Annotated in this window: 94 protein-coding genes and 1 pseudogene (2 of these 95 only partly in view); 27 read left to right on the top strand and 68 right to left on the bottom strand. The window is 62.7% G+C overall.

Annotated elements, in window-relative coordinates; translation table 11 throughout:
* From cheY to AB870_RS22630, 16 genes are all read right to left on the bottom strand, one after another.
* Positions 1-144 carry the start of a chemotaxis response regulator CheY gene (gene cheY / locus AB870_RS22555; protein ID WP_044457477.1) on the bottom strand. 255 nt of this gene lie to the left of the window's left edge, so only the first 144 of its 399 coding nucleotides appear in the window; the start codon lies at positions 142-144; its stop codon lies off the left edge, out of view.
* Between the two features lie 132 nt (positions 145-276).
* On the bottom strand, positions 277-1,299 hold the full coding sequence (locus tag AB870_RS22560; RefSeq protein ID WP_047908583.1) for a protein-glutamate methylesterase/protein-glutamine glutaminase: 1,023 nt from the start codon (positions 1,297-1,299) through the stop codon (positions 277-279).
* A 53-nt stretch (positions 1,300-1,352) separates the two neighbouring features.
* Entirely contained in the window at positions 1,353-2,027 is a 675-nt protein-coding gene (cheD, locus tag AB870_RS22565) for a chemoreceptor glutamine deamidase CheD (protein ID WP_047906360.1), read from the bottom strand.
* A gap of 1 nt (position 2,028) precedes the next feature.
* The gene (locus AB870_RS22570) at positions 2,029-2,970 is read right to left on the bottom strand and encodes a CheR family methyltransferase (protein WP_157112407.1); all 942 of its coding nucleotides are present in this window, start codon (positions 2,968-2,970) and stop codon (positions 2,029-2,031) included.
* A gap of 140 nt (positions 2,971-3,110) precedes the next feature.
* On the bottom strand, positions 3,111-4,769 hold the full coding sequence (locus AB870_RS22575; RefSeq protein ID WP_047906361.1) for a methyl-accepting chemotaxis protein: 1,659 nt from the start codon (positions 4,767-4,769) through the stop codon (positions 3,111-3,113).
* A gap of 234 nt (positions 4,770-5,003) precedes the next feature.
* Positions 5,004-6,782 (bottom strand): methyl-accepting chemotaxis protein, encoded by a 1,779-nt coding sequence (locus AB870_RS27430; RefSeq protein ID WP_047906362.1) that lies wholly within the window; start codon positions 6,780-6,782, stop codon positions 5,004-5,006.
* Between the two features lie 127 nt (positions 6,783-6,909).
* Positions 6,910-9,246, bottom strand: a complete 2,337-nt coding sequence (locus AB870_RS27435; RefSeq protein ID WP_053059497.1) for a methyl-accepting chemotaxis protein — start codon at positions 9,244-9,246, stop codon at positions 6,910-6,912.
* 76 nt (positions 9,247-9,322) lie between these two features.
* Positions 9,323-9,838, bottom strand: coding sequence for a chemotaxis protein CheW (locus AB870_RS22590; protein WP_047906364.1), 516 nt, complete (start codon positions 9,836-9,838; stop codon positions 9,323-9,325).
* 17 nt (positions 9,839-9,855) lie between these two features.
* The gene (gene cheA, locus AB870_RS22595; RefSeq protein ID WP_237170158.1) at positions 9,856-11,994 is read right to left on the bottom strand and encodes a chemotaxis protein CheA; all 2,139 of its coding nucleotides are present in this window, start codon (positions 11,992-11,994) and stop codon (positions 9,856-9,858) included.
* A 111-nt stretch (positions 11,995-12,105) separates the two neighbouring features.
* Positions 12,106-12,489, bottom strand: a complete 384-nt coding sequence (locus AB870_RS22600) for a response regulator (protein WP_047906366.1) — start codon at positions 12,487-12,489, stop codon at positions 12,106-12,108.
* 17 nt (positions 12,490-12,506) lie between these two features.
* Positions 12,507-13,511: a flagellar motor protein MotB gene (gene motB, locus AB870_RS22605; protein ID WP_047906367.1), complete on the bottom strand. Its 1,005-nt coding sequence runs from the start codon at positions 13,509-13,511 to the stop codon at positions 12,507-12,509.
* Between the two features lie 12 nt (positions 13,512-13,523).
* Positions 13,524-14,384 carry a flagellar motor stator protein MotA gene (motA, locus tag AB870_RS22610; RefSeq protein WP_023598342.1) on the bottom strand — a complete coding sequence of 287 codons (861 nt, stop codon included), beginning with the start codon at positions 14,382-14,384 and terminating at the stop codon, positions 13,524-13,526.
* Between the two features lie 152 nt (positions 14,385-14,536).
* Complete coding sequence (flhC, locus tag AB870_RS22615; protein ID WP_047906368.1) at positions 14,537-15,133, bottom strand: flagellar transcriptional regulator FlhC; 597 nt, start codon at positions 15,131-15,133, stop codon at positions 14,537-14,539.
* 85 nt (positions 15,134-15,218) lie between these two features.
* Positions 15,219-15,536 carry a flagellar transcriptional regulator FlhD gene (gene flhD, locus AB870_RS22620; RefSeq protein WP_023598340.1) on the bottom strand — a complete coding sequence of 106 codons (318 nt, stop codon included), beginning with the start codon at positions 15,534-15,536 and terminating at the stop codon, positions 15,219-15,221.
* Between the two features lie 549 nt (positions 15,537-16,085).
* Positions 16,086-17,297, bottom strand: coding sequence for a Bcr/CflA family multidrug efflux MFS transporter (locus tag AB870_RS22625; RefSeq protein WP_047906369.1), 1,212 nt, complete (start codon positions 17,295-17,297; stop codon positions 16,086-16,088).
* Between the two features lie 175 nt (positions 17,298-17,472).
* Entirely contained in the window at positions 17,473-19,191 is a 1,719-nt protein-coding gene (locus AB870_RS22630; protein WP_047906370.1) for an AMP-binding protein, read from the bottom strand.
* 34 nt (positions 19,192-19,225) lie between these two features.
* On the opposite strand from AB870_RS22630, the gene AB870_RS22635 reads away from it, so the two are divergent.
* Positions 19,226-19,471 (top strand): hypothetical protein, encoded by a 246-nt coding sequence (locus tag AB870_RS22635; protein ID WP_047906371.1) that lies wholly within the window; start codon positions 19,226-19,228, stop codon positions 19,469-19,471.
* 250 nt (positions 19,472-19,721) lie between these two features.
* On the opposite strand, the gene AB870_RS22640 is transcribed toward AB870_RS22635, so the two are convergent.
* From AB870_RS22640 to AB870_RS22780, 27 genes are all read right to left on the bottom strand, one after another.
* Complete coding sequence (locus AB870_RS22640) at positions 19,722-20,138, bottom strand: F0F1 ATP synthase subunit epsilon (protein ID WP_047906372.1); 417 nt, start codon at positions 20,136-20,138, stop codon at positions 19,722-19,724.
* Positions 20,139-20,285: 147 nt separating this feature from the next.
* The gene (atpD, locus tag AB870_RS22645) at positions 20,286-21,677 is read right to left on the bottom strand and encodes a F0F1 ATP synthase subunit beta (protein WP_047906373.1); all 1,392 of its coding nucleotides are present in this window, start codon (positions 21,675-21,677) and stop codon (positions 20,286-20,288) included.
* 61 nt (positions 21,678-21,738) lie between these two features.
* On the bottom strand, positions 21,739-22,626 hold the full coding sequence (gene atpG, locus AB870_RS22650) for a F0F1 ATP synthase subunit gamma (RefSeq protein ID WP_047906374.1): 888 nt from the start codon (positions 22,624-22,626) through the stop codon (positions 21,739-21,741).
* Positions 22,627-22,714: 88 nt separating this feature from the next.
* Positions 22,715-24,256: a F0F1 ATP synthase subunit alpha gene (gene atpA / locus AB870_RS22655; RefSeq protein ID WP_044457490.1), complete on the bottom strand. Its 1,542-nt coding sequence runs from the start codon at positions 24,254-24,256 to the stop codon at positions 22,715-22,717.
* Positions 24,257-24,306: 50 nt separating this feature from the next.
* Positions 24,307-24,837: a F0F1 ATP synthase subunit delta gene (locus tag AB870_RS22660; RefSeq protein ID WP_047906375.1), complete on the bottom strand. Its 531-nt coding sequence runs from the start codon at positions 24,835-24,837 to the stop codon at positions 24,307-24,309.
* Between the two features lie 2 nt (positions 24,838-24,839).
* Positions 24,840-25,310: a F0F1 ATP synthase subunit B gene (locus AB870_RS22665; protein WP_047906376.1), complete on the bottom strand. Its 471-nt coding sequence runs from the start codon at positions 25,308-25,310 to the stop codon at positions 24,840-24,842.
* 125 nt (positions 25,311-25,435) lie between these two features.
* Positions 25,436-25,702: a F0F1 ATP synthase subunit C gene (gene atpE, locus AB870_RS22670; protein ID WP_044457493.1), complete on the bottom strand. Its 267-nt coding sequence runs from the start codon at positions 25,700-25,702 to the stop codon at positions 25,436-25,438.
* Between the two features lie 82 nt (positions 25,703-25,784).
* Entirely contained in the window at positions 25,785-26,633 is an 849-nt protein-coding gene (atpB, locus tag AB870_RS22675) for a F0F1 ATP synthase subunit A (protein WP_047906377.1), read from the bottom strand.
* Positions 26,634-26,702: 69 nt separating this feature from the next.
* Complete coding sequence (locus tag AB870_RS22680) at positions 26,703-27,209, bottom strand: ATP synthase subunit I (RefSeq protein ID WP_047906378.1); 507 nt, start codon at positions 27,207-27,209, stop codon at positions 26,703-26,705.
* A 243-nt stretch (positions 27,210-27,452) separates the two neighbouring features.
* Positions 27,453-28,559, bottom strand: a complete 1,107-nt coding sequence (locus AB870_RS22685) for an SLC13 family permease (protein ID WP_418303977.1) — start codon at positions 28,557-28,559, stop codon at positions 27,453-27,455.
* A 114-nt stretch (positions 28,560-28,673) separates the two neighbouring features.
* Positions 28,674-29,573 (bottom strand): ParB/RepB/Spo0J family partition protein, encoded by a 900-nt coding sequence (locus tag AB870_RS22690; RefSeq protein WP_047906379.1) that lies wholly within the window; start codon positions 29,571-29,573, stop codon positions 28,674-28,676.
* 27 nt (positions 29,574-29,600) lie between these two features.
* Positions 29,601-30,371: a ParA family protein gene (locus tag AB870_RS22695; RefSeq protein ID WP_047906380.1), complete on the bottom strand. Its 771-nt coding sequence runs from the start codon at positions 30,369-30,371 to the stop codon at positions 29,601-29,603.
* 213 nt (positions 30,372-30,584) lie between these two features.
* On the bottom strand, positions 30,585-31,169 hold the full coding sequence (locus tag AB870_RS22700; RefSeq protein ID WP_047906381.1) for a lipocalin family protein: 585 nt from the start codon (positions 31,167-31,169) through the stop codon (positions 30,585-30,587).
* Positions 31,166-31,843: a 16S rRNA (guanine(527)-N(7))-methyltransferase RsmG gene (rsmG, locus tag AB870_RS22705; RefSeq protein WP_047906382.1), complete on the bottom strand. Its 678-nt coding sequence runs from the start codon at positions 31,841-31,843 to the stop codon at positions 31,166-31,168. Before rsmG ends, AB870_RS22700 begins: the two co-directional genes overlap by 4 nt.
* 12 nt (positions 31,844-31,855) lie before the next feature.
* The gene (gene mnmG, locus AB870_RS22710) at positions 31,856-33,838 is read right to left on the bottom strand and encodes a tRNA uridine-5-carboxymethylaminomethyl(34) synthesis enzyme MnmG (protein ID WP_047906383.1); all 1,983 of its coding nucleotides are present in this window, start codon (positions 33,836-33,838) and stop codon (positions 31,856-31,858) included.
* Positions 33,839-34,638: 800 nt separating this feature from the next.
* Positions 34,639-35,437, bottom strand: a protein-coding gene (locus tag AB870_RS25800; protein ID WP_418303967.1) for an IS5 family transposase whose coding sequence is annotated in 2 segments (ribosomal slippage) — positions 34,639-35,167 and positions 35,166-35,437 — 801 coding nt in all. Because the reading frame shifts where the segments join, the coding sequence is not laid out codon by codon here.
* Positions 35,438-37,491: 2,054 nt separating this feature from the next.
* On the bottom strand, positions 37,492-38,238 hold the full coding sequence (locus AB870_RS22725) for an ABC transporter ATP-binding protein (protein WP_047906384.1): 747 nt from the start codon (positions 38,236-38,238) through the stop codon (positions 37,492-37,494).
* On the bottom strand, positions 38,238-40,034 hold the full coding sequence (locus AB870_RS22730; RefSeq protein ID WP_047906385.1) for a branched-chain amino acid ABC transporter ATP-binding protein/permease: 1,797 nt from the start codon (positions 40,032-40,034) through the stop codon (positions 38,238-38,240). The genes AB870_RS22725 and AB870_RS22730 overlap by 1 nt, the downstream gene beginning before the upstream one ends.
* Positions 40,035-40,052: 18 nt before the next feature.
* Positions 40,053-41,108, bottom strand: a complete 1,056-nt coding sequence (locus tag AB870_RS22735; RefSeq protein ID WP_047906386.1) for a branched-chain amino acid ABC transporter permease — start codon at positions 41,106-41,108, stop codon at positions 40,053-40,055.
* Between the two features lie 335 nt (positions 41,109-41,443).
* Positions 41,444-41,941 (bottom strand): homoprotocatechuate degradation operon regulator HpaR, encoded by a 498-nt coding sequence (gene hpaR, locus AB870_RS22740; RefSeq protein ID WP_047906387.1) that lies wholly within the window; start codon positions 41,939-41,941, stop codon positions 41,444-41,446.
* A 257-nt stretch (positions 41,942-42,198) separates the two neighbouring features.
* Positions 42,199-43,344, bottom strand: a complete 1,146-nt coding sequence (locus AB870_RS22745) for an ABC transporter substrate-binding protein (RefSeq protein ID WP_047906388.1) — start codon at positions 43,342-43,344, stop codon at positions 42,199-42,201.
* A 159-nt stretch (positions 43,345-43,503) separates the two neighbouring features.
* Positions 43,504-44,286: a sulfite exporter TauE/SafE family protein gene (locus AB870_RS22750; RefSeq protein ID WP_047906389.1), complete on the bottom strand. Its 783-nt coding sequence runs from the start codon at positions 44,284-44,286 to the stop codon at positions 43,504-43,506.
* Between the two features lie 639 nt (positions 44,287-44,925).
* On the bottom strand, positions 44,926-45,924 hold the full coding sequence (locus tag AB870_RS22760) for a branched-chain amino acid ABC transporter permease (RefSeq protein ID WP_047906391.1): 999 nt from the start codon (positions 45,922-45,924) through the stop codon (positions 44,926-44,928).
* Positions 45,925-45,934: 10 nt separating this feature from the next.
* A complete protein-coding gene (locus AB870_RS22765) occupies positions 45,935-46,819 on the bottom strand; it encodes a branched-chain amino acid ABC transporter permease (RefSeq protein WP_047906392.1) in 885 nt (294 codons plus the stop codon).
* A 98-nt stretch (positions 46,820-46,917) separates the two neighbouring features.
* Positions 46,918-48,111, bottom strand: a complete 1,194-nt coding sequence (locus AB870_RS22770) for an ABC transporter substrate-binding protein (RefSeq protein WP_047908587.1) — start codon at positions 48,109-48,111, stop codon at positions 46,918-46,920.
* Between the two features lie 76 nt (positions 48,112-48,187).
* Positions 48,188-48,967, bottom strand: coding sequence for an ABC transporter ATP-binding protein (locus AB870_RS22775; RefSeq protein ID WP_047906393.1), 780 nt, complete (start codon positions 48,965-48,967; stop codon positions 48,188-48,190).
* 8 nt (positions 48,968-48,975) lie between these two features.
* A complete protein-coding gene (locus tag AB870_RS22780; RefSeq protein WP_047906394.1) occupies positions 48,976-49,755 on the bottom strand; it encodes an ABC transporter ATP-binding protein in 780 nt (259 codons plus the stop codon).
* Between the two features lie 801 nt (positions 49,756-50,556).
* Here AB870_RS22780 and AB870_RS22785 point away from each other — a divergent pair.
* A complete protein-coding gene (locus tag AB870_RS22785) occupies positions 50,557-51,720 on the top strand; it encodes an MFS transporter (protein ID WP_167362725.1) in 1,164 nt (387 codons plus the stop codon).
* A gap of 21 nt (positions 51,721-51,741) precedes the next feature.
* Here AB870_RS22785 and AB870_RS22790 read toward each other — a convergent pair whose 3' ends face one another.
* On the bottom strand, positions 51,742-52,824 hold the full coding sequence (locus AB870_RS22790; protein ID WP_047906396.1) for an IS630 family transposase: 1,083 nt from the start codon (positions 52,822-52,824) through the stop codon (positions 51,742-51,744).
* Positions 52,825-53,310: 486 nt separating this feature from the next.
* Here AB870_RS22790 and AB870_RS22795 point away from each other — a divergent pair, with 486 nt between their 5' ends.
* The 5 genes from AB870_RS22795 to AB870_RS26530 all read left to right on the top strand — a co-directional run bounded on the left by AB870_RS22795 (position 53,311) and on the right by AB870_RS26530 (position 57,253).
* Positions 53,311-53,637 carry a phytanoyl-CoA dioxygenase family protein gene (locus AB870_RS22795; RefSeq protein ID WP_157112408.1) on the top strand — a complete coding sequence of 109 codons (327 nt, stop codon included), beginning with the start codon at positions 53,311-53,313 and terminating at the stop codon, positions 53,635-53,637.
* A 41-nt stretch (positions 53,638-53,678) separates the two neighbouring features.
* A complete protein-coding gene (locus AB870_RS22800; RefSeq protein ID WP_047906187.1) occupies positions 53,679-54,713 on the top strand; it encodes an IS630 family transposase in 1,035 nt (344 codons plus the stop codon).
* Between the two features lie 87 nt (positions 54,714-54,800).
* On the top strand, positions 54,801-55,199 hold the full coding sequence (locus tag AB870_RS25805) for a phytanoyl-CoA dioxygenase family protein (RefSeq protein WP_237170159.1): 399 nt from the start codon (positions 54,801-54,803) through the stop codon (positions 55,197-55,199).
* 6 nt (positions 55,200-55,205) lie between these two features.
* The gene (locus tag AB870_RS22805; protein ID WP_071386909.1) at positions 55,206-56,420 is read left to right on the top strand and encodes a methyltransferase domain-containing protein; all 1,215 of its coding nucleotides are present in this window, start codon (positions 55,206-55,208) and stop codon (positions 56,418-56,420) included.
* Complete coding sequence (locus AB870_RS26530; protein ID WP_047906398.1) at positions 56,417-57,253, top strand: hypothetical protein; 837 nt, start codon at positions 56,417-56,419, stop codon at positions 57,251-57,253. Before AB870_RS22805 ends, AB870_RS26530 begins: the two co-directional genes overlap by 4 nt.
* A gap of 47 nt (positions 57,254-57,300) precedes the next feature.
* Here the strand turns inward: AB870_RS26530 and AB870_RS22810 are convergent, their stop codons facing one another.
* Positions 57,301-58,950, bottom strand: coding sequence for a GMC family oxidoreductase (locus tag AB870_RS22810; protein WP_047906399.1), 1,650 nt, complete (start codon positions 58,948-58,950; stop codon positions 57,301-57,303).
* A gap of 433 nt (positions 58,951-59,383) precedes the next feature.
* On the opposite strand from AB870_RS22810, the gene AB870_RS22815 reads away from it, so the two are divergent.
* The 7 genes from AB870_RS22815 (at position 59,384) to AB870_RS22845 (ending at position 67,579) form a co-directional block, all read left to right on the top strand.
* Entirely contained in the window at positions 59,384-60,259 is an 876-nt protein-coding gene (locus tag AB870_RS22815) for a LysR family transcriptional regulator (protein ID WP_047906400.1), read from the top strand.
* Positions 60,260-60,554: 295 nt separating this feature from the next.
* Entirely contained in the window at positions 60,555-61,946 is a 1,392-nt protein-coding gene (fumC, locus tag AB870_RS22820) for a class II fumarate hydratase (RefSeq protein ID WP_047906401.1), read from the top strand.
* 39 nt (positions 61,947-61,985) lie between these two features.
* Positions 61,986-62,888 carry a LysR substrate-binding domain-containing protein gene (locus tag AB870_RS22825; RefSeq protein WP_047906402.1) on the top strand — a complete coding sequence of 301 codons (903 nt, stop codon included), beginning with the start codon at positions 61,986-61,988 and terminating at the stop codon, positions 62,886-62,888.
* A gap of 247 nt (positions 62,889-63,135) precedes the next feature.
* Entirely contained in the window at positions 63,136-64,416 is a 1,281-nt protein-coding gene (locus AB870_RS22830; RefSeq protein ID WP_047906403.1) for an MFS transporter, read from the top strand.
* Between the two features lie 68 nt (positions 64,417-64,484).
* Positions 64,485-65,732, top strand: a complete 1,248-nt coding sequence (locus AB870_RS22835) for a metal-dependent hydrolase family protein (protein WP_047906404.1) — start codon at positions 64,485-64,487, stop codon at positions 65,730-65,732.
* Between the two features lie 379 nt (positions 65,733-66,111).
* Positions 66,112-67,041, top strand: a complete 930-nt coding sequence (locus AB870_RS22840; RefSeq protein WP_047906406.1) for a hypothetical protein — start codon at positions 66,112-66,114, stop codon at positions 67,039-67,041.
* 70 nt (positions 67,042-67,111) lie between these two features.
* Entirely contained in the window at positions 67,112-67,579 is a 468-nt protein-coding gene (locus AB870_RS22845; protein WP_157112409.1) for a hypothetical protein, read from the top strand.
* Between the two features lie 105 nt (positions 67,580-67,684).
* Here the strand turns inward: AB870_RS22845 and trpS are convergent, their stop codons facing one another.
* From trpS to AB870_RS22860, 3 genes and pseudogenes are all read right to left on the bottom strand, one after another.
* Complete coding sequence (gene trpS, locus AB870_RS22850; protein WP_047906408.1) at positions 67,685-68,725, bottom strand: tryptophan--tRNA ligase; 1,041 nt, start codon at positions 68,723-68,725, stop codon at positions 67,685-67,687.
* Positions 68,726-68,904: 179 nt separating this feature from the next.
* A pseudogene (locus tag AB870_RS22855) lies at positions 68,905-69,171 on the bottom strand (IS5-like element ISCARN85 family transposase); the annotation flags it as partial.
* 123 nt (positions 69,172-69,294) lie between these two features.
* Positions 69,295-72,900 (bottom strand): indolepyruvate ferredoxin oxidoreductase family protein, encoded by a 3,606-nt coding sequence (locus AB870_RS22860; RefSeq protein ID WP_047906410.1) that lies wholly within the window; start codon positions 72,898-72,900, stop codon positions 69,295-69,297.
* A gap of 239 nt (positions 72,901-73,139) precedes the next feature.
* Between AB870_RS22860 and AB870_RS22865 the strand changes: the two genes are divergently transcribed.
* The 7 genes from AB870_RS22865 to AB870_RS22895 all read left to right on the top strand — a co-directional run bounded on the left by AB870_RS22865 (position 73,140) and on the right by AB870_RS22895 (position 82,270).
* A complete protein-coding gene (locus AB870_RS22865) occupies positions 73,140-73,601 on the top strand; it encodes an Lrp/AsnC family transcriptional regulator (protein ID WP_044457521.1) in 462 nt (153 codons plus the stop codon).
* Between the two features lie 287 nt (positions 73,602-73,888).
* Positions 73,889-75,136 carry an MFS transporter gene (locus AB870_RS22870; protein WP_047906411.1) on the top strand — a complete coding sequence of 416 codons (1,248 nt, stop codon included), beginning with the start codon at positions 73,889-73,891 and terminating at the stop codon, positions 75,134-75,136.
* A gap of 543 nt (positions 75,137-75,679) precedes the next feature.
* Positions 75,680-77,923 (top strand): TonB-dependent hemoglobin/transferrin/lactoferrin family receptor, encoded by a 2,244-nt coding sequence (locus AB870_RS22875; RefSeq protein WP_047908589.1) that lies wholly within the window; start codon positions 75,680-75,682, stop codon positions 77,921-77,923.
* 120 nt (positions 77,924-78,043) lie between these two features.
* A complete protein-coding gene (locus tag AB870_RS22880) occupies positions 78,044-79,153 on the top strand; it encodes a hemin-degrading factor (RefSeq protein ID WP_064674895.1) in 1,110 nt (369 codons plus the stop codon).
* A gap of 50 nt (positions 79,154-79,203) precedes the next feature.
* On the top strand, positions 79,204-80,097 hold the full coding sequence (locus AB870_RS22885; RefSeq protein ID WP_053059728.1) for a heme/hemin ABC transporter substrate-binding protein: 894 nt from the start codon (positions 79,204-79,206) through the stop codon (positions 80,095-80,097).
* A gap of 243 nt (positions 80,098-80,340) precedes the next feature.
* Complete coding sequence (locus AB870_RS22890) at positions 80,341-81,408, top strand: FecCD family ABC transporter permease (protein ID WP_418304015.1); 1,068 nt, start codon at positions 80,341-80,343, stop codon at positions 81,406-81,408.
* Positions 81,409-81,436: 28 nt separating this feature from the next.
* Positions 81,437-82,270, top strand: a complete 834-nt coding sequence (locus AB870_RS22895; protein WP_047906413.1) for a heme ABC transporter ATP-binding protein — start codon at positions 81,437-81,439, stop codon at positions 82,268-82,270.
* Positions 82,271-82,285: 15 nt separating this feature from the next.
* Here the strand turns inward: AB870_RS22895 and AB870_RS22900 are convergent, their stop codons facing one another.
* The 4 genes from AB870_RS22900 to AB870_RS22915 form a co-directional block, all read right to left on the bottom strand.
* On the bottom strand, positions 82,286-83,257 hold the full coding sequence (locus tag AB870_RS22900; protein ID WP_047908592.1) for a delta(1)-pyrroline-2-carboxylate reductase family protein: 972 nt from the start codon (positions 83,255-83,257) through the stop codon (positions 82,286-82,288).
* 208 nt (positions 83,258-83,465) lie between these two features.
* On the bottom strand, positions 83,466-85,766 hold the full coding sequence (gene pbpC / locus AB870_RS22905; RefSeq protein ID WP_047906414.1) for a penicillin-binding protein 1C: 2,301 nt from the start codon (positions 85,764-85,766) through the stop codon (positions 83,466-83,468).
* Between the two features lie 70 nt (positions 85,767-85,836).
* The gene (locus tag AB870_RS22910; RefSeq protein WP_047906415.1) at positions 85,837-86,547 is read right to left on the bottom strand and encodes a lysoplasmalogenase; all 711 of its coding nucleotides are present in this window, start codon (positions 86,545-86,547) and stop codon (positions 85,837-85,839) included.
* Between the two features lie 41 nt (positions 86,548-86,588).
* Positions 86,589-92,624, bottom strand: coding sequence for an Ig-like domain-containing alpha-2-macroglobulin family protein (locus tag AB870_RS22915; RefSeq protein WP_053059499.1), 6,036 nt, complete (start codon positions 92,622-92,624; stop codon positions 86,589-86,591).
* 232 nt (positions 92,625-92,856) lie between these two features.
* Between AB870_RS22915 and AB870_RS22920 the strand changes: the two genes are divergently transcribed.
* Positions 92,857-93,372: an FUSC family protein gene (locus tag AB870_RS22920; RefSeq protein ID WP_047906416.1), complete on the top strand. Its 516-nt coding sequence runs from the start codon at positions 92,857-92,859 to the stop codon at positions 93,370-93,372.
* A 190-nt stretch (positions 93,373-93,562) separates the two neighbouring features.
* Here AB870_RS22920 and AB870_RS22925 read toward each other — a convergent pair whose 3' ends face one another.
* Positions 93,563-94,057 (bottom strand): Lrp/AsnC family transcriptional regulator, encoded by a 495-nt coding sequence (locus AB870_RS22925; protein ID WP_047906417.1) that lies wholly within the window; start codon positions 94,055-94,057, stop codon positions 93,563-93,565.
* A gap of 141 nt (positions 94,058-94,198) precedes the next feature.
* Between AB870_RS22925 and phhA the strand changes: the two genes are divergently transcribed.
* The gene (gene phhA, locus AB870_RS22930) at positions 94,199-95,044 is read left to right on the top strand and encodes a phenylalanine 4-monooxygenase (protein ID WP_047906418.1); all 846 of its coding nucleotides are present in this window, start codon (positions 94,199-94,201) and stop codon (positions 95,042-95,044) included.
* A 433-nt stretch (positions 95,045-95,477) separates the two neighbouring features.
* On the top strand, positions 95,478-95,783 hold the full coding sequence (locus AB870_RS22935; RefSeq protein WP_047906419.1) for a 4a-hydroxytetrahydrobiopterin dehydratase: 306 nt from the start codon (positions 95,478-95,480) through the stop codon (positions 95,781-95,783).
* Positions 95,784-95,795: 12 nt separating this feature from the next.
* Here the strand turns inward: AB870_RS22935 and AB870_RS22940 are convergent, their stop codons facing one another.
* The 7 genes from AB870_RS22940 to AB870_RS26535 all read right to left on the bottom strand — a co-directional run bounded on the left by AB870_RS22940 (position 95,796) and on the right by AB870_RS26535 (position 105,383).
* On the bottom strand, positions 95,796-96,248 hold the full coding sequence (locus AB870_RS22940) for an SET domain-containing protein (protein WP_047906420.1): 453 nt from the start codon (positions 96,246-96,248) through the stop codon (positions 95,796-95,798).
* Between the two features lie 175 nt (positions 96,249-96,423).
* Complete coding sequence (locus AB870_RS22945; RefSeq protein ID WP_047906421.1) at positions 96,424-97,065, bottom strand: MarR family winged helix-turn-helix transcriptional regulator; 642 nt, start codon at positions 97,063-97,065, stop codon at positions 96,424-96,426.
* A gap of 1,425 nt (positions 97,066-98,490) precedes the next feature.
* Entirely contained in the window at positions 98,491-99,606 is a 1,116-nt protein-coding gene (locus AB870_RS22950) for a YbdK family carboxylate-amine ligase (protein WP_047906422.1), read from the bottom strand.
* Between the two features lie 15 nt (positions 99,607-99,621).
* A complete protein-coding gene (locus AB870_RS22955; RefSeq protein WP_047906423.1) occupies positions 99,622-100,827 on the bottom strand; it encodes a cation:proton antiporter in 1,206 nt (401 codons plus the stop codon).
* 478 nt (positions 100,828-101,305) lie between these two features.
* The gene (gene mnmC / locus AB870_RS22960) at positions 101,306-103,315 is read right to left on the bottom strand and encodes a bifunctional tRNA (5-methylaminomethyl-2-thiouridine)(34)-methyltransferase MnmC2/FAD-dependent 5-carboxymethylaminomethyl-2-thiouridine(34) oxidoreductase MnmC1 (RefSeq protein WP_047906424.1); all 2,010 of its coding nucleotides are present in this window, start codon (positions 103,313-103,315) and stop codon (positions 101,306-101,308) included.
* Positions 103,312-105,024 (bottom strand): ClcB-like voltage-gated chloride channel protein, encoded by a 1,713-nt coding sequence (locus AB870_RS22965; RefSeq protein ID WP_047908593.1) that lies wholly within the window; start codon positions 105,022-105,024, stop codon positions 103,312-103,314. The genes mnmC and AB870_RS22965 overlap by 4 nt, the downstream gene beginning before the upstream one ends.
* A gap of 137 nt (positions 105,025-105,161) precedes the next feature.
* Positions 105,162-105,383 carry a hypothetical protein gene (locus AB870_RS26535; protein ID WP_157112412.1) on the bottom strand — a complete coding sequence of 74 codons (222 nt, stop codon included), beginning with the start codon at positions 105,381-105,383 and terminating at the stop codon, positions 105,162-105,164.
* A gap of 213 nt (positions 105,384-105,596) precedes the next feature.
* On the opposite strand from AB870_RS26535, the gene AB870_RS22970 reads away from it, so the two are divergent.
* The gene (locus tag AB870_RS22970) at positions 105,597-106,052 is read left to right on the top strand and encodes a MarR family winged helix-turn-helix transcriptional regulator (RefSeq protein ID WP_047906425.1); all 456 of its coding nucleotides are present in this window, start codon (positions 105,597-105,599) and stop codon (positions 106,050-106,052) included.
* A gap of 92 nt (positions 106,053-106,144) precedes the next feature.
* Here AB870_RS22970 and AB870_RS22975 read toward each other — a convergent pair whose 3' ends face one another.
* Together AB870_RS22975 and AB870_RS22980 are read right to left on the bottom strand one after the other, a co-directional pair.
* The gene (locus tag AB870_RS22975) at positions 106,145-107,092 is read right to left on the bottom strand and encodes a DedA family protein/thiosulfate sulfurtransferase GlpE (protein WP_047906426.1); all 948 of its coding nucleotides are present in this window, start codon (positions 107,090-107,092) and stop codon (positions 106,145-106,147) included.
* Between the two features lie 219 nt (positions 107,093-107,311).
* Positions 107,312-108,892, bottom strand: a complete 1,581-nt coding sequence (locus AB870_RS22980) for a DHA2 family efflux MFS transporter permease subunit (RefSeq protein WP_047906427.1) — start codon at positions 108,890-108,892, stop codon at positions 107,312-107,314.
* A 472-nt stretch (positions 108,893-109,364) separates the two neighbouring features.
* Between AB870_RS22980 and AB870_RS22985 the strand changes: the two genes are divergently transcribed.
* Positions 109,365-110,159 (top strand): MHYT domain-containing protein, encoded by a 795-nt coding sequence (locus tag AB870_RS22985; RefSeq protein WP_047906428.1) that lies wholly within the window; start codon positions 109,365-109,367, stop codon positions 110,157-110,159.
* A gap of 115 nt (positions 110,160-110,274) precedes the next feature.
* Here AB870_RS22985 and AB870_RS22990 read toward each other — a convergent pair whose 3' ends face one another.
* The 5 genes from AB870_RS22990 to AB870_RS23010 all read right to left on the bottom strand — a co-directional run bounded on the left by AB870_RS22990 (position 110,275) and on the right by AB870_RS23010 (position 112,741).
* Positions 110,275-110,490, bottom strand: coding sequence for a hypothetical protein (locus tag AB870_RS22990; RefSeq protein ID WP_047906429.1), 216 nt, complete (start codon positions 110,488-110,490; stop codon positions 110,275-110,277).
* 65 nt (positions 110,491-110,555) lie between these two features.
* On the bottom strand, positions 110,556-111,053 hold the full coding sequence (locus AB870_RS22995; protein WP_053059501.1) for a 2'-5' RNA ligase family protein: 498 nt from the start codon (positions 111,051-111,053) through the stop codon (positions 110,556-110,558).
* Between the two features lie 242 nt (positions 111,054-111,295).
* A complete protein-coding gene (locus tag AB870_RS23000; RefSeq protein ID WP_047906430.1) occupies positions 111,296-111,673 on the bottom strand; it encodes a hypothetical protein in 378 nt (125 codons plus the stop codon).
* Positions 111,674-111,776: 103 nt separating this feature from the next.
* Positions 111,777-112,226 (bottom strand): hypothetical protein, encoded by a 450-nt coding sequence (locus AB870_RS23005; RefSeq protein ID WP_237170161.1) that lies wholly within the window; start codon positions 112,224-112,226, stop codon positions 111,777-111,779.
* A 161-nt stretch (positions 112,227-112,387) separates the two neighbouring features.
* A complete protein-coding gene (locus AB870_RS23010) occupies positions 112,388-112,741 on the bottom strand; it encodes a hypothetical protein (protein ID WP_047906431.1) in 354 nt (117 codons plus the stop codon).
* Positions 112,742-113,129: 388 nt separating this feature from the next.
* Here AB870_RS23010 and AB870_RS23015 point away from each other — a divergent pair, with 388 nt between their 5' ends.
* Positions 113,130-113,957 (top strand): DUF2076 domain-containing protein, encoded by an 828-nt coding sequence (locus AB870_RS23015; RefSeq protein ID WP_064674896.1) that lies wholly within the window; start codon positions 113,130-113,132, stop codon positions 113,955-113,957.
* 71 nt (positions 113,958-114,028) lie between these two features.
* Here AB870_RS23015 and mnmE read toward each other — a convergent pair whose 3' ends face one another.
* A protein-coding gene (gene mnmE, locus AB870_RS23020) for a tRNA uridine-5-carboxymethylaminomethyl(34) synthesis GTPase MnmE (RefSeq protein WP_047906432.1) crosses the window boundary here: on the bottom strand, positions 114,029-115,343 show its 3' portion. Its footprint extends 92 nt past the window's final position; only the last 1,315 of its 1,407 coding nucleotides appear in the window; its start codon lies off the right edge, out of view; its stop codon occupies positions 114,029-114,031.

The following is a 115,343-nucleotide window of genomic DNA, read 5'->3' on the forward strand; positions in this document are numbered from 1 at the left end:
GCCACGCAGCTTGGCGAGCGCCGCCGCTCCGTCTTCCGCTTCGTCGACATTCGAGAAACCTAGCTCCTTGAGCAGGTTTCGCACAATGCGTCGCATCGTCGGAAAGTCGTCGACGACGAGGAATTTCATGTTCTTGTCAACCATCATCACTCCAATTCTGCCGGTCCCCCGCAGGGGGCCGGCGCTATTCAGGGGCAACTTCCGCCGTCACTCAGTGCCCTGAGTGTGGACGCAAATCGTTGCGGACCATACGGCGAAAAAACGCCAAAAACCGAACTATACCCGTTGCGTGCGTTCGCCGAATTTCGCGACCTGATGAAGCACTTTTCGGGCCATCTCATGCAACGGCACCACTTCTTCCGCGCCGCCCATCGCTATGGCCTCGCGCGGCATGCCGAACACGATGCAGCTCGCCTCGTCCTGGGCAAACGTGTGGGCTCCGGCACGGCGCATCTCCACGAGACCCGCCGCGCCGTCGCGCCCCATGCCCGTCAGGATCACACCGATGGCGTTACGCCCGGCATGGACGGCAGCGGAGCGAAACAATACATCGACAGACGGCCGATGTCGATTCACCGGCGGCGCTGGATCGAGCACCGCCACGTAGTTCGCGCCGCTGCGCGAGAGTTGCAGGTGAGTGTCACCCCCCGGCGCGATGTACGCGTGGCCCGGCAATACCCGTTCGCCGTGCTCGGCTTCCTTGACCGTAATGCGGCAAAGCCCGTTCAGGCGTTGCGCGAACGACTTCGTGAAGCCCGCCGGCATATGCTGCGTGATGAGGATCGCCGGGGCGTCCGGGGGCATCGGCACAAGCACTTCGCGAATCGCTTCCGTCCCCCCCGTGGACGCGCCGATGATAATCAGCTTTTCCGTCGAGACGAGCGGATTGCGCAACATCGGCGCCGCTTCCACCGGCGCCGGTACGGCGCTCTTCGGCGGGGCGCTGCGCACCCGCGCACGCGCGGCCGCACGAATCTTGTCGGCGATCATCTCGCCGTATTCGAGCATGCCGTCCCGAATGCCCAGGCGCGGCTTCGTCACGAAGTCGACGGCGCCGAGCTCCAGTGCGCGCATCGTCACTTCCGAGCCGCGTTCGGTCAGCGAGGACACCATGAGCACCGGCATCGGACGCAGGCGCATGAGCTTCTCGAGAAAGTCCAGCCCGTCCATGCGCGGCATTTCGACGTCCAGAGTGAGCACGTCGGGGTTATGTTGCTTGATCAGGTCGCGCGCCACGAGCGGGTCGGGTGCGGTCGCCACTACGGTCATGTCCGGATGTGCATTGATGATCTCGGTCATCAGGCTGCGCACGAGTGCGGAATCGTCCACGCACAGGACTTTGATTGGTTCGCTCAAGCCTCCTCCATTTTTCGGTTGTCAGGCCCCGGCCGAGGCTTGGCATTTCTGGCCGATGGCGCAAAGAGTTCTACGGAGCCCCGTACTTCGCGTGCACGCAAACGCTGCGCGTACGCCTGTTCGCGCTGGACAATGGCCGGATCGCCCCGGTCGCCCAGCTTCTTGACCATCACCCGTCCGGTGCGCGGCAAAAAGCACACCTTGCGCGGATGCGGTCCGAGCAGATCCTGCGCGGTCACGCGAATCTGCTCCATCTCGAGATAACGCAACACGAAGTTCGCATTGCGATCGCCGATATTCAATGTCGTCATGCCCGCGAGCACCGCGCCGCCGCCGAAGACCTTCGCCTCCAGACGCTCACGCCGCGCACCGAGCTTGATGAGCTCGTTGATGAGCATTTCCATCGCATACGCGCCATAGCGCATGGACGCGGAGAGTATACGGTCTCGCTCGCTCTCGCCATCGTCGGGCAGCATGAAATGATTCATGCCGCCGATGCCCGTCACGGTGTCGCGCACACACGCGGCGACGCACGAGCCGAGCACCGTCACGAGCATGATGTCTTCGGTCGTGACGAAATACTCCGACGGCAGCAGCTTCACCGCCTGGGTATTGAACGCGTTGTCGAAGTAGTGGTTGGTCGCCAGCGCTTCGGCCAGTGGCTGTGCCATGTCAGGCTCCCCGTGCACCGGCACCGGCCAGTTCGTATACCGTCTGTCCACGCAGACGGAACGCCCGGCTCACGTAAGTGAAATTCTCCGAATGTCCCGCGAAGAGCAGTCCGTCCGGCTTGAGCAACGGAACGAAGCGCTCCAGAATGCGCGCCTGCGTCGCCTTGTCGAAGTAGATCATCACGTTGCGGCAGAAAATGACGTCGAACGGCCCCCCGATCTGCCACGACGGCGCGAGCAGGTTCAGCGGCTCGAACGTCACCAGTTGCTGCAACTCGGGACGCACCTTGATCTTCCCGGCATTCGCGCCCGTGCCGCGCAGAAAGTGCTTGCGAAGTTGTTCCTGCGTGAGCTTGCCGGTCTGCTCGCCGTTGTAGACGGCGGCCGAGGCGCGCGCGAGCACCTGCGTGTCGACGTCGGTCGCCAGCACGCTCGCATTGGGGCGTGAGCCGAGCGTGTCGACCAGCGTCATCGCAATCGAATAGGGTTCCTCGCCGGTCGATGCCGCGCAGCACCACACCGAAATCGGCCTGGCGCGATTACGCACGAAATCGGCGAGCAGGGGGAAATGGTGCGACTCGCGAAAGAACGACGTGAGGTTCGTCGTCAGTGCGTTGGTGAACGACTCCCACTCGCTGTCACCGGTATCGGCTTCGAGCATGTCGAGGTATTCGGTGAAACTCGTCATGCCCAGCGCACGAAGACGTCGCGCAATGCGGCTGTACACCATCTCGCGCTTGTGTTCGGCCAGCGCGATCCCGGCGCGTTGATAGATCAGGTTGCGAATACGGCCGAAGTCGGCCAGCGAGAAGGCAAAGTCGCGCTCGCCCGACAGGGCGGCTCCGCTTGCGCGCGCGAAATCCGCGCTGCGCGAGCCAGCGTCGCCGTCGGAGCCGGCGGCTCCGCGACGCGTCAGATGCGAGGTGTTGCGCGAATCATTCATGGTGTCTCACTTTGTCACGGCGCGGATTGCCCGCCGATCCCCATTTCCACGACTAAACTGCCCACGTCTTAACTGCCAGACCTGCTTTCCGCCCGCGATCCACCCGTTCGAATTCGCCTTGCGCGTGTGTGCCGCACCCGTCATGCAGCACGAGCCAGCGGCGGCGTGCGCTCGCGGCCCATCGCCCCTGGCGCACCGGGCGCCCCCGCTGCGCCGAGCGCGTGCGAGCCACCCGCGGCGCCTGCGCCGCCCGTCTGGAACACCGCCACCGCTGCACGCAATTCGTGCGCCTGCGATTCCAGTGCCCCGGCCGCCGCCGCGGCTTGTTCCACCAGCGCGGCGTTCTGCTGCGTGACTTCGTCCATTTGCGTGACGGCGCGATTGACCTGTTCGATGCCGCTCGACTGCTCGGCAGACGCCGCCGAGATCTCGCCCATGATGTCCGTCACCCGCTTTACCGCCTGCACGATCTCGCCCATCGTCTGACGCTGACGTGCCACGAGCGCCGTGCCGTCCTGCACGCGCCGCGACGAGTCTTCGATCAGCGCCTTGATTTCCTTCGCGGCCGCCGCACTGCGCTGCGCCAGTGTACGCACTTCACCGGCAACAACAGCGAAACCACGGCCCTGTTCGCCGGCGCGTGCCGCTTCCACCGCGGCATTGAGCGCGAGAATGTTGGTCTGGAATGCGATACCGTCGATGACGCCGATGATGTCGACGATCTTGTTCGAACTGGCCGAAATGCCGTCCATCGTCGCGCCCACCTGCCCCGAGACTTCACCGCCACGCGAGGCGATCTCGGAGGCGTTCACGGCCAGTTGGCTGGCCTGGCGGGCGTTGTCGGCGTTCTGACGAACGGTGGCGGTCAGTTGCTCCATCGACGACGCGGTTTCTTCGAGAGACGCGGCCTGTTGTTCGGTGCGCGCCGACAGGTCGGTATTGCCGGCCGCAATTTCGTGCGCGGCTGTCGTGATCGACTCGGTGCCCTGACGAATCTGGGAGATGGTTCCGGCGAGCGTGTGCTGCATGCGCTGCATGGCGTAGAGCAGGCTATGAGTGTCGCCCTGCGCCACGTTCACGTGGCTGTGCAGATCGCCGCCGGCGATACGATGCGCAATCTCCGAGGCGTACTCGGGCTCGCCGCCCAGGCTGCGATGCACGGCGCGGATGATGACGAGCATCGCCGCAGTCACGATGCCGCCGATGAGCAGCAGGGCAATGCCGAAGCGCACGAGCGTGGCGTAGAAGGCGTCGTCGACGTCCTGCACATAGACGCCGCTCATCATGCCCCAGTCCCACGGGGCGAAGTACTTCACGTATGAGACCTTGGCCAGACGCTTGTCGCTGCCCGCGACGCGGCCGAAGTAATCGACGAAGCCCGCGCCCTTGTCCCTGGCGACGCGCGCCATCTCGACGAAGAGCAGCTTGCCGTTCGTGTCCTTGTAGGTGGAAACATCCTTGTTCACGAGATCGGCGAGCGTCGGATGCATGAGCACGGTCGGCTTCGTGTCGAAAATCACCACGTAGCCGTTGCCGCCCTCGCCATAGCGCATCGTTTTGAGCCGGGCCATGGCCTGCTGCCTGGCTTCCTCCACCGGGATCTTGCCGGCAGCCGCCTGCGCGGCGTAATCGCGCACGATGCCATCGGCGCTCGTAACGACGTTCTCCACTGCCGCACGCCGCTCCGACATCATCGTGCCGCGCTCATGCCAGGCAGCCCAGCCGCCGAGAATCAAAAGCCCCAGCCACATCAGCGCGAGCGCCGACCAGAGTTTTGCCTTGAGACTCAACTGCATCATGACGTGGGCCCTCCACCACCTGCCGCGCGCGGCGCTGCCCCGGGAGGCGGCGGGCGCGACGGCTTTTGTCTTGCCGATTGTTGCGACTTGCCGACACGCGCCCCTGAACTCCCGACGACCCTGCTTTCGTGGGGAAAGGCGCGTGCACCGTTCCTATAAGTTGATGCCGTGCTGCCATTGCGGTTGCGGCGGTCGTGCCGACGTCGCAACCTACGTGTCATGCCTCATGCGCGATCAAAACGTTTCCCAATCGCCGTTGGCGTCGTCGGTGCCGGTACGCGAAGCGGCCGGTGCCGCGGCTGCCGGTGCGGGTCGACGCGGCTGGGCCGACGGCGCCGGTGCCGGGGTCGCCTTCGGAGCGGCGGCGGGTGCCGGCGCGGCCGGCGCAACGGCCTTCTTCGCCGCAGCCGGACGGGCCGCGGGCAGCGCCGCCAGCGCGGGGGCCGCATGGCCCGCTGCGACCTGGCTGGCGTCCACGCGGAACACGGAAACGGTCGATTTCAGACGGTTGGCCTGCTCTTCGAGCGAGCCGGCCGCAGCCGCCGCTTCTTCCACGAGCGCCGCGTTCTGCTGCGTGACTTCGTCCATCTGCGTGATGGCGCGGTTGACCTGCTCGATGCCGCTCGACTGCTCGGCGGACGCCGCCGAGATCTCGCCCATGATGTCCGTCACCCGCTTCACCGCCTGCACGATCTCGTTCATCGTGTGGCCCTGCTGGGCGACCAGCGCCGTGCCGTCCTGCACCCGCCGCGAGGAGTCTTCGATCAGCGCCTTGATTTCCTTCGCGGCGGCCGCACTGCGCTGCGCCAGCGTACGCACTTCACCGGCAACCACGGCGAAGCCGCGGCCCTGCTCACCCGCGCGGGCGGCTTCCACCGCGGCGTTCAGGGCGAGAATGTTGGTCTGGAAGGCAATCCCGTCGATCACGCTGATGATGTCGACGATCTTGTTCGAACTGGCCGAAATGCCGTCCATCGTTTCGCCGACCTGACCGGACACCTGACCGCCACGCGTTGCGATTTCCGAGGCGTTCACGGCGAGCTGGCTCGCCTGACGGGCGTTGTCGGCGTTCTGACGAACGGTGGCCGTCAGTTGCTCCATCGACGATGCGGTTTCTTCCAGCGAAGCGGCTTGCTGTTCCGTTCGTGCCGACAGATCGGTATTGCCCGCGGCAATCTGCTGCGCGGCCGACGTGATCGACTCGGTGCCCGAGCGCACTTCGGCGACGGTGCGCACCAGGCTGTCCTGCATGTGCTTCACGCCCTTGAACAGACGCCCGGTCTCAGTGTCGTTCCACACCTCGATGCGTGCCGTGAGGTCGCCGCCGGCGATCTTCTCGAAGTGCTTGATGGCGTCGTCGATGGGGCCGACGATGGCACGCGTGAGCGTGATCTGCGTGACGATGCCCACGAGCAGGCCGACCGCCAGACCGATGCCGACCATCCACATCACCATCGTGTAGCGCGCCTGGGCTGCTGCGTAGCGCTCTTCGGCGTTCTTCACCTGCAAGTCGGCCAGCGCCGTCATCGCCTTCGTGTAGTCGCCGAACAGTCGCGGCACGTCCATCACGGTCTTGGCATGGAAGTCGGGAATGTCGCCCGATTCGATGGCTTTGAGCGCTGGCAGGATGCCGTCGTTCGAGACTTTGGCGCGTGCGGCGATCACCGCATCGGCCAGCACCTTCTCGCTGTCGTTCATCGGCAGCGCGGCGTAGGCGGCCCACGAGTCGTCAGCCTTCTTCAGGTTGTTGCGAACGCTTTCGATGGCCGATTTGATTTCGGTCGGGTCGGCGATGAACTCGATACGCGACAGGGTCACGCGCGCGCCCTGCGTCGAAATCGTGGTCTGGGCGAGCGCTCGCGCCGACGCCATGTCGTTGCTGTAAATTTCCTGCAACGACGCATTGCTCTGGCGCAACGAGATGAGACCCACCGCAGCGCCGACAACCAGCAGCACCATGAAGAGTCCAAGCGCCAGCGTGAGCCGTGCCCGGATGGTGACATTCTTGAACATAACGACCTCTACCCCGTGAAGACCGGCCCGTGGCCGGTATATCCATCACAACAATCTCGACGTTGATTTGACGCGAACCAGACGCTTGCCATCGGCGAACCGTTAAAACTCTTCCCAGTCACCCGGGTCACTGGCCTTGGCGTTCGACGTTGGGCCCGTCGATTCGCCGGCCGGTGCTTTGCCACGACGTGCTGCGAGTTGCAGCACCTGAGCATCTTCCTGTGCGCTGGCGGTGGCCGGCGCACTGGTCTGCGCACGACGCGTCGCCGTGCGTGTGGCACCGCCCGCGGCAGCGCGTGCCGGTGCGGCGCTCGCCGCCGAGCCGTGCGTGGCAACCGGCGCGGCCTGCATCGCTGCTGGCCGGCTTCGGCGCGACCTGACGCGCCGCCGTGGCGTGCTGCTGCGCGATGGCGTGGCGCACGCCCGGTGACGATGCCGCCTGGAACGCATCGCCGACCCGGAAGACGGAGACCGCATCGCGCAAACGATGCGCCTGATCCTCAAGCGATCCGGCCGCGGCCGCCGCTTCTTCCACCAGCGCGGCGTTCTGCTGCGTGACTTCGTCCATCTGCGTGACGGCGCGATTGACCTGTTCGATGCCGCTCGACTGCTCGGCCGACGCTGCCGAGATCTCGCCCATGATGTCCGTTACGCGCTGCACGGCCTGCACGATTTCGTCCATCGTCTGACCGGCCTGCGCGACGAGAGCCGAACCGTTTTCCACGCGTCCGACGGAGTCTTCGATAAGCACCTTGATTTCCTTGGCAGCCGCCGCGCTGCGCTGCGCCAGCGTGCGCACTTCGCCCGCAACCACGGCGAAGCCACGGCCCTGCTCGCCCGCGCGCGCCGCTTCCACGGCGGCATTGAGCGCGAGTATGTTGGTCTGGAAGGCAATGCCCTCGATCACACCGATGATGTCGACGATCTTGTGCGAACTCGTCGAGATGCCCTGCATCGTATCCACGACGTTGCCGACCACCTGACCGCCGCGCGCCGCGATCTCCGAGGCATTCACGGCCAGCACGCTCGCCTGCTTCGCGTTGTCGGCGTTCTGCTTGACGGTGGCCGTGAGCTGTTCCATCGACGATGCCGTCTGCTCCAGCGAAGCGGCCTGTTGTTCGGTGCGCGCCGACAGATCGGTGTTGCCCGCGGCGATTTCGCGCGAGGCAATGTTGATCGATTCGATGCCTTCACGCACGTCCGAGACAATGGACAGCAGACTGTTCTTCATTACCGTGAGACCGAACAGCAACTGGCCGATCTCGTCGCGACCGGTGCCTTCGGCCTTACCCGTGAGATCGCCCGCGGCAATCTGCTTCGACATCGCAAGCGCCACGCGCAGCGGATGATTGATGGCGCGGCGCAGAATGCTGCCGAGCACGAACAGCACGACAATGCCGCCGAGCACGGCAACCGCGGTGGCCGCGCGCACGAGCGTGTGCTCCTTCTGCGATTGCTGATACAGATCGGTCGCCTGTGTGAGTTCGAGGCGCGTGAGTGCGTTGAGCTCGTCGCGCATCGGGCCGTAGGCCGGCTTCACTTTTTCGAGGTACGTCTGCTGCGCGCCTTCGGCGGACCCCACGCGCAGCATCTCGACCGTCTTTTGCAGACCGTCGGACGTGAAGCGCTGGCGAATCACGTCGAAGCGCTCGGCTTGCGAGCGCGTGCTCGCGTCGACCGTCTTCATGTACTCCGCCCATTGGCGGTTGATGTCGTCGAGGCTGCCCGCAATTTCGTCGCCGGCGCGCTTCATCGCATCGAGGTTCGGGCTGCCCACGGCCTCGGCAACCAGCAGCACGTCGCGGTCGAGCTTCTGTCCGATGACGCCGAGCGTGCTCACCGGCACCATGCCGTTCTGATACACCTGCAAGAGCTTGGTGTTGCTGCTCGACACGCCCCAAAGCCCCAGCCCGCCGACAATCGCCAGCAGAATCGCCCCCAACACGATGATGCCGGTCAGCCGTGCGCGCAGCGTATCCAGACGCACGCGACGCGCAAGCGCCGCAATGCCGCCGCGCTCGACCTGTCCGCCGCGAATGCGCAGATTGCCCGCTTGCCCGTTACGGAATCGTGCGTAGATGGTTTCGGCTTGCGCCACCGCGCCGGCCGCCGGGCGCACGCGCACCGACGTGTAACCGACCACGGCGTTGTTTTCGAGCGTCGGCGTGACGGTCGCGAGCACCCAGTAGAAGTCGCCGTTCTTGCGACGGTTCTTGACGAGCCCCGTCCACGTGTCGCCGCGTTTGATCGTCTCCCACAGGTCGCCGAAGGCTTCGGGCGGCATGTCGGGATGGCGCACGATGTTGTGCGGCGCGCCCAGCAGTTCGTCACGCGAATAGCCGCTCACCTCCACGAAGGCGGGATTGGCATACGTGATCCGCCCCTTCAGATCCGTCCGAGAGATCAGATACTGATGCTCGCCGATGACGAATTCGTTCTGGGTGACGGGCTGGTTATCGCGCACGTGCTCGGTCTCCGTGGACTGGGGTGAATGGGTTATGGTCTGTAATGGTGTCGCCTCGCGATGGCGTCGGCCTGAGTTAGCTCGCCAGACGCTCGATGAGCGCCATGTCGTCGCTGGTCATCAGCTTCTCGATGTCCATCAGGATCAGCATGCGGCCTTCGACCGTGCCAAGCCCCGTGATGTACTCGGTGGCCAGCTGCGCGCCGAACTCGGGCGCCGGCTTGATTTCGCCGCGCGCGAGCGTGAGCACGTCGGACACGCCGTCGACGACCATGCCGACCACGCGACCCGCCACGTTCAGAATGATCACGACCGTCTGCGTGTCGTACTCCACGCGGCCCAGCCGGAACTTGATGCGCATGTCCACGATCGGCACGATGATGCCGCGCAGATTGATCACGCCCTTGATGAAGTCGGGCGCGTTGGCGATGCGCGTCACGGCGTCGTAGCCGCGGATTTCCTGCACCTTCAGGATGTCGATGCCGTACTCCTCTTCACCCAGCGTGAAGACGAGAAATTCCTGACCGTCGCCATCGGTCTGCATGGCGCCTGCGTGGCGCGACACGGCCTGCTCTTGCGAAAGGTTGTCCATCTAACGCGTCTCCGACTTCAGTTGAAGATGGTGGCAGCGGCCGAGCGCTGGCCGCGCTGGAGCGCCGCCACATCGACGATCAATGCCACACTGCCGTCACCCATGATGGTGGCGGCGGAAATACCGTGAATACGGCGGTAATTGGTTTCGAGGTTCTTCACCACGACCTGCTGCTGACCGACCAGTTCGTCGACGAGCAGCGCGAAGCGGCGCCCTTCGGCCTGAAGGATCACGATGATGCCCTGCGTCGGATCGAGGCGGGCGCCGGGCACGTCGAAGGCACGGTACAACTCGACGAGCGGCAGGTATTCACCGCGCACCAGCACGACCTGCCCCTCGCCGGTCACCGCGCGAATGTCGTCGCGACGCGGTTGCAGCGACTCCATCACGAAGTTCAGCGGCAGAATGAAGATCTCCGGGCCGACCTTGACGGACATGCCGTCGAGAATCGCGAGCGTGAGCGGCAGCACGATGCGGATCGTGGTGCCCTTGCCGCGCGTGGACAGAATCTCCACGTGGCCGCCCATCTGCTGAATGTTTCGCTTGACGACGTCCATGCCCACGCCGCGGCCCGACACGTCCGTCACCGCTTCGGCAGTCGAGAAGCCCGGCGCGAAGATCAGTTGCCAGACTTCTTCGTCCGGCATCGAATCGGACACGTTCATGCCCTGTTGCTGCGCCTTGGCGAGAATCTTCTCGCGACGCAGACCGCCGCCGTCGTCGCTCACTTCGATGACGATGTTGCCGCCCTGATGCGCGGCGGACAGCACCAGCTGGCCCACCGGATCCTTGCCCGAGGCCAGGCGCTGTTCGGTCGTCTCGATACCGTGATCGAGGCTGTTGCGCACCAGGTGCGTGAGCGGATCGATGATGCGCTCGATCAGACTCTTGTCGAGTTCGGTCGCCTGACCGAACGTCACGAGCTCGATCTGCTTGCCCAGCTTCGTCGCGAGATCGCGCACCAGGCGCGGGAAGCGCGAGAACACATAATCCATCGGCATCATGCGGATGGACATCACGGCTTCTTGCAGATCGCGTGCGTTGCGCTCCAACTGGCCCATGCCGTTGAACAGACGGTCGTGCAGCATCGGATCGAGGCTGCTGGCCGTCTGTGCCAGCATCGCCTGCGTGATCACCAGTTCGCCCACAAGATTGATGAGCTGGTCGACTTTCTCCACGCCTACGCGAATCGAGGTGTTCTCGTGTCCGGCAGCGCCGCCGGCCGCCGGGGCGGCCGCGCGCTTCTCGGGCGGATGATGCGCCCCATTGCCACCATTGCCACCATTACCGGCAGCCGCCTGCGGCGCGGGCGGCACGACGATCGGCTCGGCAGCGGGCGGCGGCACGACGGCCCCGGGCGCTGCCGCCACCGGGACTTCGATCGGTGCCGGGACGAAGATTTCCGATGTCTGGACCGGTGCGGCAGCGGGCGCCGGCTCGAGTGCCGCGGGTGCCGTGGCCGAAGCGGCGGCCGCCGCGCTGGCGTCCTGCACGTCGATCTGCGACGGTTCGATCACGAAGCAGCACACGGCGAGAATGTCGTCCGCGCCGCACGTCGTGTCGAGCCACAGGTGCAGGGCGTCGGCCGCCGAGTGACGACCGGCGACGGTGCCCAGGTTGCCCAATTCTTCCGCGAGCAGCGCCTGATCCTTTTCGCCAACGCCGGTGAGGGTGACCTTCAGACGGGTCTGACCCGGCGGCACGGGGCTGGTCGGCGCACCGCCGGCGTCGGCCGCCGCTTCTGGGGGTGCTGCCTGTGCTGCGGGCGCGGCGGCGGGAGCAGCGGCAGGAGCCGTAGGGGTAGCCGGGGCGGCGGAAACCGGTGCGCCGTCGCCTTCGGCGGCAAGTTGCTGGAGCACGGCGCAGATGCGCTTCATCGCCTCGGCGTCGGGTTCACTGGAGGCGCGGTAGGCATTCAACTGTTGATGCAACACGTCTTTGGTTTCCAGGAAGGTGTCGACCATCTCGGTGCGCAACTGCAATTCGCCGCGACGTGCGCGGTCGAGCAGGTTTTCCAGCAGGTGCGTGGTCTCGGTGAGCGCGGTAAAGCCGAACGTTGCGGCGCCGCCCTTGATCGAATGAGCGGCCCGGAAGATCGCGTTCAGTTGCTCGTTATCGGGCGCGCTGACGTCGAGCGCCAACAGGAGGTGCTCCATCTCTGCGAGCAACTCTTCCGCTTCATCGAAAAAGGTCTGGTAGAACTGGGTGATATCCACCGGTTTCCTCGTCCTAACTTGGTTGTGCCATCGACGCGTTCGACGTCATCGTCATGCGCCTTCGCCGACGAGCGAACCGACCACGTCGACCAGTGCTTCGGGGTCGACCGGCTTGATCAGCCAGCCGCTGGCGCCCGCTTCGCGGGCTGCCGTCTTGTAGGCGCCGTCGACTTCGGTCGTCAGCACCAGAATGGGCGTCTCGGCAAATGCGTCGAGTTCGCGCAGCGCGCGAATGAGCGACAGGCCGTCCATGCCGGGCATGTGCTGATCGGTCAGAACCAGATCGAACGCCGCGTTCGACGCCAGCGCCAGTGCTTCCTGCCCGTCGCGGGCGGTCGTCACGGCGTAGCCGGCTTCGTCGAGCGTAGCCGCCAGAATCTGACGCATCGACGCGGAATCGTCGACGGCGAGAATCGTGTTGCGTAAGGCCTGCATGCGTCTCCTCTTGTCGGTTATCGCGCTGACGCGCCCGGCATCGTGGGGGCTGACGGCGGTGCGGGCGGTGTGGGCACGCCCGGCACGGCCGGAAGCTCGCCGCTGATCGCGGCGCTCACCGCGTTGCTGCCCGCACCGCGGGCATTCGCGGCGTCGATTGTCGGTTGATCCGCTTCATGCTTGACCGACTGCTCGGCGCGGCGGTTGAGCACGATGATGCTGATGCGGCGGTTGATCGGGTTGAATGCATCGTCGCGGTCGAGCGGCACCGTCGACGCCAGCCCCACTACGCGCAGCACCTTCTCGCCATCCAGACCCCCGGCGATCAGTTCGCGACGCGACGCGTTCGCGCGGTCCGCCGACAGTTCCCAGTTGCTGTAGCTCTTGTCGCCCTGCGCGTACGCCGTGGCATCGGTGTGGCCCGACAGGCTGATGCTGTTCGGCACGCCGTTGAGCGACTTGCCGATCTCGCGCAGGATGTCGCGCATGTAGGGCTGCACCTGAGCGCTCGCGTTCGCGAACATCGGCCGGTTCTGATCGTCCACGATCTGGATGCGCAGGCCTTCGGTCGTCACGTCGATGAGCAGTTGCTTGCGGAACTGTTTGAGCGTGGGGTTACTTTCGATCGCTTTTTCGATGCGCGCTTTGAGTTCGCGCAAACGTTGTGCATCGGCGCGCTCGGCCATCTCGGCCGTGGTCGCCTGCCGCGCGCGTGTCTGATCGCCGCGCGACTTCTGTCCATCGGTACGCGTGGTGTCGGCGCCGCCGCCCGGAATCACGCCACTGTTATCGGCGGCGTTGCGTCCGCCCGTAAGCGCGACCTTGAGGGGCGTGCGGAAATACTCCGCGATACCCGTCAGTTCCTTGCTGCTCACGGAACTGAGCAACCACATCAGCAGGAAGAACGCCATCATGGCCGTCATGAAGTCGGCATAGGCGATCTTCCACGCACCGCCATGGTGGCCGTGCCCGCCGGCTTTGCGGCGCTTGACGATAATGGGCCGCTCTTCTTTCTCGCTCATTGCGCTTGCCCGTCAGCGTGCCTTGACCTGTCGCACATGCTCTTCGAGCTCGGCGAACGACGGACGTACGGTGGAGTAAAGCACCTTGCGGCCGAACTCGACCGAGAGGGCCGGCGCGTAACCGTTCAGGCTGGCGAGCAGCGTGACCTTGATGCACTCGTAGAGCTTGACCGACTCGTTGATGCGGTGCTCGATGAGTTGCGCCAGCGGCGAGATGAAACCGTAGGCGAGCAGAATGCCGAGGAAGGTGCCCACGAGCGCCTGCGCAATGAGCGCACCGAGCACGGCTGGCGGCTGGTCGGCGGACGCCATCGTGTGCACCACGCCCATCACGGCCGCCACGATACCGAATGCCGGCATGGCGTCGCCCGTCTTTTGCAGACAGTGCGCGGGGACCTCGCCCTCGTGACGGTACGTTTCGATTTCGTGATCCATCAGGTTCTCGATCTCGAACGCGTTCATGTTGCCGCTGACCATCAGTCGCAGATAGTCGGTGAGGAATTCCATGATGCGCGGCTCGCCGAGAATGCGCGGGTATTGCGAGAATACCGGGCTGGACGCCGGATCTTCGACGTCCCCTTCGATGGCAAGCATGCCGTCCTTACGCGCTTTCGCGAGCAGCACGTAGAGCAGCGCCATCAGCTCCATGTACAGCTCTTTGGTGTATTTCGAGCCCTTGAACAGCATCGGCAGCGCTTTCATCGTCGCCTTGATCGCCTTGCTGTTGTTGCCCACCACGAACGAGCCGACGCCCGCGCCACCGATGATCAGCAGCTCGGTCGGCTGAAACAGCGCGCCCAAGTGGCCCCCGCCAATGACGAAGCCGCCAAAGACCGAGGCCAGAACGATGATGTAACCAATGACGACAAGCACTGCCGGATACCTCTCGCAAAAATACGTCTACGGAAAAATGTCCTTCCTGTTCAGAGGGCTTAACGGCAGACACGCAGGGAAACTGTAGGGGCGGGAAAACCTCGATTCGCTTCGATTCGCCTCGATGCTTCTCGATAGGAAAGCCGGCGCGCTCAGGCGGCCAGCGGAGAAATGTCGGCGTCCGGCGCGACGGGCGCCACCGCCGGCGCCAGATCGGCGGCGTGCGCGTGCTTCGCCTTGCGGGTCTTTCCCGCGCGCGACGGCGGCTGACACAGACCGCAAACGTACTGGCCATGCGGCTCGTGCGCGTGCGTGACGAAATGCCCGCCGCAGCGCGTGCACGGCGTCATCTGCAACATCTTGCTGTCGAAAAAGCGAACGAGCGTCCACGCCCGCGTAAACCCGAGCACTGCCTCCCAACCGTGCAACTCCACATGCTCCAGATAGAGGCGATACGCCTTCACGATGGCTTCGATGCCCTGGCAGCCACCGTACTGAACGAGGTGACGATAGATGTTGTGGAAAAGCGACGAGTGAATGTTGGGCAACCACGTCACGAACCAGTCGGTCGAGAACGGCAGCATGCCCTTGGGCGGCGAGGCGCCCTTGAGTTCTTTGTAGAGTTTGATGAGCCGGTCACGGCTCAGACTCGTTTCCGCTTCCAGCAACTGAAGGCGGGCGCCGAGTTCGATCAGCTCGATGGCCAACTGAATCTCACGGGCCTCGAGAACGACGCTTTTGGTACGCATATACAGGCTTCCTGGCAAGTCACGCCCGGCGCCGTCCTGCAAAACGACAGGACCGCGCGCGGCGTGCGGCGCGTATGTCGTACGCTCAGCCGATCTGCTCGACGGGCTGACCCGCGAGCAGAATCGAAGCATGCGACTGCTGCATACCCACGTCTTTCGCACCATGCGTGAGGCTCGAGAGAATCACGTGGTCGTCGAATCGAAATCGGCACAGAAGCTGGTTCGACCCCGCGAATTTGACGAGTTGAGCCAGTGTGAGGCTGCCGAGCACATCGGCAAGCTGGTCGCTGATACCCAGGCGGAACATTGCCGCCGCGCGATCCTCCCGGATCAGGCGCTGAGCCAGGACAAGGTAGGAGAGATTCAACTCACGAATCTCGTTCAGTGTTTCGCTGTTTCGCATGCGGCCCCCCGGCGCAATGGATGAATCTGGCGGTACTACTGTCTATTCCCTCGCATTGTGGACAAGGGCAAAAGATAAAGAAATCGGAGAAAAACTACAGAAGGGAGCGAGAAAAGTGGAAGTTTTTTGTAGGACTTTTTCCTACAAGAGCGGCGCGCAGGGTCTCTACGACGCGCTCGGTGGGAGCGTTCGGTGACAAGGCGCAACCCGTTCATGAAAACGTCACGAAGCTACGCTTTACTACTTGACTGTATTTCGGCGGGCGTTTGCCGAACTTTAGCCATCCTTGCAAAAATTTTCGGGGGGCTTCTGCAATGGATCGCTGGATCGTACTTTGCCTATGACGCGGGCACTGGAACAGCGCAATTACAAAGTGTTACAGATGTAGTGCAGCGTGCCGAAGTTCAGGTTTGGAAGGTTCGTTCCGTTAGCGGTTCCCGCTGTCTGGCCTTGACGCGGCGTTGAAGAAAACTGCGAGGAAGGCAGCTCGCGCCGGCACATGGGCCGTGGCCGCCTTCCTTGCCGGGACCGGGTGATCGCCGACGTCTGTCAGACGGGATCCGCACTCGGGGGCAATGCCGGCCCCGCCCGGCGAATGAGGGCCGTGTGGAAACACCACGACAGTACCCCGCATGCGGCCATGACGGCCGCCATCGGCACGGCCGAGCGCGCATGCAGCAGGCCCACCGCGGCCCCGGCACTTGCTGCCGCGAGGAATTGAAGCGCTCCGAGCAGGGCCGACGCCGCACCCGCGCGCTGATGCTGCCGATTGAGCGCTTGCGCGATGGCGTTCGGCTGGGAAAAGCCGAGGCTTGTCACGTAGGCGAACAGGGGCACCATCAACCCGATGAGTCCGCCGAGCCTGAGCGCCGCCACTGCGAGCATCAGCAAACCCAGCATGGCGACGAGATTGTTGGTACGGCGCAACACGTCGGCGGGACGGCGCTTACGCAGCAGATAGGCGTTGATCTGCGAACCGCCGATGATGCCGCACGCGTTCAGTCCGAAGAGCCAGCCGTAGTTGGCCGGGTCGATGCCGTACAGATTGATGAACACGAAAGGCGAGCCGGTGATGTACGCGAACATCCCGGCCTGGGATACGCCGCCCGCCAATGCGTTGCCCATGAATTCCCGATCGCGCAGCAGCGCGCCATAGTTGTGCCACGCCGTCGCAAGCCAGTTGCGCGCCTGCTTCGCTGCCTGACGCGTTTCCGGCAGCCAATAAACGGACATCGCGAAGCACGCCGCCCCAAAGACGGTGAGGCCCCAGAAGATCGCGCGCCAGCCGACGAAGTTCAACACTTGCCCGCCGATGAGCGGCGCGAGAATGGGGGCGGCGCCCATGATGAGCGTCATGCGCGAGAGGACTCGCGCCACCGTGGCCGTATCGAACAGGTCGCGCGCCATCGCACGGGCGATCACGAAACACGCGCAGCCGCCAACGGCCTGAATGAAGCGGCTCACGATGAGAGTCTCGATATTGGGTGCGAGCGCGCAGCCCGCGGAAGCGAGCGTGTAGAGCGCGAGTCCGGCATACAGCGGACGCTTGCGGCCGTAACGATCGGCCAGTGGACCGTGGAGCAACTGACCCAGGCCCAGCCCGATGAAGAACGACGCGAGGGAGAATTGCACCGCGGCGTCCGTCGTGCTCAATTCGCGTGCGATGCTCGGCAGCGCAGGCAGATACATGTCGATCGAGAGCGAACCGATGGCCGACAGAATGCCGAGGACGAAAACGGTGCGAAAAGTTTGAGCGGGCATTGAGCGACACCTAGGGTAATCCCGAATCATACGGCATTCGCCCCGGTTTTGCTTAAATTGTGGGCAGAGGGGTGCTCGACTTATCGTTGAACGGCCCCTCCGCGCCCGGACCCCGCCGGTTGCGCGCCATTGTCACGCCCGAATCGCTAGTGGCAACGACGTAGGTGCCGTGCCCTCACGCCGTCTTTTCCTCGTGCAGCCCCAGCGATTCCACCATCTGTTCGCGCATGATGAATTTCTGCACCTTGCCCGTGACGGTCATTGGCATCTCGTCCACGAAACGGATATAGCGCGGGATTTTGTAGTGCGCGATCTGATCCTTGCAGAACGCCCGGATTTCATCTTCCGTGGCACGCTGACCGGGCTTGAGAATGATCCACGCGCAGACTTCCTCGCCGTACTTCGCATCCGGCACGCCAAAGACCTGCACCGCCTGGACTTTCGGATGGCGGAACAGGAACTCCTCGATTTCGCGCGGGTAGATGTTCTCGCCGCCGCGAATGAGCATGTCCTTCACGCGACCGACGATGTTGCAGTATCCCTCTTCGTCGAGCGTGGCGAGATCGCCCGTGTGCATCCATCCGTCGCGGATCGCCTCGCGCGTGCGCGGCTCGTCGTCCCAATAGCCCTGCATTACGGAGTAGCCCTTTGTGCACAGTTCGCCCTTCTCGCCCACAGGCACGATGTCGCCGGCCGCGTCGACGAGCTTGACCTCAAGGTGGGGCTGCACGCGCCCGACCGTGGTCACGCGCTTTTCCAGCGGATCGGTCGTCGTGGTCTGGAACGACACCGGGCTCGTCTCCGTCATGCCGTAGGCAATCGTCACTTCGCTCATGTGCATCTGGTCGATCACCCGCTTCATCGTCTCGATGGGGCATGGCGAACCGGCCATGATGCCCGTGCGCAACGTATCGAAGTGGTAATTGCCGAACTCCGGATGGTCGAGTTGCGCGATGAACATCGTGGGCACGCCGTGCAGCGCGGTGCAACTCTCTTCGGAGACGGCGGCCATGGTGGCCTTCGGGTCGAACGCCTCTCCGGGAAACACCATCGTCGCGCCCGTCGATACGCAGGCGAGCACGGCCAGCACCATGCCGAAGCAGTGGTAGAACGGCACGGGAATGCAGAGGCTGTCGCGCTCGGAGAAGCGCATGGCCATCGCGATGAACCGGCCATTGTTGACGATGTTGTGGTGCGTGAGCGTCGCCCCCTTGGGGTTACCGGTCGTGCCGCTCGTGAACTGGATGTTGATGGGATCGAAGCAATCGAGGGCGTCGGAAACGCGTCGCAGTTCGTCGAGATTGGCGTCGGCGCCCAGCGTGACCACGTCGCTGAAATTCATCATGCCGGGCGTGGTCTCCAGCCCCATGCGGATAATGGTACGCAGCGTCGGGAATTTTGCCGATTGAAGTTGTCCTGGCGCACACGTCGCCAATTCGGGGGCCAGCGCGTTGAGCATCTCCAGATAACGCGACGACTTGAACGACTCCGCCGCGACCAGAGCCTTGCAGCCGACCTTGTTCAGTGCGTACTCCAGCTCGGCCATCCGGTAGGCGGGGTTGATGTTCACCAGAATCAACCCGGCACGCGCCGTGGCAAATTGCGTGACCAGCCACTCGACGCGATTCGGCGACCAGATCCCCACGCGGTCGCCCTTCTTCAGTCCGAGCGAAATCAGCCCGGCGGCAAATGTGTCGACGTGAGCGATGAACTCACGCCATGTCCAGTCCACGCCCTGCTCGCGAAACACCACGGCCTGCCGCTCCGGAAACTTCGCCGCCGTCTCGGCGAGCAGTCCGAATACCGTCAACGTCGAAAGCGGTACGGTGGTATCACCCTTCACATACGACAGCCCATTACGAGGTACAACGCCCGCACCTTCCCGGCTTTCCATGCTTTTGTCTCCTGAAGCACTACTGAAGTGGTCAATGCTGTCGCGTGACGGCGATGTCGTCGTTGTTGCGGTTGCCGTGCAGCCGCCTGGCCGCCTGGCCTATGCTGCCGATGTCGCCTGCAAGGCTTGTGACTTCCGCGGCGATCCCGGCCGGGCCACACCCGCCGATGCAGAGGGCCGTCCGCCGACGACGAACCCGCCTGTCGTCGCATCGAACGACGGCGAGCGTCTCTTCATAACAATAGCGCGTCACGCTGGCTTGACGTTTACGTTAACGTAATTTGAGTGACGTATCGAGTGGGGATGGCCCTGAGTGTAGGGTGTCGGCGACCACGGTCCGAAGGCCCCACGGCAATGGCCGTGTATCCGAACGGACCGGAACGGATCGGAACGGGCCAGACAAAACAAAAGCCCCACGCACGTTAATGCATGGGGCTTCCGCTGCCTTTACGCGACGACGAGCGTCCTGAAATGCTCGTCTCGGCAATCGACCGGCATTGTGCGGCACGAGGCCGTCACAACGTCGAGGTTTACTTCCTCGAACGCAGTTTCTGAATCGCTGCGAGTTGCGCAACCGCTTGGGCCAGTTCGGCCTGGGCGGTAGCGTACTCGATGTTCGAATCCTTGTTCGACATTGCTTCTTCTGCACGACGCTTGGCATCGTTAGCCTTGGCTTCGTCCAGATCCTTGCCGCGGATGGCGGTGTCGGCGAGCACGGTCACCGTGCCCGGTTGCACTTCGAGAATGCCGCCTGCCACGAAGACGAAGTCCTCGTTACCTGCTTCGTCCTCGATGCGCACGGCACCCGGCTTGATACGCGTGATCAGCGGCGTGTGGCCGGGCAGGATACCCAGCTCGCCGGCTTCGCCGGGCAGCGCCACAAAGCGCGCCTTACCCGAGAAGATTTCCTCTTCCGCGCTGACGACGTCTACGTGAATGGTTGCCATAATCGCTCCCGTTGAGTGTGATGAAGCGGCAGGCGCGCCGGTCCGGACGTTACCGTCCTCGCCTCGCTACCCCGCCCCGCAACAGTCACCTGCCGGGTTGCGGTGGCGTCTCTTGCGAGACCCCGCCGTCGCCCGGCACTCAACCGTTTACTGCATCTTCTTGGCTTTTTCGAACGCTTCGTCGATCGTGCCAACCATGTAGAACGCCTGCTCGGGCAGGTGGTCGCACTCACCGTCGACGATCATCTTGAAGCCGCGGATCGTTTCCTTGAGCGGAACATACTTGCCCGGCGAGCCCGTGAACACTTCTGCCACGTGGAACGGCTGCGACAGGAAACGCTGAATCTTACGTGCGCGGGCCACGGCCAGCTTGTCGTCCGGCGACAGTTCGTCCATCCCCAGAATCGCGATGATGTCGCGCAGTTCCTTGTAACGCTGAAGCGTCGATTGCACGCGACGGGTAACCGTGTAGTGCTCTTCGCCAATCACGTTCGGGTCGATCTGGCGCGAGGTCGAATCGAGCGGGTCGACTGCCGGGTAGATACCCAGCGAGGCGATGTCACGCGACAGAACGACGGTGGCGTCCAAGTGACCGAAGGTGGTGGCCGGCGACGGGTCGGTCAAGTCATCGGCAGGCACGTACACGGCTTGCACCGACGTGATCGAGCCGGTCTTGGTCGACGTAATACGCTCTTGCAGCTTACCCATTTCCTCGGCCAGCGTCGGCTGATAGCCCACGGCCGACGGCATACGGCCGAGCAGTGCCGACACTTCGGTACCGGCCAGCGTGAAACGGTAGATGTTGTCCACGAAGAACAGCACGTCGCGACCTTCGTCACGGAAGTGCTCGGCCATCGTCAGACCGGTCAGCGCGACGCGCAGACGGTTGCCCGGCGGCTCGTTCATCTGGCCATACACCAGTGCAACCTTGTCCAGAACGTTCGAGTCCTTCATTTCGTGGTAGAAGTCGTTCCCTTCACGGGTACGCTCGCCCACGCCGGCAAACACCGAATAACCGCCGTGTTCCTTGGCGATGTTATTGATGAGTTCCATCATGTTCACGGTCTTGCCCACACCGGCACCACCGAACAGACCCACCTTGCCGCCCTTGGCGAACGGGCAGATCAGGTCGATCACCTTGATACCGGTTTCGAGCAGTTCCGTCGACGGCGACAGCTCGTCGAATGCCGGAGCCTTCTGGTGAATCGAACGGGTGTGGTCCTTGGCGATCGGACCGGCTTCGTCGATCGGACGGCCCAGCACGTCCATGATGCGGCCCAGCGTCGGCTTACCGACCGGCACCGTGATCGGCAGACCCGAGTTTTGCACCGTCATACCGCGGCGCAGGCCTTCGGAAGACCCCAGACAGATGGTACGGACCACGCCGTCGCCCAGCTGCTGCTGGACTTCGAGGGTCAGTTCCGAACCTTCCATGGTGAGCGCGTCGTAGATCTTCGGCATGCTTTCGCGCGGGAATTCCACGTCGATAACGGCGCCGATGCACTGTACGATTTTGCCTTCAATCAAAGCAGTACTCATCGCTTTTCCTTTAGATACTCAAATTCATTTCGCCTTACGGCGCATCGGCCCGTGCCACCGCTTACACTGCGGCGGCGCCACCCACGATTTCGGACAGTTCCTTCGTAATCGCTGCTTGACGGCCCTTGTTGTAGACCATCTGCAATTCACCGATCACGGTCTTTGCGTTGTCCGACGCGGCCTTCATGGCCACCATGCGGGCGGACTGTTCCGACGCCATGTTCTCTGCGACTGCCTGATACACGACAGCTTCGACATATCGCACCAGCAGGGCATCGACGACCGTCTTCGCATCCGGTTCGTAGATGTAGTCCCACGAATGCTGTGCCGGGACCGCGCTCGCGTCTTCCGATTCGCCTTCCAGCTTTTCGGGCAGCGGCAGCAGTTGCTCGACCACGGCTTCCTGCTTCATCGTGTTCACGAAGCGGTTGTAAGCCAGGTACACGGCGTCCAGCTTGCCTTCGGCGTACGCGTCGAGCTGCAACTTCACAGCGCCGATCAGCTTGTCGAGGTGCGGGGTGTCGCCCAGTTGCACAACGTGCGAAACCACCTTCGCGCCGATACGGTTCAGGAAGCCGAAGCCCTTGCCGCCGATAGCGGTGGCCTCGACCTTCAGGCCCTGTGCTTCGATGTCCTTCAGCTTGCTCACCACGGCACGCAGCACGTTGGTGTTCAAGCCGCCGCACAGGCCCTTGTCCGTCGTCACCACGATGATGCCGGCCGCTTTCGCGTCGGCATGCTTCACCATGAACGGGTGGTGGTATTCCGGATTCGCCTGGCCCATATGCGCGGCGATCTGGCGCACCTTGTCAGCGTACGGCCGGGCATGACGCATGCGTTCCTGCGCCTTGCGCATCTTCGACGCGGCCACCATTTCCATGGCCTTGGTGATCTTGCGCGTGTTTTGCACGCTCTTGATCTTGCCGCGAATTTCCTTCATTCCAGCCATTGCTTACTCCTTGTCTCGGCGCGACGTTCGGTATTGCCTGAACATCGCGCCTTCCCGGGTCCGTTGAATAGTTACCGATTCAACCGGATTAGTAAGCGCCGGTCTTCTTGAAGTCCTTGACCGCAGCGTGCAGGGCAGCTTCGTCGTCCTTCGAGAGATCTTTGGTCTCTTCGATACGGCCGATGAGTGCGCCGTGGCTGGTCTTCAGAACTTCACGCAGACCCTTTTCGAACGGCAGGACCTGAGCGATTTCGAGATCGTCCAGATAGCCGTTGTTGGCGGCGAACAGCGAAACGGCCAGTTCCCACACTTGCAGCGGCGCGAATTGCGGCTGCTTGAGCAGTTCCGTCACGCGGCGGCCGCGCTCGAGTTGCTTACGGGTCGCTTCGTCCAGATCCGAGGCGAACTGCGCGAACGCAGCCAGCTCACGGTACTGTGCGAGGTCGGTACGGATACCGCCCGACAGCTTCTTGATGACCTTCGTCTGAGCGGCACCACCCACACGCGACACCGAGATACCGGCGTTGATTGCCGGACGGATGCCTGCGTTGAACAGGTCGGTTTCCAGGAAGATCTGGCCGTCGGTAATCGAGATCACGTTCGTCGGAACGAATGCGGTCACGTCGCCGGCTTGCGTTTCAATGATCGGCAGTGCCGTCAGCGAGCCGCTCTGGCCCTTGACTGCGCCGTTGGTGAACTTCTCGACGTACTCTTCCGAGACACGGGCAGCACGCTCGAGCAGACGCGAGTGCAGATAGAACACGTCACCCGGGTAAGCTTCACGGCCCGGCGGGCGGCGCAGCAGCAGCGAGATCTGACGATAGGCCCAGGCTTGCTTGGTCAAGTCGTCATAAATGATCAGCGCGTCTTCGCCGCGGTCGCGGAAGTATTCGCCCATCGTGCAACCGGAGTACGGTGCGATGAACTGCATGGCGGCCGAGTCCGAAGCGGTGGCGGTCACGATGATCGTGTATTCCATCGCGCCGTGCTCTTCGAGCTTGCGCACCACGTTCATGATCGACGAAGCCTTCTGGCCGATCGCGACGTAGACGCAGGTCACGCCCTTGCCCTTCTGCGAAATGATCGTGTCGATGGCCACAGCGGTCTTACCCGTCTGGCGGTCACCGATGATCAGCTCACGCTGGCCGCGGCCGATCGGCACCATGGCGTCGATAGCCTTCGTACCGGTTTGCAGCGGCTGCGACACCGACTTACGCCAAATCACGCCCGGGGCAATCTTTTCGATCGCGTCGGTTTCCTTCGCGTTGATCGGACCCTTGCCGTCGATCGGCTGGCCCAGTGCGTCAACGACGCGGCCCTTCAGTTCCGGGCCGACCGGCACTTCAAGAATGCGGCCCGTGCACTTGACGGTGTCGCCTTCCGAGATGTGCTCGTACTCGCCCAGAATCACGGCGCCGACGGAGTCGCGTTCGAGGTTCAGTGCCAGACCAAACGTGTTGCCCGGGAATTCGAGCATTTCGCCCTGCATCACGTCCGACAGACCGTGAATGCGGCAGATGCCGTCCGTCACCGAGATCACGGTGCCTTCGTTACGGACTTCGGCGCCGCTATCGAGACCTTGAATCCGGCTCTTGATCAGTTCGCTGATTTCAGAGGGATTGAGTTGCATATGTGCTCCTGATATTCAATTCTTGCCGTCGCAGGCGTATCGCGCCGGCCTCAGGCCGTCAGCGACGTCCGCATAGCCGCCAGGCGGGCGCGCACCGAAGTGTCCAGCACCTCGTCGCCAACCACCACACGCACGCCGCCGATGAGCGACGGATCAACCGTCACGCTCGGGTTGAGCTTGCAGCCGAACTTGTGCTCGAGGCCCTTGACCAGCGAGGTCAATTGCTCGCCTTCGAGCGGGAAGGCGCTTTCGATCGTGGCGTCTGCCGAACCGGCAGCAGCGTTCTTCAACGCTTCGAACTGTCCGGCGATTTCCGGCATGGCAGCCAGACGGCCGTTCTCGACCACGGCGGCGGCGAAGTTGCGCACTTCGGCGTCGGTCGATTTCACGGCAGCGGTCAGCACGTCGACGACTTGCGACGGGGAGACCTTCGGATCGTCGGCCAGGTTGGCCACTTCGGGCAGCGCTGCCACTTGCGCCAGTTCGCGCACGAGCTGCGACCAGCGATTCAGATCGCCGGACTTGGCCACGCGGAACAACGCTTCGGCATACGGACGAGCGATGGTAGCGAGTTCGGCCATGATCAGAGCTCTGCCTTGAGTTGGTTCAGCAGGTCGGCGTGGGCCTTGGCGTCGATTTCACGCTTCAGGATCTGCTCGGCGCCCTTCACTGCCAGACCAGCCACGTCTTCGCGCAGCGATTCACGGACCTTGACGGCCTGATTCTCGGCTTCCGCCTTGGCATTGGCGATGATACGAGCCGCTTCGGCTTGCGCCTGCGCCTTGATCTCTTCGGCCACGGCCAGTGCACGCTTCTCGGCGTCGGCGATACGCTTCGCGCCTTCGTCGCGGGCGTCCGCGAGGGCTTGCGTGGAGCGCTTGTTGGCGGCTTCGAGTTCAGCCTTGCCCTTGTCGGCGGCGGCCAGACCGTCTGCGATTTTCTTCGCGCGTTCGTCGATAGCCTTGATCAGCGGCGGCCACACGAATTTCATCGTGAACCATGCCAGGATCAGAAACACGACGGTTTGCGCGAACAGAGTTGCGTTTATGTTCACGGTGTTTCCTTTCGGTGATGCGAGTCGATTGGCAAAACAGCGCGCCCCATTGTGCCTGCTGGCTTGGGCGCGCCGTTCATGTCCAGTGGGCCGCGCAGGTTAGCGCGCGACCGGCCGAAAGAAACTTAGGCGAGGCGCGACAGCAGCGGGTTCGCGAAAGCGAACAGCATGGCAACGCCCACACCGATCAGGAATGCAGCGTCGATCAGGCCGGCCAGCAGGAACATCTTCGTTTGCAGCGGGTTCATCAGCTCGGGCTGACGGGCGCACGCTTCGATGTACTTACCGCCCATCAGCGCGATACCCAGACAGGCGCCGATAGCACCCAGACCGATGATGATGCCGATAGCAATGGCGGTCAGACCCTGGATGTTGGCGATGAAAGCTTGCATGATTACTCCTTTTGGTTAGAGACTTAAAACTTTAAATTTGAAAAACTGAAAAACCGAAAAACGTCACTTCCGCAACGACCGATCAGTGATGGTCGTGTGCCTGGCCGATATACACCAGCGTCAGCATCATCATGATGAACGCCTGGAGCAGCACGATCAGGATGTGGAAAATCGCCCATGCGGTGCCGGCAATGACGTGACCGACAAAACCCAGCACCGACGCATCTGCGCCAAAGCTCCAGATACCGCCCAACAGAGCGATCAGCAGGAACACCAGTTCGCCGGCGTACATATTGCCGAACAGTCGCATACCGAGCGACACGGTCTTGGCACAGAATTCGATGATGTTGAGCAGCAGGTTCGGGATCCACAGGAGGAAGTGGTTACCGAACGGTGCGGTGAACAGCTCATGCATGAAGCCACCGGCGCCCTTGATCTTGAAGCTGTAGAACAGCATGAGGATGAGCACGCCGACGGAGATGCCGAGCGTGCCGTTGAGGTCGGCCGTCGGCACGATGCGGTGATGCGTGATGATGGACCCCAGACCGACCCAACCGATCACCTTCGACGGCAGATCGACGGGCAGCAAATCCAGCGAGTTCATGAGCGTGACCCAGACGAACACGGTCAGCGCGAGCGGAGCGATGAAGGCACGATTGCCGTGCACGATGCTCTTCGACTGGTCTTCGACCATTTCCACGAGCATTTCGACCGCCGCCTGGAAACGGCCCGGTACGCCAGAGGTGGCCTTGCGCGCTGCCATCCACAACACGAAGCAGCCCAGAACGCCCATCGTGACCGACCAGAACATCGTGTCCCAGTTGATGATCGAGAAATCGACGATGCTGGTCTGCGTCGAGCTCGCGAGGTTTTGCAGGTGGTGCGAAATGTACTCCGACGGGTTCGGAGCGTGGCCGGCTTCTACTGACATAGCGATCAAACACCCAATTATGAAAATCCGCACACGGTAGCGTGTCGACGCGTGAGCGGATTTGCACCGCTACTTCAGTGCCATCGCAAGCCAATAGACTTTGAGCGTGAGCACGAAAGTGACCAGAAGCGCGACCCAGTGAACCCCGGGAAATCCGAACGCTACCGCCACCAATAACGCAATCGTCGTTGCCACCTTGATCGCCTCTCCCGTCACCAACGAACCGACGGAGACACGATCACCTGAAATTCTTAGCCGGAGCGCAAACAGCGCGCCCGGAATCCAACCCACCATCCCACCCAGCCATGCGGACAGCGCCGCGTCTCGCGGCGATGCCGACAGTAGCCACCAGGCCAGTGTCGCAACCAGCGACAACAGCACCTGGGCCCCCACCACCCGGAATGGAGTCACACTTGACGCGCGCCCCACATCGGGACCGAACAGGCGCTCAGCCTGCGCACGCGTGAGCGGAACGATAGGTTTTTCCTGCTCCTGCTCGTCGTCCCAAGCTTCTGATGCTGCACGTGCCGGCGCTTGCGGTTCGGGTTCCAAGTTCGACCGTGATGTCTCGGTCATCTCGCAGCCTCCCCGCCCGACTCGTGCTAACGAATGGGCTCTTCAAGCAGTTAAACCCGCGAGATTTTACGGGAAATTACGAAGCCCAGTCAATCTAAACGCGCAACAAATTCGCCGAAACTGCACAGTGCATGCTTCGATTTGGCGCCAACTCTCACGGAGTGCAACTTTGCTCATGGTGCAGCGCGGCATTACGCGCAAACGCCGCACGTTCCCCGCAACTGGCCTGCGTTCCGTGCGCGTTCAGACCCATTTCAGTGCAACGTACCCGACTAGCAATGCCACCAGATAAAACGGAACGGAAAGGTAGTGAAAGTGCCACCAGATCCTGTCCGATTTCGCCATGCGCAATGCAATCAGATTCGCCAGCGATCCCACTGCGAGTCCGAACCCGCCCACCGCCACCCCAAGGGCGAGCGCCGGCCAGTTCTGCGAATACTCGGCGAGCAGAATCGCTGCCGGCACGTTACTGATGAATTGTGACAACACCGCCGCCCCGCCGTAGGCCATTGGCCCGTTCGAGAAATCGAAGTGCCCGAGCACCGCCCGAACTTCCGTCAGACCGGCCACGCCGCGCAACACCACGAACATCAGCACGAAAATCGCCAGCAGCAGCCAGTCGATGCCGAGTACCGCATTGCGCCGAACGGCGAGCAATACGACGGCGACGCCCGCAAACGCCCATGCGGCAAAACCGTGATCCGCGAGCGTCACGAAAACGGCGAACAGCGCCAGCGCGATCCACAGCAGCGGCCAGCGCACGTCATGCCTGGGGCCCTGCCGCTGAAAATGCAGCGCCCGCGAATCGAACGCGAACGCACACACCACGAGCAGCATCGCCATGAGTGCGAGCGTGACCGGTGTCATCATGACGACGTACGCGCCGAAACCCATGCCGCTGTGTTGCCAGAGAAAAAGGTTCTGCGGATTGCCGAGCGGAGTGAGGCTCGAACCGGCATTGACGGCCAGCGCGAGGAAAATGATGAGGCGTTCGATGCGTACCGGCGCGATACGCGCAAGCGACTGCGCAAGCGGCACGACGGCAAAGAGCGCAACGTCGTTGGTCAGCAGCGTGGAGAGCGCCGCGGCAAACGTCACCATCAGCAAGGCGAGGCGACGTTCGGTGCGAAATGCGCGCAGCAATCGTTGCGCGAGCCAGTCGAGAAACCCGCTCTGATCGATGGCGCGTGTGAGCATCAGCAATCCGGCAAGCGTCAGTATCGTGTGACGATCGATACGCGCGAACAGTTCGCCCACGCTTGCGGGTTTCGCGATTTGCAGAATGACGAATGCCGCGAGCAGGATGAGCAACACGCGATCGTCGCGCACCCGCTCCCAAATCGCGCGCAAGGCACACACGATGCGCGACGCGACGCTCCCGCGGGACGTCGTTCCTATGGTGCTTGTCGCCCCTACCGGCTCCCCGGCCCGATCGTCCACGGCAATATCGTCAGGACACCGAAATCACTCGGCGCGAATGCGCGCGAGAATACCGTCGAGTGCGTCGAGACTGCCGAATTCGATCGTCAGTTGTCCGGCGCCCTTGCGGCCGACCTTGATCTTCACGTTCGACGCCAGCAGATCCGACAGTTCCTCTTCGAGACGCGTGACGTCGCGACCGCCCTCTTCCGCCGGGCGACGGCGAATGCCGTCGCCTTGCGGCTTGAGCGACGCATTCACGATCCGTTCGGTATCGCGCACCGACAGGCGCTTGTTCACGACCTGATTCGCGAGCGTGATTTGCGTTGCGGCGTCCACGGAGAGCAATGCGCGCGCGTGTCCCATATCGAGATCGCCCGCGAGCAACATGGTCTGCACCGGCTGCGCGAGATTGAGCAGACGCAGCAGGTTCGACACGGCGCTGCGCGAGCGGCCGAGCGACTCCGCGGCCTGTTCATGCGTGTAGTTGAATTCGCCGAGCAGACGCTGAATGCCCTGCGCCTCTTCGAGCGGATTCAGATCTTCGCGCTGAATGTTCTCGATGAGCGCCATGGCGGCGGCGGCTTCGTCGGGCACGTCGCGCACGAGCACCGGCACTTCCGCGAGCCCCGCAATACGTGCGGCGCGAAAGCGTCGTTCGCCCGCAATGATTTCGTACTTCTCACCATCGACACGACGCACCAGAATCGGCTGCATCAGACCTTGCGCGCGAATGCTCGCGGCGAGTTCCTGCAACGCGCCTTCGTCCATGCGCGTGCGCGGTTGATACTTGCCGGCCTGAAGGCGTTCGAGCGGCATCACCGAAGGCATGCCTTGCGCGCTCGCCTCTGCCGCGCCGTTGTGGTTATCGGCGTGAGCGCCCAGCAGCGCTTCGAGGCCGCGGCCCAGGCCCTTTTTTTTCAGTGCGTTGGTCTTGGTCGCCATGACAATGCGTTCCTGCGCGAATGCGCCTTACATAGTTTGAATGCGCGCGATCATTTCCGCGCCGAAGTCCAGATACGCCTTCGCACCGCGCGATGCGGGATCGAAGACGACGCCCGGCATGCCGTAACTCGGCGCTTCCGCGAGCCGCACATTGCGCGGGATGATCGCGTTGAAAACCTTGTCGCCGAAGTGCGACTTGAGCTGTTCCGACACTTGCTGCTGCAACGTGATGCGCGGATCGAACATCACACGCAACAAGCCGATCACCTTGAGGTCGCGATTCAGATTCGCATGCACCTGCTTGATCGTGTTGACGAGATCGGACAGACCTTCGAGCGCGAAATATTCGCACTGCATTGGAATGATGACGCCATGCGCCGCGCACAAACCGTTGAGGGTCAGCAACGATAGCGTCGGCGGACAATCGATGAGGACGAAATCGTAGTCGCCATCGACCTTCTCCAGCGCCTGCTTCAGGCGAGTGTCGCGGTTGTCCAGCGAGACGAGTTCCACGTCCGCGCCGGCCAGTTCGCGATTGGCGGGCAGCACATCATAATTGCCGGACTCCGAGCGCTGCGCGCTGGTGCTCACGTCGATACCGTCGACCAGTACCTCGTAGACGCTCGTCTCGAGCGCGGCCTTGTCGATACCGCTGCCCATCGTCGCGTTGCCCTGCGGATCGAGGTCGACCAACAAGACACGCTGCCCGTGCGACGCCAGTCCGGCAGCGAGGTTCACCGTGGTGGTCGTCTTGCCGACGCCGCCCTTCTGATTGGCCACGCAGAAAATTTTCGCCATGCCGATGTAGTCCTCCGATTGCTGCCGTGTTGATGCAATTGATGCAGTGATGCCAGGATGCGTCCGGTCCTGCGCAGGCCTGAAGCGAAAACGAAGCGACCAGGGTCTGCTGCCCGCTGCGGATGCATCCCGCTGATTCGATTATCCGAGCAAAGCTCAGTTATTGCCTGATTCAGCGTTTTGGCCGACGTGAGATACGCCGGCGCGCGGCACTTAGGGCGCGCCCGCCTTTTGCGGTGTCAACACCAGTTTGTCGGTGTCGTAGCCTTGCTTGCGCAACTGAGCCCGCATTTGGTTCAGCGTGTCGTCGTCCATTCGGGGCGAGCGCGACAGGATCCAGAGATACTCGCGGCTCGGCTCTCCCACAGCGGCATACTGATAGTCACCGTCGAGCACGATAACCCAGTAGTTCGCCCAAAGCCAGGGAATCCAGCGTAACCAGTCCGGGGCGAAGCTCACTTTGAAGCGGGCAGTACCTGTGCCCTGGCCGTCGGTACGCGCCACGCCGGTGTCGCTCGCCCAAGTACCGTCTTCCTTGCGGCATTTGTTCGTGACGTCGATGTTGCCGTCCGGGCGCGCCACGTAGTCGGCGGTCACGTCCGACACACATTTTCGCTCGAAGAAATTCGGATAGCGTGCTATTTCGTACCAGGTACCAACATAGCGCGCCTTGTCGATCTTTTGCACGGGACGCACGCGTGTGGTCAGGGCTTCCTGACCGGACTGCGCCCATGCCACGGCGGCCATCACCGACAGTCCGACCATGGCGGCGCCGGCCCAACGAGTCATTCGGGTCATCCCGTTACCTTTACGCGGAGCAAATGACGCTCGGCGTCGAGAAATGGCACATTCAGCGCCAGACGCTCGACCAGTTCGCAGCCATGCGGCAACGACAGTTCGCTGTCGGCGGCGACACCTTTCATCGCCCAGAAGCTGCCGTCCGCGGCCAACAAATTGCGGGCAAGCGTAACGAAATCGGACAATTCGGCGAAAGCGCGCGAGACGATGGCGTCGAACGGCGCAGGCACTTCCTTGCCGACGACGAGGGACTCGACGCGACCGGTCACGACCGTCAGATTGGTCAGTTTGAACGTGGCGCGAGCCTGCGTCAGAAAGGCGGTCTTTTTGTGAACGATGTCGTTTACCGTCACCTGCCAGTCGGGACGCACGATAGCCAGCACGACCCCCGGCAACCCGCCGCCCGAACCGACGTCGAGCACACGCGAAATCGGCTCGCGATCGAGACGCGGCAGAATCGAGAGCGAATCCAGGAGATGCTTGATGACCATTTGCCGCGGGTCGCGGATGGAGGTCATTTGCAGCGATGCATTCCACTTCGCCAGCAGCATCTGATAGTCGAGCAGCCGGGCCTGTTGCCCGGCATCGATCGACAAGCCGAGTTGCCGGATGCCATCGGCCAACAATGTGGCGAGTTCGTTACCGCCCGGTGCGGCAGTGCGCGGAGCTGTCATGAAGCCTCCGCGTCAGGCAGCGTGCTGGCCGCTGGCGTCGCCCTCGGTGGCAACCGTGGCGTCGGCAGATGCATCCCCCGACGCACGACGGCGTCCGAGCCCTTTCTTGAGGTGGATCATCAGCAACGAGATCGCCGCCGGTGTCACCCCGGAGATCCGCGAGGCCTGGCCCAACGTCTCGGGACGCTGCGCGTTCAGCTTCTGACGTACCTCGATCGACAATCCGCGCACATCGTTATAGTCGATGTTCGCAGGCAGCACGGTGTTCTCGTTCGCTTCCTTGCGCACGATTTCATCGGCCTGACGATCGATGTAGCCCTGGTACTTCACGGCAATCTCGATCTGTTCGCGAATCTGGCCGGCTTGCAGCGCATCGTCGGACAATGGCGCGTCCGGCGCCAGACGACCGCCCTGCACTGCCATGAGTGCGTCGTAGGCGACTTCCGGGCGACGCAGCAGATCCGCCAATGAGTATTCGTGATCGATAGCCTTTCCCAGCAGCGGTACAGAGTCTTCGGCCGGGAAAGTCTTCGGGTTCACCCAGGTCGATTTGAGACGTTCTGTTTCACGTGAAACAGCATCGCGCTTCCGGCAGAACGCATCCCAGCGAACGTCGTCGACCACGCCAAGTTCGCGGCCGATTTCCGTGAGACGCATATCGGCGTTGTCTTCGCGCAGCGACAGGCGATATTCCGCGCGGCTGGTGAACATGCGGTACGGCTCGGAAACACCGCGCGTAATCAGATCGTCGACGAGCACGCCGAGATAGGCTTGATCGCGACGCGGACACCAGGCATCGCGGCCCTGCACTTGCAACGCGGCATTGATACCGGCAAGCAGGCCTTGGGCGGCAGCTTCTTCGTAACCGGTCGTCCCGTTGATCTGTCCGGCGAAAAACAAGCCGGTGATGACGCGGGTTTCCAGCGAGCTACGCAGACCACGTGGGTCGAAGTAGTCGTACTCGATGGCGTAGCCGGGACGCAAAATATAGGCGTTCTCCATGCCCTTCATGGAGCGGACCAGATCCAGCTGAACGTCGAAGGGCAGGCTGGTGGAGATGCCGTTGGGATAGAACTCGTTGGTCGTCAGACCCTCGGGTTCGAGGTAAATCTGGTGCGATGTCTTATCCGCGAAGCGGTGGATCTTGTCCTCGATGGACGGACAGTAGCGCGGCCCCACGCCTTCGATCACGCCCGTGTACATGGGCGAGCGGTCAAGGCCACCGCGGATGATGTCATGCGTGCGCTCGTTGGTGTGAGTCACCCAGCACGGCACCTGACGCGGATGTTGTTCCGGACGGCCAAGGAACGAGAAGACCGGGACGGGATCGAGATCGCCGGGCTGAGCTTCCAACACGGAGAAATCGATGGAACGGCCGTCGATGCGCGGCGGCGTACCGGTTTTTAACCGGCCTTGCGGCAGTTTCAATTCTTTGAGCCGTGCGGACAGGCTGATGGCTGCCGGATCGCCCGCACGACCGCCCACGTAGTTGTTCAGTCCGACGTGGATCTTGCCATCGAGGAACGTCCCGGCCGTAAGCACGACGGCACGGGCACGGAAGCGCAAACCGACTTGTGTGATCGCGCCTACGACGCGGTCCCCTTCGACAATAAGATCTTCGACGGCTTGCTGGAACAGCCATAAATTCGGCTGATTCTCGAGGCGATGGCGAATCGCCTGCTTATAGAGAAGACGGTCGGCCTGCGCGCGCGTGGCACGAACGGCCGGGCCTTTGGACGAATTGAGAATACGAAACTGGATGCCGCCCTCGTCGGTCGCGGCTGCCATGGCACCGCCGAGCGCATCAACCTCCTTCACGAGGTGGCCTTTGCCGATCCCCCCAATGGAGGGGTTGCAGCTCATTTGGCCGAGCGTCTCGATATTATGGGTGAGCAGAAGTGTCTTACAGCCCATGCGGGCCGAGGCGAGCGCAGCCTCGGTGCCGGCATGGCCGCCACCCACCACGATCACATCGAACTCGGTCGGATAAAGCATCGCAATATTGCCGCTAACGGCAAACTCTCTGGATTCGGTAATTGCGGAATTATAGCGGCATTGCGATGCATCATTTGTAACCGCTCGTGTGTTTCACGTGGAACTTTGCATAAAAGCGATGGTTTTACGGATGTTTCACGTGAAACATTGTTATGAGTGTGTCGCCCTTGGTCTTGGCGGGTTCGGGCTCTCCACAACCGCCACCGCGCCCCCTCGTCCTATCTGACGTCCAGACAGCGAGGATTACCGGAGTGGCCTCGTTGGTCTTCCATGGCTTTGTTTCACGTGAAACGTCGGTGAGACTCTCGCTTGGCCATCCGTCACCGGCTAGCGCCCCATCCCGACAACCACGGCCTTGCAGCTCTCCCCGCTCTTTCCGACCTCCGGGCACCGAGATTTGCCGATATCCTGACTGCGCTCCAACTTAAGATCGCTCCGTCATAGCACCGGCAAGCCTCGCCGCTCACCTGCCCGCGCGCCCTCGTTGGACATCCCTTGGCTTTGTTTCACGTGAAACGTCAGTGAGTCTCTCGCTCGGCCATCAGTCACCGGCTAGCGCTCGTTCCCAACAACCACAGCCTTGCATCCCTCCCCCACTCTTTCTCGCTTCCGGCAGCGAGAATTGCCGATATCCGACTGCGCTCCAACTTAAAATCGTTCCGTCAGGGCACGGGCATCCTCGCCACTCACTTGCCCGCGTGCCCTCGTTGGTCATCCCTTGGCTTTGTTTCACGTGAAACGTCGGTGAGTTTCTCGCTCGACCTTCAGTCACCGGCTAGCGCTCGTTCCTAAGAGCCGGTTTACGATCTCCTGAGCAGCAGTGCCAAAAAGGCGAGATGGACAAACTGCAAGCTGGTGTTGAGCAAACGCTCACAGTTCTTCCATAAGCGCCGGTTCTTCTCCAGCCAGGCGAAACTGCGCTCGACGACCCAACGCTGCGGCAGGACCTTGAAAGTATGCAGTTCGCTGCGTTTGGCGATCTGCACCGTGACCCGCTCGCCCAAGATCTCGCGCACGCCCTGCGCGAAGGGTTCGCCCACGTAACCGCCATCGACCAGCACACTTTGCACCTGTCCCAAGCGAGGCTTGCCGTGCTCGAACGCCAGCAACGCTCCTTTGCGATCGGTCACCTCGGCAGTGGTTACCGCCACGGCGTGCGGCAAGCCCTGCGTGTCTACGGCAATATGACGCTTGATGCCCGACACCTTCTTGCCCGCGTCATAACCCTTATGCGCTGCCGTGTCAGTGTTCTTCACGCTCTGCGCGTCCACGATCAAGAACGTCGTGCTGGCGCTGCGTCCCTGTCTTGTGCGCGCCGCGCCAACCTGATTTTTTGAGTGCCTGCTCCAGCACGCTCACGCCGTGCTGGTCAGGCTGACTCCATTTGCTGAAATACGCGTAGACGGTTTGCCACTTGGGAAACTCGCTGGGCAAGAAGCGCCATTGGCAACCTGTACGCAACAGATACAGCACCGCGCAAAACACCTCGTACAAGTCCACCGTCGTGGGCTTCGTGCGCCGGCGCACGCTGCGCAACAGCGGCTCGATCTCCGAGAACTTCTCTCGGCTTATGTCACTCGCGTATTTCTTTCTCGTCATCCTCGAATTATCAGGGATGACCAGAAGATCGCAAACACGTTCTAACAACCACGGCCTTGCATCCCTCCCCCACTCTTCCTCGCTTCCGGCAGCGAGAATTGCCGATACCCGGACTGCGCTCCAACTTAAAGTCGTTCCGTCAGTGCACCGGCATCCTCGCCACTCACTTGCCCGCGCGCCCTCGTTGGTCATCCCTTGGCTTTGTTTCACGTGAAACGTCGGTGAGTTTCTCGCTTGGCCTTCAGTCACCGGCAAGCGCTCGTTCCTAACAACCACAGCCTTGCATCCCTCCCCCATCTTTCTCGCTTCCGGCAGCGAGAATTGCCGATACCCGGACTGCGCTCCAACTTAAAGTCGTTCCGTCAGGGCACGGGCATCCTCGCCACTCACTTGCCCGCGCGCCCTCGTTGGTCATCCCTTGGCTTTGTTTCACGTGAAACGTCAGTGAGTCTCTCGCTCGGCCATCCGTCACCGGAGAGCGCTCGATCCTAACAACCAAAGCCGCATCCCCTCCCCACTCTTTCCAGCTTCCGGGGCACCGAGAATTGCCGATACCCGGACTCCGCTCCAACTAAAAATCGCTCCGTCAGTGCACCGGCATCCTCGCCACTCACCTGCCTCAGGTGCCATCGAGGGTCATCCCCTGGCTTTGTTTCACGTGAAACGTCGGTGAGTTTCTCGCTCGGCCATCCGTCGCCGGCTATCGCTCGTTCCTAACAACCACAGCCGCGCATCCTCCCCCGCTCTTTCCAGCTTCCGGGCAGCGAAGATTGCCGATACCCTGACTACGCTCCAACCTAAAGTCGCTCCGTCAGGGCACTGGCAATCCTCGCCATACGAATATCCGGACTGAACCACGAACCGTCAACGCTGCTGCGTCAACCCGACCAGCCCCAATTGTGAAACATCGACTTCGTCGACTTATGGCGACGTAAGTGACGCACAGCGGTAAATTCACAGCCCCCGACGTACCCCGGAACGCAACGCCTCACGGTTGAGCGGGAATCTAAGCAGTGGGATTGGATACCTTGAAGTTGCGATTTAAATTGAAGCGCAGTATGCGTTGCCTCGCCACTACCCGAGAACCAGCCTTGACGACGCCATACCACAGCGAATCGGTTTTCCATTGCCGCGCAACAGACGCCCCACTCTTCTCAGTGTTTGGTCGTGCGGCACGGTCATAAGAAGATTCATCCGCACCGATCCACGTGAAATATTGCAGACGAGCATAGCCATGTGACCGTCATCCTCTACAGTCGGCATTCGCCAGCAAGCCCCAGCACCGCTGGCGCTTGTGCGGCAGCACCACGACTTCACCGCCAATGGCGCGCGTCCAGAGGGGTATGGCGATTCGCACGGGACGACGCCGCACGCGAGCCCGTCATCCGATGGGTCGCCAAATCTGCGTGTTGATCCATCCGAATGCATGCGATCAGTCGTCCGCCCCGGGGCGTCTGAGCGGTGGGGATCGCGGGTGCCCTGACGGAGCGACTTTAGATTGGAGCGCAGTCAGGGTACCCGCGATCCCCACTGCCCGGATGCTTGCCGGCACGACCCCGAATACAGGGATGTGGACTTTCCGTAGCGAAATAACCCGATGCATCCCTCTTGTATGGAAACCATCGTTCCACGTGGAACCCCAAAAAACAAACGCTTGGACAAAACCCAAAAGCGCATCCGCATTCGAGTACGAATCGCTAATTGCCTTGCGTTATCCACATCCGCTTCTCCACCCACAAATCCGATTTAGGGAATTTGCTTTTCTGTGGATAACCTTGAACACCAATTTCACCCGAAATTCGAAAAAATCCCGCAACCCCTTATTGCGGCAGTGCGCCATAGATTTGAGTTACCCACACATATCCACAAGCAACTGTGAATAAGTGACCTACCACACTTCCGGAGAGACGCCCGCTTGCCGCCCAAAGGAAATGGGGCCGGATATTGAACACGAACGACCGTTCGTAATCGAGAGCCGCTTTCGTGCGAAAAAAAGCCCGCCGGATTGGCGGGCTCCTTCTGTACTCAGGGAAATACTGTCCGACAAGCGACCGTCAGGCAGCCTTTTTGGCCAGCCCGAGATAGGTCTCGATGACCTTCGGATTGGTCGCCAATTCCTGCGCCGGACCTTCCAGCGCCAGTTCGCCCGTCTCGATGACGTAGGCGTAGTCGGCGACCTGCAACGCAGCACGGGCGTTCTGCTCGATCAGCAGCGTTGCCACGCCGGTCTTACGCAAGTCGTTGATGATATGAAAGATTTCCTTCACGATCAGCGGCGCCAGACCCAAGCTCGGCTCGTCGAGCATCAGCAACTGCGGTTTGGCCATCAACGCACGGCCCACCGCGAGCATCTGGCGCTCGCCGCCGGAAAGCGTCCCTGCCTGCTGGACACGACGCTCCTTCAGGCGCGGGAAAAGCTCGTAGACCACGTCCATCTGGTCCAGAAAGTTCTTCTCCCCCGCCTTCTTGCGACGGTACGCACCGAGCAGCAGATTGTCCTCGACGGTCATCGTCGAGAACAGCTCGCGCTTTTCCGGCACCAGACACATCCCGCGCGAGACACGCGCCTCGATGGACAGCGCCGACATCTCCTGCCCGAGATAGGCCACACTGCCCTTGCTCGACCCATTGTGCGGCAGCGCACCCATGATGGCGTTGAGCATCGACGACTTGCCCGCACCGTTCGGACCGATCACGGTGACGATCTGCCCCGCCCCGACCCGCAGATGCGCCCCATGCACCGCCTCGACTTTGCCGTATGCGACGGCGAGGTCCCTGACCTCAAGAATCGCGTCTGCCATCACTCCACCCCTCCAAGGTACGCTTCGAGCACCGCCGGGTTCTTCTGCACATCCTCCGGCAGACCCTCGGCGATCTTGGTGCCGAACTCCATCACCACCAGGTGATCCGTCAGATTCATCACGAAGTCCATGTCGTGTTCGACCAGCAACACACTCATGCCCTCGTCCTTGAGCTTTCTGAGCAAATCGCCCAACGCCTGTTTTTCTTTGTAACGCAGGCCCGCCGCCGGCTCGTCGAGCAGCAGCAAGGTCGGGTCGCACGCCAGTGCCCGCGCAATTTCCAGAATACGTTGCTGACCCAATGCCAGACTGCCCGCTTCGTCGTACATATGCGCGCCAAGGCCCACACGCTCGATCTGCTTCTTCGCTTCATGCAGCAGCATGGCTTCTTCGTGACGATCCAGACGCAGCACGCTCGACCACACGCCGCCCTGCGGACGACGACGCAGCCCGTTCCTGTCACGCAGATAGGCACCGATAGCGACGTTCTCCAGTACGCTCATTTGCGGCATGAGGCGCACGTGCTGGAAGGTACGGCCGATACCGCGCTTGACGATCTCGCGCGAGGGCAGACGATCGACACGCTCGCCCAGGAACGAGATCTCCCCGCGCGTTGCCTGCAACACACCGGTCACAAGGTTGAACGTGGTCGACTTGCCTGCACCGTTCGGGCCGATAAGACCGACGATCTCGCCCGCCTTCACTTCGAACGACACGTCGTTCACGGCGACCAGACCACCGAACTCCTTGCGGGCTTTCTCCAGCTTGAGCACCACCTCGCCCACCGCCGGCTTGGCGCGATGCCCCAGCGCATCGGCTTGCTCCGGTGCCTTCGCCACACGACGCGCCGGGAAGATCTTGCCGAAGAACGGCCATACGCCGTCGCGCGCGTATTGCAGCAGCAATACGAGCAGAACGCCGAAGACGATGGTTTCGAAGTTGCCGTTCGCCCCCAGGAGCACCGGCAGGATGTTTTGCAGGTAGTCCTTGAGCACCGTGAGAATCGCCGCACCCAGTACCGCGCCCCACACATGCGACACACCGCCGACCACCGCCATGAACAGGTATTCGATGCCGTGGTTCAGGTTGAACGGCGTCGGGTTCACGGCGCGCTGCAAGTGTGCATACAGCCAACCCGAAATCGCGGCAAGCACGGCGGCGTAGACGAACACGACCACCTTCATCCACGCCGTGTTGACGCCCATCGCCTCGGCCATCACGCCGCCGCCCTTGAGCGCACGAATGGCGCGGCCCGGACGCGAATCCAGCAGGTTCTTGATCGACACCACCGCCAGCACCACCACGATCCAGATCAGGTAGTACATCTGACGCCCGCTCGCCAGTTCCAGGCCGAACAGGTTGATGGTCGGGATGTCGTTCAGGCCGTCGTACTTGCCCAGGAACTCCAGATTACCGAACAGGTAGTACAGCGCCAGACCCCACGCGATCGTTCCCAACGGCAGGAAGTGGCCCGACAGACGCATGGTGATTGCGCCGATGATGAGGGCGGCCCCCGCCGTAATCGCCACGCCGACAATCAGACCGAGCCACGGCGACGCACCGTATGCCGTCGTCAGATAAGCGGTGGCATATGCCCCCAGACCGACGAAGGCCGCCTGTCCGAACGACGTCATGCCGGCGACCCCGGTCAGAAGCACGAGACCGATCGCGACAATGCTGTACAGGCCAATGTAGTTGAGCAGCGTCACCCAGTACTCGGGCAAACGCACTGGCGCAGGCAACACCGGCAACACGGCCAGCACCGCCAGGAAAATCAGGAAGTATTTGTTTTTCATTCTGTGGTCCGCCCCGTCTTATTCTTCGTCTTCTTCCACATGCTTGCTCGTGAGCGACAGCCACAGCAGCACCGGAAGGATCAGCGTGAAGACGATGACCTCCTTGTACGCGCTCGCCCAGAACGACGAGTACGACTCCAGCAGGCCCACGAGAATGGCGCCGAGCGCAGCGACCGGGTAACTCACCAGACCGCCGATGATCGCGCCCACGAAGCCCTTCAGACCGATCAGGAAGCCCGATTCGTAATAAATGGTCGTGATCGGCGCGATGAGAATGCCGCAAAGCACGCCCAGCACCGCCGCCAGCGTGAATGCCAGACGGCCGGCCTGCACCGTGCCGATGCCCACCAGACGCGCTCCGAGCCGGTTCACGGCCGTCGCGCGCAACGCCTTGCCCGAGAGCGAACGATCGAAGTAGAAGTACAGCGCCAGAATCATCACGACGGACACCCCGACCACCCACAGACTCTGTCCGGACACCATCACCGAGCCGATGTTGAAGCTCGCATCCGAGAACGCCTGCGTGCGCGACCCTTCCGCACCGAACATCACCAGACCCAGCCCCGTGAGCGCAAAGTGCACACCGACCGAGACGATCAGCAACAACAGCGTGCTGGCTTCGGCCAGCGGCTGGTAGGCCAGGCGATAGAGCATCGGCCCCATCGGCACGACCAGCAGCAACGTGACGGCAATTTGCACGAGCATCGGCAGCGTCATCGGCGCGAGCGTCTTGACCACGAAGAACACGGCAATCGGGAACACGAGGTATTTGCCCGCGAACACCGGTACGAGGCGCCCCGCCAGCTTGCGGCGCTCACCGTGACGCAGCACGCCGACCGTCTCCACGATGAACGTGCAGATCCCCATCGCCACGAGCAGCCAGCTCGTCAGCGGAAACTTCTGGGTCTGGAGTGCCGCCAGCGTGAGCGCGCCATATGACACGAACTCGCCCTGCGGAATGAAGATGACGCGGGTGACGGAGAACACCAGCACGAGCGCCAATGCCAGCAAGGCATAAATCGCACCCGTGGTGATGCCGTCCTGCGCCAGGATGGCTGCAATCGAAAGATCCATGCTCCTCTCACTTCGTTTGAGTACTTCTTGAACCGGCTGGCGAGACAGCCGGTGTGATGCACGGCGTAGCGCGCTGCCACCCCGTTCCCCTTCACATCGATGCCCCCTCGCACGTTCCCCTGATGAACATGCGGCAGCGCAGCGAATTATGAATTGTATAAATCGTTATGCATTGGTAAAACTCGGGTGACTACTGAGTCGATGACGTTTCGGTCTCCGCCAACGTCTCGTCTCCCACCCCGTTTTCCGTTTTTCCCGCCTTTGGACGCGCGTCGCGGTCTCCTGCGCGCGTCCGTCCCCGTTCCTTACATCGCGCCCCGGGCGAGCCGGCCGGCTCAGGCCACCTTGCGGCGACGACGCGGCCTGGCCGGCAGCGACGGTGCGTCGGCCAGGACTTCCGGCGGCAGCGCTTCGCGCACCACGTCGAGTAGCCGATAGATCTCGGCCAGCGTGTCGCGCCCGACCTTATCCTCCAGATAGCGGTAACGCTCCTCGACCAGGGGGCCGAGCTTCTTGCACAGCGCCCGGCTCGATGGCGTGAGCGACACCATGACGCGACGCTGGTCCGCCGCCACACGACGACGCAGAATCAGGCCGGACGCCTCCATGCGTTCGAGCATGCCCGACAGACTGGGGCTCAGGATGCAGCACTCACGTGCGACTTGCCCGATCTCCATTTCCCCGGATTCGCTATCGTTCACGGCCCGTATGACACGCCATTGTTGTTCCGTGATGTCGTAGCAATTGAGCAAAGGCCGAAAAAGGCCCATGACCGCTTCACGCGATTGCAGCAACACCAGAGATAGATTGCGGTGTTCGAATTCACCCGTCATGGATTTACGCTCGAAAGGATCGGCCGTTCAGCCCCCCGGCTGCGGCGATCAGGTTGGGACAATGCGGCCTCTCATGTGCCGCTCGCAAATGCATGTCCTGCCGTCTCTTTGCGATGCGCGAAACTACCACGCTCAAAAAAAACGGGCGCGAACGCCCGTTCTCTGGGCCCGGCTGGTCCAACCGGGCACTGATACCGCAGATACTTCCGATGTGACAGCGGGGCATGCCTGCATGCTATAGGCAGCCCCGGCGCACATCAGTTCGCCAATTTCCACTTGCCGTCGACGATTTGCACCATCACACGCGAGCGCTGATCCAGACCGTTGTGGTCGTTCTTGCTCATGTTGAAGATGCCGGCGGTGCCCGGCATGTCCTTCACGGCTTCGAGCGCGTCGCGCAGCGCCGAGCGGAATTCCGCCGTGCCGGGCTTGGCCGTCTTCAGGGCGACCGGGATCGCCGTTTGCAGCAGCAGGCCACCGTCCCAGGCGTGACCGCCAAAGGTCGAGATCGAGCCCGCGCCATAGGCCTTTTCATAAGCGGCCTTGTACGCGGCGGCCGACTTCTTCACCGGATTGTCGTTCGGCAGCTGCTCGACGACGAGCAGCGGGCCGGCCGGCAGATACGTCCCTTCGCAATCCTTGCCGCAAACGCGCAGGAAGTCGTTGTTCGCCACACCGTGCGTCTGATACAGCTTGCCCTTGTAGCCGCGCTCCTTGAGCGTGCGCTGCGGCAAAGCAGCCGGCGTGCCCGAACCGGCGATCAGCACGGCGTCCGGGTTCGCGCCCATGATCTTGAGCACCTGGCCCGTCACCGACGTATCGGCGCGGTTGAAGCGCTCGTTCGCCACGATCTTGATCTTCTTCTGGTTCGTCGCGTTGACGAATTCCTTGTACCAGCCTTCGCCGTACGCATCCGAGAAGCCGATGAACGCCACCGTCTTCACGCCGGTGTTGGCCATGTGCTCGGCAATGGCCATCGCCATCAGAATGTCGTTCTGCGGCGTCTTGAATGCCCACGTGCGCTTGGCGTCCATCGGCTCGACGATGGCAGCGCCTGCAGCCATCGAGATCACCGGCGTCTTCGTCTCGGCAGCCACGTCGACCATCGCCAGGGAGTTCGGCGTGACGGTCGAGCCGAGCACGGCGTCGACGTGATCTTCGCTGATGAGCTTGCGCATGTTCTTGACGGCGGTCGTCGTGTCGGTCGCGTCGTCGAGCACGATGTACTGCACCGGCTGCCCGCCGATGGTCTTCGGCATCAGCGCGATCGTGTTCTTCTCGGGGATGCCCAGCGAAGCCGCCGGACCGGTCGCCGACAGCGACACGCCAATCTTCACCTGAGCGTTCGCAACGCCCGCGACGAGCATCATGGCCGATGCCATGCACAGCAACTTCAGTTTCATTTGGGTCTCCTCACAAAAATTTCGAATTCGTTTTTTTACATTAACCGACCGCGCAGTCGGTAAATCGACGCCCATCTTACGGGCACAGGCGCCAGTTCGTAAAGTGCGGTTTCCCCACGTGTGGCATCCGCCACAGCAGGGTTGGCCGCGATCTTGCCCTCAACCACGGAAAAACGCGTCGTAGCCTGTCTTCACGATCAGTACCGCGAGCACGCCCAGAAACATGCGCCGCACGAAGCCCACGCCGTGCTTGAGCGCGAGGCGGCTACCCACCAGGCTGCCCAGCACGTTCATCACGGCCATGCCGATCCCGACCTGCCACCACACGTGCCCGCCCATACCGAACAGCAGCAGCGCGGCCAGATTGGTCGCCACGTTCACGATCTTGGACGACGCCGACGCATTCACGAAGTCCTGCCCGAACAGCCGGACGAACAGGAAAACGAGGAAACTGCCCGTGCCGGGGCCGAAGAAACCGTCGTAGAACCCGATGGCGCCGCCCACGGCGATGGCCGTAAGGGTCACACCCACGCTGCCCTGCACAGGGGCGTGAACCGTCCCGAAATCCTTTTTGCGCAAGGTGTAGACCGCCACGGCCACGAGCACGAACGGCAATACTTTGCGCAGCATGTCCGCGGGCACGTGCGTGACGGCGTAGGCGCCACAGAAAGAGAAGGCGAACGCCGCCACGGTCGCGGGCACCAGAATGGCCCAGCGCAATTGAATGCCGCGCGCATAACGCAGCGCGGCCGAGGCCGTGCCCCAGATGCCGGCCATCTTGTTCGTGCCGAACAGCAACGGCGGTGCGGCGTTGGGGAAGACAGCGAAAAGTGTCGGCACGGCGATCAGCCCGCCGCCGCCAACCACGGCATCCACCAGACCGGCCAGAAATGCCCCGCCTGCGAGCATCAGCAAATCGGTCAGCGCCCAACTCGTCAACATACATTCCCCATATACGACACCGACACTACGCCGGTCGCGCCACCTGCAATCACATGGCGTCGCCAGCGAGACGAAAACGGCGAGCATAGCGCTTTTAGTGCGCATTGCGCGTATAAAAGCGAAGCGATTCCCGCAATACGGCGCGAATACGGTTCGAACGACGGGGTTTGTACGGGAAAAATGCGAAAACGACGGAAAATTGCAAGAAACGCGAGACGCCCGAGGAATGCAAGGAATCGGCGTGATCCGACAGATCGAAGTGATGCCGCGAATGCACGCATGGCGACCGAAACCGTATGAGGCAGCGTCATCGCAAGAAGCCGGGTGTCGGCGAGTGAACGCCTGGCGTGTGCGCGAGGCACAATATAAAAAGCGCTGTTGGAGTCTTCTCCAACAGCGCTTTCTTTTTTGGCGGTGCGCGTTATCGCGCTTGTTGTCTCCTCGTTCCTCGCCCCTATATCCTGCCGTGACGCGAACTGAGGGAGAGAATAAAGGAGCACCCAATGCACCACAAGTCAGCATTTACCCCTACGAATTAGGTTTTTTCTGACATACGTGCGCCAGGGTGACGAGCGCACGCCCCATAAGAGTGCATCCGCCGCCCTGCTTCGCACGTCCGGTCCCTTCCGTCTACGGCCGCTACGACTGCTGCGACATCGTCCTGAAGAACCGGCTGCGGGCCGTCAGCTCGCCCACCAGACCACGCCGGAACGAGAGCACGCAAATGATGAAGATCGCACCGATGACGATGGTCACCGACTCGCCGAGCGTCTGGAACCACGTCACGCCGGTTGCCGTCGCGAGCCAGTTGCCGATATCGCCGAGCTTGTTCTCCAGCACGATGATCACCACGGCCCCGACGACCGGGCCGAGCATCGTTCCGAGACCGCCGACCAGCGTCATGAGAATCACCATGCCGGACATCGTCCAGTGAACGTCGGTGAGCGTCTCGAAGCCGAGTACCACGGTCTTGGTCGAGCCCGCGAGTGCGGCGAGCGTGGCCGACAGCACGAACGCCAGCAGCTTGAACCGATCGACGTCGTAACCCAGCGAGATAGCGCGCGGTTCGTTCTCCTTGATCGCCTTTAGCACCTGACCGAACGGCGAGTGAACGATACGCATGATGAGCAGGAAGCCCAGCGCACAAATCGCCAGCACCACGTAGTAGAGCGTGAGATCCGAGTCCAGCGGCAGCACGCCGAACAGCGAGCTGCGCGGCACGCCTTGCAGGCCGTCTTCGCCGCCGGTGAACGGTGCTTGCAGGCAGAAGAAGTACAGCATCTGCGCGAGTGCGAGCGTAATCATCGCGAAGTAGATACCCTGACGGCGAATCGCGAGCAGACCGATCACGAGCCCCAGCACCGCGCCGGCAATCACGCCCGCGAGAATGCCCGCTTCCGCCGTAAAGCCGAGATTGCGAATCGCATACCCCGTGATATACCCCGCGCTGCCGAAGAACGCCGCGTGGCCGAACGACAGCAGCCCGGTGAAGCCCAGCAGCAGATTGAAGGCGCAGGCAAAGAGCGCAAAGCACAGCACCTTCATGACGAAGACCGGATAGGCGCCGGCGAACGGCGCGGCGATCAGCGCAAGAAGCAGCAGGGAGTACAGCACGCGTTGTTGCATCTGTTGTTGCATTGTCCGCCCCTTACTTTTGTTTGCCGAACAGCCCAGCCGGGCGCAGCAGCAACACGATCACCATGATGAAGAACACCACGGTCGCCGACGCTTCCGGGTAGAACACCTTGGTGAAGCCCTCGATCACGCCGAGCATCAACCCCGTGACGATCGAGCCCATGATGGAACCCATGCCGCCGATCACGACAACGGCAAACACGGTGATGATCATCGACTGCCCCATGAGCGGCGATATCTGGATGACCGGTGCCGCGAGCACGCCGGCGAACGCGGCAAGCGCGACACCGAAGCCGTACGTCAGCGTGATCATGAGCGGTACGTTCACGCCGAATGCTTCCACCAGCTTCGGGTTTTCCGTGCCGGCACGCAGATACGCACCGATCTTGGTCTTCTCGATGACGAACCACGTCGCGAAGCAGGCCACGAGCGAGGCCACCACGACCCAGGCGCGATAGTTCGGCATGAACATGAAGCCGAGGTTGGTCGCGCCCGAGAGCGCCTCGGGCGCATCGAACGGTTGACCGGACACGCCGTAGATCGAACGGAACACGCCTTCGAGCACGAGCGTGATACCGAACGTCAGCAGCAGACCGTAAAGATGGTCGAGCTTATAGATCCAGCGCAGCATGGTGCGCTCGATCACGATGCCGATGACGCCTACCACGAGGGGAGCGAGAATCAGCATGACCCAGTAATTGAGGCCAAGATAGTTGCCGCCCATCCAGGCGAGCATGGCGCCCAGCATGAACAACGCGCCGTGCGCGAAGTTGATCACGTTGAGCAGACCGAAAATCACCGCCAGGCCGAGACTCAGCATGGCGTAGAACGAGCCGTTCACGAGTCCCAGCAGCAGTTGGCTCAACAGCGCCGGCAGGGGGATGCCTAGTAATTCCATCGAAATCGATTCTCTGGGAGAAAGGTCGCGGCGGGACACGCGTCCCGCCGCTATCGGTGCATCGCTTACGTGTTTGCCAAACGCTCAGACCGCGTCGCTTACTTGAGCTTGCAGGTCGATTCGGCTTCGGTGGTGAAGGCCTTCTCGCCCGGAATCGTGGCGACCACCTTGTAGTAATCCCACGGCGCCTTCGACTCCTTCTTCGACTTGACCTGCATCAGATACATGTCGTGGACCATCGTGCCGTCCTTGCGGATGTACCCCTTGCTGAACATGTCGTCGATCTTGATCTTGCGGAGCTGCTCCATGACCTTGTCGGCGTCCGTCGTGCCGGCAGCCTGCACCGCCTTCAGATAGGTCGTCGTGGCCGAGTAGTCGCCCGCTTGCAGGCTCGACGGCATCTTCTTCATTTTCTCGAAGTAGCGCTTGGCGAAGGCACGGGTCTTGTCGTCCTTGTCCCAGTACCAGCTGTCGGTCAGGTACATGCCTTCGGTGTTGTCCAGACCGAGCGAGTGAATGTCGTTGATGAACACGAGCAGACCGGCGATCTGCATCTTGCCCTTGATCCCGAACTCCTTCGCGGCCTTGATGGCGTTGATCGTGTCGCCGCCGGCGTTGGCCAGGCCCAGCACCTGCGCCTTGGAGTTACCCGCCTGAAGCAGGTACGACGAGAAGTCCGATGCCGAGAGCGGATGACGGACCTGCCCCACCACCGTGCCGCCCTCGGCCTTGACCACGTCGGAGGTGGACTTCTCCAGCGCGTGGCCGAACGCGTAGTCGGCGGTCAGGAAGAACCATGACTTGCCGCCCGCCTTCACCACGGCCGAACCCGTGCCGCGCGCGAGGGCCACGGTGTCGTAGGCGTAGTGCACGCCGTACGGCTGGCATTGATCGTTGGTGAGCGCGTCGGAACCGGCGCCCACGTTGATATAGACCTTCTTCTTCTCGGCCGAGACCTTGTTCATCGCGAGGCCGGTGCCCGAGTTGGTGCCGCCGATGAGCATGTCCACACCGCCGCGATCGAACCATTCACGGGCCTTCGAGGCCGCGACGTCCGCCTTGTTCTGGTGATCGGCCGTGACCAGTTCGACCGGCTTGCCGAGCACCTTGCCGCCGAAGTCGGCAATCGCCATCTTGATGGCTTCCGCCCCGCCCTGTCCGTCGATGTCGGTGTACAGGCCCGACATGTCGGTGATGAAACCGATCTTCACCGTGTTGCCATCGGCATGGGCCTGCGAGGCCATTGCCGCAAAACCGAACGCAGCCGCAACGGCCAACGCTTTCATCCGCATCGTCATCTTCGTCTCCTTCGTGGATTTGATCGCCTGGGTCCATCGCCCGGCACGCGAGCGCACCGGGTAGCTCACCTCATACGCCCAACAACTCGTGCAGCACCGGCATCTTCGTCTCCAGCTCCGGAGCGCCGAAGCGCTCCACGATCTTGCCGTGCTCCATCACATAGAAGCGATCGGCCAGCGGAGCCGCAAAACGGAAATTCTGTTCCACCATCACGATGGTGTAGCCCCGCGCCTTGAGCGTGGTGATCATGCGCGCCAGCGTCTGCACGATCACCGGTGCCAGGCCTTCGGAAATTTCGTCGAGCAGCAACAGATTGGCGCCGGTGCGCAGGATACGCGCGACCGCGAGCATCTGTTGCTCGCCCCCCGACAGGCGCGTGCCCTGGCTATGGCGTCGCTCCTTGAGGTTCGGGAACATATCGTAGATCTCATCGAGCGACATGCCGCGCCCGCCGTCTTCGCGACGATTGCCGCTCATGCCGATATACGGCGGGAGCAACAGATTTTCCTCGCACGACAGGCTCGCGAAAATGCCGCGCTCCTCGGGGCAATAGCCCACACCGTGATGCGCGACCTTGTACGTCGGGAGATGAATGGTCTCCTCCCCCGCGATGCGAATCGATCCCTGACGCTGACCGGTCAGCCCCATGATCGCGCGCAGCGTCGTCGTGCGCCCCGCCCCGTTGCGACCGAGCAGCGTGACGACTTCGCCACGTCCGACCGTCAGGTCCACGCCATGCAGAATGTGCGACTCGCCGTACCAGGCCTGAAGACCTTCGACTTCAAGCGCGGGCGCGCCAGCCCCGCCCTTGCCCCGTTCGCCACCCTGGTTACCACCGTTACCGTACATAGACGTCCTCACCCGTGGGCTCCCTGCAATTCGCCGTCCGCGGTGCCCATATAGGCTTCCATCACCTGCGGATTCTTCGAGACTTCGTGATACGGCCCTTCGGCAAGCACCTCGCCGCGCTGAAGCACGGTGATCGTGTCGGAGATACCTGCGATCACGTTCATGTTGTGCTCGACCATCAGGATCGTGCGGCCTGCGGACACCTTCTTGATAAGCGCGGTCACGCGGTCGACGTCTTCGTGTCCCATGCCCTGCGTGGGTTCGTCGAGCAGCATTAGTTCGGGGTCCATAGCGAGCGTGGTGGCGATTTCGAGCGCGCGTTTGCGGCCGTAAGGCAGTTCCACGGTCAGCGTATGGGCGAATTCGGTAAGGCCGACTTCGGCTAACAATTCGAGGGCGCGGGCGTCGAGCTGGCGCAGCGTGCGGCTGCTGCTCCAGAAGTGGAACGCGGTGCCGAGATTGCGTTGCAGGCCGATGCGCACGTTCTCCAGCACGGTGAGGTGCGGGAACACGGCGGATATCTGGAACGAGCGGATGACCCCGCGGCGCGCGATTTGTGCGGGGGCTTCGCGGGTGATGTCGTCACCGTTGAAGGTGATGGTCCCGGCGCTGGGCACGAGGAATTTCGTGAGCAGATTGAAGCAGGTGGTCTTGCCGGCACCGTTCGGGCCGATCAGGGCGTGAATGGTGCCGCGCGCAACGCGCAGGTCGACCCCGTTGACGGCGGTAAAGCCACGAAACTCCTTCGTGAGTCCGCGGGTTTCGAGAATGTAATCGTTGTTCGCCATGTCTCCTGCCACATTCCTGGTTGGCGGTGCGAAGCAACGTGCTTCGTCACCATCGTCTGTGACAACCGCAAGGCAGGCAGATGACGCTATGGTTCGCGTCTTCGGCAAGTGCCCGGCGTCCCCGATACGACGCCGAATTCTTGGTTCGGCCGCCTATAAGGAATCGTTATTGTGTGTGGTTTGCTGCAACGCGATCATTGGGATTTGCACTAGGCCTCGCATCCCTTGAAACGCGCATGCTCACACGTGTTGCAGAACGTTCGGTCACATAGGGCAGGCATGCGCACCGCCCTAGTGCGACAAGGCTTTTGCGGCACACGCAAATGCGCGGACGGCAGCCGGTTTCGATGGGCTATCGTCGCCCACTCCGGGCAACATTAGGTATTACTACGTAAGTTTTTGGGAAAAGCCGGGGCCATCCCCAGGAAACGGCGCGGGTGTCGCCGCATGCGCCGACACGCCTTTCGAATTTCGGCACCGGAATTGAGAGGCTGTGTCGCCGTTCCGCCCATTCGTCCGGATCGTCCGGATCGTCCGAAAACTCGGAATTTCACCAAACCCATGTTCGTCGATTCGTGAAAACATTGGTTCGCCTCGATCGAGGCACCTTTCACAAGGGGATTGCCAGGAGATCCAACTTGAATCGCGTGTCGTGGCCAACTGGACCCAAGCCGCTACTCCGCTCAAGTCAACCTGCTAAATAACGATGGGCACCGCATACCTTATATGCCTGCCGGACGTTGGCCACTTATCTCGAACATTTTTGGTGTGCGCAACGGTATGCGACATGGGGAGTCGGCCATGACGCCGACTTCGGCCATTATCCTGACCAGCGCTCTCACTGCGTTAAGCGCACTTCCGCTTGACGTCATGCTTCCGTCTTTCGTCTCCATTGCCAACGCATACGAAACCAGTGTCGATTCGATAGCCTCGCTCGTCGGTTACTTTGCAATCACGTTTTCTGTCGCTCAACTCATCGTGGGACCGCTATCCGACCAGGTGGGCAGACGGCGCGTACTTCTCATTGGCCTGCTGATAGCCGCCTTCGGAGCCGTTGGTGGCGCTCTCGCGCAGAGCTACGCGTCACACGCAATGTTTCGTGTCGTCCAGGCGGTGGGCTGCTCATGCTTCATTCTTGCTCAAGCGATCATTCAGGACACATTTCCCGGCGGGACGGGGCTGCGCGCCAGAATATTCAATGTGACATTCGGAGGTCTGTGTATCGCCGGGTCCCCGTTGCTCGGCGTCACCTTGCAGGAGCACTTCGGATGGCAGGCAAGCTTCTGGCTATTCGCAGTGATTTCCATCGGCGTTCTATTGCATTCGGCACGATACTTGACGGACACGCCCCGGACGCAACACAGAGAACCAAGCGACTATGCAAAACTGTATTGGCAATTGGCAAATCATCGTGCCTTCCTTACCTACACGCTTATCGGCACCATTGCGTTCTCATGCCATTTCTCCTTCATTATCCTTTCGCCAAACTTGTTTTTCGATATCCTCGAATTCACTTCTCATGACTACGCCAAGGTTCTGCTTCTATACGGTGGGACATATTTGCTGGGCGGATTTCTTGCGGATCGAGTTGCCAAACGAATCGCTGTACAAAGACAGGTTCAACTCGGCATTTCGATGGTCGGTATCGCGAGTGCCCTCATGATCGCGCTCTATTTTGGGCTGGGAGATCACGCGGCGACGGCAATGGTACCCATGCTGGTTGCCACATTGGGAACCACGCTTATACGCCCCGCAGCCGCGACGCTGGCCATGGCGTTATTCGAAAACTATGCAGGCACCGCCGCCGCGGCTTCCGGTGCAATACGATTCTTCGTAGCGGGGACACTAAGCATCGGGCTTTCCAATATCCCGCTGTCGAAGTTCCTTCTCCTCACGCTCCTATTGCTCGCGTCATACGGAGCGTGTGCGACCATTTCGTGTCGCTGGCGCGCTTGGCGATCATGATCGTCGGGAGTTCGTGTTTTCCTAGTGTGCTGTCCCAGAAATAACTTTGCATAAGCGGGCCACTTTCTGAAGTATGGAATCGGCTGTCGCGGTCCATACGAACGGCCGCTTGTGCTGGTTGTACTGATCGATATAGCGCTCGATGTCGGTAATGAGTTGGCGTACGTTTCTGAACGAGCCTCGGCGTATCGCCTGCTGCGTAATCAGACCAAACCAGCGTTCAACCTGATTGAGCCAACTCGAGTAGGTCGGCGTGAAGTGCATGTGGTAGCGCGTATGCTTGGCCAACCACGCTTTGATCTTTGGATGCTTGTGTGTCGCATAGTTGTCGACGATCAAATGCACATCGAGATCAGCCGGAACCGCTTGGTCGATATGTTTGAGGAACGCGAGGAATTCTTGGTGCCGGTGGCGCGGCTTGCATTGCGCGATGACTTCGCCCGTTGCTGCATTGAGCGCCGCGAACAAGGTCGTGGTGCCATGCCGAACGTAGTCATGCGTCACTCCTTCGAGATAGCCCAGCCCCATCGGCAACATCGGCTGCGTACGCTCGAGCGCCTGACATTGGCTCTTTTCGTCGACACACAGCACGAGGGCATTGGTCGGCGGACTCAGGTACAGACCCACAATATCGCGCACCTTCTCGACAAAGTACGGATCAGTAGAAAGCTTGAAGCTCTTCGAACGATGAGGCTGCACGCCAAACAACGACAGATACCGGGCCACCGAACTCTTCGAAATACCCGTTTGCGCGGCAGCGCAGCGCACACTCCAGTGCGTTGCGCCAGCCGGCTTCTCATGCAGAACCTTCGCCAACAACTCGGCCACTGCTTCGTCGTCATGTGCGCGCGGTCGGCCCGGGCGGGCTTCATCATGCAGACCGGCAAGGCCATGCGCGACAAACCGTTTCTTCCAGTGCGTGATCGCCGGTGACGTCACTTCGCACCGCATTGCGATTTCCTGGTTCGTATGACCGTCAGCGGCCATCAAGACGATCTTTGCCCGACGGACCAGGGAATGAGGCAGCGAACGAGAGCGGCTCATCGATAACAATTGTTCTCGCTCCAGTTCCGACATCACAATCTCGATTCCTTTGCGCCCCATGATCACCTCCAGTCCACCATAACTCGATCATAAGGCAAGGATATGTTACATAAAGTTATTTTTGGGACAGCGCACTAGGTGATCGTCGGCTTAACCGACGCGTCCACCGCCCGCAGGCCCTGCACGCCGCGCACACGCAATTGCGCGGACGGCAACCGGTTTTGATCGGCTATCGTCGCTCGCCCGCGGCTACGACAGGTATTTACTACGTAAGTCTCTGGGAAAACGGAGGAGACATCGCGAAGCCGACGATTGTGGGGTGCTCACTTCGCTTTTTCGACCGCGCTCTTTCGACAAAGAACTCTCCAGTCTTTCAAGACGGCGAAGATTTAAGAATATCTCCAAACCCGCAGTCGACTCCCCGTGTGACGATCAACGGGTGCCCGTTGACGCCGACCATTGCCACCGCATCAGGGGAAATGCAATGGTTCTTAGTTCAATCAAGAACAGCGTAATAGACACGATATCGACGAAATATCGAAGGAGATGACAGCAATGAGCCGGGAGTATGTGTATCAGTTCGATATCAACGGATACGTGATCATCCCCAATGCACTATCGCATTCGCACGTGCAACGACTGCAGGGATTCTGGTCATCAAATCTGACAGCACATCGGTTGCACGATGTGAACTTCGATTGGGGCGAAGACTGGCGCGGGCTGATTGATACTGAATCTGTCTATTCATTTCTTGATATCGTCTACCGATCGAAATTTCGACTCGACCACATGTTCTGTGCCGACGAACGCTTTGTCAGCAGTGGCGGCCAACTGCACCACCAAGCCGACATGTTCGACGAAGGCATTTACTAACATTTTAGAAAGTAAAATCACTTTTGCGATATAGTGTCGAGATGAAATGCAAACGCTTATCCGACGGTCGCAAACTGGACCACCACACCCTCCAGGTCATGCGCCAGCAAGCCGTCAAAGCGGTGCGCGCAGGCGAAGCGGTAGCCAACGTGGCGGCTGCGTACGGCCTGAGTGTTCGCACGATTTTTAGCTGGCTCGCGAAGTTCGCTGACGGCGGGCAAAATGCATTGCTGGCCAAACCGATTTCCGGTCGCCCGCCAAAGATCAGCGCCGACGAAATGCGCTGGATTGCCCAAGCCGTTCGCGAGAACTCCCCGCAACAGTTCAAGTTCGAATTCGGTTTGTGGACATTGTCGCTGATCGGCGAGTTGATCAAACGGCAGTTCGGAAAAACCCTGGCGTTGGCCTCCGTCAGTCGCGTGATGAAACTGCTTGGGTTCTCGGTTCAAAAGCCGCTGTACCAAGCGTGGCAGCAAGATGCCAAGTTAGTCCAGCAGTGGGAAGCCGAAACCTATCCCGCGATCAAAGCCCAGGCCCGTGCCGAAGGTGCCACGATCTACTTCGCCGATGAAGCCGGCATTCGTTCCGATTACCACACCGGCACAACCTGGGCGCCGATTGGACAAACGCCTGTCGTTACCGTGACCGGACGCCGGTTCTCGTTGAATATGATCTCGGCAGTCAGCCCACGCGGCGACTTCCGGTTCATGATTCATGAAGGTTCCGTGAGCTCACGTACCTTCAAAGAATTCCTCACGCGCCTGATGATCGGCGCGACAAAACCCGTGTTCCTCATCGTCGATGGTCATCCCATCCATAAATCCAAGCTCGTCAAAGACTATGTCGCATCGCTCGATGGCCGGCTCAAGCTGTTCTACCTGCCGCCGTACGCACCGCAACTGAACCCGGACGAACAAGTGTGGGCGCATGTCAAACGCCAGGTCAGCCGACGCCTTGTGCAAAACAGCGATGACATGAAAAAACTCGCACTTGGCGCCCTGCGGCGAATCCAAAAACTGCCCGAACTCGTCAAATCGTTCTTCCAACAACCCGAGTGCCAATATGCGGCACAATGAATTTACTTTCTAAAAAGTTAGTATTACTGGGTTCGGAACGAACGCATACATAGCGGCCTCGTTGCTGTCCAGTATGCGATATCGGACATACCGGAGACGACGAACCACTTCTGCTGCATACCCGGCTCTCATCGAGCCAATTTCCCGATTCCCGAAACCTACCGAAGTCTCGCGAACAATGCGCTATTGCGGCATGTCATCCTAAAAGCAGGCGACGCAGTCATCTTCTCCGAGGCACTAGTCCACGGCACCTTCAAGGTGCAAAATTCGGGCCCCAGACGAAGCGTGTTCGCGCGATATATGAACAACCACTCATACTTCCGAAGACCTGCGTCACAGCGCGAGATCGATTCGCTTCCCCCCACACCGAACCACTCCGAAACATCACATGCGCAAGTCTTCTCGACACGTGGGTTCACGGCTCGCCAAAGACAATTAGTCGTCGAACCCGCCTACGCTCGGGGGCACGCCCCGGTCGGGAGTTAAACACGCATGGAACCCATTAGCGTCAAGGCAATCGTCCGCAGGCACAACAGCGTCCTCTTTCTGACTAACCCCCGCGGGGAACTTGAGTTACCGGGGGGACGCCCCGAAGCAGGCGAATCGCTTGAAGCCGCATTGACCCGCGAAGTTAAAGAAGAATGCGGTTTCGCCATAACGTCAGCAACCTATGTTGGGAGCAGTTCGTGCGAGGTCGTGACAGGCAAGCGGGTTCTGCTGGCGTTCTACGTATGCTCCACCTCGTCGGACACCCCCGTACTCAGCCACGAACATACGGCCTATGAATGGATTGATACGACGGCAGCAAAGCCGAACAACATGCCGGACTATTACTGGACCGCGTGTGCGCGACAAGACAACTACACTCAATCGAATCGCACCTCGAGAGAATCGACAAGTTATCCACTATCGACAGGCGACGATGATCGACAACGACTTTCCATCACGTCCGAGATATACAACACTGCAACCACCGACTTCCTTCGGCGTTACGCACCGTCGACGGGGCGCATGCTGGATGTCGGATGCGGACACGGTCAAATTACGCAATGGCTGGCAAGGAACCATCCAGAAGCCACAGTCATCGGACTAGACAACCATTCGGCGCAACTCGCTACGGCAAAGTCCTCTGCCCATTCATCCGGCATCAAGAACATCACCTTCAGACTCGGCGACATCAATGACCTCTCTAACGTCTTCCCGCCGACCCATACGTTCGATCTCATCACCTGTCGCTTCACACTCTTACATATAAGACAACGCGCGGCCGCAATACAGACATTTGTCCGACTTCTAACGCCCTCCGGGATTCTGATTCTCGAAGAACCATCTTTGCAAAGCCTTTTTTGTGTCCCTCGCGTGGCCGGTTTTGAGCATGCAAACGCCGCGATCAGAGCGTACGGAAAAATCGAAGGTATCGACTATGACTGCATCCGTGACATTTGGTCACTGGTCACGGGCATGAACGTCAAGATTCTGGGCGCCAGATTTAGCCAGCCCACAATCTGGAAAAGAGAGCAAAAGCGTCTGGTCAGCCTCTCGTTTCGTCAGTTTTCGCCGCGCCTCGTTTCCGCGGGAATACTTGACACTGCGCAAGCACAACGTATTCAGCAATCACTCGATGACGAGTTCATGAGCGAGCTGGTCATATCAGGCGGATTGCGAACGCTTCAAATCGCAATCTCGAAGAACGCGGTGTCGCTATGACGCCGGAGATCCAGTGTATTTCTCAAGGCATTTACAAGAGCATCCCAACAGAAGATGTCGTCGGATGCCATCGACGTTCGCAATCAATGCTCGTGTGGGCTATCGACGGCGCATCAACGCTCTCTGCCTCTCCATTCACGACATTCGGCGACATTTCGGATGCGGGCTGGTTTGCGCGAAAGATATCAGACGCCATTCCGAAGCTGGCTACCCCGTCGTTCTCGACATCACGATTGCATAGACAACTCCACACGATAAGACGGGAGTACTTTGACGCATCCAGCGAGACAAACCCCATGCATGATTGGCCCGTAGCTGCGGCAACGGTTGTGGAAATCGCCACCGTCTCCCCGGCAAGGCTTCTCGTTTCCATTCACCGCTACGCCGATTGCTTCGAACTATTTCACGAGGGTCGAACCGCTTCGAACCCGGACCACGGTGTGCCCGCTCGGCTAATTCAAACCTTCGATGAGTGGAAACCCCATTCGGGGTTTGCAGGCAGCGAGCTTTCCCAATTGCGATCGAGACGATGTCAACAACAGCGTAATGAGTTCGGTTCTGCGCTTACACTGAACCCCGTGAGCGCATTCAATGCCAAAAGGATCGAACTAACGCTCAATACGCCAGCCCAGATTCTCGTTGGAACCGATGGCCTGTCACGTGCGTGGGACACCTATGGGCTGATGACCAAGGCGGAGGCATTAAAACTGGCGGCTGAATCAGGGCTCGGCGCCTTGCTAAATGCCGTTCGATGTCACGAAGCCTCGCTCGCCCATAGAGCAGACCGCAAACGGCGAGACGACGCAAGCGGCATCCTTCTGTCCTTCGACTGACGTTACCTTCTGAAAAAGCGTCTCCGTCAATCTCATCGTGAACGCCCTCACCGATTCCCCGCCTTCCTCGCCGCGCGAATCATATCGCTGGCGCGCTCGGCGATCATGATCGTCGGGGAGTTCGTGTTGCCTGAGGTGATCGTCGGCATGACCGACGCGTCCACCACCCGCAGGCCATGCACGCCGCGCACACGCAATTGCGCATCGACGACGGCATTCGCATCGTCATCGCGCCCCATGCGACACGTGCCGACCGGATGGAAGATCGTCGTGCCGATGTCGCCCGCCGCGCGCTTCAGATCGTCGTCGCTCTGATACGACGGCCCCGGCAAATACTCGCGCGGCTCATATCGTGCGAATGCGGGGGCACCCACAATGCGCCGCGTAAGCTTGATGGCGTCCGCTGCCACCTGCAAGTCCTCGTCCGTGGACAGATAACGCGGCGCGATACTCGGCGCGACGCGCACGTCCGCCGACGTAAGATGCACACTGCCGCGCGACGTCGGGCGCAAGTTGCACACCGATGCGGTAAAGGCATTGAACTTGTGCAACGGATCGCCGAACTTCTCGAGCGACAACGGCTGCACGTGGTACTCCAGATCGGGACGCGACACGTCGTCGCGACTGCGGGCAAACGCGCCGAGTTGCGACGGTGCCATACTCATCGGGCCGCGTTGCGCAAACGCGTACTGCATACCGATCGTTAGTTTGCCGATCAGACTGTTCGCCGTGAGATTGAGCGTCTTCGCGCCGCGCAGCTTATACACCGTGCGCAATTGCAAATGGTCCTGCAAGTTCTCGCCCACGCCGGGCACGTGCGAAATCACATCGATGCCGAAGCCGCGCAGCCGCTCGCCGTCGCCAACGCCCGAGACCTCCAGCAGATGCGGCGAATTCACCGCACCCGCCGCGAGTATCGTCTCGACATTGGCAAGCGCCGTGAAGTCTTCGTTCCCCCCGCGATATGCCACGCCGGTGCAACGCGTGCCGTCGAACAGCAAACGACTCACGCTCGCGCCCGTCATCACCGTCAGGTTCGGGCGTTGCGACGCCGGCCGCAAGAACCCCTTCGCGGCACTCCAGCGCACACCGCGCCGCTGATTCACCTCGAAGTAGCCGATGCCGAAGTTGTCCCCACGATTGAAGTCGTCCGTCCTGGGGATACCGATCTGCTCGGCCGCATCGGCAAACGAATCGAGCACCCGCCACGACAGACGCTGCTTCTCGACGCGCCATTCGCCGCCGCTGCCGTGAAATTCCGACCCACCCCTGTAGTGGTCTTCGCTGCGCTTGAATAGCGGCAGCACGTTGTCCCAACGCCAGCCGTCGTCGCCGGTGGCGTCGGCCCACACGTCGTAATCCTCGCGCTGGCCGCGCATGTAGATCATGCCGTTGATCGACGAACTGCCGCCGAGCACACGGCCTCGCGGGTAGGCGAGCGAGCGGCCGTTCAGCCCGTCCTCCGCCTGCGTGCGGTACAGCCAGTCGGTGCGCGGGTTGCCGATGCAGTAGAGATAGCCGACGGGAATGTGAATCCAGTGATAGTCGTCCTTGCCGCCCGCTTCGAGCAGCAACACGGAAACGTCGGGGTCCTGCGTGAGACGATTCGCCAGCACGCACCCGGCCGAGCCGGCCCCCACGATGATGTAATCGAAGCGCTCTTGCTGGTCGGATCGCTGTTGCACCTGCTTGCTCATTCCCGCTTGTCTCCATCGATGGCGGCACGCGCCATAGTGCGGTGCACGCCCTGGTGCGGCACCCGAGTGAGGTGGACTGTCGCCCCCCGCACCAGGTTTATTTTTGTCGTGACGCCGCCAATGCCGCGTCGGATGGCCAGAACTTCCACGCGACCTCGGCACTTCGTCGACACATCGGGACATCAGTATGCCGACGGCGGTGCATGAGTATTTCTCATGTTCATCCCGTTGCTCGGGCAACCTTTTGACGGCACCGCCGGTATTCGCAACGTCCGCGACCTCCACCGGATACCGGCGCAAGCCCACGTTTGCCAGTCCCCACGTGTTTGGGCGCGCCCCAAGCGTACTGCCGCCGCCCGTCGCAATCCAATGAGAAATTATCAAAAGCAATATAAGATTCCCTTATGTCGCCCGCCGTCCGGACTTTCCCCATATGGAACTCGCCCATCTCCGCGCCTTCGTCGCCATCGCTCATGAGGGTAATCTCACACGCGCGGCGCAGCGCCTGCATCTGACGCAGCCGGCCGTCAGCCTTCAGGTCAAGGCGTTGCAGGAAGCACTGCGGCTCACACTCTTCGCACGCACGGCACACGGGCTGACGCTCACGCGCGACGGGCAGGCGCTGCTGCCGCTCGCGCAGCGCATGCTCACGGCGCTGACGGACTTCCAGCAAGCGGCCGGCGCGCTGCGTGAAACCGTGCGCGGACGCCTTCGCATCGGCACTATCCTGGATCCCGAATTCACTCGTCTCGGCGCGTTCCTGCGCCGGCTGGTGGAGTCGTATCCGCAGATCGAGACGGCCCTGCGGCACAGCATGTCGGGCAGCGTGCTGCAACAATTGGCGCGCAGCGAACTGGACGTCGGCTTCTACATCGGCCACCCGGATCCGGCGCGCTTCCATGCAGTCACGCTCACACCCTTCTCGTATCAGGTGCTCGCACCGGCCGGCTGGCGCGAGCGTGTTGCCGGTCGCGCATGGCGCGAACTCGCCGCCCTGCCGTGGATCTGGACTCCCCGGGAGTCGGCCCACAACCGGCTGCTTTGCGCGGTGTTCGACCATGCCGGCGTCTCGCCGGTCAAGGTGGCGGAAGTGGATCAGGAGCCGTCGATGCTCGATCTGGTGAAGTCCGGCCTCGGACTGTCGCTGGTGCGCGACTCCATCGCGCTTCGCGAGGCGCGCGCCCACGGTCTGGTGATTGCCGAGGCCGTGTCCGTACCCACCGAACTCACCTTCGTCACCCTTGCCGCCCGGCGGGAGGAGCCCGCCATCGCCGCGGCGTTGCAACTGGTCGCCGGCGTCTGGGCGTAGGCGCCGTTCACCGGCGGGCGACAACCGACTGCAGGCCGGCGCCTCGTTCGGCCCTCACTCGACATTCACCCGGCACATTCGCCCAGCACATTCGCCCGACGCCCCCGCGCCGCCATTCGGGCGCATAATCCATGCCTGTCCAGGCCTTCGGTTCAGCATCTTCACCGCGTTCATCCCATTCGAAAGGCCAGCCTCCCTGCAATCCATTCCCGTGACACGGCACCTCCTCCCGGTCGTGCCATGCCAGATCCCTTTCAACGATCTAGAATTCAAATCTGTCTTCAAGGAGTCGACCATGTCCGATGTGCGAATGGAACGCGATACTTTCGGCGAAATTGCCGTACCTGCCGATCGCCTGTGGGGTGCCCAAACGCAGCGCTCGCTGCTGAACTTCAAGATTTCCACCGAGAAGATGCCGCGCGAACTCGTGCGCGCGCTCGCGCGAGTGAAGCGCGCCGCCGCCGAAGTCAACAAGGACCTGGGCGTACTCGACGCCAAGAAGGCCGACGCCATCGTCAAAGCCGCCGACGAAGTCATCGCCGGCCGGCACGACGAAGAGTTTCCGCTCGCCGTTTGGCAGACCGGCTCGGGCACACAGTCGAACATGAACATGAACGAAGTGCTCGCGAATCGCGCCAGCGAACTGCTCGGCGGCGAGCGCGGCGAAGCGCGCCTCGTGCATCCGAACGACGATGTGAACAAGGGCCAGTCGTCCAACGACGTCTTCCCGACAGCCATGAGCGTTGCCGCGCTCGACGCGCTCGTGAACCATCTCAAGCCCAGCGTCAGCCAATTGCGCGACACGCTGCACGCCAAAGCGCGCGCCTATGACGACATCGTCAAGATCGGGCGCACGCACTTGCAGGATGCCACGCCGCTCACGCTCGGCCAGGAAATCTCCGGCTGGGTGGCGCAGATCAACCACGGTCTGAAGCATGTCGACGACGCGCTGCCGCACGTGGCGGAACTCGCGCTCGGCGGCACGGCCGTCGGCACGGGCCTGAACGCACACCCCGAATTTGCGAAGAAGGTCGCCGACACGCTCGCGCGCGACACCGGCCTGCCGTTCGTCACCGCCCCGAACAAGTTCGAGGCACTCGCTGCGAACGACGCTATCGTGCACGCCCACGGCACGCTCAAGACACTCGCCGCGAGCCTCATGAAGATTGCCAACGACGTGCGCTGGCTGGCCAGCGGCCCGCGTTGCGGCATCGGCGAATTGCAGATCCCGGAAAACGAACCGGGCAGCTCGATCATGCCGGGCAAGGTCAATCCAACCCAGTGCGAAGCCATGACGATGCTGTGCTGTCAGGTGCTGGGCAACGACGTCGCCATCAACATCGGCGGCTCGATGGGCAACTTCGAACTGAACGTGTTCAAGCCGATGCTCATCCACAACTTCCTGCAAAGCGTACGCGTGCTCGCCGACGGCGCCGTGAGCTTCAACGACAACTGCGCCATCGGCATCGAACCCAATCGTGAGCGCATCGGCTCGCTGCTCGAAGAATCGCTCATGCTCGTGACCGCACTCAACCCGCATATCGGCTACGACAAGGCCGCGCAGATCGCGAAGAAGGCGCACAAGGAAGGCACCACGCTCAAGGCGTCCGCACTCGCGCTCGGCCACGTCACGGCCGAACAGTTCGACGCGTGGGTCCGCCCCGAGCAGATGGTCGGCAAGCGCTAGGCACGCCGCCATTCGACCGACACTTCCCCGTCACCGCGCATGCCCATCTCGCCCCTGCCGCCGCTGCATTGCCTGATCGCCTTCGACGCCGCCGTGCGGCATTCGAGCTTCACCCGGGCTGCCGCGGAACTCAATCTCACGCAAAGCGCCGTGAGCCGGCAGATCGCGCAGCTCGAAGAATTTCTCGGGCGTGCGCTATTCACGCGCGAACATCGCACGCTGCGGCTGACGGTGGCCGGTCAACGCTACGCCGAGCAGATTCAACGTCTGCTCGGCGAATGCGCCGAGGCCACGGCCGATCTGATGAAGCGACGCGGCGACCTCGAACTCACGGTCGCCTGCTCGTCGGGGGTCGCCGTGCTCTGGATGACACCGCAACTCATGCGCTTTCGCGCCGCGCACCCCGACATCAAGATTCGCGTGATCGTGAAAGACGGCATCACGTCGCTTTCCGCGTCCGAATTCGATCTCGGCGTCTATTACGTACGAAACGACCTCCCACCGGATTTCGCGGGACGCCGCCTCTTCGACGAGGAAGTGTTCCCCGTATGCTCGCCCGCCTATCTCGCCGGGCGCACGCTCACTCCCGCAGATCTCGTCGACGAAACGCTGCTCTTCATCGAAGACGGCCAGCGCAAATGGATGTCGTGGCCCGACTGGTTCGAGCTGCAAGGCGTCGATGCCCCGAAGTTCCCGCGCATGGTCAGCGCCAATTACTACCCCCTGCTCGTGCAGATGGCCATCGAAGGCGGTGGACTGGTGATGGGCTGGCGCCACATGATCGATCCGTGCCTCGATGCCGGCCTGCTGGTTCACGCCTGCGATGCAACGGCAAGCCTGGGGGGAGGCTACTATCTGGTGTGGCCTGCCGAGCGCCACGAGCATGCCGCAGTGCGAATTTTCCGCAACTGGATTTACTCGGAAACCCGTTTCCCATCATAGGGGTTACGCGTGTTTTCAAAAGTTGGCATGCGCTACACGCATGGCAACATGCGGAATTATCGCTTTGCCTGTCATTTTGTCTGCACTACTTTCTGTCTTATCCGCGCACGTTCGTCAGCGGTATCGGCCGAATTGCGCTCGCATGGCCGGGGCGACGAACGTGATCCGACAAAAAAGCAGGCGTATTACCGGCATGACGTGAATTGCAAGACACGCAACGGACGCCACCATCCTCCGGGAGACCCAGATGCAGGCGACCTACGCAGTGCCTCAAGACAACCTGGCCCGCCAGCGCCGTCAAGCGATCGTGGCGACGGTGATCGGCAACGGTCTTGAATGGTTCGACTTCACCGTCTACAGCTTCTTCGCAGCCATCATCGCGAAGCAGTTCTTCCCCACCGGCGACGACCTTTCGTCATTCCTGCTGGCTGTGGCCACCTTCGGCGTGGGCTTCTTCATGCGCCCGGTCGGCGGTATCGTGCTCGGCATCTATTCCGATCGCGTGGGCCGCAAGGCAGCGCTCTCGCTCACCATTCTGCTGATGGCCGCCGGCACCGCCATGATCGGTCTGGCACCGACATACGACCAGATCGGTCTGGCCGCCCCGTTGATCATCGTGCTCGCACGTTTGCTGCAAGGCTTCTCGGCCGGCGGCGAAATGGGTGGCGCCACGGCCTTCCTGACGGAGTACGCCCCGCCCAATCAACGCGCCTACTACTCGGCATGGATCCAGTCGAGCATCGGCTTCGCCGTGCTGCTCGGCGCCGCCGTGGGCACGTTCGTCACGACCGAACTCGACAAGGCGTCGCTCGAATCGTGGGGCTGGCGCGTGCCGTTCATCGTCGGCATGCTGATCGGTCCGGTCGGGTTCTACATCCGTAACAAGATCGACGAAACGCCCACGTTCCAGCATGCGGAAAAGTCCGACACGCCGTTGCGCGATGTCTTCTCGCAATACCCCAAGGAAACGCTCGCGAGCTTCTCCATGGTCGTGCTGTGGACGATCTGCACCTACGTGCTGCTGTTCTACATGCCGACGTATGCCCAGCGCGTGCTGCACCTGCCCGCCTCGGACGGCTTCACCGCCGGCATGGTCGGCGGCGCCATGATTCTCGTGTTCGCACCGATCGTGGGACGCATGGCCGACCGTATCGGTCGCCGCCCGTTCCTGTCGGGCTCGGCGCTGTTGATTCTGGTGCTGGCATGGCCGATGTTCACGTACCTGAACGTTGCCCCGGGTCTGCCATCGCTGCTCACGTTCCAGATCGTGTTCGGTCTGCTGATCGCCTGCTACACCGGCCCGATCCTCGCCGCGTTCTCCGAGTTGTTCCCGGCCAAGGTGCTCTCGACCGGTCTGTCGGTGGCGTACAACTTCGCCGTGACGATCTTCGGCGGCTTCGCCGCGCTCATCATCACGTGGCTGATCGCCCGCACTGGCAGCAACATGGCCCCGGCGATCTACGTGATCATCGCGGCGGCCATCAGCCTCGTCGGCACACGCTTCGTCAAACCGCTCCCGAAGGCCTGAGTTTCCCCCCCGACAAGGCGCGCCCCTCACCCGGCGCGCCTTGTGCATTTTTTTCAAGGAATCCCCACATGTCCTCCCCGTCTCCCACGCCGGTTACCGTGCTTCGCGGCGGCAACGTGCTCGATACGGCCGCCGGCCGTCTGCTCGAACGCCACGATGTGGCGATCGCAGGCAATCGCATTACGGCGGTGAGCGCCACGCCGCTCGACATCGCAAACGCCATCGTGATCGACGTCACCGGCAAGACCGTCATGCCGGGCATGATCGACTGCCACGTGCACGTGCTTGCCTCGCATCCGAATCTCGGCACGAACGCCAGCCAGCCGAACGTGCTGACGGTGCTCAAATCGCTGCCGATCATGCAGGGCATGCTCAACCGCGGCTTCACGACGGTGCGCGACGCCGGCGGCGCCGACTGGGCGCTGCAACAGGCCATCGAACAGGGCGTGATTCCCGGTCCGCGCATTTTCCCCTCGGGCAAAGCCCTCTCGCAGACCGGTGGTCACGGCGACTTCCGTCCGCGCAGCGATACGCTGGAGCCGTGCTCGTGCGCGTTCCGTGCGGGCGCCATCGGACGCGTGGTCGACGGTGTCGACCCGATCCGGCTCGCCGTGCGCGAAGAGATCCAGAAGGGCGCGACGCAGATCAAGCTGATGGCCTCGGGCGGCGTGGCTTCGCCAGTCGATCCCATCGCCAACACGCAGTACTCGGAAGACGAAATCCGCGCGGCCGTCGCGGAAGCGGAAGCCGCGCAGACGTATGTCATGGCACACGCCTACACGCCGAAGGCGATTGCGCGCGCCGTGCGCTGCGGTGTGCGCACCATCGAACACGGCAACCTGTGCGACGCCGAAACGGCGAAGCTCATGGCCGAGAAAGGCGCGTATGTCGTGCCCACGCTGGTCACATACGACGCACTGGCCAAGGACGGCGCCTCGCTCGGCCTGCCGCCGGAGTCCGTCGCCAAGGTGGAAAGCGTGCAACGCGCGGGACGCGAGTCGCTGTCGATCTATCGCGACGCGGGCGTGAAAATGGGCTTCGGCTCGGACCTGCTCGGCGACATGCACAAGTATCAGTCCGACGAACTCACGATTCGCGCCGAAGTGCTCGGTGCGGCCGACACGCTGCGCTCGGCAACGGTGATCGGCGCCGAGATTCTGAATCGAGCCGGCGAGCTGGGCGTCATCGCCGCCGGCGCACTGGCCGACGTGCTCGTGGTCGACGGCAACCCGCTCGAATCGATCGACGTGCTCACCGGTCAGGGCGAAGCCATCCGCTGGGTCTTCAAGGACGGCAAGGTCGCGAAGCAGCCGTAATCGCGTGCAGTGTGGCGCCGCGACGTGCGGCACAGGCCTCGCGCGCCACTAAACGACCCGATGCGCAAATAATTGAAGCGGTACGCAAGTTGTGGGACTAGCCTCGAAGCATGAGAGCAAAAAGCAGGCCCCCACCATGATCTTCATCGCGCCTCCCGTTTCCGCCCGGCTCCCGGGTATCTCCGACATGATGGCTGCGCGCGGCCTTGCGCCCGCCGCGCCGGCCTTCCCTGTACCTGCGTCTGCGGACTGGCGCAGCGTGAGCGTCACGCAGCAGAACGTGTCGTCGCTGACAGAAAGGGAGTCGTCCCGATGTTTGGAGGGAATCAAAACGTCTATTGTCGAGGAGTTGAAATCGATCGAGCGAAGGTGGGCGACAATGTTGAGAGCATTCGGTGAAGAGATCGACAGCACGTCGTTGCCCGACGCGTTCTCGGACGTCGACCAATATTTCGCCCATGTCGGCGCGGCGCTGCGCGAGCAAGGCGAGGACATGCTGGCGATCCGGTCGCTGCCCGCGAAACTCGAGAAGGCGATGCAACGGATTTACCGCTCCCGTCAGTTGCCGTGGGGAACATGGAAAACCGTCGGATCGCAACGGACGAACACATCGATAGAGACGCTTACGCCCAATGCCCGCGCGGCGTACGTCACGTTGTCCAACATCGAGATGACCGTCAAAGGCATCGGGATGATGCTCGTGGCGGTGGATTGCGCGGAGACACAACACCGGGCGATCGCACGCGAAGACCCGAATGCGCCGCAGACCATCGAGAAACGCAGGCACGTGGCGCGGGCATTTTCGACGATTGGCCGGACCCTGTTCCAAACCGCGCTTCTCGTCCATAAGTACTTGCAGCAGGCCACTGCGGCCATTCCGAGAGATCGTCGCCGATGGAAGACGAAGATCGGCATCATCGTCGCGCTTGCAACGCTCTCGGCAGCGCTCGCCGTCGCCGCGGCACTCCTGCCGCCTGCGCTTCCCGCCTTCATCGGGCTCGGCCTCGGACTCAAGTTCGGCTCGATCTTCGTCGGCATACTCGGCGCGATTCACAGCATGTTCAGCGTCATCGGTTATTCGCGCAACCGCGGCTGGGCCGAGATATCGGGTTGCATCGAAGGCGTGCGCAACATCTATGTGGTCATCAGCACGGGCATTTGTGCCAGACAGTCGGCCGCAGGCTGGCAGGAGACGAACGGCTTCGGTCGGCGTCTGGATCGATTGACCCGCGGGATCGGGGGAGTCGAAACGATGCAGACCACCCTCGACGAAAAGCTGTCGACGTTCACGTCCGGCCCGCCGGAATGAACGGCCTCAAGGCGCCTGGCGCCGTCATCTTCCACCTCATTGCAATACCGCACATAGGAAAACCACTGTCATGCCAACGATTCCCCCCTCCGCCCCGATAGATATGGCCGCATCGACCGGCCGCGCATACGCGATGCGCGCAGAACTCCTGGAGCAGGAAAATACGCTCGCATCCGGCATCGCACGCGTGCGGCAAATCTGCGCGCAACTCGCAAACGCGCTGGACATCGTGGAACGCGCCGAGCAACGGCAACGATTGGCCGCCGGTCCGAACGCCGCAAGTGGCGACACCTCGCGATTGCACGGCGCCCAGAATTTCGAAGCGGACATGCGGCGCTGCGAATCGCAGGCACCGCACGCGCCTCCTGGCGGATCGGCCCTCGTTGCGGACTCACTTCCGTCCACGGCCGCGCTGCGGGAAATTTTGAGAGAAACGAACGACCTGCTTTCCGATGCCGCCGCGTCCGATATCGCGACGCCGCACGTCGCCCCCCGGACCGATGCACAGAATGGAGACCGGAACGACACTGCCCCCTGAGCATTGGAGGACACGCCAATCCTTCAGGGGGCAGTTCGTCGTGCGGACAAGGGCGCGACGGCGGTTACGGTCCGCTGCGCCTTCGGCCGTGCGTCGTGCGGTTCGTTACTTCTTCCAACCCGGCGTGACGAACACGGAGCGCACATCGTCGAGCGTTTGCGAGACGGTCTCGCGCGCACGTTCGGTGCCGGCGCGCAGCATGTCCCACACATAGTCCGGATGCTTCGCATACTGCTCGCGACGCTCGCGCATCGGACGCAGCATTTCCTGCAAGCGCTCTTCGAGGCGCGCCTTGACCTTCGAGTCGGCCAGGCCGCCGCGCACGTAGTGATCCTTGAGGGCTTGCAGGCCTTCCTTGTCCTGATCGAAAGCGTCGAGGTAGGCAAACGCCACGTTGCCTTCCAGATGGCCGGGGTCTTCGACCTTCAGGTGCAGCGGGTCGGTGTAGCACTTCTTCACGGCGGCGCGGATTTCGTCCGGCGTCGACGAGATGTTGATGACGTTGCCCAGCGACTTGCTCATCTTGGCCTTGCCGTCGATACCCGGCAGACGACCGATGGGCGGCACGAGCGCCTTCGCTTCGGTCAGGATCTCGCGATTTGCCATGCGATTCAGACGCCGTACGATTTCGTTGGTCTGTTCGATCATCGGCAACTGGTCTTCGCCCACCGGCACCAGCGTTGCCCGGAACGCCGTGATGTCGGCGGCCTGGCTCACGGGATACGTGAGGAAGCCGGCCGGAATATCCCGCTCGAAGTTGCGCAGGTTGATTTCCTGCTTGACGGTCGGATTGCGCTCCAGACGCGCCACGGTGACCAGGTTCAGGTAATAGAACGTGAGTTCGGTCAGTTCGGGCAGCCATGTCTGCACACAGATGGTCGTGACATCCGGGTCGATGCCGACGGCCAGATAGTCGAGTGCCACCTCGGAGACGTTGCGGCGGACCTTGTCGCGGCCCTTGCCTTCGTCGTCGGTATTGTCGGTCAGCGCCTGAGCGTCGGCGACCAGAATGAATTGCTTGTACTCGTGCTGGTACTCAACCCGGTTTTCCAGACTACCGACGTAATGGCCCAGATGCAGCGGGCCCGTCGGACGGTCACCCGTGAGGATCACCTTGCGATCCGCAGGCGCCTTCGAAACACTCATTTTCCTCTCCGTAATCAAGCGTCACTCCCCGAATGGTAGCGCGTCGGCCCGACGACGGTGCAGAAACCCCTCTCCCGGCGCGTTGTCCCGGCCGTCACACCGCGTGCGTCGAGTCGTGAAAAACGAAGGCCGAAGCCTCCGACGAATTTAGAAAGTCGTCGAGCTAGGACCTGTTCACACTAGCGAAGGGCTTCGACGATCAGGGCAAAGTTGATAAAGGCAATGAACATCAGTTCGAGTTTGTCGCAACGCGAGAAGAGGCGACGAAAGCCCTTCAACCGCCGGAACAGCCGCTCGACCTCGTTGCGGCGCTTGTACATTTCCCGGTCGTACTCCCAAGGCTCGACGCGTGTGCACAACGGAGGAACAACCGGGATGAAGCCGAGATCAAGCGCGAGTTGTCGGGTTTCGTTGCCTTCGTACGCCTTTTCCATCAGCAGGTGCAGCGGTCGATCGGCGGCCCGAGGCGTATTCAGCCTGACGTTCCCAGTCTCTACTCGCAACTAGAACGGCCAGATGGCTTCGCCCAACGCCCCAAGGGGGCGTCGGGAGTAGCGGATACGCGAACCTCAACGCGACGTCACCACCGGAATCCCCGCCAGCGTCTTGCCGTTGCTGCGTGCGTGCGCAAGGGCCTGTTCGACGGCGTCGCCCGTGGCGGGCGCGATGCCCAGACGCCCGGCAATCGTCGCTTCGATACGCTTGGCCGCCGCGAGATTCGCCAGCTTCACATGTCCGTAGCCGCGAATCTTCGCCGGGGCTTCAGCCAGTGCGACGACATCGGGCAGCGTATCGGTTGCGAGCACGGCCAGCGCGCGTTCCACGGTGGTGCGGTAGTCCGCGATCAACTGACGCTCCATGCGGCGCTCCAGCGTGTAGCCGAAAACGTCGAGCGCACCGCCGCGCAAACCGCGCAGCTTCGCCATGCCGCGCAGCACCGGCCACAACCACGGGCCGATGGTGACCTTCTTCGGCACGCCGCCGTCCTTGCCGCGCGCGATGAGCGGCGGCGCCATATGGAATTCGAGACGGAAATCGCTGCCCGGCTTGCCTTCGAAGGTTTCTCCCAGCGCGTCGGTAAATGCCGTTTGCGCATACAGACGCGCGACTTCGTACTCGTCCTTGTACGCCATCAGACGCGACAACTGCGTTGCAACAGCACGCGAGAGACGGCCCGGCGCGCCGGCCACGCGCGTCTCCGCATCGGCCACCCGCTTCACGAACGCCGTGAACTGCGATGCATACGCAGCGCTCTGGTATTGCGTGAGCAGATCCACGCGATGGGCGACGAGCGCGTCGAACGTCATGTCGTCCGCGACCGGCGCATGCACCGGTGCGTGCACGGCCCTGGCCGTCGTCTCGGTCAACGCGGCGGGGTCGTCCGCGGCCAGACGGCCGATGGCCAACGCCAGCTGGTTCATCGGCACCGCGACGTTGTTCAGTTCGATGGCGCGCTGCAGCGCGTGCAACGACACCGGCACGAGTCCCAACTGCCACGCGTAACCGAGCATGATGATGTTCGAACCCATCGTGTCGCCGAGGAAGCGCTGGGCAAGCGCCTGCGCGTCGCACGCATCGAGCTTGTCGTTACCCGCGGCGTGGCGCATCTTCTCCAGCAGCGCATCGGCGTGCAGATTCGCGTCGGGGTTCTGCACGAACGATGCGTTCGGAATCGCATGCGTGTTGACGACCACGCGCGTGCGGTCGCGACGCACGGTTTGCAACGCGTCGGCGCTCGCACCCACGACCATGTCGCACGCGAGCAGCACATCGGCCTGCTGCGTGTCGATGCGTACCTGATTGAGCGCCTGCGGCGTGTTTGCGAAACGCACGAACGACAGCACCGCGCCGCCCTTTTGCGCGAAGCCCATGAAGTCGAGTACCGAAGCGCTCTTGCCTTCGAGGTGCGCCGCCATCGTGATGAGCGCGCCGATCGTCACGACGCCCGTGCCGCCCACACCCGTGACCATGATGTCGAACGGCGCGTCGCCCGCGAGCGCGGGCGGCTGCGGCAAGGCGTTCAGACGTCCCTCGAAAGCCGCCTGATCGAACGCGGCCGCCAGCGCCTTCTTCAACTGTGCGCCCTTCACCGAAACGAAGCTCGGGCAGAAGCCGTTCACACAGGAGAAGTCTTTGTTGCAGGACGATTGGTCGATACGACGCTTACGGCCCATGGCCGTTTCCACCGGCTCGACCGACAGGCAGTTCGACGCCACACCGCAATCGCCGCAACCTTCGCAGACGGCTTCGTTGATGAACAGCCGGCGATCCGGATTCGGGAATTCGTTTTTCTTGCGACGACGACGCTTTTCCGCCGCGCACGTCTGGTCGTAGATCAATACCGTCGCGCCGGGAATTTCGCGCAGTTCGCGCTGCACGGCGTCGAGTTCGCTGCGGTGGTGGAACGTTGTCCCCTTCGGGAACTGCCCCTCATGGCCGACGTACTTCTGCGGCTCATCGCTCACGACCACGAGCTTCGCAATGCCTTCGGCTTCCACCTGACGCGCGATCTGCGGCACCGAAATCGAGCCGTCGACAGGCTGGCCGCCGGTCATCGCCACAGCGTCGTTGTACAGGATCTTGTAGGTGATGTTCGCCTTCGACGCGACCGCCTGACGAATCGCCAGCAGCCCCGAGTGGAAGTACGTGCCGTCGCCCAGGTTCTGGAAGACGTGCGGACGCTTCGTGAAGTGCGAGTGCGCCGCCCAGTCCACACCCTCGCCGCCCATCTGAATCAGGCCGGTGGTATCGCGATCCATCCACGACGCCATGAAGTGGCAGCCGATGCCCGCCTGCGCGATGGACCCCTCGGGCACCTTCGTCGACGTGTTGTGCGGACAACCCGAGCAGAAATACGGCACGCGACGCACACCGTCCGCAGCGTTCGACAGGATGTCGTGGGCGACGAGATCGACCACGCGCTCACGGCGGTCCAGCATCGGGCGATGCTTCGCCAGCCACTCAGCGAACACCGGCAGCACACGCGACGGACGCAATTCGCCCAGCGCGGAGAGCAATGCGCGGCCTTCGGCATCGGTCTTGCCAAGCACGACCGGACGCGCGCCCGTCGTGCGGTTGTACAGGTACTGCTTGATTTGCTGTTCGACGACCGGACCCTTTTCCTCGATGACGAGCACTTCCTTCAGACCGGCGACGAACGTGTCAAGACGCGACATGTCCAGCGGAAACGACAGCCCCACCTTGTAGATGCGCACGCCTGCAGCCGCGAGATCGTCGACCGTGATGTCCAGACGGCGCAGCGTCTCCATCAGATCGAGGTGAGCCTTGCCGCATGTCACGATGCCGATATCGGCGCCGGGCGCGGGCGCGATCCACTTGTCGATGCTGTTCACGCGCGAGAAGGCGCGCACGGCGTCGAGCTTGTCCGCCAGACGCGCTTCGAGGGCCAGGCTGGGCAGGTCGGGCCAGCGGTTGTGCAGGCCACCGGCCGGCGCGACGTAATCGAGCGGTTCGGCCCAGTCCGTGCGGATCTTGTCGAGATCGACGGTGCCACGCGACTCGACCGTCTCGGAGATGGCCTTCAGCCCCGCCCAGGCGCCGGAGAACCGCGACAGCGCGTAGCCGTAGAGACCGAATTCGACTAGCTCGCCGATGTCTGCCGGATTGAGCACCGGCATGCTCCACGACATCATCGTGAAATCGCTCTGATGCGGCATCGACGACGACACGCAACCATGATCGTCACCCGCCACGACGAGTACGCCGCCATGACGCGATGCGCCATAGGCGTTGCCGTGCTTGAGCGCGTCGCCTGCGCGATCCACACCGGGCCCCTTGCCGTACCACATGCCGAACACGCCTTCGACGGTGCGCTCGGGGTCGGCCTCCACACGCTGCGTGCCCATCACGGCCGTACCGCCCAATTCCTCGTTGATGGCAGGCAGGAACTTGACGTTCGCCGCGTCGAGCAGCTTCTTCGCCTTCCACAGTTGCTGGTCCACGCCCCCGAGCGGCGAGCCGCGATAGCCGCTGATGAAGCCGGCGGTGTTCAGGCCGCGCGCGGCATCCAGTTGATGCTGCATGAGCAGAATGCGCACGAGCGCCTGCGTGCCGGTCAGAAAGATCTGGCCTTTGCGCGCGGTCAGGGCGTCGGAGAGCTGGTAATCGGGATGGGCCAGGGGGTTGGCCGTGGTCGTCGCAAGCGCGGCGCGCATGGGGGCATTCATTGGGTATCTCCTGATCCCCGCGCCGGCCTGTCGCGCTGTCGTCGTGTCGACCTGCCGGCGGTGCTGCGGGGGCATGTGTTCTGTTCGTCTCGACGCGAGTACGCATAGAACGTTGACGCGTCGGTTATGCAAGCAGTGTATGGGGAGGCAGGAGAAAGATTTTTACTATTTCACTCGTTTGAGCGCACAATAAGAAACGTTTATTTCGAAAAAGGCGGTTTCCGGAAATGGAATTACTCGATAACTTCGCGCGTCAGATTTTGCGTTTGTTACAGATCGATTCACGCCGCTCGGCGCAGGAACTGTCCGAAAACGTTGGCCTCTCGGCCACACCGTGCTGGCGCCGGATCAAGGACATGGAGCAAAGCGGCGTGATCCAGCGCTACACGGTGCTGCTCGACCGCGAAAAGCTCGGGCTGCATGTGTGTGCGCTGGCCCACGTGCAACTCACGCGGCACACGGAGGGGGGCACCGAGCAGTTCGAGCGGGAAATTCGCTCGTGCCCCGAAGTGACCGAGTGTTACAGCACCACCGGCGAGGCGGATTACATCCTCAAGATCGTGGCCCCGGACATCAAGGCCTACGACGCGTTTCTGCACGAACACATCTTCCGCCTGCCCGCGGTTTCCAACGTCAAGACGAGCGTGGTGCTGCGAGAGATCAAGTTCGATACGAGCCTGCCGATCTGACGGCGGGCGCCGGTGTCGCTCCGAGCGCAAATAGGACGACGCCCATTTCAATTGCGAGGCATTCGCCCAATAATGCGAACCGCAGCGTCGTCAATCAACGCGGCAATCACCGCCCCCGCTTTGTTTTCTTCCTGCCGCGTAATCGAACACCTTCGGCTGCGGCGCCCGTATCTTTCTCGATGGCGGGGTCAAACCAGCGACCGCGATTTTGCGAGCGTGCATCAGCATGGGTGCCACCTCGCGTATCGCGAATACGGCGAAGATATCTTTACCGACGAGAAGCAGAAATGACCGATAGCGTCACGTGGACTGCGGATCTTCGCCGTTGGCGAACGCTTGCGCTCACGCAAGCCGCACTCGGCCCGGAGATTTTCTCGATGGCCATTCTCGTCCTGTTTTTCCTCGAATACGCCGGGTTCAGTTTCGCCGAATTCAGTTCGTTCACTGCGAGCCTCTTCATTCTGGGTTGGTTAATGGAGGTACCCGCGGGCGCTCTCGCGGACCGATTCGGGCGGAAGCGGTGCCTTATCCTCGGAAATGCCATCTACTGCGCGGCCATGCTCTTGCTTATCGTCGCGAAAGCCAGCGTGCCGCTGGCCGTCATAGCGTTGATGTACGCGGCAGGTAGCAGCCTTGCGAGCGGGACGTTTCAGGCAATGATGTATGAGGCGTTCGCCGCGCGTGATGCGATTCCGGCGTTTCACGCGGTCGTGGCGCGCACCACCGGTGTGGGCTTGTGGAGCGCAGCCGCAGCGGCCGCCATCGGTGGATGGATGGCGAGCTACTCGCTCGTGCTGCCCCTCATGCTGGATGCGATTGTGCTGGCGGGTCTGACCTTGTTTCTGCTTTGGCGCGTGCCCGTGCAACCGCCCCACACGATCAACGCAAGAGAAGCTCAGACCTTTTCCCATATGCTTGGCTCGGCATTGCAGGTTGCCGTGTCTTCCCGGACATGGTGTTTGCTGGCATTGGGCTTCGCGGTCACGTTTGCGTGCATTCGAGCGTCATTCAATACCTATCAACCTCTCATGCTCGGCGCGGGAATACCGGTCGAATACTTCGGAATGACGTTCAGCGCGCTGGTCGTGGTCGGCGGGATCGTCGCCAGTCTCTTCAGCAAGGCGCCGAAGGCCTGGCTTGACAGCGGCACTGTTGACTTTGCGATCGTGGCGCTGTTTATGGCGGCGCTCGCCCCTTTGTTCTTGCCTGCGACGTCGCCCATAGCGCTATTGGCCAGCATCGCCGCCCATCAGTTGATCCGGGGCATTTTTCCTTCGTACTACAGCTATCGCCTAAACCGCGAAATCCCGGAAGCGCTGTCGGCACGCACGACCATGCTTTCCATAGCCAACCTGATTCGTGCCCTTTTCACGGCCGCAACGGTCTACGGGGTGGGTGAACTGACGCAAGTCTATGATTTTGCATCGGCTTACCGTTGGCTGAACGTTGGCGCGCTTGTGGCGCTGACTCTCCTTGTCGTCACCATCCGCTGGCCACAATCCCATGCTGCCGCTGCCCATACCTCAAACCGTTAGCTAGTCCTCGCGGGAGGAACGCCGTTTCATGACGGCCGCAAGGGAACGGGACGTTTGTCTCGCCGTCGCCAGTCCAGCGTTCCACGATAAGGAGGCGTCGTTGGCCTTTCTCAACCGATGCACCACGCATCACCTGTTTGTCCGCATGAGAGATTGCGCGCCCGGTTCCCGAACTCAGGACGAGCCCTCCACGCCGACTTGACCGTCGGCTTTCACCTCGCTAATATGCGAATGATTCTCATTTATAAACGTCGCCAGGTCATTGCCGGATTGACGTAGATCTTCGCCAGCCGCGCCTGCCCGCGTGTGGTGGAGCGTCGCGAAGGACGCTGCCCGCATGCCGATTGCCACGAGCGCTTGCCAGCCAGCAACGGGGTTTTTTGCACTGGAGAGCGAGCAGTGAAGCAGTCGTCGAGCGGCGGGGGCCGCGCCTTATTCTTGAGCATGCGCCGGGAACCCGGCGGCAACGCTCCGGCCAGCGCGGCGAGCCGCGGCCGGATTCCAACCTTACGGCACGGGCACGCGTCGGCGCGGCGCCGGCGTTTGCATCCGCTCGCGGGCGCAGTATTGGCGGCGTTCTGGCTGCCCGCCGCGTTCGCGCAACCGGCATCGGCCGAAGGTGCGTTACAGCTTGCCGAAGCCAATCTGCGCGAAGTGAACGTGACAGCCACGCGCACGCCGACGTCGAGCGAACGGACGCCGGCGTCCATCTCGGTCATCACCGATCAGGATCTCGAAGAGCAGCAGGCTCAGGACATCAAGGAAGCGCTGCGTTATGAACCGGGCGTGACCGTGCGCCGCGCGCCGTATCGTCCGGCTTCGGCCGCGGCAGGTGGCGGTCGCGACGGCAATTCCAGCATCAATATCCGCGGACTCGAAGGCAACCGCGTCGCGTTGTTCGAAGACGGCATCCGCCTGCCGTCCTCGTACGCCTTCGGCCCGCTCGAAGCCGGTCGTGGCGATTACATGAGCATGGACCTGCTGCGCCGCATCGAAATTCTGCGCGGTCCGGCCTCGTCGCTCTACGGCAGCGACGGTCTCACCGGTGTCGTCAACTTCCTCACCAAAGATCCGCAGGACTTGCTCGACGTGTTCGGCAAGTCGACTTACTTCTCGCTGCGTCCGTACTACAACTCGATGGACCGAAGCTTCGGCACGACTGCGCAGGCCGCGTGGGGTGGCGAGCAATGGCAGGGCATGTTGATCGTCGACGGCAACAAGGGTCACGAACTCGACGGCAAGGGCACCAACAATACCGCCAGCACGGCACGTACGACGGCGAACCCGCAGGACACCAACGGCGATTCGGTACTCGGCAAGCTCGTGTTCAAGGCCACGCCGTTCTCGACGTTCAAGCTCACTGCCGAGAACGTGCGGCGGCGCACCGATTCGGACGTCCTGTCCGCCGTCAGCCCGCCAACCACGCTGGGCCTGCATACCAGCGACCGGCTCGAACGCAATCGCGTGAGCCTCGACTACGACTTCAACGATGCGTCGCAGTCGTACATCCAGAACGCTCACGCCCTGCTGTATTTCCAGGACGCGAAGAACAGCCAGTACTCCTACGAAAAACGCACGGCGGGCGACCGTACGCGCGACAACACGTACAAGGAGCGCACCGTGGGCGGCTCATTGCAGGCCGAAAGCCACTTCGAGACCGGCCCGCTCGCCCACAAGCTCGTGTACGGCACCGACGCGAGCCTCGCCTACGTGACGAGCTACCGCAACGGTACGGTGCCGGGCGTGGGCGAGTCGTTCCCGAACAAGGCGTTCCCGGACACCGACTACACGCTCTTCGGCGCGTATTTGCAGGACGAAGTCCGCTATGGCGCGCTGACCGTCACGCCGGGCATTCGTTACGACGCCTATTGGCTCTCGCCGAAGAAGAACGATCCGCTGTATGTCTCCCAGACGGCCTCGGGCGCGCTCGTGCAACCGACGGCGTCGAACGATTCCGCCTTCTCGCCGCGTCTAGCGATCATGTACGAGATCGCGCCATCGCTGATACCGTACGTGCAGTACGCACGCGGCTTCCGCACGCCCACGCCCGACCAGGTCAACAACGGCTTCTCCAACCCGGTCTACGGCTACATGTCGATCGCGAACCCGAGCCTCAAGCCGGAGACCAGCGACACACTGGAGTTGGGGCTGCGCGGACGTCTCGCGACCACCCTCGGCCCGGTCACGTACAGCACCGCCGTGTTCGCGGGCAAATACCGCAACTTCATCTCGCAGCAGAACATCAGCGGTTCGGGCCGTCCGAACGATCCGCTCATCTTCCAGTACGTGAACTTCAGTCGCGCCAGCATTCAGGGCTGGGAAGGCCGCGCCACATGGGCGCTCAAGGGCGGCGTCACCCTGCGTACCGCCATGGCCTACACGCACGGTACGACGGAGGACGACGGCGCCCCGAGCCAGCCGCTCAACACCATCAATCCCTTCTCGATGGTCGTGGGCGTGCGCTACGAGCCGAACAGCACGTGGTTCGCGCAGGCCGACCTGATGTTCCAGGCCGCCAAGTCGCAAAGCCAGATCGCGAAGTCCTGTACGGCAGGCACGCAGCAGAACCAGAGCTGTTGGGCACCGCCCTCGTCGATCGTGCTCGACCTGTCGGGCGGGTATCACATCAACAAAAACGCGACGATTTATGCCGGTATCTACAACGTGTTCGACCGCAAGTACTGGAACTGGTCGGACGTCCGTAACCTCGCCGAGAACTCGACCGTCAAGGACGCGTATTCGGCCCCGGGCCGCAGCGCGGCTGTGAGCCTGAAGCTTCAGTACTGATCTTCGGATCGGTCGTTGGAACCCGCGCCGGCGCGCACGAGTTTCCGCTCGCCGGCGCATGCCAGCCGTTGCAAGACGTCCCGAGACGCCGCCAGCAAACATGCTTTTCAAGGAATCGCCATGATGAACGCTCAAAACGCCACCTCCTCCGCCCGCCCGGCATTGCCCGCGCTCGCCGACGTCAACCGTCTGCGCAGCGAATTCCAACGTGTGAAGGCCGAACAGAACCTGCGCGATCGCGACGCTGCGGCCGCCCTCGGGGTGTCCGAAGGCGAGACGGTCGCGGCGTTCGTGGGAGAACATGTCGTGCGCCTGCGACCGGATTTCGTCGAGATCGTCGAAGCGTTCCCGGCGCTCGGACGCGTCATGGCGCTCACGCGCAACAACGCCGCTGTCCACGAAAAGGATGGCCGGTACGAGAAGCTTTCGCATCAGGGCACCATCGGTCTGGGTCTGGGCAAGGACCTCGACCTGCGGATCTTCTATCACCAATGGGCGTATGGCTACGCGGTCGAGACGCCCACGGAGAACGGCCCGCGCCGCTCGCTGCAATTCTTCGACAAGGCGGGCACCGCGGTGCACAAGATGTTCCTGCGCGACCATAGCGACGTCGCCGCATACGACGCGCTCGTCGCCCGCTTCCGCGCGGACGATCAGACGCCGGGTCAGCGCGTCGTGCCCACCGATGCTCCAAAAGCCGAAACGCCCGACACCGATATCGATGCCGCCGCCTTCCAGCGCGACTGGCTCGCGATGACCGACACGCATCAGTTCTTCGACATGCTCAGGCGTCATGGCGTATCGCGCTCGCAAGCGCTGCGTCTTGCCCCGGAAGGTCACGCGAAGCAGGTCGCGGCCACGTCGGTACGCGCGCTGCTCGAAGATGCCGCCGGCACCGAACTGCCGATCATGGTGTTCGTCGGTAACGCCGGAATGATCCAGATTCACACCGGACCCGTGAGGAACATCAAGGTCATGGGTCCGTGGGTCAACGTTCTTGACCCGGGCTTCAACCTGCATCTGCGCGAAGATCTCGTCGATACCGCGTGGATCGTGCGCAAACCGACGGCAGACGGCATCGTCTCGTCGCTCGAATTGCTCGACGCCGCGGGCATGGTCATCGCCATGTTCTTCGGCGAGCGCAAACCGGGTCAGGCCGAACGCGAAGACTGGCGCGCCGCGCTGGTGCGCGTGGAGGGTTCGCACGGGGATGTGGAGGCATCAGCGTGAGCACTTCTCCCAACGTACGCTGCGCGTCCGGAATGTCACGGCGCGCCTTGATGACCCGCTGCGCGACGCTGACGGCAGGCGCATGGCTGGGCTCGCTGTTGCCGATGGCGCTCGCGCATGCCGCGCCCGCAGCGTCCACCACGAACGCGACCAAGGACGGTCCGAAGCGTGTGATCGTCGCCGGTGGCGCGTTGACGGAAATCGTCTACGCGCTCGGCGCGCAGAGCCGCGTCATCGCCAACGACCTCACGAGCCTCTATCCGGAGGCGGCGTCGAAATTGCCCAAGATCGGCTATCTGCGCACGCTGTCGGCCGAAGGTGTGCTGTCGCTGCATCCCGACTTGTTGCTCGCCGGCGCCGAGGCCGGTCCACCCAACGTGCTCTCGCAGATCGAAGCCGCGGGCGTGCCCGTGCAGCATTTCCGTCACGGATACACGGCCGAGCTGGTGCGCGAGAACATTCGCGGCGTTGCCAACGCGTTGAAGATCGGCGACGACGGCACGCGCGTGGCGGCCCGTTTCACGGCCGAGTGGATGCAGGTGCGCGACACCGTCGAGACTCGGTATGGCATTGCGCGGCGCCCTCGCGTGCTCTTCATCCTCGGGCATACGGGCAATCAGGTCATGGTCGCGGGGCAGGACACGGCGGCAGACGCAATGCTCGCGTACGCGGGCGCCGAGAACGCGCTGCGCGGCTTTAGCGGCTACCGCGCGCTGAGCGCCGAGGCGGCGGTGGCCGCACAACCCGACGTGCTGCTCACGACCACGACGGGGCCTTCTCCCGTCGACCCCGCGGCGTCGCTCCTCGCACAACCGGGGCTGGCGAATACGCCCGCCGGGCGCGCCGGACGCGTCGTGAGTTTCGACGCGTTGTACCTGCTCGGTTTCGGCCCGCGGCTGCCGCAGGCCGTTGCCGACCTGGCCAAACGCGTGCACGCCGTCTGAGCGCGTGAATAGGTGAGTGCATGCCCGAGACGCTAAGCGACGTGACGTCCGGTGGCGTGACGTCGCCTCCCCCCGTCTTCCGCCTCGCACCGCCCGCCTCCGAAGCTCCCTGAAACCTGCCACCCGCCAGTGAACGAAGCCATGTCAGCCGCGCCGCCGATTCCCCGATCTACCCAAGCCATGTCGTCCGGTCCGCACGGGGCGCAAACGCCGCCCTCCGCCCCTACCACCACCACGTCCACCATGCCTGGCCGTACGGCGGCCGCACGCCGGCGGCCGCCGCGATGGATCGTCATGACCGTGCTCGTCGGCTTGCTCGCCGCCGCAGTCCTCGCCGCGCTATGCGGCGGCGCTTACCGCATCGCTCCCGGCGAAGCCGTCGGCGCGCTGTTCCGCGGTGCGACGGGCGACTTCGTACAGGACCAGGCACGCAACGTGATGTTGCAGATCCGGCTGCCGCGGATCGTTCTCGGCATGCTGGTCGGCGCAGGCTTCGGCGCTGCCGGCGCCGCATTGCAGGCGCTGTTTCGCAACCCGCTCGCCGACCCCGGTCTGATCGGCGTGGCCAGCGGGGCCGCATTGGGTGCGGCGGGCGTGATCGTGCTCGGTGGCGTGCTGTTGCCGGCGGCACTGGCTGCGTCGCTGGGACTGTGGATGCTGCCGGTCGCGGCATTCGCCGGGGCGCTCGGCGTGACCGCGCTGGTCTACCGTCTGGCGGCGGGACGCGGGCGTCTCGCCCTGCCCCTGCTCCTGCTCGCCGGTATCGCGATCAACGCGGTCTCCGGTGCCGCCATCGGCTTGCTGACCTATCTCGCGAACGACACGCAATTGCGCACGCTCACATTCTGGACACTCGGCAGTCTCGGTGGCGCGCAGTGGTCGATGCTCGCCGTGATCGTGTGGCCCGTGGCGCTGGGTATCGTCGCGCTCGCGTTGCAGTGCCGCTCACTCAACGCCCTGTTGCTGGGCGAAGCCGAGGCGCTGCATCTGGGGGTTGCCGTGCAGTCCGTCAAGCGACGTGTGATGATCGCCTGCGCGCTGTGCGTGGGCGCGCTGGTGGCATCGAGCGGCATGATCGGTTTCATCGGCCTGATCGCGCCGCACATCGTGCGGCTGGTGGTGGGGCCCGACCCGCGCGCCGTACTTCCGGCAGCCGCCCTGTTCGGCGCCATCCTCACACTCCTCGCCGATCTGATCGCACGCACCTGGGTGGCGCCCGCCGAGTTGCCGCTCGGCATTCTCACGGCCCTGCTCGGCGCGCCCTTCTTCCTGATGCTGCTGTGGCAACGCCGCGGTCAGTTCGGGCTCTGACAACGCTTCCGGACATCGAGACATCGCCATGCTCAGCGCATACGACCTCACCATTGCCCACACCGACGCGCCCGTGCTCGACGGTCTGTCTCTCGACATCCGCCCCGGCGAACTGCTGGTACTGCTCGGACGTAACGGAGCAGGCAAGAGCACACTGCTCAAGGCGCTGGCCGGGGAACCGCTGCCGCCGCGCGCCCATATGCGTGGCGCCGTTACCCTCAACGGTGCCCTGCTCTCGCAATACTCGAACTCCGCCCTCGCACGCCTGCGGGCCGTGTTGCCGCAAACCGCCCAACTTTCGTTTCCATTCAGCGCACTGGAGATCGTGACGATGGGCCGTCTGCCGTTTCCGAAGTCGGGCAGGCGCGACGAGGAAATCGCGGCACTCGCACTGGAGCAGGCAGGCGCCCTTTCGCTGATGCATCGCGATGTGATGACGCTCTCGGGCGGCGAGTGGGCGCGTGTGCAATTTGCGCGCGTGCTGGCGCAGTTGTGGCCGGACGAGACGGCATCCGCCCCATGCGTGCCGCGCTATCTGCTGCTCGACGAACCGACGGCGGCGCTCGATCTCGCCCATCAGCATCACCTGCTGTCGCTCACGCGCACATTGGCCAGATCATGGGGATTCGGGGCAATGGCGATCGTGCACGACGTCAATCTGGCGGCGCGTCACGCGGACCGCATGGCGCTGCTCGCCAACGGTCGGATCCTCGCTACCGGCACACCGCACGAGGTCATGCAAGCCGATCTCATCGAGACGACACTGGGACTGCCCGTGCACGTGTTTACACCGCAGAGCGCGCCCGGCCTTCACGCGCTCAAAGGCGCCTCAGCGAGCGTGCCCTTCGCGTTGCCCGCATGATCCGCCTGATGGGCCTCAGGAGGCCGGCATGCCATCGCGCGCCAGATTCGCGCGAGCGCACAACACTGCCGCCAGATCCCACAACGCATAACCGACGCTCTTGAAGAGCACTGGTCCGCTGGCCCGATACCGGTCGGGGGTGATGATCGCGTCCATGAGCGGCGCGGCACGCGCCCAGTCGATCGCGGCATGAAGCAGGTCACCGGCTTCGTGCTTCACTTCCCACGTATCGACCACCAGCGTGCCCCGCACAGCCGCATCGCGGCACAACTGCGGCGGCAGTTCGCGCATGTCAGGGCGAAACGCCCCGACGCCCGCGACGAAGATGTCGTCGCGCCAGCGCATGGCGTCGCTGTCCGGCAACACGGGTTCGCTACTGGTTGTCGCCGTAATCACGATGCTCACGGTACTGAGTACCGGCTCAATAGCATCGACGACGGTCGCTTCCACCCCCAACGTTGCGGCGTGTTGCGCCAATGCGTGCGCACGCTCCGGACTGCGTGAAAAGATCATGAAGTGACGTGTGCCCATGCCGGCAGCAAAGGCTTCGAGGTGCGCCTTCGCCTGCACGCCCGCGCCCACGATCAACACCGGCCCTTTCGGACGCGGCGCGAACTTGCGCGCGGCGAAGAGCGTGACGGCCGCGGTGCGGCGTCCCGTCACCGTTGGCCCATCGAGCAGCATCTGCCGCTCGCCCGTGTGCGGATCGAACACCATCACCTCGCCGATGATCGACGGCTTGCCCGCCCTGCAGTTCTCGGGGTGAACGGTGATGTGCTTGGTCATCGCCACATCGCGATTGACCGCGGGCATGACGAGCAACACGCCGCCGCGGCGGCCGCGTTCGGGATCGGTCAAGGGAAAATGCAGACGCTCAGGCGCGCGCGCGGTGCCCGAGCGCATCTCCATGAGCATGGCCTCGATACCGTCGGCCAACTGCGGATAAGGCAACAACTGCGCGGTCTGATGCGCATCCAGCGTGATCATCGATATGTCTCCGCTTCGAAGCGTGCGCCATCGAACGCCGGCATTCGCACTCGTCGCCGTCGCCTTGCGCCACGCTTTGCCAAGTTTGATTTCAGTGTAGCGCGCATCGCGGTAACGCGTCTGCCACATCGAAATTTAATCGTGACAATTCGTATCGTTGCTCGTCCATCGACGCACACCTCACGCCGACGATGCGGTGCACGTACGCTCAGCGACTCGCATTGCGCATGCGCTTGCCGTCGTTCACGGTCGCACCGCGTACTTCGAAGCGCACGCTGTCACGCACGGTCCCGGATGCGTCGACAAGTTCGAGCGTATGACGCCCCGGCCATGGCAGCCATCCAACGCGCGAGGTACCGGAGAGCGGCTTGCCATCGAGCCGCCATGCCGCGCCTTTGGGCCACGCGGCGGCCACCTGGAACCAAAGTCGTTGATTGGCGGGGGGAATATCCGGATCGAGCGCGACGATGGTCCCGTCCGTGGGTCCGGCAATGCGCCAGAGCGGCCCGCTGGGGGCCCGGGTGGCAAGTGCGGACAACGCAATGGCACTTTGCGACGTGCCGGGCAGGAACCACTCCTCGCGCGCCGGTTCGACGTGCTCGACATACTGCACTGCGACATGCTCGAGTCCCGGCGGGGGCGCGGGCGGCAGGCTGGCCGTACGTCGATGCAGGTAGTCCATCAGACGGTGCCAGATCGGGGCCGCACCGGACACGCCGGAGACATCCCACATCGGCGCGCCGTCCGCGTTGCCGACCCAGACGCCAACCGTATAGCGGCGCGAATAGCCTACCGCCCAGTTGTCGCGCATGTCCTTGCTCGTGCCGGTTTTCACCGCCGTCCAGTATCGCGTGGAGAGCGGACTGTCGAGGCCGAACGTGCGCGTACGCGCCTGCCGGTCGGCGATCATGTCCGACACGATGAAACTCACCTGCGGCGAGAAGACGGCGGTGCGCGCGAGATTGCGCGTGCTGTCCTTTGCGGTAGCCTTCCTTTCGGACGTTCCGGACGTTTCGGGCATTCGCGCGCGCGATGTCGGCGACACCGCCGCACGCTCCGGCATCTTCTCGACGACGCCGCTCGCCGTCCCCCCGTTGGCCAACGCACGGTAGGCGTTCGTCAGCGACAACAACGTGACGTCGGCACTGCCGAGCGCCAGACTGAACCCGTAATAATCGCCGCTTTGCGTGAGCGGCAGGCCGAGCGACACGAGGGTTTGCGCGAACCGTCGGGGCGTGACCATCACGAGCGTGCGCACGGCGGGCACATTCAGCGACGAGCCCAGTGCGGTCCGTGCGCTGACCCATCCCTTGAAGTGCCTGTCGTAGTTCTGCGGAATGTACAAACCGCCGCCCGTGGGCAAGTCGATGGGCGAGTCGTCGAGCAGCGATGCCGCGCTCAGACGCTGCTCGGCAATGGCCTGTGCGTAGAGAAACGGTTTGAGCGTGGAGCCCGCCTGACGCAGCGACGTCACACCGTCGACCTGCGCAGCCGACGACAGCGCCCCTGAGGAGCCGACCCACGCAAGAATCTCGCCGCTCGCGTTGTCGATCACGACGATCGCACCGTCCTGAACGTTGCGCGAACGGCCCGGCGTACCCAGTTCGCGCAATGTCTGCTGGAGCGTGTTCACGGCGACGCGCTGAAGATTCGCGTCGAGCGTGCTGGTAATTCGCGTCCCGGCGGGCGGGCGGCTTTCGCCGAAGACACGCCGCGCGAAATGCGGCGCGAGATTCACGGCGTCGCGCGTCGTCATCACGCTCGCCGGACGCGCAAACACGAGTTGCGCGTAACCTTCCAGCCCATTGCAGTCCGCCGCTTGTCCGAGGTCCTTCAGAATGCCGCAGGCGCGCTGCGACACGCGCACCGCGGGCGCATTGGGGGCTCGCAGTAACGCAACGGCCAGCGCCGCCTCGCGGGCGTCCAGACCGCTCGGGAGCTTGCCGAAAAGCGTTTGGGAGACGGCCGAAATGCCCACCAGTTCGCCGCGAAACGGCACCAGATTCAGATACGCCTCGAGAATTTGGTCCTTGCGCCAACGTTGTTCCAGCCACACCGCGGTCGCCGCCTGTCCGATTTTCTGCGTCACGGAACGATTACGGGCGCTTGGGCGCAGATCTTCGTCCAGCAAACCGGCCAACTGCATCGTCAAGGTTGACGCGCCGCGCGTGCGCGAATGCCAGAGGTTGCCCCATGCGGCAGCGGCCACACCACGCCAATCCACACCGCTGTGCTCATAAAACCGCTTGTCCTCGGAAACGATCAGCGCCTGGCGAAACGCCGGCGAGACGTCGGCAAGCGTAACCCAGTCGCCACGTTGCGCCTGCATATCCGCGCGCAAGCGCTGTAACGGTTCGCCGCGACGATCCAGCAAGATCCAGTCCGATGCGCGCCACTCTCCCCGGACCTCATCGAACGACGGCACGGCTCGGACAGGTGCGGGCAACGCCAACACGCCGAGCGCCAACCCCGCACTCAACACCGTATTGACCGGAAGTCTTCGGGACATGCGGCGCGCAGCGCCCCAACGACGACGCCCATCAGGCACTGCGATCCTCCCTTCGTCCTTTGTCATTCGATTATTGCGATACGTCCGACGCGGGTTGCGGCGCACGTATCGCCATGATGCCCGCCACGAGCAGCCATTGTGCGAGCGCGTAAAGAATCCAGATCGCGTACTCCTGCGCGGGAATCGTGCCGACGAAACGGGTGGTGCCGATCAGGGCGTCCGATACGGTGAAGAGCAATGCGCCGACGGCAGCCCACTCGCCGCGAAGATTCGCCAGCAGCGCCGCCGACGCCATCATGGCAAGCACGATCACATAGCACGCCACGGGCGCCTTGAGCTCGCCCATGCCGGGCCAGTACATCGCATACGAGAGCGCCGCCGCGATCCATACCGCCATAATCGCCACACGATGCCATGCGGGCACCTCGGTCCATCGGCGACGCACGCGCCAGAACAGCACGAAATATGCGAGGTGCGCCAGCAGGAAGGCGCCAAGTCCCATCACGAACCCTTGTGACAGCGCCGGGATCGCGAGCAGCACATCCCCGGCCCCGGAAAAGATAAGGGCCGCCCACAGCCACACACGCTCGCCCGGCACGCGGTGATACATGGCGGCAAACAGCAGCAATGCACAAAGGAACAGCTTGGCAATCGCCTGATCCGCGTATGGCGTGCTTCGCAGCGACAGGGCATAGGCTGCCCCCGCGATGGCGGCGAGCCACCAGAAGCGGCGCGCCCCACGCGGCAGCAGCGCCGCCGGAGCAAAGAAGTTCGACGTCATGCCGATCCGTCTCCGGTCGCGTTTGCACTCGTCATGAGGCGTCATGGCTTGGCCGGCACGACCTGCACCGGGGCGTTTGGCGTCTCGCCATACATCGCGGGCTCATACATGGCTTCGACACGCGTGGGCGGCGTAGCGAATTTACCTACGTTGTTCAGACGCACGGTGTATTCGATCCGGTGCTGCCCCTTCGGCAGGTAGTCGTAGTACGCACGGTAGGCATCCTGCGCCCGCTCTTCGAATGCCGGCATCGCACCCTCGCTCTTCTGCCCTTGCGTTGCAATGGCCGAGTCGCGTCCGAGACCGCCCCCCAGCACCGTTGCGCCTCCGGGTAACGGGTCGCTCACCACGACCCAGCGCATGTCGGCCTGCGCATCGATATCGAGACGCACCCGAAGCACCGCCCCTCGCACGAAGCTTTCGCCGGCACGATCTGCGGCGTCCTGCACCTGAACGCTGCGCGTGACGCGATAACCCGCGGCGAAAGGCGCCTTGAGCGGCACGGCAGCCAGACTCTGGATCGTCGCCCAAGGCTTGCCGGCCCCGGTCTGTTCCAGACGCAGCACGTCGCGCGCGCTGTCGGCCCCCGCCGTGGCATTGGACAGCCAAGGCAACGAGACGGCGGCCGGTACGTTACCGACCTTGAGCTTGTCCCAATCGACGCTCTGCACGCCCCCGCTCGTCTGGTTGTCGCTCTGCCACTGGATCGAAGTGCGCCCCGTCGGCGTATCGCGCTCGAAACGCGCGGAGAACCGATCCACGGCCAGACCGCCCCAGACGTTGGCCGTCGTCGTGGACCACGCCCCGCGCGATTGCAGGCCCAGCAGGCCGATCACCAGACGCGGCATCTCGTCCTTCCACGCAGGGTTCGCATTCATCAGCAACGCCAGTCGTGCCGCGTTGGTTTCCGGCCCGACCATGAGCCACCAGAGCGCGTCGCTCCCTTGCGTCGAGAATCCCACACGCGAGCCCTGATACGAAAGGCGCGCGCGCAGAATCTGCTCCGCCTGCGCCATACGTTCGGCCCGCTGCGGCGCATCGGGCAAGCGTTGCAGGATCGCATACCAATCGATCACGGCAGACGTCGGCCAGTCGTTTGGCGCAATAGTCAGCGCCCCGAGCATGCGTGCATTGGCCCGCCCATAGCGCGACAGGGCTTCGATCGCGCTGAGCTTGCGCAGCGTCAGATCGTCGCGCGGCGCCCAGAAGCGGCGAGTAAGACGCCCCTCCACGAACGCCGCCAGACCGTCCTCCATACGCGCCCGTGCATCGTCGGGCAGCACATACGCCGGGTCCAGCGTCTTGGCTTCGTCACTCATCGCCAGCAAATAGGCGGTCAGCGTGTCGCTGCCCTGATTGGCAAAGCCTTCCTGCGGCGGGAAGTAGCTCGCGAGCCCGTCTTCGTCGAGATACGACGGCAAGGTGCCCATCACGCGCTTCCATTGCGTCACATCCCGCAAACCGAGCGCCTTGGACGCCTGCTGCTCGAGACATGCGTACGGATACCGTTCGAACCACCGCTTCACGCCCGGCAGACCTTGCGAAAGACGCGGCTGCATGTTGACGCGTACGCCGCCGCGCAACTTGCCGGTGCTGTCGGCCACCGCCCCGGCAGGCGGTGCCATCGGCAGCGTGAGGCTGCCTTCGACCTGCATGAGCACCGACTGCTGCACGCTCGCCGGCAACGACGGCTGAATGTCCTGCCCCACCTTGATGGCGTCGCTGGCGGCGGGTGCGCCACCGGCCGCAGGCGCCTGCGCACTGACCTCCCACAACACCCGCTGCGCGCGGGTATCCGCCAGCCCCGTAGGTGCTGTCACTTCCCATGCCACTTCCCGCGACTCTCCGGCGGGCACGTCGACGCGCTGCGGCGCCAGCGTCAGTTGTGTCGCCCGCGCGGTCAACTGCACCTGCATGGCGTGTTGCGTCGTATTGCGCACCGTGAACTGTGCCCGGTAGTTATCGCCCTCACGAACCAGCGGCGGCAAACCCGAAATCAGTTGCAGGTCCTGCGTTGTGCGAATGGTGGCGGCCCCGGTGCCGAACCAGCCGAGCGCCTGCGTGCCCGGCTTGCCATCGTCTGCCACTGCGACGATGCGGAAACTCGACAACGCGTCGTTAAGCGGCACATCGACCGTTGCCTCTCCCTTGTCGTCGAGCACCACACGCGGCTGCCACAACAGCAGCGTATCGAACAGCTCGCGAGTCGGGCTCTTGCCCCCGCCGCCGCCCGCGGGCACCGCTTTGCGACCGTAATGCCGACGACCGATGATCTCCATCTGCGCGGTCGCCGTCGTCACGGTATAGCTGCGCCGTTGCCACATGGCGTCGAGCAGATTCCAACTGGTGTTTGGCGCGAGTTCGAGCAGCGCTTCGTCGACGGCGGCCACCGCCACCTCGGCGCCCGCCGCCACGGGTTTGCCGTCCGGCTGCGTGACCTTGATACGTACTTTGGCATGGCCGCGCACCGGATAGGTCGGCGCGTCGGGCTTTACCTCAACCGCCAGACGCTGCCCCGCCGTGCCCACACGCAACTCCGTGAGGCCAAAGCGATAGGCGGGCTTGCCCAGATCCACCAGTCCCGTGGGCGCCTGATATTCGCGTCCCTCGTACCAGAAGGCGCGGAACCACTCCAGCGGCTGCTTCCAGCCCCACTGGAAGAACGAGTACCACGGCACTTCGTGGATACGGCCACGAACTGCGAGCACCGAAACATAGACGTTCGGCCCCCATGTCGGATCGACCTTCAGGGAAATATTCGGATCCTTGCCCGAAATCTCCATCGTGCGCGTCTCCATCACGCCCTCACGCTCGATCGACACCAACGCGGTCGCAGTACGGAAAGGCATGCGGACCTGCAACCTGGCCGTCTCGCCCGGCTCGTACGCTCGACGCTCCGGCAGTACGTCCATACGGTCGGTGTTATCGCCACCGAACCAGACTTCCCCACGCCCGGTCACCCATACGCCGGTCGTGGACGTACTCAGGTTGCCCTTGTCGTCCTTCGCCTGCGCCACCAGCGTAATCTCGCCCGGCTGGGACAGCGAGACGTCGCACGACAATTGCCCACGCTCATCCGTCTTGCCGCTGCATACGGTGCCGAGGTCCTTCACTTCAGTGCGATTGTCGTAAGCATAGAAGCCGCCCACCATGCGTTTGCGGCTGCTCGTAGTGATACGTGCTTCGGCGCGCACCTCCATCGAGACCCCCGACTTCGGCTTGCCTTGCAGGTCGAGTGCCAGTGCCTTGACCGGCAGCTTGTTCGTGACCGATACCCAACTCTCGCTGCGCACACCGGTAATCAGATTGGCCGGCCACAGGGTGGCATTGCCGCGTAGCGTCTGAATTTCGCCGTTCGGATCGGCAAAGCTTGCCTCGAGCACCAGATCGGCCGGACGGTCCACCTTCGGCAGATCCTTGAGCGTCAGAGTCCCGGCTCCATTGCGGTCGAGCACCAGTCGCTGCTTGTCGGCCACCAGCTTCTGATCGCTCGATCCCGAACTCTCGTCGTTACCCTGATCCTCATCGTCAGCCCCCGACTGCGCCGATGGCGGACGATAGGGGGTAAAGCTGAAATCGTCGTATTCGCCGAATGTCACATCGCGCATCCGGAGCAGCGCCGAAACCCGCACTGGCAGTTGGCTTGCGGGGCCTCCGGCAACGTAGTTGACCTGCACATTGACAGGCGCTTCCGTCTTGTTGACGAGCGGCGATTTGACCGCGTCGCGCACCCCGATATTGCCCGCCAACACGGGTAGACGGAAGGCTTCGACCCTGAAATGTCCCGCATCGAGCGATTGCGGATACGTCTTGGGACGCGCGTCGTCATCCGCATAGTTCAGGGTGACGGTGTACTCGCCTAGCTTCGCCCCCTGCGGTATCTGGAAGGTGTTCTCGGCAAGCCGCCCGTTACGCCACGTGACGGGTTGCGTGTAGGTTTGTCCGGAGCCTTCGTGCGTAATCGTCAACCTGGACGGCAAGCTGGCAGGCAACGACAGGCCCTGCATCGTCTCCTGACGGATGAAGTGTTTCATCGACACAGTCTCGCCCACGCGGAACAACATGCGGTCGAACACCGTCCGCGCCCGAATCGTGGGAGCGTTACCGCCGTCCGTGGGGACATGGAAGCGCCACGGTTCGATGCCGCGATCCCAGTCGGAGGAAACGAACGCCATATCCGGGTCGTTGCCCTGCGTGCGTGCGACGACGAAATAGCCGGAGCGCCCCGACTTCTCGCAATAGCGGTAGCGTTCGAGCGCCTTGTCGATCTTCGCCACGCCTGTCTTGTCGGTCACGGCGGTGGCGACTTCGCTGCCGTCGCAGTCGAGCACGCGCACCCTGGCGTTGGCCACGGGCTGCCCTTTGTCGAGCGTGGTCACCCAGGCAATGGCGTTCTCGCGCCCCATCTTGAAGTGAACACCGAGGTTCGTGACGAGCACCGTGGTGCGCACGTACATCGGCAGCGACTTGCCCAGCAGCGCCGCCCCGAGCGATTGCGATGCCAGCTCCACGACGTAGAAGCCCGGCTTCTGGAACGGAATACCCACCACCTCGAACGGACGCGGATCCGTCTCTTTCGGCACGGGCAGGGTAAGCGCCTGAACCCCCTTCAAACCTGAGAGCAGCGAGAGGCTGCGCGTGTCATACCGCGTGACCTTGTCTTCGACGATGGCTGCCGCATTGGGCCCGAACGCTTCCTTTGCCGCCGGCGCCGTCAGGATCGACGGCATTTCTTCGGCGATCTGCTTGCGCGTCATCATGGTCTCGTCGAAACGCCGCACGCGCGACATCCACGTCAGGATCTCGGCATCGTCGTCCACGCGCAACTGCAGGGTACGGCCGCCCTCGCCGGCCTTGGCAGCACCGGCCCCCTCGCCCGCCACACCAAGCCCGTTGATTTGCAGCGCAGGCTCGACCTTGCGCAGGGTCACCGGCAGCATCGGTGGCATGCCCGGTTCCGCATATCGCTCCACGATGCCGAACGGCGCAGCCGCGAACTTGGCCAGCGGCGGCATCGTCGCCGTCTTGGTCTTCAAAGGGAATTCGCTGGCGTTGTCCAACGCGCGGCCGCTATCGTCGGTGAAGCCCTTGGGCAACGAGAGCGTGAGTTCGGCCTTCTCGGGAAACGGTGCGTCGAACGAGACCTCCGTTACGCTGGCCACGCGATCCGAATCGCCGAACTTGGGCGAACGCTCGGCCCCGGCGCCCTGCAACCGAATCTTGGCCGCCATGTCGCGCGCGACCGGCGAATTGAACGTCAGGCGCAGCGGACGCAAGGGCGTGCAGGGCGCATTGGCGTTTTCGCGCTCACAGCTGAAACTGGCGGTGAACGGCTCGCGCACTTCGTATTCGAAGCGGCGCGCCTGCTTTGTCCGCACGCCCGAGGGCGTGGCAATACCCGCGCCCCAGACCAGATGCATCTTTGCGCCGGCGGCAAGCGTGCGATTGCATTGCAGCATGACGACACGTCCCGACTGCTTGTCGAGATTGAACCGCTTGAGCAACGCCGTACGCGTATCGCCCTCGATCCATTTCACGCCAATGCGCTCGCCGATGCCTTCGGTCTCACACCATGAATTCTGACGCACACTGGCAGGATTGGCCGCGCCGTTGAGCGTAAGAATGAAAATCTGATTTTCGTCGATGGGACCGTACGACGGACGGATGGACGAGACGGCCGGCCCTCCGGTATTGAACGCGTACTTCGTGGTACCGGAGAGCGCCGTGCCCGAGGCAGCGGCCAGCCCGCTACGCATCTCCACCGAACACTTTGCGCCTGGCGGCAGATCGCTCTTGAAATCGTAGACCCAGATTTTGGGTTCAAGCCAATGGCCATCGCCGCTCAGCGAGGCATCGGAACACCGGACTGCCGCCGGAGCCGTGGCGCGAGGATCGCCCGCGGGGACCATCGCTTCGTCGAATTTGACGACCACCTGACTCACGCTGGCGACCTCGCCCTGCGGGCTGACGCTGACGACGCGGGCGGCCTGCGCCGGCGACACCGCGAACATGACGAAACTCAGCGCCGCCCACGCCAAAGGCGCAGTCGGCCAGACGCGTTGTGCTCGGCTATGCATGCCGGACTCCTCCCGGGTTCTGGTCAGGCGATTCTAACCTGTGGTCTTTGGCATTTCGAACGGTTTCCCGCCGGAACCGGGGGGAAATTCGATATTTAGGATGAGATACCCGTCCGAGTCGGAATTGTCTGTTCGATTCCTTCGGAAATTGTCTCAATCGTCGTGCGGATCGTGGACAGAGACGCCGCCTATGTCACACTGACACCTTTCCGTATCCGCTGCGTGCCCCCTCATGTCCGTCGCCTTTCTCCATCCCAAGAAGAACGCGCTGGTCTATCTGGTAAAGATCCTCAGCGGTTCACTGATCGTATGGTTCGGTCTGCGGGCGGCGGGCTTTCCCGAACCGTACTGGGCGATGATTTCACTGATTATCGTGACAGAGCCCGACCCGTTGCAGGCGCGCAGCAATTTCAAGGCACGCTCGATCAACACGATTACCGGTGCGATCGTGGCTTGTATCGTCTTGCTGGTGATGGGGCCGGGACTCGCGGCCATGCTCGTCGGGATCACGATCGCCACGCTCGCTGCGATGCTGGTTCAGAACTATCCGGCGAACTGGCGCCTGGGGCCGGCGACGGTGGTGATCCTGATGTCGGCGGCGCTCAGTGGACAGGGGCAAGGGCTGCACGAGGAACTGAGCCTCGCCATGCTGCGCGTGATCGAAGTGTTGATCGGATCTACCGTCGCGCTGATCCAGTCGCTGATCTACGGACGGTACGTCAAACCCTTGCTGATGCCGGAGGACTGAAGGCGACAAGGCGGCCATGACGGCAACGCCCGTCGGCGCGGCGTCGCGGCGGTCAGATAGTGAGGCAGCGAGGCGGCAATCGCCCCCTGCGCCCGGCCCTGTTGCATATCAGGCGTGCTGATTCCGACGCCTGCCCGGACGCCCCTGGATATCGATAGCTACGTCTCGATGTTCTGACGCGGCAAGCCGCTTAGCGCGCGGCCGGCCGGTTGTTCGACAGATAGCTCAGCGGCAGCGCGTTGCTTCGCTTGAAAGCGCTCAATACGATGTTCGAGCGCACGTTCTCCACGCCCGGCACCTGCATGAGCCGCTTCATCACGAACGCGGACAGCGCGTTCAGATCCGGCACCACGATCCTCAGCAGATAGTCCGCCTCGCCGACCACAGCGTGGCATTCGAGCACTTCGGGCAGCAAATCGATTTCCGCCTGAAAACGTTCGATGACCTGATCGCCATGATGCTGCAAACGCAATGTCGTGAACGCGGTCACCGCCAGACCCAATGCCTCGGGCCGCAATACCACGCGATACCCCTCGATGACCCCCGCGGCTTCCAGCCGTTGCAGACGTCGACCGATCTGCGACGCCGAGAGCGCCACGTGTTCCGCCAACTGGTGATGAGTGGCCCGTCCTTCCTTTTGCAACGCGTCCAAAAGGGCCAAATCGAAGCTATCCAGATCAAGCATGACGATTCTCCGCAATAAATCACTTTTTTATGCGAAATTTATGCAAACGACTTCCACCACAGGCGCATTATGCGCCCATTTCGCATGCCATGCGCAATACACTTTCAATCACCGTCACCGCTTGATTGAGTCGTTCGTATCATGTCTCTTACCGCCATGCTCCAGGAGCAATTCGACGCAGGTCTCACGACCCGCTCCGACTTCACCATCGATCAACCCGTCGAGCAATACGGCGCGGTGGATCACGCGGTGTGGCAGCAGCTTTACGAACGTCAAACGGCGATGTTGCCTGGCCGCGTGTGCGATGCCTTCATGGAGGGCATTCGCGCTCTCGACATGGACGCCAGTCGCGTGCCGGAGTTCGAACGGCTGAACGAAAAACTGATGGCGGCAACCGGCTGGCAGGTCGTGGCGGTGCCCGGCCTCGTGCCGGACGAAGTCTTCTTCGACCACCTGGCCAACCGGCGCTTTCCCGCGACGTGGTGGATGCGCCGCCCGGATCAGCTCGACTACCTTCAGGAACCCGACTGCTTCCACGACGTGTTCGGTCACGTGCCACTGCTCGCCAATCCGGTATTCGCCGACTTCATGCAAGCCTACGGCAAAGCCGGCACGGTCGCGCAGTCGCTGGGCGCGTTGCCGTTGCTCGCACGTCTGTACTGGTACACCGTCGAATTCGGGCTGATGCGTGACGGCGACGGCCTGCGGATCTACGGCGCGGGCATCGTCTCCAGCCGAGGCGAAACGGAGTTCTCGCTGACCTCGCGCGAGCCGAACCGTATCGGGTTCTCGCTCGAGCGCGTGTTGCGCACGCAGTACCGCATCGACACCTTCCAGCAGACATACTTCGTCATCGACGATTTCGCTCAGTTGTTCGACGCAATGCGCGCCGATCTGCCGGCGCTGTTCAAGGCGTTTGCCGAACAACCGTCCTTCGAGGCCGGCGCCCGGCGTCGCACGGACACGCAAATTCTGCTGCCGGCATGATGACACAGCACGGGACGTTGTCTGACGCGGCGTCCCACGCTGGCGTGCCACGCCTGCGAATTGCGGCGCACCAGGTTCGGCGGGCGTCCTTCGAAGCGCAGCGCTCGCGCGCCGTGCGCCGCGCAATCACAGCCCCAACGTGCGGCACCATCAGGCAATCGGACAATCAGACAGCGCTTACACACATACGGTGCCAGCCTGTGGAACAATAGGTCGAATGAGACGGCGATTCCGCCGTCTCATGGGCGCCGGGGCGCTGCGTCGGGTGTTGCCGACTTTTCCCCCCACACCGCACGCAGTCATCGTCGACGCCACACCGGCACGGCGGATTCACCGTGGTTCGAAGTCGCTCAAGTCGGTTCGAATCTGCTCGAATCAGCCCGGCTTGCGCCAAATCGCATCAACTTGCACCAAACGCTTTGAAAGGAATGCCATGACAACACGACTCTCATCCGAGGAACGCGCCACGCTGGCCGAAGTGCTGCCCGAGTGGCACCAGGTGGTCGGACGCGACGCCATCCAGCGCAGTTTCACGTTTCACGACTTCAACGAAGCTTTCGGCTTCATGACGCAGGTGGCGCTCAAAGCGGAGAAGATGAACCATCACCCGGAGTGGTTCAACGTCTATAACCGCGTGGATATCACGCTGTCGACGCACGACGCCGACGGCCTTACCGAACGCGACGTAGCACTGGCGACGGCCATCGATCAGTTCGCAGGCGATCGCGCGTCCGACTGAGGCCCGGCGTGCTCAGCGCTTCGGCGCGAGCAGCGTGCCGCGACACGCCTTGCTGCCGCAATGACAGGCGTATTCGCGTTTGAGTTTCTTGGTGTAGCGGGCGTCGATCACAAGACCGTAGTCATAGAAGAGTTCTTCGCCCGCATCGATATCGCGCATCGCATAGATATAGACGCGCTCCCCTTCCTCCCGCGCTTCGCAATTCGGCGAGCACGCATGGTTGATCCAGCGGGCATTGTTGCCATTGACCTTGCCGTCGATGCACCGACCGTCTTCCAGACTGAAATAAAAGGTGTGCGTCGGATGCGCCGGATCGTGCGGATGGCGGCGCAAGGCCTCGCGCCACGAAATGATCTCGCCCTTGTATTCGATCACGCGCTCCCCTTTCTTGAGGCGCTTGATCGCATACACACCCTTTCCGTGGACGCCTGATTTTCTGACTTCGATTCTGCGCTTGGCTGCCATCTCTATGCGATGAGGTTTCGTGGATGCAAAAAAGCGCAGTGTACAGGCACGCGACGCACATGTGCGTGACAACCTCGGACGAAAAAAAAACGTCACCCGGTCGCGGATGACGTTCTCCCCCTGATTCGCGCCACTCGGGCATGACGCCCGAGCGCGACGAAGGACGACCCGATGCTCAGGTCTTGCTGTACAGCTTCCAGACTTTGTTACGCGTGGCGATATCCGCCTCGACGTGCGCGTTGCAGTCGAGTGCGAGTCCCGCATCGTCGTATGTCTTGTCGAAGTAGTTGCAGTGATAGGGACCCTTGCCGCGGGCCGCCGTCTCGAAGTGCTCGCACGTCAGACACATGCGCTGCTGCGGCACGTCGCCACGGCTTTCCATCGTCGAGATGAGCTTGACGAGCATGCGGTACAGCTGTGCCCGGTCCTTTTCGCTCAACAGATCGGCGGCCGTCGTCACGAAACTCGCCCATTGCGACGCCCGCTTGGCCGACGTGCGACCTTTGGTCGTCAGACGCAACGCCAGTGCACGGCCGTCGTTGGCATCGCGACGCTTTTCGACAAGCCCCTTGCTTTCCAACGTGCTCACGGCCTCGCTGACCGTGGCCGATGTCAGGGCGGCATCCTCCGCAATCTCGCCCAGTCGCATCGGCACGCCGCGCATGAGCAGGAGCGTGAGAATCTCACCCTGCGTCGGCGTCAATCCAGACAGTGCCGCGCCTTCCCAGGCGTGGCTCCGTAACGCGGTTCCCATGCGCAACAAGCCTGCCGTTACGCGCTTGGAGAGCGGTTCATCAAGTGGGGTCGGGGTAGCCATGATTTTCGTTAGGATTTCTAAAAACTATACGTCGATAAAACAGCTTGTCAAATGAACTCACGGGCGGTGCATCACACGTCTTGACTTCATGCATCGTATATTTTGGTGCCCCGCCCGGGGGAAACCCTAAGCAACTTCCGTGTTGATACTCGACGGCGAGTCGCTGTTGAACACGCCGCCCCACCACGATTCCATTGTGTGTTCTGAGTTTAATTTTGGCGTATCAGTTCTTGTACTGATCTCCCAAATCCTACTCACGATGTTTACAAAATATTGGTGTCCTGCGCACTTGCATGGCAAAACGTCGTATAGACAAAATCATTTCGCATCCCATGCGAATTACATCGTTCGTTGAATTGATGTAACGCTCTGCGGCGTGCCGAAGCGCGTCGTACTTCACACCAAATCTCAGCTGTCCTGCAAAGCCCCGCCGGACGTGCCTCGTAGACGGTAGCGACATATTTCACGAGCGCCGCGTCCCTGTTACGTCCCCCAAGAATTTCCCTCGATTTTCGAGACATCGCCGCTGTGCCGGTGCCGTCACGCGCGCGCGCACGCCCCCGCCTGCGTTTCGACAGAACACAAATGATTTGAAACACGACCGTCGGTCATGTGACACCGAGGGTTGCGTTACCTGCGTTACGCAAGAAAAAGGAGGAAAGCTCTGATCGGCATGTCCGCAGACAAACGCTTCGGAACATGCGAATTGAGAAAACTGACGGTACGGACGTCGTCGCTCGTTGCGGCCAGCAAAACCAACTTCAATCACTTCTTGCACCACGTGCGGCGGGTCGTAAAAACAAGTGGCGAGATTGTATCCGCGAACCGGCCGGGCAAAGCGAGAACATCAAAATTATCCACAAAACCGGGTTTTCGGGGGTCTCTTGCACAATATTTAGGCGCCTGTGGATAACTTTCTGGATAACTTATCGGACTAGTTGTGCATGGGTTCGGGATAAGTTGCGAAGCTTTCCACAGGGGGCAAAAACTGTTCGGAGTTGTTCTCGGGATACCCGCTGTTTTTCCATCCAGTTCTCATTCCGGCAACCTCCTGTTTACACAACGTTAACTGTGGTTATCCACAGGAGTTGGCCACCTTTGTTAACTACTACTATGTATACATACAGTAAACCTATTAAAACCTTAAAACCTTGCTGCGAGCGACGCGAAAACAGCAAAACCCTGTCAGCCTGAACAGTGGAAAACGAAGGGTTCGCGATGCTTGATTCGAGCCTCGCAAAGCCCCTTCCGGCATGTCTTGCCTCACCGAGCGGCACGAACCGGCTGCACTTCCCGCGGTGTGCCGCACAAACGCCTGCCGAACCCGTGACAACAAACCGTCCGGGCATAAAAAAACCCCGCCAAGGCGGGGTTTCCTAACACCGACCGCATTGCGATCGGTAGCGACAACAACAAGGGCTCAGGTCATGCCGCCCATCGCAGGCACTGCTGCCGGACCATCTCGTTAAGGGACTTGGCGTCGGCCTGGATCTCGCGCAACCACACCGCATCGTTCTTGCCCGACGAGACCAGTTGCCGGATGTCTTCACATGCCGCTTCGGCTTCCAGCGCCACGGCATGCGGTTTGATCAGATCCAGTGTCTTCGCGACGTGATCGCCCAGCATCGAGCGCTCACCAGTCTGCGGATCGACATAAGCGCCTTCCAGACCGAAACGGCAGGCCTCGAAGCGGTTGAACGTGTAGACCAGATAATCGTCTTCGCTGAGTTCGAACGGACGCTCGTTGAGCAGATAATGCGCCAGAGACTGGATGTAACAGGCGATAGCGGCCGCGCGGTCCACCGACAAGGGGGTATCCATCACCCGGACCTCGATCGTGCCAAAACCCGGTTTGGGGCGAATGTCCCAGTAGAAGTCCTTCATGCTTTCGACCACGCCGGTCTTCACCATCTTGTCGAAGTAAGTCTCGAAATCAGACCACTTTAGGACGAACGGCGCACGGCCCGATAGTGGAAACGCGAAAACGGAGTTCAGGCGGGCCGAATGGAAACCGGTGTCCACCCCCTGCACGTACGGCGACGACGCCGACAGCGCGATGAAATGAGGGATGTAACGCGACATGGCGTGCAGGAGGTACAGTGCACTGTCCGGATCCGGGCAACCGATGTGCACGTGCTGGCCGAAGACCGTGAACTGCTTGGCCAGATATCCATAGAGTTCGGACAGGAAGTGGAATCGGGGCGAGTCGTAGATCGTTCGCTCGCTCCAGCGCTGAAACGCATGTGTCCCGCCGCCGCACAAACCGACGTTCAGCTGTTCGCTCGCCGCTACCAGCACATCGCGTACCCGGCGCAGTTGCGCGAGCGCGTCGCTATGGTGATGGCAGATGTCCGTGGACAGCTCGATCATGCTTTCGGTCATCTCGGGCTTGATGTCGCCAGGATGCGTTTCCTTGGCGACAAGACGCATGACGTCGGCCGCTGCCTTGGTCAGATCGTAGTCGTGACGATTGACGATCTGCATCTCCAACTCCACCCCGAAGGTGCAGGGCTTCGAGGGAATGAATTCTTCTAATGACATGGCTTGATCCTTGCCTTAATCCTTACGTTCACCGACGAGGGCCAATGCCCAATAGACCACCAGCGGCGCGGCCAGTTGCAGCAAGGCGATAGAGCACATCACAACCGCCTTGAGCATCGGATCGAATTGCGGGTAGATGTCGTACGTGTCGGCAACGAGTACGAAGGCGAGACTGGCCATCGGGCACAACGACAACCCGAGCGCGACGGCCTGTTTGTAACTGATACCGGCCTGATGGGCGACGGCGACCGTGCCCACCACCTTGGCGGCACCTCTGACGATGATGATCGCCAGCGCCGCGAGCCCACCGAGCATGACGTATTCCCACTGGAACGCCAGCGACGTCAGCACGAACAACACCACCGCCAGCAGCCAGCCCGCGGTGCCGAAGTACGCGGGCCACAGTTGGGGCCGCTCGTCCAGATTCCGGAAAATGATCCCGGCGAGCAGCAGCGTAAGCGAGTTCGGCAGCTTGAGCATGTGCACCAGGGCGACCATCAGCATGATCAGACCGATGAGCATCACAAAGGCATGATGATCCTGACTGCCGAACTTGCGAAAGACCAGATTGCAGGCCTTGGCCAGAACGAACGCCAGCACGATCGAGCCGATCAGCAAATAGAGCGGGTGGAACAGCACGACCCAGAAACTGGAGTGGTACGCCTGGTGCACCCAGCCGTAGACGAGTTTGACCGCCACGACCGCATACACGCTGTTGAGCGCCGCCAGCGCCAGCAGACGCTCCGTCACCTGGCCCTCGGCGCGAAGCTCGTTCTTGAGCTGGATGACCACCGCCGGTGACGTCGCCATGCTGATGGACGCGATGAGAACCGCCGTGAGCGGCGATACGCTGAAGACGCGCAACACCGCGTATACCGCGATGAAGGTGAGCAAAGCTTCGAGCGCACTGGTGACGATGATCCACGGATTGGACCGCATCCACTTCAGGTTGAGGCGGCTGCCCAGTTCGAAGAGCAGCAGGCCCAGCGCCAGATCGATCAGCAGCCGGATCGCCGCGCTCGTCTGCGCGTCCAGCATCGATGAAAGACCCAGGGTGCCACCGACCAGCCCGACCACGGCGTAACCGGTGATGCGCGGCAGGCGCAGTCTCCGGAAACAGATTTCCCCGGCGAGTCCGGCAAATACCAATGCCAGCCCTGCGAAGAAAACGGGATCGGGCGCCGGCGGCCAGCCCGGAAAAAGGGACAGTTCCGACGTCATTAATGCTCGCTTTGCGCCGCTTGACGGCGCATCAAGTGGTGAAAAGGAAAGAAAGTCGCGCGCGGGGTTGCAGATGAAGGACAAATGCGCGACGGACCCGAAGGGTTGGGGTCATTTTGCCACACTCGGTTTCCAAGGCCTTCAAACGGGCGTCACGTTGGCGGCAGGCCCGCTGCGAGGCGATGCCGGTTTGCCGCCCTGCCGGGCGGCGAAACGCACGCCGCACGATGCGGTCGCCCTCGGGAAGTACGGAGGCAAGCGCCGTGAGGCGCGCCGCCTCCGCGTGAGGCAGGTCTTCAACCCCTATAGGGTCAGATTCGATTATTCAGGGCGTCCGACTTTTCGGAGAATGGCGGCACCGGACATCGGCAGAGCTGTTTCCTGCCAACGTGAACGACGGCCGACGCCGGGTCTTGTCCGATGAGCCGGACGAACAGCCCAGCGCTATCCTCGTCGCCCCTCGGACGCGACTCCCATACTACCCCTTGCGCAGGGCCTGCATCAGATAACGCGCCGGATCGATGGCGTCGGCCAGATCGCTGCCGATGGGCCACGGTTCGCCCTCGATCTGGCTGGCGACAAGCTCCGCGCACAATGACGCGAAAACCAGTCCTCGCGACCCGAACGCAAAACTGGCGTAAAGCCCATCCAGCCGCGGGAGATCCCGCAGATGAGCGCCGGTCACACGCCGCCGCTGCGGCTCGATGGCCACCCGATCCGGCAATTGCCCGGCCATCGGCAAACGATCCGGGAGCAGCGCCCGGAAGGCGGTGCGCCCGCCCAGCTCGCCGGCGGCGTGTTCGCGAGCGAGCCCATTGTCGCCAAGGGTTTCGGCGTGGGCCGGCAACAGTGCGGCCAGCCGTCGCAAATTGGCCTGATGATCGGCCGTCCGCACTTCCTCGCCCGGGTCGTCGAAACCGTACGTGGCGCCCGTGATCGGGCCTGTGCCTCCCAGCGGTGACGGCGCGACGTAGCCATCGCCGCACACGGGCACGCGCAGGTCCGGCAAGACATCCGGCGGCAGGAAGGTCAACTGACCCCGCACGCGTTTGACCGGCAAGAACGCTGGCGCGAGATATGGCGACAGCAGCCGTTGCGAGACGTCGGCCGCCGTCACGATAGCGACGTCCGCGTCGGCGAGCACACGGCCCGTCTCGTCGAATGCCGTCCAACGGCCGGCGGCGCGACGCGCCAACCGCCCGACACTTACGCCGTACCGAGCGTCCAGAGACGACCCCGCCGCCACCAATTCCGCGCGGCACAGCATTGCCGGCGCGAGCCAGCCGCCCTCCGGATACCAGATGCCACCGTGCGTCAGCGTTTGCCCGGCAAGCGCCGACGCTTGCGCCACATCGACCCACTTCGCATACGATTCCGGATACCCATGCCTATCCATGAGCTGTCGCAGGGCATGCGATTCCTCATCGGTCATGGCGACCTGAAGCAGCCCGTCGGCATGTCCCGGCAAGCCGCCCGGCAACGTGCGCCATTGCGCAAGTGCGTAGAGAAAACCGGCGCGTGTCAGACGCGACAGCACGTTATCGTCCGCCGAAAGCTGCGGATGGAAGACGCCCGCGGGATTGCCCGACGCGGCGGCCCCTGGTGCTTGCGCCCGCTCGAAAAGGCGCACGCGCCAACCGCGCGCGACGAGGCGTCGCGCCATGGCTGCCCCGGCCATCCCGGCGCCGACGACGATCGCCTCGCGCGCCCGCGGGGGTGGCACGCCGGGCGGATCGTAGCGTCGCATGCGGTATGGCGGCGCGTAGGGGCCGGCCAGCATCGAGCGCTTCGGGCCATAGCCGTGATGACGCACGACCTGAAAGCCGGCGGCGATCAGATCGCGTCTGACCTGCCCCACGGCGGTGTAGGTTGCCAGCGTTGCGCCGTCACGCGCCAATCGCCCGAGTGCCTTGAAGATATCCGGGGTCCAGATGTCGGGATTCCTCGCTGGCGAGAAGCCGTCGAGATAGAACGCGTCTGCGCCCGCGCGCAGCGATCCCAGCATATCCAGTGCGTCGCCGAATCCCACGCTCAGGATCACACCGGGGGCGAGTTCGAGCCGGTGCCAACCGGCCACGGGTGCCGGCCAGACGTCGCATAGCCGCTGTACCAGCGGGGCGAGTTCCGCCATGCCGGGTTGCACGAGCATGGGTTCGAGCATGCGGCGCATGTCGAGGGGGCGAAACGGATGCTTCTCCACCGAAACGAAATGCAGCCTCGCGGGCCGCTGCGCGTCGTCGCGCCACGCCGCCCACGTTGCGAGGAAGTTCAGGCCGAGACCGAAACCGGTTTCGACGATGACGAACTGGTCCCGGCCCCGCCAGCGCTCCGGCAGCCCATTGCCGCCGAGAAAGACATAGCGCGCCTGACCGAGCGGGCCGCCCATGCTGTGATAGACGTCCTCGAACGTTTCCGAATAGGGCGTGCCGTCTTCGGTCGTCGACGGTTGCGCCGGGATAATGGGGCCGCTGCCCGTACGACGGCTCATTCGGCGCCTCGCTCTTCCGTCACGATTTCAATGAGCCCCGGCAGCGACACGACTCCCAGCCATTGCCCGCCGACGCCTGTCACCGGCACCCAGTCGGCGTGCATCTTTCCGACGGCGCGCAGTGCGCTCACCAGCGCCATGTCGCCATCGAGCGCCTTGTACGCGGTGACGACCTGCGTCCATAGTTCGGGCTTGCCGGTCGCCTGACGTTGCCACCAGCTTGCGGCGTCGAGCGTGCCGAGCAGACGGCCGTCCTCGGCGCGTACGACGAGGTTTCGATAACCGGTGCTCACGAATCGCTCGCCAATGGCGTCCGAACTGTCGGCGGCGCTCACCACCGCGTCGTTGTCGACTGCCAGCGACGATAGCCGCATCTCGCTGCCCTCGCCCGTCATCGACAGCCAGCGCCCGGCGACCCGATTGCGACGCAGCGACTTGGCGTAGACCGAATCGGCGCGGATCGTATGCGCGGTGAGATATGCAGTGACGCAAGCCAGCATGAGCGGCAGGACGACCTGATAACTCAGCGTCATTTCGAAAATCATCAGAATCGACATCAGCGGCGCGTACGTCGTGGCCGCAAGAAACGCCCCCATGCCGACGACGGCATAGCTGCTCGCCACCGACGCCGTGGCGGGCGCGACCGCGTTCATCGCCAGCCCGTAGAGGCTGCCGAGCGCGGCGCCGACGAAGAGCGTCGGCGTGAAGACACCGCCCACGGCGCCGGAACCGGCAGACGAGGCGGTCGCGAGAACCTTGAAGGCCAGCACCATCGCGAGGGCCTGCCATGCCCAGTGCGTGTGCAGAATCGAGTTCACCACGCTGTAGCCGTTGCCCCATACCTGCGGCACTTGCAACGACAGTACGCCGACGATGAGCCCGCCAAGCGCGAGACGCAGGAACAGCGGCACCGGCAACGCACCGAAGCGCGCTTTGGCCGTATCGAGCAAACGCAGGAACAGGGGGGCGAGCACGCCCGCCAGCACGCCGAGGCCAACGTAGAAGAAGACCTCCCAGCCAGAGACGAAGTCGAAGCGCGGCATCTGGTAGACCGCCTCGTAACCGAGGAACTGCCGGATGACGATGTTCGCGATGACCGATGCAACCACCAGCGGCCCGAGCGTTGCCGTCGAAATCGAGCCGTAGACGATCTCGGAGATGAACAACGCGCCCGCAATCGGCGCGTTGTAGGCGGACGTGATACCGGCCGTTGCGCCGCAGGCCACCAGCAGACGAAGGCGCTCGGGCGGGAACGCCAGAATGCGTCCGACGAGCGACGCGAACATCGCCGCGAGCTGCACCATCGGCCCTTCCCGGCCAATCGACGCCCCGGACGCCACTGAGCACAGCGACGACAGACTTTTCACAAGCGTTTGCCGCAGGCTGAGCACGCCCGTGCCGATGGCGATCGCTTCCATATAGTCCTCCGCGCCTTTCTTGGGCACCCACAGCGTGGCGTACTGGAGGATAAGCCCGGCGACGAGGCCTCCGGCGGTGGGCAGCAGCAGACGCTGCCACCAGTCGTAGTTCTGTGCGAGTTCGACCATGCCGCTGCGATGTCCGGCGAGGAGGAACTGCAAACCCGAGAGCGCTTCGCGAAACGCCACGGTCGCCAACGCCCCCAGCAGCCCGACGATGCCGGCGAGCAGCAGCGTGATTTGCAGGGTGTTCGGTGCGAACTGACGCCGCACCCATACAACGACGGGCAATTTGGCCCAGGCGGACACTGCTGACACGGATAAGGGACTGATTTGTTGTCGTGGTGGGCCTCATGGTATCGACCGACGCCTTTTTTTGAAAGCCGACCGGCCGACGGCCAATGTGGCGCTCAAAACCTGAGGAATGCTCAGATAACCGATTTTCCTACCGTGATTTTCCCGGACGACGCCTTAGCGACATGAAGCGACGGTTTTTTTACCGGCGAGTCGTGATGGGTTTGGTCGAGCCAGGCCAGCGTCGCGAATTGCGTCGCCGCGCGCTTTCCCGTGTCCGAAAGTGAACAATGCTCAGATAAAGCACTTTTGGAGATGTTCAAACCGGGGATTTCGGGCGCCTCGCCGAGCGGCATCCCGACGCGACGTATTCCGCCCCTTCGTTTCCTCGGGATTTTTTCGGACCGACGGATTTGGCGGACGGGCGAGAGATGCAGAGGACAGACGTCTGGCGACGCCGGGAGCGGTCAAGCACTTGGTTTCGACGACTCGTCGACACGGCTGGTCACATTGCAGTCGGTGAAATAGAATGGCGCGCAATCGAATTGGAAACGAAGCGTAATACCCGAATGGCAGTTAGCAAAAAGGCCGCACAAAAAACGCCCGTGCGTCTGGAAGATCAATTGGGCTTCGCGTTGTATTCGGCTTCGCTGGCGATGACCAAAGCGCACAAGCCGATGCTCGACAGACTCGGTCTGACCTACTCGCAATACCTCGCGATGGTCGTGCTCTGGGAGCAGGACGACATCGCCGTCAATCAATTGGGCGCACGTCTCGGACTCGATTCCGGCACATTGACGCCGTTGCTCAAACGACTGGAAACAATGGGACTTTTGACGCGCCGTCGCGGTGAAGAGGACGAACGTCAGGTGTTCATCGACCTCACGCCACGCGGCGTGAATCTGCGCCGCGAAGCGCGTCAGGTGCCTGCACAGATTCAGGCGGCGACCGGCCAGTCGGACGCCGCACAGAAGACGCTGCGCAACCTCCTCCTGCAACTTCGAGACACGCTCAACGAGGTCTGAGAAAACGAAACGCGCGCCTCCTCGCGGAAAAAGCGCGCGTCATTCAGTTGCGCACGATCCAATGCGCACTCCCATGCGCAAATGGCGAAATCTCACTGTGCCGGCACGAGCATCTCCATGCCGTCGATCTTCTCCACGGTGTAACCGGCATCCCGCCAGGCATCCAGTCCGCCGAGCAGCGGGCGGACCTCGGCAAACCCCTGCTGACGCAGTTGCTGCGCCAGTCTGGCGGCCGTCACCTCATTGGGGCATGCGCAAAACACCACGATCCGGCGATCTCGCGGTACATCGCGCAACTTGTCGGCAATGTCGTCCGGTTCGATGGCCAGCGCACCGGGAATCGTGAACGGATCCACCGCGCGGCGCGCGGCGGAGCGCACGTCGATCACGACCGGCGTGACGTCGTCCTTCATCCAGGCTTCGAGCGTCTGTACACCGATACGGGCCATGCGCAGCGAGCGCAGCAGCCGGTAGCGGTTCAGCCAGCGATTGAGCAGGTACAGCGCGAAGACCAGCACCACCAGCCACAGTACGCCGCGTCCAAGCGTGTCGAAGGCGTCGAGCACGGCAACGATGTGCGATGCGAAGCCCACGCCCAGTGCTACGGCCACACCGGACCAGAGCACCGCGCCGATCGCGTCGTACAGCACAAAGGTGCGCCAGGGCACGCCAAGCGCGCCGGCCATCGGCACCGATAGCGCTGAGAGTCCCGGCACGAAGCGGGCGAACATCAGCACCCGCACGCCATGACGTCCGATGGCGCCTTCGGTGCGGCTCACGCAGGTATCTGGCGAGATCGACAGGCGGCACATGAGGCGCAGGATGTGATGGCCATATCGGCGTCCGGCGAGGAACCAGAGCGCGTCGCCGAGCAAGGCGGCGACGACCGCCAGCGCGACGATGAGCAACGGCGGGAACAACGACGTCGACGCCGTGACGATGAGCGTGGGATAGGCGGGCAACGGCAGCCCCAGCGCTTGTCCGAAGATATTCAGAAAGACGAGCCAGAGCCCGAAACGGGCGATCAGATCGAACAACATGCCGGGTACCTGGTAGGCGGATGTGGGCGGGCAAAGATGGCGGAGCGGACGAACCGGAACCACAACGCCATTGCGCGCGATACCGCATGTTAGCGCCCGCCCGAGACGGCCAGAAGCCGCGAAGCCGAAAAGTACTGTTGCTTTTCTGGAACGATGGCAGCCACCACGCGGCAACAGGCGTCGCCCGGCGCTCGCGATCGAGCCGGTCCAGCCCTGCCGTCAATGTCCCATCGAAGCCGAAGCGCCCTTTTTCGGCTTCGTCAGCCAGACCAGCACCGCCATGGCGAGAAAGACGTAACCCGACAAATGGAAGATGTCGTTCGTCGCCAGCATGAAGGACTGCCGGGTGACAAGGTCGTTGAGCATGCCGAGATCGGCGCCGCTTTGGGGGCTCAGTCCCAGTGCCTGACGCAATTGTTCGAGATAGCTCGTTGTGGTGTCCGAGTACGGCGTGACGTACTCCGCAAGCCGCGCATGGTGGTAAATCGCGCGGTCCTCCCACATCGTCGTGCTCACCGCCGTGCCGATGGCGCCGGACAGCGTACGGAAGAAGTTCGACAGGCCCGAGGCGGCTGCCAGACGCTCATCCGAAATGCTCGACAGGGTGATGGTCGTGACCGGCACGAAGAAGCAGGCGATGCCGATCCCCTGCACGAGTCGCGGTTCGATGACCTTGGCGAACGAGAGATTCAGTGCGAAATGCGAATTCCAGAACGACACGCCCGCGAAGACGAAGAACGCGAACGACGCCACCGCGCGCAGATTCAGACGGTTCATGTTCTGTCCGATGATCGGCGAGAGGACCAGCGCGAGCAAGCCGACCGGCGCCGTGGCGAGACCCGCCTTGCCCGCCGTGTAGTCCATCACCGTCTGCAACCAGAGCGGAAAGATGACGACCGACGCGAAAAACGTCATGAAGCCGAACGAGATCACGACCACGCCGAGCGCGAAGTTGCGATCCTTGAACAGCGACAGGTCGACGATCGGCTTGTCGGACGTCAGCTCCCACAGAATCAGGAACGACAGACAGACCGCCGCTGTTATCGCGAGCGTGACGATCAGGCTGTTGTTGAACCAGTCGCGGTCCTTGCCGAGGTCGAGCATCATCTGCAACGACCCGACGCCCACCGCCAGCAATGCGAGTCCGATTACGTCGATGGGCAGCTTCTGCGTCTTTGTCTCGTGTCCGCGCAGCAGGATGAGGCACGACACGGCCGAAAACACGCCGACCGGCGCGTTGATGTAGAAGATCCATGGCCACGTATAGTTGTCGGTGATCCATCCGCCGATCACGGGGCCGAAGATCGGCGCGACGATGACGGTCATCGCCCACAAGCCGAGCGCGAGGCCGCGCTTCTTTTCTGGAAAGCTGCGCAAGAGAATGGTCTGCGAGAGTGGCACCATCGGGCCGGACACCAGCCCTTGCAGCAGACGGAAGACGACGAGCGACTCCATGTTGGGCGCCAGTCCGCAAAGCATAGACGCAATCGTGAAGGCCGTCACCGACATGACGAACAGCTTCGCTTCACCGACGCGCCGCGCGAGCCAGCCGGTCAGCGGAACGGCGATGGCCGCGGCCACCGCGTACGAGCTGATGACCCAAGTGCCCTGGCTGTTCGAGACGCCCAGACTACCGGCGATGGTCGGTACCGCTACGTTTGCGATGGACGTGTCGAGCACCTCCATGAACGTGCCCAGTGCCAGGCCGATGGTGAGGATGGCCAGCCGTCCTCCGGTGAGCGGCGCGCCCTGCGGTTCTGCAGCCGGGGCGGCGGAGTTTGCCGTGGCAGCGTCTGCCATGTGATGCGTCTCCCTGAAATGACGGCCGCCTCGCACAGCCCTTTGGGGCGATGCGCTCCGAGGCCGCGCGTTCGAAGTCTTCCCCGGATGGTGCCGCACATCCGGCGTGCTGTGCGACGCAGGTTTGGAAGCGGGTCTCTAATTTGTCAGCATGCACGGTTCATAACCTTGCCACTTCGCTCGATTTTCGTGAATCACGCGTCCCGTAAGGGTTTGCGGACGGCGCAACTCCTGCCGCCCGCCCCCTTCGCCATTGTTCGTTCGACGCCGCCGACTGCCGGACGTTTTTGCCCCTTGACGCCGTAGGGGCGGCGGGATTGAATCGCCGGTAGCGCTCGACGTTTGCGATGTCACGCCGCCGTTTCGCGGACGCTGTCGTCACGTCGTCGTTGTCTTGCAGGCTCAAATAAAAAAGTATTCTCGTCCCTTGCCGATCCGCGATCCGGCGAGAGCGAAATCACAGGATAAGCCCATGCAGCCAGGTAGCGTCGTCCCTCTTCATTACAGCGAGTTCCTTGTCCTGCTTTCCTTCGTGATATCGGCGCTGGGGGCCTATGTTGCGTTGGTGGCTGCGTCGCGTATCCGTGACGACGACGGCCGGATCAGTCCCGGCTATGTCACGGTGTCCGCGCTGGCGCTCGGGGGTATCGGCATCTGGGGGATGCACTTCATCGGCATGGCGGCGCAGCGCATGCCATTCCCTGTCTCCTATTCACTGTGGCCGACGCTCGGCAGCCTCGTGCTCGCGGTGATCGTCTCCGGCCTTGCGCTGTGGTACGTCGCGCGTGCACCGTACCGCAACGCGTTGCAGTGTTCGATGGGAGGCGTGGGCGCGGGGTTGGGCGTCGCGGGCATGCATTATCTGGGCATGAGCGCGGTGCGCACGCAGGCATATTTCGTGTGGGATACGACGATCATCGCGTTATCGGTACTGATCGCCATCGTGGCGGCAAGTGTGGCTCTGTGGCTCGCGTTCCATCTGGAGACGAGCCTGCAACGCGCGCTGGCGGCGCTGGTGATGGCGGTTGCCGTTTGCGGCATGCATTACACGGGCATGCGGGCGGGCACGATCATTTGCACGGCCGAGACGCGCGCGCAGGTCAGTCTGCGGCTGCAAGGCGACACGCTGCCATACGGCGTGTTCGTGATCGCGTCTGTCGTGCTGCTGGCAATGGCAGTGCTGTTGTACCGCACCTCACGCAGACGCCGGGAACGGATGGCGGCGCGGCTCGACGCGCTCATGCGTCAGCGCGCGGGGCATGTCTGAGCGCCCGGTGGGCGCGTGGCTAACCCGGTATTGCAGTGTCCCATGTAAAACGCCGGTCCCTCTCGCAAAGGACCGGCGTTTTGTTTGAATGGCGTCTTGCGACGCCGCACGATATTCAGTGCAGGATAGGGCTACCTCCGACGGGCATGACATCGCCTGTTTCGATCAAATCGACGATATCGAACGGTTCCGTGTTGAGCTCACGCGATGCACCGGGCTGGCCGGCATACCACCTAACCATCGCCATGTGACCCAGCACACGGATCACGATGCCCACGGCACCACGCGGCACGGCGATGTGATTGGATTTGACGATCGATCCGACTTGCACTTGAGCCTCCTGCGAATGACGAGAAACCGACGCGCCGACCGGCCGGCCGGCGTATCGTCATCCGACTATACCGTATTGCGTTGCTGGCATTGCCGATTTCTCGGCCGAGGTCTCGAAAAAGCCGTCGGTGCCGTCGGGCTGCCCGCCCTGATGTTTCGCAAGCAAGCGATAGTGCGGGCCGCGCGGTGTTCGCACCGAATGCACGAGGACATAACCGTCGCAATGCCAGACCAGCGGGTGAGGATGCGGATCCGAGGGCGCCCTGCGGGCGTGGCGATGAGGCTATCGGGAACGCTGGGGGCGCCCGCCCAGACGATCTTGCGATCGGACCAGTAACCGAGATGATCGAGCGTCAGCGTGAAAGGTTCGAGCGGCGTGCGTTGCATGAGCGCAAGCAGCACGGGCAGACGCGCGGGGTCGACCTCGTCGAGAAATGCGAGCGTCAGATGCAGGGTCTGGGCGCGAAGCACGCGTCCGCCGCATTCTTCGTGAGCCGAGCGGGCCCAGTCGTGAAGTTGCGCGCGCACGCCCGGCCCCGGCCACAGAGCCAGGAAGAGTCGCATGAGAACACCAGAGGGAGTGGAGCCTGCGGATGATTCTCATAGTAGACGGGGGAACAGGCGAATGCCAGCCGGGCAAACGGCAGTGGATCGCCGCGCAATGTTCCGCCATGGCGAGGGAACCGCCCGTCGAAGGCGCATACGTCGCCGGGGTGAGGCCCTCTTGCTCGACGCAACGGCATCGTGCCATTGCGAAACACGACGCCGCCGCACGCACCGGTGCAGGCGGCGCCCGCGCCGGCAGATCAGTTCGTCGAAATACCCGGCGTGATGCCGCGACGATTGCGCCGCGGCGAATCGGCGGGTTTTTCCTCCGGCTTCGCCTGTACCGGCGGGCGCATGATGCTGTTCCAGTTGTTCTGGATCGCGGCGTCGGTCGTGTCGCGGGATACGGCGCGCGAGATGTCGGCCGACGGGTTGAATGTCGATGCGTTTCCTGCCGTTGCAGCGCCGGTCGTACTGCCAGCACCATTTGCGCCATTCGCGGTGTTCTGCGCATGAGCGTGGGGCGGCGCCACGAGCGCCGCGGCGAGCGCGGTGGGCAGCAGCGTCCACAGTGATTTGCGCAGCGGCGAAGCGTGACGGGCGGGCGAAGCGCGGCGGACAGTCGAATCGTGGGCCATCGGGAATCTCGTGCGGGCAGACGGACGAGTCCGGTGTCGCCTCGCAGGAAGGACGCCGCTCTACGTCTGCCGTATTGTGAATGTCGCGAACGTTGTTATGGAATCAGTAGCTGCCCGGCGGCGGCTTCCAGCCCGGGGGCGGAGGCGGCGGCGGTGCATAGCGCTGAACCGGTTGCGACGACACCATATCGCCGCGAACAGGAACGCGATTGCCGGAGGCGTACATGCACTGAACGTAGGCCTGATCATAACGGCTTTGCGTAAGGTATGCAGACGTCTGCGCGTTTCCGGCACCCACTGCACCGCCCGCGAGCAGGCCCGCACCCACGCCGATAGCGGCACCCGACCCGCCGCCGATCGCGGCACCGGCGGCGGCACCGAGTGCGGTGCCGAGCACAGCGCTGCCGATGGCGCTGTTGTTGGCGGCGACGGTGGCATCGGTGCCGCCGTTTTGTCCCGACGCGTATTGACGACAGTTGAAGTCGTCCTGACGGAACTGATCGAAGGATTTGCCGGTGCCGGGTAGCGCCATGAGACTCGGGCCGGTCGGCATCACGACGCAGCCGGCGAGCGTGGATGCGGCTAGAACGGCAGCAATGGGAGCGAGCAGACGCGGCACGTGCCGCCGACGTGTCGGCTGCCCGGGCAGGACGGCATCGGACGTGCGGGTATCGGGCGATTGGGGCGATTCGAATGACATCACGTGTCTCCGGCTCAGTTCGACGCCGGTTGCGCGGGCACTTCGCGCCATCCGGCAGGACACGTTTTCACGTAGGGATAGTACGCGCCGGCCTTGTCGCAGTAGTACCAGGTGTCGCCGTTCGCCGCGGGGCCGCCGTTTTGCGCGCCGGGTTGCGGCTGCTCGACGTACTGCTGCGGCTGGCTCGGGACGACGACGAGCGGCGGCGCGTAATACGGCGCAGGCACGGCATAGGGATAGGCGTAGGGGTAGGGGTAATAGCCGGGGCCGACCCAGACGCGCACGCCGCCATGCCAGGCGAAGGCGCTGCTGCTGACCATGGCAGCGGCCACGGCGACGAAGCCGAGAACAACAGGAAGACGTTTCACGACACGGACCTCGAAGAACGAGCGTCGGGCGCAGTGGGTTCTGCCACGCTGCCACGCTGCCCGGGAACTGACGCCTCAGAGTCTAGGCGTGTCGTGCCTGCCGGGCAATTACGATCCCTGTTAGAAGTGTTTCAAAGCATTACCCTTCGCGCCGCCACCCGTCGGCAATCCGGAATTTCCTTGTTTTCTGCCCGGCCTCGCTCATGCCGTTTGTGTCGCTGGCACGCACGCGAATTACGCGTGCCGGTGGTGTCGCTACACGCGGTTACACATGGCGTCGGCATCTTAAGATCCGCTTAAGCTTCGCTTCGCATACTGGGTTCGTCATTGGCAGCCACCGCATCACTCGCATCATCGGCATCCTTCGTGCCGCTCACAGAGGCAAATCATGAACCAGCAGGAATTGCAGACACTTCAGGTCTTTCTGGCGCAACTCACGCAGGCCCAGGCAGGCGTCAAGGACGAGCAGGCGGAGGCATTGATTGCCGACGCCGTTCGTCGCCAGCCGGACGCGGCGTATCTACTCGTGCAGCGCGCATTGCTGCTCGATCACGCATTGGCATCGGCGCGCGCGCAGATTGCCACGCTGCAATCGCAATTGCAGGCGGCGCAGGGCGGCGCTCACGCCTCGTTCCTCGGCGGTGGAAATGTCTGGGGTAACGCTGGGAATGCCGGGAATGCGGGAAGTACGGCGGGGTATGACGTCGGTCAGGGAGCCGCACCCGGCTCGTATACGACGCAGACGCAAGCGCCGGTGCAGGCACCAGCGCCGGCGCCGGCGCAGCCGAGCGGGCAACCTGCCGCATCGGCACAACGCTCGGGATGGTTCGGCGATGGAGCACGCAACACGCTCGGCAGCATCGCCACGACGGCCGCTGGCGTGGCCGGCGGCGCTTTCCTGTTCCAGGGCATCGAGAGCCTGTTTCACCGTAACAGCGGCGCCGGGTTCGGAGGGGGTGGCGGATTAGGCAGCGGCATGATGCCGTCCGAGACGATCATCAACAACACGATCTACGAGGACGGAAACGGAAACGGAAGCGCAAATGGCGGTGGAAGCGGCAACAATTTCCTCAACACGTCGAACGACGATGTCTCGAATCTCGACGACGGCTTGATGAACGCCGGCGATTACGACGGCAATTACGACGGCAATTACGACGGCAATTACGACGGCAATTACGACGGCAATTACGACGACGATTCGAATTACCTCTGATGAAAAATTCGCGGGCGCGGTGGTTGCGCTCGCGGCTTTGGCCGGATCGCTATGTCTCGCTATTTTTACCGTTATTTGCCGATGCAGAACCGGCTGAAGATCACCCCGAGCAAATCGTCCGAAGTGAACTCGCCGGTGATCGTGCTGAGCTGTTCCTGCGCGAGACGCAGTTCTTCTGCAAAGAGATCGAGCGCATTGGCATTCCGCCGCGCATGCGCGTGCGCCATCTCGATGTGATCGCGTGCGGCACGCAGTGCCGACAAGTGGCGCTCGCGCGCGAGAAACACGCCTTCGTTGCCGGCTTGCCACCCGGCGATCTTCAGCAGTTCGGCACGCAGGAAATCGATGCCCTGCCCGCCCTTCGCCGAGAGGCGAACCCCGAGAGGCGCCGCCCCTTCCTTCGGCAGTACCGTTGCGGGCTCACCCGCCAGATCGGTCTTGTTGTAGACGCGCACGATGGGCACGTGTTTCGGCAACTGCGTCGCGATGATCTCGTCTTCCGGTGTCATGCCGGTGCGCGCGTCGAGCAGATGCAGCACCGCGTCCGCCTTCGCAATTTCGCTCCAGCTGCGTTCGATACCGATGCGCTCGACTTCGTCTTCCGTCTCTCGCAAGCCCGCCGTATCGATGATATGCAGCGGAATGCCGTCGATCTGAATCGTTTGCTGCACCTTGTCGCGCGTGGTCCCCGCAATCGGCGTGACGATGGCGAGTTCGGCACCCGCCAGGGCATTGAGCAACGACGACTTGCCGACGTTCGGTTGCCCCGCCAATACCACGTTGATCCCCTCGCGCAGCAGCGCGCCCTGACGCGCTTGCGACAGCACGTGCGCCAGCTGCGTGCGAATGCGTTCGAGTTGCCCGAACGCATCGGCCGCCTCGAGAAAGTCGATTTCCTCTTCCGGGAAGTCGAGCGTCGCTTCCACGAGCATGCGCAGATGAATCACCAGATCCACCAGCGAATGAATCTCGCGCGAAAAGGCGCCCTCCAGCGAACGACTCGCCGAACGCGCCGCCGCTTCGGTGCTCGCCTCGATCAGGTCGGCCACCGCCTCGGCCTGCGCCAGATCGAGCTTGTCGTTCAGAAAGGCGCGATGCGTGAATTCCCCCGGCTGCGCAAGCCGCACGCCCAGCGCCGCGCCCTCGTCGATACACCGCTGCAACAGCAGTTGCAGCACGATGGGGCCGCCGTGACCTTGCAGTTCGAGTACGTCCTCACCGGTGTACGAGTTCGGGCCGGGGAAGTACAGAGCGATGCCGCGATCCAGCGCTTCGCCGGCGCCGTCGAGAAACGGCAGATACGACGCGTGGCGCGGCTTGAGCGGCTGACCGACGAGACGCGCGATGACACGTTGCACGGCGTCGCCGCGGTGCTTGCCGAAGGAC

The sequence above is a fragment of the Pandoraea faecigallinarum genome (assembly GCF_001029105.3).
GTDB lineage: Bacteria > Pseudomonadota > Gammaproteobacteria > Burkholderiales > Burkholderiaceae > Pandoraea > Pandoraea faecigallinarum.

Excerpts from the sequence above, each read along its gene's own strand:
- AB870_RS27430 (WP_047906362.1), bottom strand. The coding sequence starts at position 6,782 with ATGTTCAAGAATGTCACCATCCGGGCACGGCTCACGCTGGCGCTTGGA.
- AB870_RS23005 (WP_237170161.1), bottom strand. The coding sequence starts at position 112,226 with ATGCCGACCGGCCCGAGTCTCATGGCGCTACCCGGCACCGGCAAATCC.
- AB870_RS22985 (WP_047906428.1), top strand. The coding sequence starts at position 109,365 with ATGCAGCCAGGTAGCGTCGTCCCTCTTCATTACAGCGAGTTCCTTGTC.
- AB870_RS22950 (WP_047906422.1), bottom strand. The coding sequence starts at position 99,606 with ATGTCATTAGAAGAATTCATTCCCTCGAAGCCCTGCACCTTCGGGGTG.
- flhC (WP_047906368.1), bottom strand. The coding sequence starts at position 15,133 with ATGCGTACCAAAAGCGTCGTTCTCGAGGCCCGTGAGATTCAGTTGGCC.
- AB870_RS22980 (WP_047906427.1), bottom strand. The coding sequence starts at position 108,892 with ATGGCAGACGCTGCCACGGCAAACTCCGCCGCCCCGGCTGCAGAACCG.
- mnmC (WP_047906424.1), bottom strand. The coding sequence starts at position 103,315 with ATGAGCCGTCGTACGGGCAGCGGCCCCATTATCCCGGCGCAACCGTCG.
- AB870_RS22915 (WP_053059499.1), bottom strand. The coding sequence starts at position 92,624 with ATGCATAGCCGAGCACAACGCGTCTGGCCGACTGCGCCTTTGGCGTGG.
- flhD (WP_023598340.1), bottom strand. The coding sequence starts at position 15,536 with ATGCGAAACAGCGAAACACTGAACGAGATTCGTGAGTTGAATCTCTCC.
- AB870_RS22885 (WP_053059728.1), top strand. The coding sequence starts at position 79,204 with ATGACCCGCTGCGCGACGCTGACGGCAGGCGCATGGCTGGGCTCGCTG.
- AB870_RS22845 (WP_157112409.1), top strand. The coding sequence starts at position 67,112 with ATGCCAACGATTCCCCCCTCCGCCCCGATAGATATGGCCGCATCGACC.
- AB870_RS22790 (WP_047906396.1), bottom strand. The coding sequence starts at position 52,824 with ATGGGGCGCAAAGGAATCGAGATTGTGATGTCGGAACTGGAGCGAGAA.
- AB870_RS22765 (WP_047906392.1), bottom strand. The coding sequence starts at position 46,819 with ATGGAATTACTAGGCATCCCCCTGCCGGCGCTGTTGAGCCAACTGCTG.
- AB870_RS22660 (WP_047906375.1), bottom strand. The coding sequence starts at position 24,837 with ATGGCCGAACTCGCTACCATCGCTCGTCCGTATGCCGAAGCGTTGTTC.
- AB870_RS22760 (WP_047906391.1), bottom strand. The coding sequence starts at position 45,924 with ATGCAACAACAGATGCAACAACGCGTGCTGTACTCCCTGCTGCTTCTT.
- atpB (WP_047906377.1), bottom strand. The coding sequence starts at position 26,633 with ATGTCAGTAGAAGCCGGCCACGCTCCGAACCCGTCGGAGTACATTTCG.
- cheA (WP_237170158.1), bottom strand. The coding sequence starts at position 11,994 with ATGGAGCACCTCCTGTTGGCGCTCGACGTCAGCGCGCCCGATAACGAG.
- motB (WP_047906367.1), bottom strand. The coding sequence starts at position 13,511 with ATGAGCGAGAAAGAAGAGCGGCCCATTATCGTCAAGCGCCGCAAAGCC.
- AB870_RS22570 (WP_157112407.1), bottom strand. The coding sequence starts at position 2,970 with ATGAATGATTCGCGCAACACCTCGCATCTGACGCGTCGCGGAGCCGCC.
- AB870_RS22920 (WP_047906416.1), top strand. The coding sequence starts at position 92,857 with ATGTCCGTCGCCTTTCTCCATCCCAAGAAGAACGCGCTGGTCTATCTG.
- AB870_RS22640 (WP_047906372.1), bottom strand. The coding sequence starts at position 20,138 with ATGGCAACCATTCACGTAGACGTCGTCAGCGCGGAAGAGGAAATCTTC.
- AB870_RS22925 (WP_047906417.1), bottom strand. The coding sequence starts at position 94,057 with ATGCTTGATCTGGATAGCTTCGATTTGGCCCTTTTGGACGCGTTGCAA.
- AB870_RS22810 (WP_047906399.1), bottom strand. The coding sequence starts at position 58,950 with ATGAGCAAGCAGGTGCAACAGCGATCCGACCAGCAAGAGCGCTTCGAT.
- AB870_RS22895 (WP_047906413.1), top strand. The coding sequence starts at position 81,437 with ATGCTCAGCGCATACGACCTCACCATTGCCCACACCGACGCGCCCGTG.
- AB870_RS22970 (WP_047906425.1), top strand. The coding sequence starts at position 105,597 with ATGGCAGTTAGCAAAAAGGCCGCACAAAAAACGCCCGTGCGTCTGGAA.
- AB870_RS22805 (WP_071386909.1), top strand. The coding sequence starts at position 55,206 with ATGGAACCCATTAGCGTCAAGGCAATCGTCCGCAGGCACAACAGCGTC.
- AB870_RS22815 (WP_047906400.1), top strand. The coding sequence starts at position 59,384 with ATGGAACTCGCCCATCTCCGCGCCTTCGTCGCCATCGCTCATGAGGGT.
- cheD (WP_047906360.1), bottom strand. The coding sequence starts at position 2,027 with ATGGCACAGCCACTGGCCGAAGCGCTGGCGACCAACCACTACTTCGAC.
- AB870_RS22900 (WP_047908592.1), bottom strand. The coding sequence starts at position 83,257 with ATGATCACGCTGGATGCGCATCAGACCGCGCAGTTGTTGCCTTATCCG.
- AB870_RS22725 (WP_047906384.1), bottom strand. The coding sequence starts at position 38,238 with ATGGCAGACGCGATTCTTGAGGTCAGGGACCTCGCCGTCGCATACGGC.
- AB870_RS22730 (WP_047906385.1), bottom strand. The coding sequence starts at position 40,034 with ATGAAAAACAAATACTTCCTGATTTTCCTGGCGGTGCTGGCCGTGTTG.
- AB870_RS22890 (WP_418304015.1), top strand. The coding sequence starts at position 80,341 with ATGCCTGGCCGTACGGCGGCCGCACGCCGGCGGCCGCCGCGATGGATC.
- AB870_RS22940 (WP_047906420.1), bottom strand. The coding sequence starts at position 96,248 with ATGGCAGCCAAGCGCAGAATCGAAGTCAGAAAATCAGGCGTCCACGGA.
- AB870_RS22935 (WP_047906419.1), top strand. The coding sequence starts at position 95,478 with ATGACAACACGACTCTCATCCGAGGAACGCGCCACGCTGGCCGAAGTG.
- AB870_RS22680 (WP_047906378.1), bottom strand. The coding sequence starts at position 27,209 with ATGACCGAGACATCACGGTCGAACTTGGAACCCGAACCGCAAGCGCCG.
- AB870_RS26535 (WP_157112412.1), bottom strand. The coding sequence starts at position 105,383 with ATGCCGCTCGGCGAGGCGCCCGAAATCCCCGGTTTGAACATCTCCAAA.
- atpA (WP_044457490.1), bottom strand. The coding sequence starts at position 24,256 with ATGCAACTCAATCCCTCTGAAATCAGCGAACTGATCAAGAGCCGGATT.
- phhA (WP_047906418.1), top strand. The coding sequence starts at position 94,199 with ATGTCTCTTACCGCCATGCTCCAGGAGCAATTCGACGCAGGTCTCACG.
- AB870_RS26530 (WP_047906398.1), top strand. The coding sequence starts at position 56,417 with ATGACGCCGGAGATCCAGTGTATTTCTCAAGGCATTTACAAGAGCATC.
- AB870_RS22825 (WP_047906402.1), top strand. The coding sequence starts at position 61,986 with ATGCCCATCTCGCCCCTGCCGCCGCTGCATTGCCTGATCGCCTTCGAC.
- fumC (WP_047906401.1), top strand. The coding sequence starts at position 60,555 with ATGTCCGATGTGCGAATGGAACGCGATACTTTCGGCGAAATTGCCGTA.
- AB870_RS22690 (WP_047906379.1), bottom strand. The coding sequence starts at position 29,573 with ATGGCGACCAAGACCAACGCACTGAAAAAAAAGGGCCTGGGCCGCGGC.
- AB870_RS22975 (WP_047906426.1), bottom strand. The coding sequence starts at position 107,092 with ATGTTGTTCGATCTGATCGCCCGTTTCGGGCTCTGGCTCGTCTTTCTG.
- AB870_RS22770 (WP_047908587.1), bottom strand. The coding sequence starts at position 48,111 with ATGCGGATGAAAGCGTTGGCCGTTGCGGCTGCGTTCGGTTTTGCGGCA.
- AB870_RS23015 (WP_064674896.1), top strand. The coding sequence starts at position 113,130 with ATGAACCAGCAGGAATTGCAGACACTTCAGGTCTTTCTGGCGCAACTC.
- AB870_RS22865 (WP_044457521.1), top strand. The coding sequence starts at position 73,140 with ATGGAATTACTCGATAACTTCGCGCGTCAGATTTTGCGTTTGTTACAG.
- AB870_RS22795 (WP_157112408.1), top strand. The coding sequence starts at position 53,311 with ATGACAGCAATGAGCCGGGAGTATGTGTATCAGTTCGATATCAACGGA.
- AB870_RS22870 (WP_047906411.1), top strand. The coding sequence starts at position 73,889 with ATGACCGATAGCGTCACGTGGACTGCGGATCTTCGCCGTTGGCGAACG.
- AB870_RS22600 (WP_047906366.1), bottom strand. The coding sequence starts at position 12,489 with ATGCAGGCCTTACGCAACACGATTCTCGCCGTCGACGATTCCGCGTCG.
- mnmG (WP_047906383.1), bottom strand. The coding sequence starts at position 33,838 with ATGCTTTATCCGACCGAGTTCGATGTGATCGTGGTGGGTGGCGGCCAT.
- atpD (WP_047906373.1), bottom strand. The coding sequence starts at position 21,677 with ATGAGTACTGCTTTGATTGAAGGCAAAATCGTACAGTGCATCGGCGCC.
- AB870_RS22800 (WP_047906187.1), top strand. The coding sequence starts at position 53,679 with ATGAAATGCAAACGCTTATCCGACGGTCGCAAACTGGACCACCACACC.
- AB870_RS22700 (WP_047906381.1), bottom strand. The coding sequence starts at position 31,169 with ATGACCCGAATGACTCGTTGGGCCGGCGCCGCCATGGTCGGACTGTCG.
- AB870_RS22945 (WP_047906421.1), bottom strand. The coding sequence starts at position 97,065 with ATGGCTACCCCGACCCCACTTGATGAACCGCTCTCCAAGCGCGTAACG.
- AB870_RS22590 (WP_047906364.1), bottom strand. The coding sequence starts at position 9,838 with ATGGACAACCTTTCGCAAGAGCAGGCCGTGTCGCGCCACGCAGGCGCC.
- AB870_RS22775 (WP_047906393.1), bottom strand. The coding sequence starts at position 48,967 with ATGTACGGTAACGGTGGTAACCAGGGTGGCGAACGGGGCAAGGGCGGG.
- AB870_RS22575 (WP_047906361.1), bottom strand. The coding sequence starts at position 4,769 with ATGATGCAGTTGAGTCTCAAGGCAAAACTCTGGTCGGCGCTCGCGCTG.
- AB870_RS22835 (WP_047906404.1), top strand. The coding sequence starts at position 64,485 with ATGTCCTCCCCGTCTCCCACGCCGGTTACCGTGCTTCGCGGCGGCAAC.
- AB870_RS22635 (WP_047906371.1), top strand. The coding sequence starts at position 19,226 with ATGCTGTCGCGTGACGGCGATGTCGTCGTTGTTGCGGTTGCCGTGCAG.
- rsmG (WP_047906382.1), bottom strand. The coding sequence starts at position 31,843 with ATGACAGCTCCGCGCACTGCCGCACCGGGCGGTAACGAACTCGCCACA.
- AB870_RS22880 (WP_064674895.1), top strand. The coding sequence starts at position 78,044 with ATGATGAACGCTCAAAACGCCACCTCCTCCGCCCGCCCGGCATTGCCC.
- AB870_RS22830 (WP_047906403.1), top strand. The coding sequence starts at position 63,136 with ATGCAGGCGACCTACGCAGTGCCTCAAGACAACCTGGCCCGCCAGCGC.
- trpS (WP_047906408.1), bottom strand. The coding sequence starts at position 68,725 with ATGAGTGTTTCGAAGGCGCCTGCGGATCGCAAGGTGATCCTCACGGGT.
- AB870_RS22560 (WP_047908583.1), bottom strand. The coding sequence starts at position 1,299 with ATGACCGAGATCATCAATGCACATCCGGACATGACCGTAGTGGCGACC.
- AB870_RS22735 (WP_047906386.1), bottom strand. The coding sequence starts at position 41,108 with ATGGATCTTTCGATTGCAGCCATCCTGGCGCAGGACGGCATCACCACG.
- AB870_RS22750 (WP_047906389.1), bottom strand. The coding sequence starts at position 44,286 with ATGTTGACGAGTTGGGCGCTGACCGATTTGCTGATGCTCGCAGGCGGG.
- AB870_RS22780 (WP_047906394.1), bottom strand. The coding sequence starts at position 49,755 with ATGGCGAACAACGATTACATTCTCGAAACCCGCGGACTCACGAAGGAG.
- AB870_RS22630 (WP_047906370.1), bottom strand. The coding sequence starts at position 19,191 with ATGGAAAGCCGGGAAGGTGCGGGCGTTGTACCTCGTAATGGGCTGTCG.
- AB870_RS22745 (WP_047906388.1), bottom strand. The coding sequence starts at position 43,344 with ATGAAACTGAAGTTGCTGTGCATGGCATCGGCCATGATGCTCGTCGCG.
- AB870_RS22785 (WP_167362725.1), top strand. The coding sequence starts at position 50,557 with ATGACGCCGACTTCGGCCATTATCCTGACCAGCGCTCTCACTGCGTTA.
- atpE (WP_044457493.1), bottom strand. The coding sequence starts at position 25,702 with ATGCAAGCTTTCATCGCCAACATCCAGGGTCTGACCGCCATTGCTATC.
- hpaR (WP_047906387.1), bottom strand. The coding sequence starts at position 41,941 with ATGACGGGTGAATTCGAACACCGCAATCTATCTCTGGTGTTGCTGCAA.
- AB870_RS22995 (WP_053059501.1), bottom strand. The coding sequence starts at position 111,053 with ATGCGACTCTTCCTGGCTCTGTGGCCGGGGCCGGGCGTGCGCGCGCAA.
- AB870_RS22955 (WP_047906423.1), bottom strand. The coding sequence starts at position 100,827 with ATGACGTCGGAACTGTCCCTTTTTCCGGGCTGGCCGCCGGCGCCCGAT.
- AB870_RS22860 (WP_047906410.1), bottom strand. The coding sequence starts at position 72,900 with ATGCGCGCCGCGCTTGCGACGACCACGGCCAACCCCCTGGCCCATCCC.
- AB870_RS22840 (WP_047906406.1), top strand. The coding sequence starts at position 66,112 with ATGTTGAGAGCATTCGGTGAAGAGATCGACAGCACGTCGTTGCCCGAC.
- atpG (WP_047906374.1), bottom strand. The coding sequence starts at position 22,626 with ATGGCTGGAATGAAGGAAATTCGCGGCAAGATCAAGAGCGTGCAAAAC.
- AB870_RS22695 (WP_047906380.1), bottom strand. The coding sequence starts at position 30,371 with ATGGCGAAAATTTTCTGCGTGGCCAATCAGAAGGGCGGCGTCGGCAAG.
- pbpC (WP_047906414.1), bottom strand. The coding sequence starts at position 85,766 with ATGTCCCGAAGACTTCCGGTCAATACGGTGTTGAGTGCGGGGTTGGCG.
- AB870_RS22910 (WP_047906415.1), bottom strand. The coding sequence starts at position 86,547 with ATGACGTCGAACTTCTTTGCTCCGGCGGCGCTGCTGCCGCGTGGGGCG.
- AB870_RS22625 (WP_047906369.1), bottom strand. The coding sequence starts at position 17,297 with ATGCCCGCTCAAACTTTTCGCACCGTTTTCGTCCTCGGCATTCTGTCG.
- AB870_RS23000 (WP_047906430.1), bottom strand. The coding sequence starts at position 111,673 with ATGGCCCACGATTCGACTGTCCGCCGCGCTTCGCCCGCCCGTCACGCT.